The sequence below is a fragment of the Aeromicrobium sp. Root344 genome (assembly GCF_001425755.1).
Taxonomy (GTDB): domain Bacteria; phylum Actinomycetota; class Actinomycetes; order Propionibacteriales; family Nocardioidaceae; genus Aeromicrobium.
The window spans coordinates 3,133,738-3,248,708 of the sequence record NZ_LMDH01000001.1; the positions used below are offsets into that span (position 1 = coordinate 3,133,738).

The window sequence follows — 114,971 nt, forward strand, 5'->3', positions numbered from 1 at the left end:
ACCGCCGTGATCCAGGACGCCGAGAGCCGCGACGTGCTCATGGTCGGCTGGATGGATGACGAGGCGCTCCATCGCACCCTGACGACCGGACGCGGAACGTTCTGGAGCCGGAGCCGGCAGACCTACTGGGTCAAGGGGGAGACCTCCGGCAACACCCAGGCCGTGCGCGAGGTCCGGCTCGACTGTGACGGCGACACGCTGCTGGTGCTGGTCGATCAGACCGGGCCGGCGTGCCACACGGGTGCGCGCACGTGCTTCGACGCGGACCGGCTGCTGTGAATTCGCGCCGTCTCTACGCGCCCGTCGTGCTCGGCACGCTCGCGGCTGGCGGACTGGCGTTCTTCGCCGCGTCCCGCACCTGGGCACACGTCAAGATCGCGACCGACGGGCTGCCGTCGGACTCCGTCGACGTGACCGGGTCCGACGCCCAGCCACTGGTCTCGGCACTGGCGCTGGTCGTTGTCGCAGCGGCGCTGGCGGTCCTGGCCTCCTCGCCCCGCGTACGTCGTGTGGTCGGCGGGTTCACGGTCCTGGTCGCGCTCACCGCAGCGGTCGTCGTGCTCCTTGGCGGCTCGTCGCTCGACCATGCGGTCGATCATGCCGTCAAGGAGTCGCCTGCCTACACGGGCACGGGCGACCACGACTTCACGACGTCGGCCTGGAAATGGGTCGCGGCGGTTGCGTTCCTCCTGGCCGCTTCGTTGGGCGGGATCACCGCTCGCCTCGGAGCGGTGTGGCCCACCATGAGCAGCCGCTACGACGCCCCCGCCGCACGCCCCGCGGTCACCGCTCCGCAGTCCGACGCCGAGATGTGGAAGGCGTTGGACGAGGGTCGCGATCCCACCCAGTAGTCTGAGCGCAGATCACGACCACGAGGAGAAACCACCCATGCACGGATCATCGCCCGCCGCCTGGACCGCCGTCCTGCTGTGCCTCGCCGGCATCACGATCGGTGGCGTCGCGCTGATTCCCGACCCGCACTGGACCTGGTTCATCGTCGGCTGCGTCGTGACGCTCGCCTCGGGCCTGGTCGGCAAGTTCATGGCCGCCGCGGGACTCGGCGTCGACCGCGCCGAACACGCCGAGCACTGAGGCGTACGCGATGAGCAACGAGCCGCCGGCGTACCCGCCTTACCCCGGACCCGAAGGGGCCCAGCCCGGCCAGCAGTCGCCTCCGCCTCCCGGATACGGTCAGGCGCCGCCTCCGGGATACGGCCAGCCCCCGTCGTACGCGTACGGGCAGGTCCCGCCGGCCTACGGCGCAGGTTTCCCGACCGGGCCCGCGCCGTTCCTTGCCAGCTGGTGGTCCCGTGTGGGCGCCTACCTGCTCGACGGGCTGATCCTGCTCGGCGTGATCCTCGTTCCGCTGGTGATCGGCCTTGTTCTCACGTTCAAGGACTCCGAGATCGATCCTGTGACGGACGAGATCTCCAACGTGGGCGGCGCAGGAATCCTCGTGCTGGTCCTCACGGCACTGCTCTACCTTGCGTTCGACATCTGGAATCGCGTGTTCCGGCAGGGGACCATGGGCCAGAGCCTCGGCAAGAAGGTCGTCGGCATCCAGGTCGTGCGGGCCGCGCACGGGGATCCCATCGGAGTCGGGGCAGGATTCGGCCGCTGGGGGATCACCTTGGTGATGGGCTTCGTGCCGTTTGTCAGCTTCATCATCGTCCTGCTCGACTACCTGTGGCCGTTGTGGGACGACAAGAACCAGTCGCTGCACGACAAGGTCGTCAGCTCGATCGTCATCCGGACCAGCTGATGCTCGTCCGACGCACGCCGACCAGGGACATGACATGAGCGATCAACCGCAGTACCCGAGCTATCCGGGATCTGACGACCCTGAGGGCCAGCAGCCGCCTCCGCCTCCGGGCCAGCAGCCGACTCCTCCCGGGTACGGGCAGGCGCCCCCGGCATATGGGCAGCAGCAGCCGCCGCCACCGCCGGGATATGGGCAGCAGCCCTATGGACAGCCCGCCTACGGTCAACCCGCCTACGGTCAACCCGCCTATGGTCAGCCCGCCTACGGTCAACAGCCCTATGGCTACGGCTACGCCCCGGCGCCGCGGACCAACCAGAAGGCACTGTGGGGGATGATCCTCGGGATCGTCTCGATCGTGTTCTGCTACCTCGGCCTGATCATCGGCCCGGCGGGCATCATCTTGTCGGTCCTGGGCCGCAAGGACATCAAGCGGAGCAACGGCGCCGAGACGGGTGAGGGCATGGCGACGGCCGGCTTGATCACCGGCGTCGTCGGCACCTTGGTCCAGGCGTCGATCATCACCTTGCTCGTCCTGTCCGAGGTCTACAACTGGTGACGCTCACGCCGAGAGCCGAGGTCGGGCGCCGCGTGGTGGCGTCTGGTCTTCGCGCTCCGGCACTGCTCGGCGCGGCCGGTCTCGGCGCCGCCGTCCTCCTGCACCTCCGCGACCCGCACGACTCGGGGTCCTACGGCTACTGCCCGTTCCTGACCCTCACCGGCAAGCCGTGCCCGGGGTGCGGCAGCCTGCGGGCCGTCAACGACCTGACGCGTGGCGACGTGGTCGGCGCCCTGAGCAGCAATCTGCTCGCGGTGGTGCTGGTGGGCGCCTTGGCTGCGGCATGGGTTCTCTGGGTCGTACGCCGTGTGCGGGGCAAGGTCGACTCGATGATCACCCTCACCCTGCCGGCGGGGCTCGCCCTGATCGCTGTCATTCTCGCGTTCGGGGTCGTTCGCAACACCCCCTGGGGATCCTGGCTCGCTCCCTGAGCACGGCCCGCCAGGATCCCGCGGCCGGGATCAGACCTGGGGGAGGTCCAGCACGCCCGTCGCGAACAGGATGATCCACAGGACCGAGAGCGCAGTGCCGACGATGCCGAGCACGAGTCCCGCGGTGCCCATGCCGGCGCCCTTCTGGGTGCCTTGGGAAGCCGCGACCTGACGACGACCCGGGATCGCGAGCCCGATGGCGACCGGCCCGAAGATCACCCCGCACGCGCCGATCAGACCCAGCACGGCGGCCAGGATGCCGACGATCATCGACCAGAGCGCCAGCTGGTTCTGTCGTGGCGGTTGTCCGTAGTTGCCGTAGCCGCCTGGTGCTGGCGGCTGGCTCCCGGGCGGCGGAGGGTACGAACCCTCAGGCGGCGGTGGGGTGGAGCCGTAGCTCGGCAGGCCGGTGGTGGACGGGTTGGGTTCGCCCGGGTGGGCGGGTGGCTCGTTCGTCATCCCGCGAGCATAGGGGCGTGACGCGGCGGTGCAAGTCTGCCGGGACTCAATCCCTGAAGTACGGCGACATCAGCCACGTGAGGATCACGAACGCGATCGTCGTGACCCCGATCGTGAGCCCGATGACCGCGGTCATGTCGCCGCCCTCCGTGCCCTTCGAGTCCCGGATCTCCCGGCGAGCGAACACGCCACACGTCACCGACGGCACGGCGACGGCGAACGCGAGGAACGGGTAGATGAACAGGCACGGGAACGCCACCGCACCGAAGACCACGCTGTAGACCGCCTTGGGATTGGTGGGAACGCCGGTCCCTTCGCCGCTCACGTCACTCGTCCGTCACAGTGCAACCGGCTGGCCCTGGATGCGGCGCGAACCGTGGGCCGCGGGGTCGTTGCTGGGCGGATTGTCCTCGCCCGGGTACGGCGGCGGCTCGTTCGTCGTCATGCCGAGAGCATAGTGACACGACGACTCCGGGGAACCCCTGCGAGACACGAGCCGCGCCGGGGATACTCTTGAGAAGTCCACTGCGAGTGAGGAGGAGGGGTTCCGTGTCCGTACTCGACGAGATCCTGGCCGGCGCCGCCGAAGACCTCCGCGAGCGCATGCACCAGACCTCCCTCGACGATCTTAAGGCGCAGGCCGCTCGTCAGAAGGAAGCACTCGACCCGATGCCGGCGTTCCGCGGCGACGGCGTCTCGGTGATCGCCGAGGTCAAGCGAGCCAGCCCCAGCAAGGGTGAGCTCGCCGCGATCAAGGACCCCGCCGCACTGGCTGCCGACTACGCCGCCGGTGGCGCCGCCGCGATCAGCGTGCTCACCGAGCAGCGGCGGTTCGGCGGCACGCTCGACGACCTGCGGACCGTACGCGCCAACGTCGACGTCCCGGTGCTCCGCAAGGACTTCATCACGACCTCCTACCAGCTGTGGGAGGCTCGGGCAGCGGGCGCCGACATGGCGTTGCTGATCGTCGCAGCCCTCGAGCAGATCGCGCTGGAGAGCCTCATCGAGCGAGCCCGGTCGATCGGGCTCACGCCACTCGTCGAGGTCCATGACGAGGACGAGGTCGATCGCGCGGTGGACGCCGGCGCCGACCTGATCGGCGTGAACGCGCGCAACCTCAAGACCCTCGAGATCGACCGCGGCACGTTCGAGCGGCTGTCCCCGCGCATCCCCGACGGCGTCGTCAAGGTCGCCGAGTCCGGCGTACGCGGTCCGCACGACGTCATCGAGTACGCCAAGTTCGGCGCTCACGTGGTCCTGGTCGGCGAGACCCTCGTACGCGGTGACGATCCCCGCGCGAGCGTGGCGGACCTCGTCGCAGCGGGCGCTCACCCCGCCCTGCAGCACCGCTGGTAGAGGCGTCATCGTTCCGACGGTGACGCGCCTTCGCCCTGCCGCTTCCACCATCAAGAGGACCCATGTACGCGCAACCTGACCCGACCGGGCACTTCGGACGCTTCGGCGGCCGCTTCATGCCCGAAGCACTCATCGCCCCGCTCGACGAGCTCGACAAGGCGTGGACCGACGCCAAGGCCGACCCGGCTTTCATGGCCGAGCTCGACCGCATGCTGCGCGAGTACGCCAACGTCCCGAGCCCGCTCTACGAGGCGCACCGCTTCTCGGAGGCCGCCGGCGCCCGCATCCTGCTCAAGCGCGAGGACCTCAACCACACCGGTGCCCACAAGATCCGCAACGTGATCGGCCAGGCGCTGCTCGCCAAGCGGATCGGCAAGCCGCGGGCCATCGCCGAGACCGGCGCAGGGCAGCACGGTGTGGCATCGGCGACGGCGTGCGCCTATCTCGACCTCGAGTGCGTCGTCTACATGGGCGAGCTCGACACGCAACGCCAGGCGCTCAACGTCGCACGCATGAAGATGCTCGGCGCCGAGGTCGTGCCCGTCACGACCGGCAGCCGTACGTTGAAGGACGCGATCAACGAAGCCCTGCGCGACTGGGTCGCGAGCGTCGACACCACGTCCTACCTGTTCGGCACCGCTGCCGGTCCGCACCCGTTCCCGAGCATGGTGCGCGACCTGACGCGCGGCATCGGCGACGAGGCGCGCGCCCAGGTCCTCGAGCTCACCGGGACGTTGCCCGACGCCGCTGTGGCGTGCGTGGGCGGCGGCTCCAACGCGATCGGCCTGTTCACGGCGTTCATCGACGACGCCGACGTCAAGCTCGTCGGCATCGAGGCCGGAGGTGACGGTGTCGAGACCGGACGGCACGCGGCGACGATCACCGGCGGCGACGTCGGCGTGCTGCACGGCGCGCGGTCGTTCCTGCTGCAGGACGAGGACGGCCAGACGATCGAGTCGCACTCGATCTCCGCAGGACTCGACTATCCCGGTGTCGGCCCCGAGCACTCGTTCCTCGCCGACACGGGCCGTGCGTCGTACGTACCCGCAACCGATGCGGCCGCGATGTCGGCGTTCGACCTGCTCTGCAAGACCGAGGGCATCATCCCGGCGATCGAGTCGGCGCATGCGCTGGCCGGTGCCCTGGAGCTGGCCAAGGAGTTGGGCCCCGACTCGACCATTCTGGTGAACCTGTCCGGCCGCGGCGACAAGGACGTGCACACCGCGGCGGAGTACTTCGGGCTGATCGACGAGCCGGTCGTCCTCGAGCAGGGGGTCGAGGAATGAGTGCGATCGACGAGCTCTTCGTCAGGACCCGAGCGGCGAATCGTGCGGCTCTCGTCGGCTACCTGCCGGCCGGATTCCCGTCCAAGGAGCTGTCGGTCAAGGCCATCGAGGCGATGGTCGACGGCGGTGTCGACCTCGTCGAGGTCGGCCTGCCCTACAGCGATCCCGTGATGGACGGCCCGACGATCCAGGCCGCGGCCGACCAGGCGCTCCGAGCCGGCACGCGTACGACCGACGTCATCGACGTCGTACGCGCCAGCGCCGCCACGGGTGCGCCGACGGTCGTCATGACCTACTGGAACCCGGTCGAGCGCTTCGGTGTCAACCGGTTCGCCGAGGCACTCGCGGACGCCGGGGGAGCGGGCCTCATCACGCCGGACCTGATCCCCGACGAGGCCGGCGAGTGGGTCGCCGCGTCGGAGCAGTACGGCCTCGACCGCATCTTCCTGGTCGCCCCGTCCTCGACCGACGCACGTCTCGCCATGACGGCGGAGGCGGCGAGCGGATTCGTCTACGCCACTGCGGTCATGGGCGTCACCGGCGCCCGCGAGCAGACCAGCGCGCTCGGGCCCGAGCTCGTGGCGCGACTGCGCAAGGTGACCGACAAGCCGGTCGGTGTGGGCCTCGGGGTCAGCAACGGCGACCAGGCCCGCGAGGTCGCCGCGTTCGCCGATGCGGTCATCGTGGGGTCCGCCCTCGTACGCTGTCTGCTGGATGCCGAGGACGAGTCCGCCGGGCTCGAGGCTATCCGCCGGTTGGCCCAGGACCTGCGCGCCGGCGTCGAGAGGACCTAGATCACGTGAGCGTCGCGTCATTCATCCCCAGCCCGTCGCACGGCGTCTGGGACATCGGGCCGATCCCCCTGCGGGCGTACGCCTTCGGCATCATCATCGGCGCCATCGTCGCGATCATGATCGGCGAGCGCCGGTTCCAGGCGCGCGGCGGCCGGCAGGGTGTGATCGGCGACGTTGCCATCTGGGCGATCCCGTTCGGCATCGTCGGCGCCCGGATCTACCACGTGGCCACTGACCCGGAGCTCTACTTCAGCGACGGCAAGCACCCGCTCAACGCATTCAAGATCTGGGAGGGCGGCCTCGGGATCTGGGGCGCCATCGCGGGTGGTGCACTCGGTGCCTACATCGGCTGCCGTCGCTACGGGGTGTCGTTCTCCTCGGTGGCCGACGCCCTGGCGCCCGGCCTGCTGGTCGCGCAGGCGATCGGCCGCATCGGCAACTACTTCAACCAGGAGCTGTTCGGCAAGCCGACGACCAAGCCGTGGGGGCTCGAGATCGCGGTCGACAAGCGCCCTGACGGCTACACGCAGTTCGCGACGTTCCACCCCACGTTCCTCTACGAGCTGCTGTGGAACCTCGCCGCGGCGGCCCTGATCATCGCGATCGACCGCAAGCTCAAGCTCACCGGCGGCCGTGCGTTCGCGCTCTACGCGATGCTCTACACGTCCGGTCGCGTCTGGATCGAGGCGCTGCGCATCGACGAGGCCAACCACATCGGCCCTTTCCGCCTCAACGTGTGGACGTCGATCATCGTGTTCGCGGTCGCGGCGACCTACTTCGTCGTCACCCGCAACCGTGCCCGGCCAGATGAGCCGGTCACCGACGCCGCGGAGACCGCCGACGAGTCGACCGACACCGAAGAAGCCCGCTGACGTCAGGAAAGCCTGACCTTCGGTGACGGCGGCGCATGGTCGGACGTACGTTTTCACCATGACCGAAGCAGTCGAGAGCGTCGAACCCCTGCCTGATCCTGCGCACGTCGAGCACGAGCACCCCGATGTCACCGGCGGCTGGCTGCGGCCGGCCGTGTTCGGGGCGATGGACGGGCTGGTGTCCAACTTCGCCCTGATCATGGGCGTCGTCGGCGGCAGCAGCGCCAACGACACCAAGCCGATCGTCCTCGCGGGACTGGCCGGCCTCGCCGCGGGCTCGTTCTCGATGGCGGCGGGGGAGTACACCTCGGTCGCGAGCCAGAGCGAGTTCGCGCTGGCGCAGGTCGAGATCGAGCGCGACGAGATCCTCAACAACGAGACCGCCGAGGAGGCCGAGCTCGCGGTGATGTTCGTCGAGAAGGGTGTCGACGAGGACGTCGCCCGCGAGATGGCGGCGCAGATCCACCGCAACCCGGAGAACGCCGTCAAGGTGCACGCGCGCGAGGAGTTCGGCGTCGACGTCGACGACCTGGCGTCGCCGATGCTGGCGGCGGTGTCGTCGTTCTTCGCGTTCGCGCTCGGCGCGGTCATCCCGGTGTTCCCCTACCTGCTCGGCATCGAGTCGCCGTGGCTCGCGATCGCGCTGTCGCTCGTGGCGCTGTTCGCGTGCGGTGCGGTCGTCACCCGGATCACGGCTCGTTCGTGGTGGTTCGGCGGGTTGCGGCAGCTCCTGCTGGGCGGCGCCGCGGCCGGGCTGACCTACCTGGTGGGCGACGCGGTGGGCAGCGCCATCGGCTGATGCGGCGCCCGACGGCGTAGCCGTGTAATCTTGTGATGCTGTCCGAGGCCAACGTCGTCCCCGGTACGAGAATTTTCGTGACCCTGATGACGTGAAGTGAGGCCCTCCATGCGCGCCCCCCTCTATTCGACTCAGCCGCCTGCCCAAGGTCTGTACGACCCGCAGAACGAGCACGACGCCTGCGGTGTCGCGTTCGTCGCCACGCTGACCGGTGTGCCGAGCCACGAGATCGTCCTCCAGGGCCTCACCGCCCTGCGCAACCTCGACCACCGCGGCGCCGTTGGCGGTGACCCCGACACCGGCGACGGCGCGGGCATCATGATCCAGGTTCCCGACGCGTTCCTGCGCGGGGTCAGCGGCGTCGAGCTGCCCGAGGCAGGTTCGTACGCCGCGGGCATGGCGTTCCTGCCGACCGACGAGGCAGACGCGGCCGAGGCGCGTCGCCGGGTCGAGGAGATCGCGACCGAGGAGGGCCTGACGGTCCTCGGCTGGCGCGAGGTCCCGGTCGAGCCCGAGGTCCTGGGCCACGGCATGTCGCGCGCGGCGATGCCGGCCTTCGTCCAGGTGTTCGTCACGGCGGCGGGCGAAGCGCAGAGCGGCATCGAGCTCGACCGCACGGCCTACTGCCTGCGCAAGCGCGCCGAGCACGAGCTCGCGGTCTACTTCCCGTCGCTGTCGAGTCGCACGCTCGTCTACAAGGGCATGCTGACGCCCGAGCAGCTCGAGGGCTTCTTCCCCGACCTCGCCGACCCGCGCATGGAGTCGGCCATGGCGATCGTGCACAGCCGCTTCTCGACCAACACGTTCCCCAGCTGGCCGCTGGCGCACCCGTTCCGCTTCATCGCGCACAACGGCGAGATCAACACCGCGCGCGGCAACCGCAACTGGATGCGTGCCCGCGAGGCTCTCCTCGAGAGCGACCTGATCCCCGGCGACATGAACCGGCTCTTCCCGGTCTGCGACCCGCTGGGCAGCGACACCGCATCGTTCGACGAGGTGCTCGAGCTGCTGCACCTTGGCGGCCGCAGCCTGCCGCACGCCGTCATGATGATGATCCCCGAGGCGTGGGAGAACGACGCCGACATGGACCCGGCCCGCCGGGCCTTCTATGAGTTCCACTCCTCCGTCATGGAGCCGTGGGACGGTCCCGCCGCGATCGCGTTCACCGACGGCAACCAGATCGGCGCGGTCCTCGACCGCAACGGCCTGCGCCCCGGCCGCTACTGGGTGACCGAGGACGGCCTCGTCGTGCTCGCGTCCGAGGCCGGTGTCCTCGACCTCGACCAGAAGACGATCACGCGCAAGGGCCGCCTCGAGCCGGGCAAGATGTTCCTGCTCGACCTCGACCAGCACCGCATCATCGAGGACCACGAGATCAAGAACACGCTGGCCTCGGAGCACCCGTACGACGAGTGGCTCTACTCCGGCCTCGTGCGCTTCGAGGACCTGCCCGACCTCGAGCACATCGTCCACACCCACGCTTCGGTGACCCGTCGTCAGCAGGTGTTCGGCTACACCGAGGAGGAGCTGCGGCTGCTCATCGCGCCGATCGCCCGCACCGGCGCCGAGGCGATCGGGTCGATGGGCACCGACACGCCCCTCGCCGCGATCTCGGACGGTCCTCGTCAGCTGTTCGACTACTTCTCGCAGCTGTTCGCCCAGGTCACCAACCCGCCGCTCGACGCGATCCGCGAAGAGGTCGTCACGTCCCTGGCCGGCACGATCGGGCCCGAGCGCAACCTGCTCGCGCCTAGCCCGGCGTCCTGCCGCATGCTGCAGCTGCCGTTCCCCGTGCTCGACAACGACGAGCTCGCCAAGATCCGGCACATGAACAAGGACGGCGACATGCCGGGCTTCTCGGTGCACGTGGTCCGTGGCCTGTACGACGTGCACGGCGGCGGCGCGGCGCTCAAGGCCAAGCTCGACGAGATCTGCGGCGAGGTGTCGCGCGCGATCGCCGACGGCGCGCGGATCATCGTGCTGTCCGACCGGCACTCCAACGCCGACCTCGCCCCGATCCCGTCGCTCCTGCTGACCGGTGCGGTGCACCACCACATGGTGCGCGAGAAGCTGCGGACACAGGCCGGTCTCATCATCGAGGCCGGCGACGTCCGCGAGGTGCACCACGTGGCGCTCCTCATCGGCTACGGCGCGACCGCGGTCAACCCCTACCTCGTGCTGGAGTCCGCCGAGGACCTCGCCCGCGAGAAGGTGTTCGTCGAGGGAGTCGAGCCCGGCAAGGCGCTGCGCAATGTCGCGTACGGACTCGGCAAGGGCGTGCTCAAGGTCATGAGCAAGATGGGCGTGTCCACGGTCGCGTCCTACACCGGCGCCCAGATCTTCGAGGCCGTCGGGCTCTCGAACGAGGTCATCGACGCCTACTTCACCGGCACGTCGTCCAAGCTCGGCGGCGTCGGCCTCGACGTGCTGGCCGAGGAGGTCAGGTCGCGCCACCTAAAGGCGTACCCGACCAGTGGCATCGCGGCCGCGCGTCGTCACCTCGAGACCGGCGGCGAGTACCAGTGGCGTCGCGGGGGACCGGAGCACCTGTTCGACCCCGAGACGGTGTTCCGCCTGCAGCACTCCACGCGCACGGGCAGCTACGAGATCTTCAAGCAGTACACGAGCCGGGTCGACGACCAGTCCGAGCGCCTCATGACGCTGCGCGGCCTGTTCGGCTTCAAGGAGGGTGAACGCCCGCCCGTGCCGATCGAGGAGGTCGAGCCGGTCTCGGAGATCGTCAAGCGCTTCTCGACCGGTGCGATGTCGTACGGCTCGATCAGCCAGGAGGCGCACGAGACCCTCGCGATCGCGATGAACCGCCTCGGCGGCAAGTCCAACACCGGCGAGGGCGGCGAGGACCCGGAGCGCCTGTACGACCCGGAGCGCCGCTCCGCGATCAAGCAGGTCGCGTCGGGCCGTTTCGGCGTCACGTCGGAGTACCTCACCAACAGCGACGACATCCAGATCAAGATGGCGCAGGGTGCCAAGCCGGGCGAGGGCGGCCAGCTGCCCGGACCCAAGGTCTATCCGTGGGTCGCGCGTACGCGTCATTCGACGCCGGGCGTCGGCCTCATCTCGCCGCCGCCGCACCACGACATCTACTCGATCGAGGACCTCAAGCAGCTCATCCACGACCTCAAGAACGCCAACCCGTCGGCACGCGTGCACGTCAAGCTCGTGTCGGAGATCGGCGTGGGCACGGTCGCCGCGGGCGTCTCCAAGGCCAAGGCCGATGTCGTCCTGATCTCCGGCCACGACGGCGGCACGGGCGCATCGCCGCTGACGTCGCTCAAGCACGCCGGCGGACCGTGGGAGCTCGGCCTCGCCGAGACCCAGCAGACCTTGCTGCTCAACGGGCTGCGCGACCGCATCGTCGTGCAGACCGACGGCCAGCTCAAGACCGGTCGAGACGTCGTCATCGCCGCACTGCTCGGCGCCGAGGAGTTCGGCTTCGCCACCGCACCGCTCGTCGTGAGCGGCTGCATCATGATGCGGGTCTGCCACCTCGACACCTGTCCGGTCGGCGTCGCCACCCAGAACAAGGCGCTGCGCGAGAAGTACGCCGGCAAGGCCGAGTACATCGTCAACTTCTTCCAGTTCATCGCCGAGGAGGTCCGCGAGATCCTGGCCCGTCTGGGCTTCCGCACGATCGAGGAGGCCGTGGGCCACGCCGAGGTCATCGACGCCCGCAGGGCCGTGGACCACTGGAAGGCCGACGGTCTCGACCTGACCCCGATCCTGTACGTCCCGGAGCTCCCTGAGGGTGCGGCCCGGCACAACACGACGGGCCAGGACCACAGCCTCGACAAGGCGCTCGACAACGAGCTCATCGCGCTCAGCGCCGATGCCCTCGAGCGCGGCGAGCCGGTGCGCGCGCAGGTCGACATCCGCAACGTCAACCGTACGGTCGGCACGATGCTCGGTCACGAGGTCACCAAGCGCTATCGCGGCGAGGGCCTCCCGGAGAACACGATCGACATCACGTTCCTCGGCTCGGCCGGGCAGTCGTTCGGCGCGTTCGTGCCCAAGGGCGTCACGCTGCGGCTCGAGGGCGACGGCAACGACTACGTCGGCAAGGGCCTGTCGGGCGGCCGCATCGTCGTCCGCCCGCCGCGCGAGGTGCAGTTCACCGCCGAGGCGCAGATCGTCGCCGGCAACGTGATCGGCTTCGGCGCGACCAGCGGCGAGATCTTCCTGCGCGGCAAGGTCGGCGAGCGGTTCTGCGTCCGCAACTCCGGCGTCAGCGCCGTCGTCGAGGGCGTGGGCGACCACGCCTGTGAGTACATGACGGGCGGCCGGGTCGTGATCCTCGGTCCGACGGGTCGCAACGTCGCTGCCGGCATGAGCGGCGGCTCGGCATACGTCCTGGACCTCGACGAGACCCGGGTCAACAAGGACATGGTAGAGCTGCGGGCCGTCGCGGGCGCTGCCGCCGAAGAGCTCAAGTCGCTCATCCACAAGCACCAGGAAGAGACCGGCTCGGTCGTCGCCGAGCAGCTGCTCGGCGACTGGGAGCAGTCACTCGCCCGCTTCACCGAGATCATGCCGGTCAACTACCGGCTGGTGCTCGAGGCGCGCGACGCTGCCGAGTCCGAAGGACTGTCCGAGGAAGACACGACCGCACGCATGATGGAGGTGGCCGCACGTGGCTGATCCCAGAGGATTCATCACGACTCCCCGCCAGGTGGCCGAACGGCGCCCTGTCGAGGAGCGCGTCAACGACTGGAACGAGGTCTACCCCGGTGGACCCGGCCGCGCCCTGCTGCCGATCATCACCGAGCAGGCCGGGCGCTGCATGGACTGCGGCATCCCGTTCTGCCATTCCGGCTGCCCGCTCGGCAACCTGATCCCGGAGTGGAACGACCTGGTCTGGCGTGAGGACTGGGACGAGGCGCTCGACCGCCTGCACGCGACCAACAACTTCCCGGAATTCACCGGGCGGCTGTGTCCGGCGCCGTGCGAGACCGCATGTGTCGTGGCGATCAACCGCGACGCCGTGACGATCAAGAACGTCGAGGTCTCGATCATCGACAAGGGCTGGGACGACCGGCAGGTCAAGCCCGAGCCGCCTGAGTGGCTCACCGGCAAGACCGTCGCCGTCGTCGGCTCCGGCCCGGCAGGCCTCGCCGCCGCGCAGCAGCTGACCCGCGCGGGGCACACCGTCGCGGTGTACGAGCGCGACGACAAGCCAGGCGGACTGCTCCGCTACGGCATCCCCGAGTTCAAGATGGAGAAGATCCAGGTCGATCGCCGCATCGACCAGATGCAGCGCGAGGGCACGGTCTTCCGCACGGGCGTGCAGGTCGGCGACACGCTGACCGGCCACCAGCTGCGGGACCGCTACGACGCCGTCGTGCTGGCGATCGGCTCGACCGTACGCCGTGACCTGCCGGTCCCGGGGCGCGAGCTCGCAGGCATCCACCAGGCCATGGAGTTCCTCCCGCAGGCCAACCGCGTCGCGCTCGGTGAAGAGGTCGAGAACCAGATCGTCGCGACCGACAAGGACGTCATCATCATCGGCGGTGGCGACACCGGTGCCGACTGCCTCGGCACGTCCGTGCGTCAGGGCGCCAGGTCGATCACACAGCTCGAGATCATGCCCAACCCGGGCACGGATCGTCCCGAGACGCAGCCGTGGCCGACCTACCCGATGATCTACCGCGTCTCCTCGGCCCACGAGGAGGCAGGGGAGCGGGTCTACTCGATCTCGACCAAGGAGTTCCTCGGCGAGGACGGTCACGTCAGCGGCCTGCGGCTCGTCGAGGTGGAGATGGTCGGCGGGAAGTTCGAGGAGGTCGAGGGCTCCGAGCGCATCGTGCCGGCGCAGCTCGTGCTGTTCGCGATGGGCTTCACCGGTCCTGAGCAGGAGGGACTCGTCGACCAGCTGGGCGTCGAGCTCGACGAGCGGGGCAACATCAAGCGCGACAAGTCGTACATGTCCAGCATCGACGGCGTGTTCGTCGCCGGCGACGCGGGCCGCGGCCAGTCGCTCATCGTGTGGGCCATCGCAGAGGGCCGTTCGGCCGCTGCGGGGGTCGACGCCTACCTGTCGGGATCGACCAACTTGCCGGCCCCGATTCCGCCGAATGCGCGCCCGTTGACGGTGTGACAACCGGTCTTTCGCCCTCCGACCTGAGCGAAACCTGATTTGTTGCGCCAAACCACTTAAGTGACTCGCCGGTAGGTGAACCACTGGATAGGCTCGTGCAAGTGAGAAGAGCGAAGATCGTCTGCACCCTCGGCCCGGCCGTCGGTAGCGCCCACAAGATCCTGCAGCTGACCGAGGCGGGGATGGATGTCGCCCGGCTCAACATGAGCCACGGCGAGCAGTCCGACCACGAGCAGAACTACGCCTGGGTTCGCGAGGCCGGTGACAAGGTCGGCAAGGCCATCGCCGTGCTGGCAGACCTCCAAGGGCCCAAGATCCGGCTGGGCCGCTTCGCCGACGGACCTGTCCAGCTCGAGGTGGGCGGCACGTTCACGATCACGACCGACGACATCCTCGGCGACGTGCACCGGTGCTCCACGACCTACAAGGGCCTGCCCGGCGACGTCTCGGTGGGCGACGAGATCCTGATCGACGACGGCCGCATGCGCCTGCGCGCGTCGGCCGTCACCGACACCGACGTCACCTGCACGGTCGAGACGAGTGGCCCGGTCAGCAACAACAAGGGCATCAACCTGCCGGGCGTGATGGTCAGCGTCCCCGCGATGAGCGAGAAGGACATCGACGACCTGCGGTTCGCGCTGCGTCTCGGCGTCGACTTCATCGCGCTGTCGTTCGTACGCTCCGCCGACGACTACTACGACGTCAAGAAGATCATGGTCGAAGAGGGCATCATGCGCCCCGTCATCGCCAAGATCGAGAAGCCGCAGGCGGTCGACAACCTCGACGGCATCATGGACGCGTTCGACGGCGTCATGGTCGCGCGTGGTGACCTCGGCGTGGAGCTGCCGCTCGAGGATGTCCCGATCGTCCAGAAGCTCATCGTCGAGAAGGCCCGCCGCAACGCCAAGCCGGTCATCGTGGCGACCCAGATGCTCGAGTCGATGATCTCGGCTCCGCGGCCGACGCGCGCCGAGGCGTCCGACGTCGCCAATGCGGTGCTCGACGGCGCCGACGCGGTGATGCTGTCGGGTGAGACGAGTGTGGGCGAGTACCCGATCCACACCGTCACCACGATGGCTCGCATCATCGAGTCCACCGAGGAGCACGGCCTGCCCCGCATGGCCGCGTTCACGTGGAAGGCCAAGACCAAGAGCGGCATCATCTGCCGCGCCGCCGCCGACGTCGCCGAGGCCGTCAGCGCCCGCTTCGTAGTCGCGTTCACGACCAGCGGTGACTCCGCCCGGCGCATGACGCGCTACCGCTCCAAGGTCCCGGTCATCGCGTTCACGCCCGACCCGCTCGTACGCTCGCAGCTGGCCCTGAGCTGGGGCATCGAGACGTTCCTCGTCCCCGAGGTCACGCACACCGATGAGATGGTGCTGCAGGTCGACAAGGCGCTGCTGGAGATCGGCCGCTGCGCCGACGGCCAGCAGGTCGTCATCGTCGCCGGGAGCCCTCCCGGCATCCCGGGGTCGACCAACGCGCTCCGCATCCACAACATGGGCGATGCGATCAACGGCGTCGTGCCGGCCTACCAGGACACCGCGGAGTAGCACTCCTCGCACGTGGCACCCCTCAGTCGAGTCTCGGCCGAGGGGTGTTCTCTGTTGGGCTCCTTGAGCTTGTCGAAAGGGCGCTTCGACGGGCTCAATGGGCGGCTACGTTGCGTTGTCGGCTCACGCGTGCCGGCAGGCCGACACGGCGGCCTTCGGCCGTTGCTTCCCGGCACGGGTGCGAAGCCGAGCGAAGCGAGTGGCTGAGCCACCCGTGCCGGGTGCGGGACTCGAACCCGCACGCCCTTGCGGACAATGGTTTTTGAGACCATCGCGTCTACCATTCCGCCAACCCGGCCAGCTGCAAAGTAACCTTCTCACGTGACTGCTCAAGGCCCTGAATCGGGACGGCCCGCACCGCGTGTCGTGATCGCCGAGGACGAGGCGCTGATCCGCCTCGACCTCGCCGAGATGCTCGCCGAGGAGGGCTACGTCGTCGTCGGCCAGGCCGGTGACGGCGAACACGCGATCGAGCTCGCGATGCAGCACCGGCCCGACCTCGTCGTGATGGACGTCAAGATGCCCAAGCTCGACGGCATCGCGGCCGCCTCGCAGATCGCCCAGGCGCGCATCGCTCCAGTCGTCATGCTGACCGCGTTCAGCCAGCGTGAGCTCGTCGAGCGCGCACGCGACTCCGGTGCCATGGCCTACCTCGTCAAGCCGTTCACCAAGTCCGACCTCGTTCCGGCGATCGAGATGGCGATGAGCCGTTTCGCCGAGATCCGGACGCTCGAGCACGAGGTCGGCGACCTCACCGACCAGCTCGCGACCCGCAAGGCGATCGAGCGTGCCAAAGGCCTTCTGCAGGAGGCCCTGAGCCTCAGCGAGCCTGAGGCATTCCGGTGGATCCAGCGCACCGCGATGGACCTCAGGCTCACGATGCAGCAGGTCGCGCAGGGGGTCATCGACCACGGTCCCGAGCTCGGCTCGTCGGTCGATCCGCAGGCCTGATCCGCCCGGGTTACAAATTGGCTACGTTACCGGCCGTAATTGGCTCGTTGACCCAATTGACCCATGAAAAGACTAAGTTCATGGGTACGTACACGCACCCTGGCATGTGCCATGGGCTTTCTACATATCCGGAGGATTGATGAAACGCAGTACCCAGACGATCCGCCTCGCGGCCGTCGTGGCCGCGAGCGCGCTTGTTCTCGCTGCATGTGGCGGCGGCAGCGACAGCGACGGCGACAAGCCCAAGGCTTCTGGCGCTCCCGCAGCCAAGGGCGACGGGGTCCTCACGGTCGGCACGCTCCTGCCGTCGACCGGTGACCTTGCGTTCCTCGGCCCCCCGGAGTTCGCTGGCGTCGACCTCGCGGTCAAGGACATCAACGACGCCGGTGGCGTGCTCGGCAAGCCTGTCGCGCAGTCCAAGGCAGACTCCGGCGACGGTACGCCGAAGATCGCGCCCGGCTCGGTCGACAAGCTCCTCGCGGCCAAGGCCGACGTCATCGTCGGTGCAGCCTCTTCGAGCGTCTCGCTGAGCGTCATCGACAAGATCGTCGGCGCTGGCGTCGTGGAGTTCTCCCCGGCCAACACGTCGACCGCCTTCGACACCTACGACGACAAGGGCCTCTACTTCCGTACGGCCCCGTCCGACGTGCTCCAGGGCAACGTGCTCGGCAACCTCGTCCTCAAGGACGGCGCCAAGAACGTCGCGATCATCGCGCGCCAGGAGGCGTACGGTGAGGCGCTCGCCGACAACGTCGAGAAGACCATCAAGGACCAGGGTGGAACGGTCGCCGCGAAGGTGCTCTACAGCGTCGACGCGACGTCCTACACGTCCGAGATCCAGAAGATCAAGGACGCCAAGCCCGACGCGATCGTCGTGATCTCGTTCAACGAGGCCACCAAGATCATCCCCGGTCTCGAGGCTGCTGGCATCGGGCCCAAGGACGTCAAGACGTACTTCGTGGACGGCAACACCGCCGACTACAGCAAGGACTTCCCCAAGGGAACCCTGAAGGGCGTCAAGTCGACCTACCCGGGCGCGCAGCTCAAGGACGACTTCAAGTCGCGCCTGCTGTCGATCAACCCGAAGCTCAAGGACTTCACCTACGGTCCTGAGTCCTACGACGCGACGGTCCTGACGGCTCTGGCTGCCACGGCCGCCAAGAGCGACGACGGTGTCGCCCTGTCGAAGAAGATCAAGGAAGTCTCCGAGGGCGGCGAGAAGTGCACCGCCTACGCCGACTGCCTGGCGTTGCTCAAGGACGGAAAGGACATCGACTATGACGGTGTCTCCGGCCCGGTCGACATGAACGACACCGGATCCCCGTCGAAGGCCACGATCGGCATCTTCCAGTACGGCGAGGACAACACCTACAAGAACCTCGAGTACGTCACCGGCGTCGTCGAGTAAGTAGGCACAGCACCACAGCACCACAGCACCACAGCACCACAGCACCACCAGCAGGGCCCCGGCTCCGGCCGGGGCCCTGCTGCGTCTCGCCCGCTGCGGCGGTTTACCAAGAGGTCAGGGCAAGCTGCCACTCCACAGGGCGCGCGCACCGTGAGATGTGGCGGCTTGCCATGGGGAGTGGGTCGTCCACAGGTCTGGCGGCGTCGCGGCAGGGTCCACAGCTGTCGACGTCCCGGTATGCCGGACGGCTGACAGCCGGTCTGATGAGCCGATGGATGACCGAATCAGGACCCAGGCGCTCACCCGCGGCTACGTGACGCGCGCGCAGATCATCGACGCCGGCTATCGCGATCGGGACATCAAGTCCGCGTTGCGCGCAGGGTTGCTCGTGCGGCTTCGCCACGGCATCTACGCGTACGCCGACGACGTGGCGCGTTTGACCGAGGTCGAGCGTCACAGACTCACCGCCTTCGCCGTCATCGACCGGCTCGGCGACGGGTTCGTCCTCAGCCATCAGTCGGCTTGTGCCGCTCACGGGATCGATCAGCACGCCTCGCCCGACCATGACGTGCACGTGACGCGCCTCGACGGACGTGCCGGGCGACGAGAGGCCGGCGTGGTTCATCACGTCGGCGACGTACCCAGTGACGACGTGATGCGTGTCGACGGCCGACCGGTGATGCGCCCGGAGCGGGCCGTGTTCGAAGCCGCCACGATCTGCACGACGGAGTCGGGCATGGTCGCAGCCAGCTCGGCGCTACACCTCGGCCATGTCACGGCGGAGGGCCTGGAGGACACCGTGGGTCGCCTGGCGCGCTGGCCGGGTGCGAGGCACGCGGCCCTGGCCGTGCGGCTGTCCGACGGCAGGTGCGAGTCTGTCGGGGAGTCTCGTTCGCTGTTCATGATGTGGCGCGGAGGCATCCCCAGGCCTGAGCAACAAGTCTTGATCCAAGGCCCGTTCGGCGTCATCGCTCGCGTCGACTTCGACTGGGACGCCTGGCGCCACACCGGTGAGTTCGACGGGCTGTTCAAGTACGGGCGCCTCAACGTGCACGAGCTCGATCCGGGACGGGTGCTCACCGACGAGAAGGCACGCGAGGACGGCGTCCGGGGGACTGGTCGAGGCATGTCGCGGTGGACCTGGTCGGAGCTGCCGATGCGCCAGACCGTCGAACGCCTGCGGCTCGACCTCGACCGGTCGCGCACCCTCTATTGCCGCGGGCGTACGTACATCAGTCTCGGCTGAACCCCGCACGGCAAACTGCCACTCCACCAGGCGCGTGCGCCGTGCGAAGTGGCAGTTTGCCCTGACCTCTTGGTAAACCGCGAGAGGGTCAGTGTGCCTTGGCGAGCGTGCCGAGGTAGAGCTCGATGACCTTGGGGTCGTTCATCAGGTCGCGGCCCGAGCCGGTGTGGGCGTTGCGGCCCTGGTCCAGGACGTAGGCCCGGTCGCAGATCTGCAGGCAGCGGCTGGCGTTCTGCTCGACCATGACGACCGAGACGCCCGCGCTGTTGATGCGCTTGGTCTGGACGAACACCTCGTCCTGCAGAGCGGGGGAGAGGCCGGCTGACGGCTCGTCGAGCAACAGCACCGACGGGGACATCATGAGCGCCCGGCCCATCGCGACCATCTGGCGCTCGCCGCCGGACAGCGAGCCGGCCCGCTGGTCCTTGCGCTCGAAGAGCCTCGGGAAGATGTCGGTGACGTAGCCGAAACGCTCCTTGAACTTCTTGGGGTCGAGGTACATCCCCATCTCGAGGTTCTCCGACACGGTCAGCGACGGGAAGACGTTGTTGGTCTGCGGCACGAACCCCACGCCCGACGCGACGAGCTGGTCAGCGCGCAGGTTGGTGATGTCCTTGCCGTTGAGCACGACCGTGCCTTCGTGGATCTTGACGAGGCCGAACATGGCCTTGAGCAGGGTCGACTTGCCGGCGCCGTTGGGACCGATGATGCCGACCAGCTCGCCGTCGTGGCAGTGCAGGCTCGCGTCGTTGAGGATGTTGACGCCGGGCAGGTAGCCGGCGATCAGGTTGTCGGCGCGCAGGATGGCGCCTTCGGGTGAGGCGTAGTCGTCGACCATCAGCTGTTCTCCTCGGCTTCTGCTTCCGCTTCGAGCTCGGCCTCGGCTGCGGCCAGGATCTCTTCCTCGGTCTCGTGGGTGAGCGCGGCGTCGTGGTGCGCGCCCAGATAGGCGTCGATGACCGCCTGGTTGGCCATGACGGTGTCCGGCGGACCCTCGGCGACGATCTTGCCCTGGGCCATCACGACGACCCAGTCGGAGATGTCGCGGACCATGTCCATGTCGTGCTCGACGAACAGGACGGTACGTCCCTCGTCACGCAGCGACTTCACGTGCCCGAGGAGCGACTGCTTGAGCGCAGGGTTCACGCCGGCCATGGGCTCGTCGAGCATGATGAGCTCGGGGTCGACCATCAACGCGCGGGCCATCTCGAGCAGCTTGCGCTGGCCGCCTGACAACGACCCGGCGAAGTCGTCCGCCTTGGCGTCGAGCTTGAACCGGGCGAGCAGGTCCATCGCCCGATCGGTGTTCTCCTTCTCCTGGGCGCTCCAGAGACCGCGGAACAGGCTCGGGAGGAACTTCTCGCCGCGCTGGCCGGTCGCTCCGAGGCGCATGTTCTCGATGACCTTGAGCCGCGAGAGCACCTTGGTGAGCTGGAACGTACGGACCATGCCCTTGCGTGCGACCTTGTAGGGCGGCACGCCGTGCAGGCTCTGGCCGTTGAACGTCCACTCGCCGCTGTCGGGTTCGTCGAACCCGGTGAGCAGGTTGAAGAACGTCGTCTTGCCGGCACCGTTGGGCCCGATCAACGCCGTGATCTTGCCGCGCTGGATCTCGAAGTGCTCGACATCGACAGCGGTGAGGCCGCCGAACTTCCGGGTCACCCCATCGGCCACGAGGATGGAATCGGACGTGGTGCTCTGGGTGTCGCTGGACGGCTGCGTGTCAGTGGGCATCGATCGCCAGCTCCCTTCTGTCTCCGAAGATCCCTTGTGGCCTGTAGATCATGATCAGCATCAGTATCAGTCCCAAGAAGATGAGTCGCATCAGGCTGGCCTGGTCGTCGGTCATGATCGACTCCGGGATGGTCGGGTTGGCGCCCGACGTCATCTTGTCGAAGAACAGGTCGAGACCGCTGATGAAGAACCAGAAGATCAGGGCACCGGCGACGGGGCCGAAGACCCGCGCGGCGCCACCGATCAGCAGCACGGTGTAGGTGAAGAACGTCGTGTCGGTCGCGAAGTCCGAGGGAGCGACGTTGCTGGTCGCCAGGCCCGACATGATGCCGGCCAGGGCGCCGATGACACCACCGAGCACGAGCGCCTGCATCTTGTAGGAGTAGACGTTCTTGCCGAGGCTGCGGACGGCGTCCTCGTCCTCACGGATGCTCTTGAGGACACGGCCCCAGGGACTCCGCATGAGGAGGTAGACGAAGCCGCACAGCAGGAGCGCCAGGGTCCAGCCGACGATCATGATGAAGAAGTCGTACGACCTGAAGTCGAGGCCCAGGAAGTGCACACCCCCTGACGGGATGAAGTTGAGCGACCGCATGCCGTCGACGAAGCCGTAGCGGCCGTCCTGGCCGCCGAACTCGTCGTTGAGCGCGGCCGAGCCGAGCACCTGACGGATCGCCTCTGCTGCCGCGATCGTCGCGATCGCGAGGTAGTCGGCTCGGAGCCGCAGCGTCGGCACACCCAGGACGAGGGCGAGGACGACCGCCATCAACAGGCCGACGATCAGGCTGGGGAACAGCGGCCAGCCCCAGGTCTGGATGAGTGAGCCGAGGGCGTAGCCACCGACCATCATGAATGCGGCTTGACCGAAGTTGAGCAGTCCGGTGTAGCCGAAGTGGATGTTGAGTCCGATGGCGGCGAGGCAGTAGATGATGGCGCTCGGGCCGATTCCCTGCTCGATCGCACCGGAGAGGACGCTTGACCATTCCATGGTTTTCTCCCTTCCTAACCGACGCGCTCTGCTCGACCGAGCAGACCTTGGGGACGGACCAACAGGATCAGCACGAGCACGACCAACGCGGTGACGTACTTGAGCTCGGACGGCAGGATGATCGACGACATCTCCACGAGAAGGCCGACGATGATGCTTCCTGCCATCGTGCCCCAGATGGTGCCGAGACCACCCAAGGTGACGGCGGCGAACACGAGCAGGAGGATCTTGTTGCCGACCTGGTAGTCGAAGCCGTTCGTCAGGCCCCACATGATGCCGGAGAGGCCGGCGAGCGCACCGCCGACGATCCAGATCGTCGTGATGACGCGGTCGACGTCGATGCCGGAGGACGCCGCGAGCGCGGGGTTGTCGGAGACGGCCCGCGTCGCCTTGCCGAGTCGCGTCCGCTGCACGGCGAGCGACACGGCCACGAGGACCACGACGCAGACCACGGCGATGTAGAACGCCTTGGGCGAGATGCCGATCGAGCCGATGTTCCACAGCTTGCCGGCCGGAACGCCGGTGTACTGGTGGTTGTCGGCCCCGAAGAAGTACTGGTAGATGTTCCGCAGGAAGATCGACAGGCCGATGCTGACGATCATCATCGCGATGAGGCCCGTGCCCCGGCCGCGCAGCGGTTTCCACAGCAGCCGGTCGTTGGCCAGGCCGAAGACGCCCGACAGGATCACCGCGAGCAGGGCAGCCGGGAAGAACGCCCAGCCCCATTGGTCCTGGAACAAGAACGCGGCCAGCGCACCGAACGTGATGAGCTCGCCGTGCGCGAAGTTGGTGAGGCCGGTGGTGCCGAACACGAGCGACAGACCGAGGGCTGCGAGAGCGAGCAACAGTCCGAGGAAGATGCCGTTGATCCCGCTCTGGCCGATCTCGGTCAGCTTGCCGACCGAGTTGTCGGTCGCCGGGCCGATCGCATAGCCGATGCGGATGTCGGAGTCGGTCTTGATCGTGATCTTGAGCGTGGTCTTCTTGGGATCTCGGAGCTCGGCGCCCTCCGGCAAGGTGTCCGTGTCGATCTTGACGGTGATCTTCTCACCGAGCAGGTCGATCGGGGCGCCGGGCAGCGCGATCGAGAACGCGCCGTCGGGACCACTGGTGCCCGACGCGATCTCGGCGCCGTCCTTCTCCACAGAGATCTTGACGCCAGGCACCGGTTTCGCCGGATCGGTGCGGGTGTCAGAAAGCTGTCCGTTGACGTCGATCGTTTCGTTGGTCGCCGCCTGGGCAGGCGACGTCAGGCCCAACAAGAGGACCCCCATCACGATCGAGAGCAGTGCCGCTGTTCGCAGTCGCACGCATGACTCCTGTCCGCTGATGCACGGGTTGGTTCAAATGTGATCCTCGGACTATAGCCACATGCGAGAGTCACGCACGTCACAACCGGGCCTCCCAGGTAACAGTTGAGTTTCGAGACGCCGTGTCAGTGCACGACGACGGCGATCTGGCACAGGAGCGGCGCGATCACGAGAGCGGGCAGGAGGTCGGCGACGTGGATCGACTTGAGCTCGAGCAGCCGGAACGCGACGCCGATCAGGATCAGCCCTCCGGTCGCCGTGAGTGCTTCGAGGTGTGCGTCAGGCAGGAATGACCCGAGCAGGGCGCCGAGCACCGTCAGGGAGCCCTGGATGACCGCGACCGACACCGCCGACGCCATGACCCCGATGCCGAAGGACGCCGCGAACGCCAGGGCGGCGAACCCGTCGAGCGACGCCTTGAGCAGCAGCTGGTCGGCGCCGTTGCCGAGTCCCTCGTTGATCGACCCGAGGATCGTCAGGGGCCCGATGCAGAAGACGAGCGAGCTGATGACGAAGCCTTCGATGAACCGTTGCCGACCCTCGGCGGCATCGCCGGGGGTGAGGCGGCCCTGCAGCCAGCCGCCGAAGTCCTCGAGGCGGTCCTCGAGCCGCAGCACCGAACCGATGATCCCGCCGAAGACGAGCGAGCCGAGGACGATCAGCGTCGCTGCGCCCCGGTCGACGGCGTGGACCAGGCCCGGTGAGCTGACGGCCATGGCGGCATCCGCGGCGATCAGGAGCGTGACGAGACCGAGCGCGGACGTGACGGTCGAACGTACGCGAAGACTCAGCCGGTGGCCGATCAGGAGACCCAGTCCCGAGCCCGCGACGACGGTCGCCACGTTGGTGGCTGTGCCGAACCCGACGAACATGTAAGGTCTCCTTCGACAATTGAGGTTTCAACCGGGTACGCCCGCAGCACCCCGCGCGTAGTGTGTCATTTCTACGCCTGCGACGGGTGCGCGGGAGTTCTGGACTCGAGACAAGGGACGTGCATGTCGGCTCGACCGCACATCGTGCTCCGCGACGCAGATCGCGAAGACGCGCATGCTCTCGTCACCCTTTGGGCCGAGTGCGCCGGTGCCAGCAAGGACGAGGGGTCCGAGGCCTTCACGCAGCAGGCGCTGTGGCGCGAGCCCGGCGTCGCCGAGGCCGCTGCGGCCCTCGAGCTCAACCTCGGGCACCACGACAAGCGCATCATCGTGGCTCTCGTCGACGGCGAGATCGTCGGCGCCACGGTCTGCACCGTCGGCACCCTGACCCCCATCAACCTGACGCGGGTCCTGATCATCACTGAGATCCAGGTGTCCCCGCGGTTCCGCCGCAAGTCGGTCGCGTCGACGTTGCTGTCGGCCGCGGCGAGCTACGGCGAGGAGCACAACTGCGAGATCGTCGTCGCCTCCGTGCCCGTGCACTCGCGTGAGCCCCACCGCTACCTGACCAAGATCGGGTTCAACCAGATCGCTGTGCTGCGGGCGATCCAGGCCAGCAAGCTGCGGTCACGCCTCACCATGAAGGCCACCAACTCGCGTGACACCGGCAAGCTGATCGCCGTACGCCGCACGCTTCGCCGGCGCACCGACGCCCGCGGTCACTCGCGCACCTGACCCGCTGACCGACCCCTCGCGGTTCGTCAGACCCGGCGACTAGAGTCGACCGGGTGGACCGCCTCCTGCTGATCGACGGCCATTCCGTCGCCTACCGTGCCTTCTTCGCCCTCCCCGTCGAGAACTTCTCGACCACGACGGGCCAGAGCACCAATGCGGTGTTCGGGTTCACGTCGATGCTGATCAACGTGCTGCGCGACGAGAAGCCGACGCACGTGGCGGTCGCGTTCGACGTCTCCCGCAAGACGTTCCGCCTCGAGCAGTACGCCGAGTACAAGGGCAACCGCTCCAAGTCGCCGCCGGAGTTCACCGGCCAGATCCCCTTGATCAAGGAGATCCTCGACGCGTTGCACATCACGACGTTCGAGAAGGAGGGCTTCGAGGCCGACGACATCATCGGCACGCTGACGACCCGCGCCGAATCCGCCGGCATGGACGTGCTGATCTGCACCGGTGACCGCGACGCGCTCCAGCTCGTCTCGGACAGGACGACGGTCCTCTACCCCCGCAAGGGTGTGTCCGACCTGGCTCGCATGACGCCGGCCGCGGTCGAGGAGAAGTACTCCGTCACCCCTGACCACTATCCCGACATCGCCGCCCTCGTCGGCGAGACCAGCGACAACCTGCCCGGAGTGCCCGGCGTCGGGCCCAAGACCGCAGCCAAGTGGATCAATCAGTACGGCACCCTCGAAGCGCTCGTCAACGACGTCGACAACGTGCCGGGCAAGGCCGGTGAGTCGCTGCGGGAGCACCTCGACAGCGTGCTGCGCAACCGCAGCATCAACGCGCTGATCCTTGACCTCGACCTGCCCGCTGGTCCCGCCGACCTCGCGTTCGACACCGTGTGGGACCGCGAGGCGATCCACACCGTGTTCGACGCTCTGGAGTTCAACGCGCTGCGCACCAGGCTGTTCGAGGCGTTCGGTGAGGTCGAGCCCCAGGCCGAGGAGGGCTTCGACCTCGAGGGCGTGACGCTGGCGCCGGGCGAGGTCCCGGCGTGGCTCGACACCCACTCCAAGTCCGGCGCCCGTCTCGGACTCCACGTGCAGGGCTCGTGGGGACGCGGCACCGGCGACGTCGTCGGACTCGCCATCGCCTCCGACGAGTCAGCGGCCTGGATCAACACCGACGACATCACTTCGGACGACGACGTCGCGATCGCGGCCTGGCTCGCCGATCCCGAGCGTCCCAAGGTGCTGCACGACGCCAAGGGGCCGTCGTTGGCGCTCGAGGCCAAGGGCTGGCCCCTCAGGGGGGTCGCTGCGGACACGGCGCTGTCCGCCTATGTCGTCCGGCCCGACCAACGGTCCTACGATCTCGGTGACCTGTCCCTGCGCTATCTCAAGCGCGAGCTGCGCGACGAGTCCGACAACTCCGGCCAGCTGACCCTCGACACCGACACGGTCGGCTTCGAGTCCGGCATGCTGCGGGCTCGCGCGACGCTCGACCTCGCGGCGGTCCTCGACGAGGAGGTGGAGCAGGCCAGCGGCACGGCGTTGATCCACGACGTCGAGCTGCCGCTCGTGGCGACGCTGGCTCGCATGGAGCGCACCGGCATCGCGATCGACGACGACCACCTGATCGAGCTCGAGTCCGAGTTCGCGGCACGCGCCCAGAACGCCGCCTCCGAGGCCTTCGCGGCGATCGGCGGCAAGGAGATCAACCTCGGCTCGCCCAAGCAGCTGCAGGTCGTGCTGTTCGACGAGCTCGGCATGCCCAAGACCAAGAAGACCAAGACCGGCTACACGACCGACGCCGAGGCGTTGCAGCAGCTCTACGTCAAGACCGAGCACCCGTTCCTGCAGCACCTGCTCGACCACCGGGACGTGACGCGACTGCGTCAGACGGTCGAAGGGCTTCGCAAGTCGATCTCCGACGACGGACGCATCCACACGACGTACGCCCAGACGATCGCGGCGACGGGGCGCCTCAGCTCCAACGACCCCAACCTGCAGAACATCCCGATCCGCACCGCGTCGGGCCGCCGCATCCGCGAGGCGTTTTGCGTCGGCGACGGATTCGACACCCTGGTCACGGCCGACTACAGCCAGATCGAGATGCGCATCATGGCGCACCTGTCCGAGGACGCCGACCTGATCGCGGCGTTCAACTCCGGCGAGGACTTCCACACCGTCATGGCGGCCAAGGTGTTCGCCAAGGAGCCCAGCGAGATCGACGGCGGGCTGCGGGCACGGATCAAGGCGATGAACTACGGCCTCGCCTACGGCCTGTCGTCCTACGGGCTCAGCCAGCAGCTCAACATCTCGACCGGCGAGGCGCAGGGCCTGATGGACGACTACTTCGAGCGTTTCGGCGGGGTGCGGGACTACCTGCGCGGGCTCGTCGACGAGGCCCGGCAGACCGGCTTCACCGAGACGATCATGGGTCGTCGGCGCTACCTGCCCGACCTGCAGAGCGACAACCGGCAGCGTCGCGAGATGGCCGAGCGCATGGCCCTCAACGCCCCGATCCAGGGATCGGCCGCCGACATCATCAAGGTCGCGATGCTGGGTGTCGAGCGCGCACTCGACGCTGCCGGGCTCACCTCACGCATGCTGCTCCAGGTGCACGACGAGCTCGTGCTCGAGGTCGCGGCAGGGGAGCGCGAGCAGGTCGAGCAGCTGGTCCGGGACCAGATGGCCTCGGCCGCTGACCTCTCGGTGCCGCTCGACGTGTCCGTCGGAGTCGGGCGCACCTGGCACGAAGCCGGTCACTGACCCGCTGAGCGCTCCGGTGGGTGGCTCGGCGCGAACACGAACACCGCGGCCGCCAGTCCCGCTGCGACCAACGCGACGGTGAGGACGAGGCCCGTGATGCCGACTCCCAGCCCGTACGCCGCGGCGAGCACCGCGACCACGGCGCCCCAGATCATCACGACGATGCCGTGGGCGTGGCGGGCGAGCGCGTCGAACACGAGCAGGTGCACGATCGCGAGGCACGAACCAGCGACCGCGAACAACCAGAGGCGACCGGTGACCTCGTCATACTGATGACCGCCGACGAGGATCAGGGCCACGCGGGGGAGCGCGGCGGTCGCGAGCACCGCGAGGGAGCCGAAACCGGCGACCAGCGAGACCGCGCGCAATCGGGCGTGGTGCGTCGTCGCGCGCGCGAGGTCGGGGAACAGCACGACGCTGACGAACTGCGGGAAGAACAGCGCCGCCTTGGCGAGGATGAGGCCCGAGGCGTACAGGCCGCTCTCGTGCTCATCGAAACGGTTGCGGGCGATCAGTGAGTCGAGGTTGCTGAGCACGAAGTACGCCAGGAGTGCGTGCGTCGAGAACATCGCCTCCTTGAGCAGCGGGCGCCGACTGATCGTGGCGCCGTGGCCATGGCCGATCATCAGGCGAGCGCCGGCGAGAGCGGGCAGCCACGAGCCGATCGCGATGCCGATCATCGCGGAGTTGACGCCGGGGGAGATGACGAGTGCGAGCGCTCCGCCGAGCAGGCGTCCGAGGCCGTTCCCGACATAGATCGCGGTGAGGGCGCCCCATCGGGCGGTGCCTTGCGCGATGCCGGACTCGGCGCCCATGACGGTCAGCGGCACCAGCGTCGCGCCGCACAGGAGCACCGCCCAGTGACTGTCGAGCTTGAGCACAGGAGTCAGGACGAGGGTCGACGCCGCGACGAGGAGGCCGACGGCGGACGCGACGATGACCGTGATGCGGACGGTGGCGTCGATGATCGCGTCCTGGTTCGCGGGGTCGATCGCGAGCCGACGGGCCGTCACGGCTTGCAGACCCAAGGACGCCACCGAGCCGACCAACAGGATGCCGAACAACGCCGTGAGAGCGCCGAACTCCTTGGGCAGCAGGGCCCGCGCCGCGATGACGTTGAACCCGTAGACGGCGATGTTCATCGTCATCATTCCGGCCGCCACGAGGGTTCCGCCCGTCATCGTCGCGCGCGTGGTCCTCGAGGTCACCTCGACAGCGTACGGAACTCCTGCGGTCACAGCCGCATCAGGCGCGCCAACGACGAAAGTGCCGCAAGGTTACGCGGAGATTTCGTGAGTGACCCGCGGCCATGGTCAAATACGTGCTGGAGGGAGTCAGCAGCTAGGACTCACGTGCGCTGAGGGGCGCCACCTAGTGCTGCACACAATCATGAATTCACGTGTCATCAAGGGAGCCGTGCTCGCGGTCTTCGGTGCGTTGACGATCGCGTTCGGGCATCTGTTCGGCCTGGACCTCGATCAGGTCGCGCTGCTGGGGATCACGCTCGGCGCCGTCATCGGCCTCGTGCCGGATCGCTCGCTGGTCGAGCGCCTGCTCGGCTTCGCCGCCGGTTTCGTCATCGCCTACGTCGGCTACGCCCTGCGGGCCGGTGTCCTGCCGGACACCGACACGGCCCAGGCCGTCGCGGTCTTCGGTGTGATCATCGTCGCCATGCTGGTCTCGGTCGCCACGGGCAGCCGCGTGCCGCTCTGGGCGATCCTGGTCGGTGGCGCCGCGATGGTCGGTGCCTACGAGCAGACCTACGCCGCGTCGCCGTCGTTGTTCCTGACCGACGCCCCGACCGCCGCGACCACCGTGCTGCTCGCCTCGGCGATGGGTGTCGTCGGCTCGATCCTGCTCGGAGAAGAGATCGTCGAGTCGCGTCACCGCGAAGAGACGTCCCGTCACCGCGACGAGGTGTCCGCATGAGGAACCCCATCCGCAGGCGCAGCGCGGTCCTCGCGATCGGCGTCTTCTCCCTGTCGGCAGCGGCAATGGCTCCCGGAGCCTTCGCCGCCGGCTCGGACGACGACGTCAAGGTGTCCAACACCGAGACGGTCCAGGTCGCGATGGACGCGTCGGGCAAGATCGACGCCCAGCGCATCTACGAGCAGCTCGTGCTGACCGGCAAGGGCAAGGTCGACGTCGCCAACCCGATCTCGACCAAGGGATTGCGCAACCTCGACGGCTTCGGCGGCTACGACGTCAAGGACGGCGCTGTCCGGATCAAGACCGATGTCGACGGCACCAAGAAGTACCGTTCGGTGTCGGACTTCACCAAGAAGCTCCCGCTCGACATCAAGGTCACGTACACCCTCGACGGGAAGAAGATGGACCCGTCGGACATCGTCGGCAAGTCCGGCACGCTCGAGGTCCGCTACGTCATCACCAACGTCACCGGCACGACCGAGGACGTCCCGTTCACCAACGGTGAAGGCAAGACCGAGACGTCGCCGCAAGAGGTCGTCGTCCCCATGGTCGGCACGCTCGACACGACGTTGCCGTCCAACTTCACCAAGGTCGTTCCCGACGGCGCCAACGCAGCCGGCGACGGCCGTGGCGGCACGATGCTGTCGTTCACGATGACGCTGATCCCGCCGATCGGGAAGGCCACGGCCGAGATCGGCTACACGGCCAAGGTCAAGAACGCGACGATCCCCAAGGCTGACATCTCGGCACTGCCCGTGAACCCGCTCGAGAACGTGTCGTTCAAGGGTGGCGCCGAGGCATACAAGGGTGGCGCCGAGACGGGCCAGGACCTGACCGCCGGGGCGACCGAGATCAACGCCAACGTCCTCAAGCTGCGCGACGGTGCGAGCGAGCTGGTCGCCGGCATCCTCCAGCTGCAGGACGGCGCCAACCAGCTCAGTGAAGGCCTCCAGAACGAGGCGGCGCCGGGTGCGGGCAAGCTCGCCAAGGGCGCCGGCGATCTGGACGCCGGTGCGGGCAAGCTCGATGCCGGTGCTGGCAAGCTTTCGGACGGACTGGCTGAGGCCAAGAACGGTGCGCCCGCACTCCTCGACGGCGTCGCCAAGCTGAAGGCTGGTGCGTCGAAGGTCGATGCCGGGCTGGTCAAGCTGCGCGACACCGTCAACGCCGGTGGGGGCGACTTCAACGCGCAGTTCGGCGCTGCTGTCGATGGCGCGATGACTGCGACGCTCGATGGAATCCTGCCGAAGCTGAACGGTGCGCTGGACGGCCTGAACGGTTTGATGCAGGCAAGCGCTGCGACCGCCCAGGAAAAGGGAGTGTTCTCGGCGAACGTCACAGGCACGAAGGCTGCGCTCAAGGCCGGCATCGAGGGTGCACTCAAGACCCAGCTGGCCCCGCAGCTCAAGGCCGGAGCGGCCGGCGGCGTCAAGCAGCTCACCGATGGCGTGGCAGGCGGTGTGGGCTCGCCCGATACGAAGGACACCCTCCGCAACGGCGTGGCTCAGATCATCGGCGGACTCACCCAGCTCAGCGACAAGGGCGGCGACCTGGTCGACGGCCTCGGGCAGCTGAGCGCTGGCGCTGACCAGCTGCGAGCCGGCACCGGGGATCTGCAGGACGGCACCGGCCAGCTCTCGAAGGGCGCCGGCGACCTGGCCAGCGGACTCGACACAGCTGCTGCCGGATCCGGCAAGCTCGCGGACGGTCTGGACAAGGCCGCCGAAGGTGCGCCGGCACTGCCGGAGGGTGCTGACCGGCTCTCGAAGGAGGGCACCAGCAAGGTCGTCGAGTCCGGCAACGAGACCGCGATGGACTTCGGTCAGCGCTACGCGCTGCTCGAGGCCGGCGCCAAGCGGGCGGCGACCGCGCAGCCGTACGGCAGCCCCGAAGGTGCCACGGCCCTGACGGCGTACAAGTTCGAGATCGCCGGCGAGGACGGCTCGGACGCGGCCAACGTCAAGCGTGGCCTCGCGGCAATCGCGCTGATGGTCGCCGCCGGCGGCTTCGCCACGATCCGGCGACGCGGACTGATCTAGGTCGGCCAGGACGGTGGCGCCGCGATGGGAGCCGCGGCGCCACTCCGTCTGGTGTGCTCAGGTGTTCTAGGGTGAGATTCCTATGACCGTCGCTCCCGCTGCCGCGCTGTGCACCTTCGTCGACCGCTCGCCGACTCCGTTCCACGTCTGCGAGACCGTCGCATCCGAGCTCGAGACCGCAGGCTACGTCCGGGTCCGCGAGCAGGACGCGTGGCCGACCGGGCCGGGGCGGCACTACGTCATCCGTGGCGGATCGCTGGTTGCCTGGTCGACCGAGTCGAGCCAGGCGCCGGGTGATGCGTTCCGCGTCGTCGGCGGCCACACCGACAGCCCCAACCTGCGGCTCAAGCAGCACCACGACCTGGCGCCCGAGGGCCTCGGCGTCGTGGCGCTCGAGCCCTACGGTGGTGCGTGGCTCAACTCGTGGCTCGATCGCGATCTCGGGGTCGCCGGCCGACTGGCGCTGCGGGACGGCACCGAGCGCCTGGTCCACGTCGACGAGCCGGTGCTCCGGGTTCCGCAGCTCGCGATCCACCTCTCGGCCGAGCGCAAGGGCGTCGAGCTCGACCCGCAGCGACACCTCAACGCGATCTGGTCGACCCAGGCCGGCGAGTTCCTCGAGCTCGTGGCCGGGCAGGCAGGCGTGGCCAGAGGCGACATCCTGGGGTTCGAGCTCATGGCACACGATGCCACCCCGAGCGCCCTGACCGGTGCGCACACGGAGCTCGTCTCGGCGCCCCGGCTCGACAACCAAGTCACCTGTTTCGCCGGATTGCGGGCTCTGCTCGACGCCCAGCCGGTCGACGGCATCCGCCCTGTCCTGGCCCTGTTCGACCACGAGGAGGTCGGCAGCACGTCGGAGCGTGGCGCCCAGTCAGACCTCCTCGCCACCGTGCTCGAGCGCATCGTGCTGGCCGCTGGCGGCACGCGCGACGACTACCACCGCGCGATCGCGTTGTCGGTGTGCGCGTCGGGCGACATGGCGCACGCGACGCATCCCAACTACGCCGAGCGGCACGAGCCGCTGCACCACATCGCGATCGGCGGGGGACCGGTGCTCAAGGTCAACGTCAACCTCCGCTACGCCACGGATGCGCCGGGGGCCGCGGTGTTCGCCCTCGCTGCCGAGCAGGCCGGGGTGCCCCTGCAGCGCTACGAGCACCGGGCCGACCTGCCGTGCGGCTCGACGATCGGGCCGCTCAGTGCGGCGCGTACGGGCATGCTGACGATCGACGTGGGCGCGCCACAGCTGGCGATGCACTCGGCGCGCGAGCTCATGGGCGCGGCGGATGTCGACACGTACGCCCGTGCGCTGTCGGCGTTCTTGTCACCCGCCTGACCCGCCTTCCCGTGCAGGACCCCCGTCGCGTACGATTGGACCTGCGCTGATGGCCTGTACGTACCTCGGACAGAGCAGGCCCGTGCTCGTGCCCATGTCGGGCGAAGCCCGCCGAACTCCTGGTGGGCGCCTCTTCTCGACTCATCACGATCCAAGGGCTGTCAGACGTGCCCGACAATTCCACCCATCCATCGGAGCAACTCCTCTATGTCAAGCAGTCTCGCCACACCCCACGTAGCACCACAGGTCGCCGTCAACGACATCGGCTCTGAGGAAGACTTCCTCGCCGCAATTGACCTCACCATCAAGTACTTCAACGACGGCGACATCGTCGAAGGTGTCATCGTCAAGGTGGACCGTGACGAGGTTCTCCTCGACATCGGCTACAAGACCGAGGGCGTCATCCCCTCCCGCGAACTTTCGATCAAGCACGACGTCGACCCCAACGAGGTCGTCTCCGTCGGCGACAACGTCGAAGCTCTCGTCCTCCAGAAGGAGGACAAGGAAGGCCGCCTCATCCTGTCCAAGAAGCGTGCGCAGTACGAGCGCGCGTGGGGCGACATCGAGAAGATCAAGGCCGAGGACGGCGTGGTCGAGGGCACCGTCATCGAGGTCGTCAAGGGCGGCCTGATCATGGACATCGGTCTGCGCGGCTTCCTGCCGGCGTCGCTGGTCGAGATGCGCCGCGTGCGCGACCTCGATCCCTACATCGGTCAGAAGATCGAGGCCAAGATCATCGAGCTCGACAAGAACCGCAACAACGTGGTCCTGTCGCGCCGTGCCTGGCTCGAGCAGACCCAGTCCGCCGTGCGCCAGAACTTCCTCACCGAGCTCCAGAAGGGGCAGGTCCGCAAGGGCGTCATCTCCTCGATCGTCAACTTCGGTGCGTTCGTGGACCTCGGCGGCGTCGACGGTCTCGTCCACGTCTCCGAGCTGTCGTGGAAGCACATCGACCACCCGAACGAGGTCGTCCAGGTCGGCGACGAGGTCACCGTCGAGGTGCTCGACGTCGACATGGACCGTGAGCGCGTCTCGCTGTCCCTCAAGGCGACGCAGGAAGACCCGTGGCAGCACTTCGCCCGTACGCACCAGATCGGCCAGATCGTGCCGGGCAAGGCGACCAAGCTGGTCCCCTTCGGTGCGTTCGTCCGCGTCGAGGAGGGCATCGAGGGCCTGGTGCACATCTCCGAGCTCGCCGAGCGTCACGTCGAGATCCCCGAGCAGGTCGTCCAGATCGGCGACAGCGTCATGGTCAAGATCATCGACATCGACCTCGAGCGTCGCCGCATCTCGCTGTCGCTCAAGCAGGCCAACGAGACCGAGGCCGCGGTCAGCGATGACTTCGACCCGACGCTCTACGGCATGACGTCGTCCTACGACGCCGATGGCAACTACATCTACCCCGAAGGTTTCGATCCCGAGACCGGCGAGTGGCAGGAAGGCTTCGACGAGGCCCGCGCCACGTGGGAGAAGCAGTACGCCGAGGCGCACGAGCGCTGGGAAGCCCACAAGAAGCAGATCGAGGAGGCCGAGAAGGCCGGCATCGAGGCTTCCGAAGCGGCCAACTACTCCTCGGACACCGCAGCCGGTGACGACGCTCCGCAGCAGGAGGGCTCGCTGGCCTCGGACGAGGCGCTTCAGGCGCTCCGCGAGAAGCTCACGGGCGGCGAGTAACACTCCGCCGCATGCGAAGAACCCCCGGTCCACACGGACCGGGGGTTCTTCGCGTTCCAGGGGTCAGACGAAGCTGTTGGGTGGGAACGAGTCCACGTGGCTGCGAGGACCGGGACGGGTGCCATACCCGTCTTTCGGGATCAGCACGGTCAGTGCGACCCCGGCGGCGATGACCAGGAGCGTGATCAGGAAGATGAGCATGGCAGTAATTCTCGTCCGGGGGAGATCCTGCCACCAGTGGCAGGAACGCCACTCTGCATTGATTTTCTGCCATCTGTCTGGGATGCTCGACCCATGAAGACCGTGGCAGTCGTGGTGCAGGACGGTGCCGAGCCCTTCGGCCTGGGATCGATCTGCGAGGTGTGGGCCGAGCCCTATCACCCCGAGGACGACAACCCGGTGTTCGACTTTCGTGTGTGCACACCGCGACCCGGCCGGGTGCGCGGACGCGCGGGCTTCGACCTGCACGTCGAGCACGGCCTCGACGCGATCGCCGACGCCGATCTCGTGTGCTTCTCACCCAAGCATGAGTACCTCGACTTCGACCCTCTGGTGCTGGAAGCGGCCCGTCAGACGTACGAGCGCGGGGCGCTGGTCTACGCCCACTGCTCGGCTGCGTTCATCCTCGCCGAGGCGGGGCTGCTCGACGGCCGCGAGTGCACGACACATTGGCGCTACACCGATCGCATGGCTCGGATGTACCCCAAGGCGATCGTCCGGCCCGACGTCCTCTACGTCCAGGAGGGCAACATCATGACGGGCGCCGGCTCCGCCGCCGGCATCGACGCCTCGCTGCACCTCATGCGGCAGATGTACGGCGCCAAGGTCGCCACGACGACGGCCCGCCGCATCGTCGTGCCGCCCCATCGTGACGGCGGCCAGGCCCAGTTCATCCGTACGCCCATGGGTCAGACCGAGGCCGACACGCTCGCGCCGCTCCTGGCCTGGGCCAGCGACCACCTCGACGAGCCGCTCTCGGTGGAGAAGCTGGCCGCTCAGGCGCACATGTCGTCGCGTACGTTCGCACGTCGCTTCCGCGACGAGACCGGCACGACGCCGCTGCAGTGGCTCACGAGCCAGCGACTGGCTCACGCCGAGGAGCTGCTCGAGAACTCGTCGCTGTCGGTCGAGCAGATCGCCTCGCGGGTGGGGTTCGGCAACGCCGCGACCCTGCGGCATCACTTCTCGATCGCCCGCGGCACCACGCCACAGCAGTATCGCAAGACGTTCACGTGCGTCGACGAGTCCGACCGCGTGGATGAAGCCGTCTGACCGCCCAAATCCGACACTGCTACGACGCGGGCGATACAGTCTGACCGTGCGCAGATCCGGTTTGGAGTTCAGCTCGGCACTCGCCGTGGCGACTCTCGTCGCAGCTCTCGTGATGGCGCAGTCCCTGGGTCTGGAGTTCCATGACCCTGACGGCTCGGTCGGTCCGACCTTCGTGCTGTTGCCCTTGATCGTCCTGCTGGCCCTCGTGCTGGACGTCATCCCGCGGGCCGTCATCCGCGCCGACTCCTGGCACACGATTCGTGCCGCTGTCGCCGAGGTGTGGCGTGAGCGGTGGCCGGCGGCCAACCTGCGGTTCATGGTCATCGGCCTCATCGGGTGGTACGTGACCTATGCGTCCGTGCGCAACCTCAAGGGCTTCGTACCGTTTGCCAACCACCAGCTCTACGACCGCGACCTCTCCCGCATCGACCGGGCGATGTTCGGCGGGCACCCACCCGCGGTGCTGCTGCACGACCTGCTCGGCACGACCGTCGCGGCGCACGTGCTCTCGTTCTTCTACATCGTCTGGATCGTCGCGCTGCCGGCGTCGTTGGCCATCGCGCTGGTCTGGGCCCGACGCGACCGCATCAGTTCGTGGTGGGTCACCGCGGTGTCGGTCGACTGGGTCATCGGCGTCGCGCTCAACTTCGCGCTCCCGACGCTCGGGCCGATCTACGACCGGCCGGGCGACTTCGCAGGCCTCTCCGAGACCTCCACCACGGCGCTGCAGCAGTCGATGTGGACCGAGCGCCTGCAGGTCCTCGCCGACCCGGCGCACACCAACACGGTCCAGAACATTGCTGCGTTCGCGTCCTTGCACGTCGCGATCGCCACGACGGCCTGCCTGGTCGCCCAGCGTGCCGGCCTGCACCGCTCGATCGTGTGGGGCCTTCGGGCGTTCCTCGCCATCACCATGACCGCCACGGTCTACTTCGGCTGGCACTACGTCTCCGACGTCATCGCCGGGCTGCTGCTCGGCTTCGTCGGGGCGTGGGTGGGTGAGAAGTTCGCCGCGCCCGATCAGGTCGTCGAGCCAGAGGTCTCAGAGCTCAGCACGGCGGACCTTGCCGGTCGCAGTGCGCGGCAGTGACGCGACCTTCTCGTACGTCTTGGGTCGTTTGGGTGGCGTGAGGCGTTCGGCCGCCAGCGCTCGCAACGCCGCTTCCTCGACGTCGCCGACATACGCGGCGCACACCCGTTGGCCCCACTCGGCGTCCTCGCGTCCGAACACGGCGAGGTCGGCCAGGCCCTCGGCGTCCGCAAGCGCCGCTTCGACCTCGGCCGGATAGACGTTGACGCCGCCGCTGATGATGAGGTCCTCGCGCCGGGAGTCGAGGTAGACGTAGCCGTCCTCGACCCGGCCGAGATCTCCGACGGTGAAGGCCGGCCCGGCCGGGGTCTCCTGCCACACCGCGTGCGTCTTGTCCGGGGCGTTCCAGTACGTGAATCGCGCCCACTCGGGCACGGCGCACCACAGCTGGCCGTCGCCGTCGGCGGTGACGACCCGACCGGGCCGCGCGCGCCCGACCGTGCCGGGATGAGCGATCCAGTCCGGCGCCGGGCACGCCGTGAACTGGCCCTCCGTGGAGCCGTAGAACTCCCAGACCACGTCGGTGCCGAACACGTCGTGCGCTCGGCGACGCACGGGTTCAGGGCACGGCGCGCCGGCATGGGCGACGAGACGGAACGACGACGTGTCGAGCGGGACGTCGTGCTCGTCGAGCCAGGCGAACAACCGCTGAAGGTGCGCCGGCACGCAGAACATCGACGTGGGACGCAGGTCGCGCACGGCGTCCGCGAACGCCTCCGGGTCGAACGTGGGCAGGACCGCGACGGCGCCTCCGGCCAGCAGCGTGCCCATCGCGAACCGGAGCGGTGCCGAGTGATAGATCGGCGACACCACGAGGTCCAGGTCGTCCGGCGAGAAGCCCCAGAGCTCGCGCTCCTCCGCCACGAGGGCAGCAGCGTGCTCGTCCGACAACACTCCTGACCACACGCCCTTCGGCCGCCCGGTCGTGCCGGACGTGAAGTGCATCGGCCGGCAGCGGGGCGAGTCGGCGAGCTCGGTCGCGTCACCGTCGAGCAACGCCGTGAGGGCTGCCGGCTCGTCGACGACCAAGGTCGGCTCGACGTCGCGGATGATCGCGTCGCGTTCGTAGGCCGTCAGCCGGGGATCGAGGGGCACCGGCACGACGCCGGAACGGGCTGCCCCGAGGACCGCGCTGACGTAGTCCGCCGAGCCCGGAACGCAGAGCACCACTCTGTCGCCCTCGCGGATGCCGCGGGCCTTCAGCGCACCGGCGACCCTGCGCTGCGCGGATTCGCTGTCGGCCGCAGTGAGGACGTCGGGCACCTGAAACCTTCCACATCGTGAGACATCAGTCACGCCGGCCAGCGGGGATGTGGGCATCCAATGTGAACCGACGCACAAAGTATGCTTCACTCGAACGCTGAGTCAGACTTTCGTCTACGCACTAGGTGGTCCATCCGTGGCAGATCTTCGCCACCGGCATGCTCGCAAGGCGCCCCGTCGCCTGCACATATCTCGCGCGGTCCTTCCCGCCGCCGGCCTGCTCACTCTCGCTGCGGCCGGCGCACTCGTGGTCTCCCACGACGGGACGGCGCCCGCCGACGCAGTCGCACAGCCCAAGCAGGACCTCTTCGCGGTGTCCTCGTCGCAGAAGTCCACCGACATCAGCCGCAGCGCCGAGCGCGCTCCGCTGACCAACGAAGCTGCTGCCGAGGCCAAGGTCACCGGCACGCGTTACGCCGTCCAGGCCGTCGACGTCCACGCGGCGGCACAGGGCTCGTCGCCTGTGCTCGCCAAGGTCGCCTCCGGCGAGACGGTCGACATCACCGGGGTGACCAAGGGCGAGTGGGCCCAGATCATCCACAAGGGCCTGCCCCGCTGGGTCGAGGCCAAGAGCCTCGCCAAGGAGATGCCGCTCGGCACCTCGCCCTGCGCCTCCGGTTCCAGCTCGGAGCGCGGCCTCCGGCCCGACACGATCAAGGTCCACCGGGCGGTCTGCGCCAAGTTCCCGTCGATCGTCCGCTACGGCGGCGTCTCCGGCCGCGGCGAGCACGCCACCGGGCAGGCCATCGACATCATGGTCGGCACCGGCAACCCCATCGGCTATGACGTCGCGGCGTTCCTCCAGGAGCACCGCGCCGAGCTCGGCATCGAGTACATCATCTGGCACCAGCACATCTGGCGCCCCGCCACGTCAGGCGCCTGGCGCAGCATGGCGGACCGTGGTGGCGCGACCGCCAACCACCTCGACCACGTGCACGTCACGACCTACGGCAACGCTGCAGGCTAGGCGTACGTGCTGAGGGTCGGGCTCACCGGCGGAATCGGCTCCGGCAAGAGCAGCGTCAGTGCGCTCCTGGCCGCCCATGGCGCGGTGATCATCGACTACGACCTGCTCGCCCGCGAGGCTGTCGAACCGGGCAGCCCGGGTCTGGCGGCGATCGCCCAGCGGTTCGGGTCCGGCGTGATCGCCGCCGATGGCAGTCTCGACCGCCCGGCACTCGCGGAGATCGTGTTCGCTGACCCGGCCGCGCTCGCCGACCTCAACGGCATCACCCATCCGGCGATCTGGCAGCTCGCCGCCGCACGCGAGGCTGCGGCGGGCCCGGACGACATCGTGGTCCACGACAACCCGCTGCTCGTCGAGATGGGCGCGGCGAAGCACTGTGACGTCGTCGTGGTCGTCGACGTCCCCGAAGACGTCCAGGTCGCCCGGCTCGTCGAGTCGCGTGGCATGTCGGAGAGCGAGGCGCGCGCCCGGATCGCAGCGCAGGCGTCGAGACGACAAAGGACCGGCGCCGCCGATCTGGTGATCGACAACACCGGTCCGTTGGACGAGCTCGCCCGCATCGTCGGGGGCACGTGGGACGAGCTCGTGTCCAGGGTGGGCTCCGCCTAGGCGGCGAGGTCCGGGTCGGCGATGCGCCGCAGTGTCGCCAGCGCCTCACGCTCGAGCTGGCGTACGCGCTCGGCGGAGATGCCGTGCCGCTTGCCGATGTCGGCAAGCTTCTGCTGGCGTCCGTCGAGCAGGCCGTAGCGCGCCCTGACGATGTCGGCCTCACGCTCACCGAGGTGGTCGACCAGTGTGGAGATCAGGTGCCGCGACTCGTCGTCGAGCACCGCGAAGTCGGGTCCGGGCTGCGTCTCGCGGGCGATCAGGTCGCCCAGCGACGTGTCACCGTCCTCGTCGACGGGGGAGTCGAGGCTGACGTGGTCGCGGCCCCACGACATCAGGTCGATGACGCGGTCCACGTCCATGCCGAGCTCCAGCGCGATCTCCTGCGGCTCCGGGTCATAGCCGAGCTGGCGTTCCAGGTTGCGGCGCGCGGCCGTCACCTGGTTGAGCTCCTCGACCACGTGCACCGGAAGGCGTACGACGCGGGCCTGCTGCGCGATGCCACGGGTGATCGCCTGGCGTACCCACCAGGTGGCGTACGTCGAGAACTTGAAGCCCTTGGCGTAGTCGAACTTCTCGACGGCGCGGATCAGGCCGGTGTTGCCCTCCTGGACCAGGTCGAGCATCGGCATCGCCGAGCGCCCGTACTTGCGGGCGATCGAGACCACGAGCCGCAGGTTGGCCTGGATGAACTCCTGGACGGCCCGGTCGCCTTCGTCGGCGAGCCACTGCAGCTCTTCCTCGGTCGCGAACTTCGGCGCGCCGCCCTTGCGACGGCCCACGCGGCCCTCCTCGAGGAGGTGTCGGGCCAGCAGGCCCGCCTCCACGGTCTTGCTCAGCTCGACCTCGCGCTCGGCGTCGAGCAGGGGAGTGCGGGCAATCTCGGCAAGGTACATGCCGACGCTGTCCTTGCCCTCGATGTTGGTGTTCCCATTTCGTGCGCTCACCGTGCGCCTCCCATCAGTGTCTGTACTGATCAGAACGCTTTTGGTACCCCAAGGATTCCGCTCTCAGTCGCTTCTTAGGAGTCCCGTGCTAGTGGCCACACCTCAACCGGCGGAAGTCGCGCGGTCGATGATCCAGGCGAGCTCCCACGCGCGTTCCTTCCACGACGCATAGCGGCCGCTGACGCCGCCGTGCCCCGCGTGCATCTCGGTCTTGAGCAGGATCGGCGCATCGCCGGTCGCCGTGGCTCGCAGCCGGGCGACCCACTTGGCCGGCTCGACGTACATGACCCTGGTGTCGTGCAGGCTCGTGACGGCGAGGATCGCGGGGTAGGGGTGTGCGCCGACGTTCTCGTAGGGTGAGTAGGACTTCATGTAGGCATAGACGTCGGGGTCCTCGAGGGGGTTGCCCCACTCGTCCCACTCGATGACCGTGAGCGGGAGCCTGGGGTCGAGGATCGTCGTGAGCGCGTCGACGAACGGGACGCTCGCGACGATGCCGGCGAACGCGTCGGGCGCCAGGTTGGCCACGGCTCCCATCAGCAGGCCGCCGGCGCTGCCACCTTCGGCAATGAGCCGGTCCGCGGAGGTCCAGCCCTCGGCGACGAGGTGCCGGGCGCTCGCGACGAAGTCGGTGAACGTGTTGCGCTTGTGCAGCATCTTGCCGTCGTCGTACCAGTGCCGGCCGAGCTCGCCGCCGCCGCGCACGTGGGCGATCGCGAAGACGAACCCGCGGTCGAGCAGGGACAACCGCATGACCGAGAAGCCCGGATCCATGCTGGCCTCGTAGGCGCCGTAGCCGTAGATCAGTGCAGGGGCGGTGCCGTCACGCGGGGTGTCCTTGCGGCAGACGACCGAGACCGGCACGCGTACGCCGTCGTCGGCGACGGCCCACGTGCGGTGCTGCTCGTAGTCCTCGGGGTCGTAACCGCCGAGCACGGGAGCCTGCTTGCGGAGGATCAGCTCGCCGGTCTCGACGACGTAGTCGTAGATCGACGCCGGGGTGATGAAGGAGCCGACGCCGACGCGGATCAGCGGCTGGTCCCACTCGGCGTTGGCACCGACGCCGCTGGTGAACAGCTCCTCGCCGAAGTCGATCTCCGTGAGCGGGCCGAGACCCTCAGCCCCCAGGGGCATGATGCCGATGCGGGACAGCGCGTCGCGGCGATAGGACACCACGATCTGCTGGGCGAACACGTCGACGTCCTCGAGGCGGGTCGACTCGCTGCCCGGGATGATGACGGTGCGTTCGCTCGGATCGTCGACGCGTACGGTAGCGAGCTCGAAGTTGAGCGCTCCGTCGTTGTGCAGCACGAGGAAGTGGTCCTCGCCGCCGATGACGGCATGCTCGAGGGAGTACTCGACGCCGTCGCGGCGGGGGAGCACGACGCGGAACTCACCCTCGGGGTCGTCGGCCTCGAGGACCCGCACCTCGCTCGTGACCTTGGACGACAGCCCGATGACGAGGAACCGCTCGGACTGGGTGCGGCCGACGCCGATGAAGTAGCGCTCGTCGGGCTCCTCGAGGACCAGCACGTCCTCGCCGGTCGAGCCGAGCTCGTGGCGCCACACGCGGTGAGGGCGCCAGGCCTCGTCGACCGTCGTGTAGAAGAGATGGGTGCCGCCTGCGGCCCAGGTCGCGCCACCGCTCGTCGCGGGGATCTCGTCGGGCAGGACCTCGCCGGTGCGGAGGTCCTTGACGCGGATCGTGTAGCGCTCGTCGCCTTGAGTGTCGACCGACCAGGCAAGGAGGCTCTCGTCGTCGTTGATGCTGAACGCGCCGAGCGAGAAGAACTCGTGCCCCTCGGCCTCGATGTTGGAGTCCAGCAGGACTTCCTCGCCGGGGACCTCGGCGCCGCCCTCGAGCACGGGCGGGTTCCAGTCGTCGGCGTTGTCGATCGGGCACCGGCAGCGGATCGCGTACTGCTGGCCCTCGACCGTGCGGGCGTAGTACCACCAAGCGCCTCGGCGTACGGGAACCGAGAGGTCGGTCTCGAGCGTCCGGGCCTTGATCTCGTCGAAGATCTGCTGGCGCAGCGGCTCGAGATGTGCGGTGGCGGCATCGGTGTGCGCGTTCTCTGCCTCGAGGTAGGCCAGGGTCGCCGGGTCCTCCTTGTCGCGCATCCACTCGTAGTCGTCGACGAAGTCGTCACCGTGATGACTGCGGGTGATCGGGCGGCGCTCTGCGACTGGAGGGGGCACGTTCATGTGTTGAACGTACCGGTGTGGCCCGCGCCGAGCGCCGGGTCATCGGCCCGGAACGTGTGGACCGGTCCAGGCGGCGTCCAGCGGGTCTCGAAACGCACCGTGACCCGGCCCAGCCCTGAGCCCCACACCCAGCCGTCGCCGTGGTCCTCGTGGTGCACGTCCATGCCCGGATACCACCGGGTGGGGCGTGCCTCGGTCTCCGCGACGACCTCTTCCTCGACGTCGTCGTCCTCGTCGGTGGCGAACAGGTCGTCCTGCACCCAGTCGGCGAGCCCGCTGACGCCGACCCCCAGCAGGCGCAGACCATTGCTGATGTCCTCACCGGCCAGCAAACCGCGCGCGGTCGTGGCGAGGATGCGGGCGTTGTCGGTGGGATTGGACAAGGTCGTCGAGCGGGTGTGCGTCTCGAAGTCGTGGTGGCGCATCTTGAGCGTCACGGTGCGACCCGACAGCCCGTTCTTGCGCAGCCGGCCCGACACCGATCGGGCCATGCGCTCGATGATGTTCTCGAGCTGGACCCGGTCGGAGATGTCCTGCTCGAACGTGTCCTCGACGCTGACGGACTTGGTCTCGCGCGACGCCATGACGGGCCGGTCGTCGTCCGCCCGTGCCATGCGGTGCAGTGAGCGGCCGGACGACTGACCGAGCAGGCGTACGAGCTCGTCCTCGCTGGGGGAGCGCAGGTCCTCGACGGTGAGGATGCCGACTCGGCGGAGGCGCTCGGCGGTCGCCGGGCCGACACCGGGGATGACGGTGGCCTGCATGGGGCCGAGCACGTCGGCCTCCGTGCCGGGCTCGACGACGAAGACGCCATCGGGCTTGTTGATCTCGCTGGCGATCTTGGCCATGAGCTTGGACGACGCGACCCCCACGGAAGCGGTCAGGCCACCCGTGAGCTCCGTGATGTCGGCACGGATGGCCGCGACGATGTCCTCGACGCGGTCAGGCTCGAACGCCGGTCCGGCGCCGAGGTCGACGAACGCCTCGTCGAGCGAGAGCGGCTCGATGACGTCGGTCTCCTCACGCAGTCGCTCCATCACGATCCGGCTGGCCTCGCGATAGGCGTCGAACCGGCCGCCCAGGAACGCCGCGTGCGGGCAGCGCGCCCTGGCCTCGGCCGTACGCATGGCTGATCGGACACCGTGCACGCGTGCTTCATAGGACGCGGTCGCCACGACGCCACGCGGACCGATGCCGCCGACGATGACCGGCCGGCCACGCAGCGAGGGCTTGTCGCGCTGCTCGACGGATGCGAAGAAGGCATCGAGGTCCAGGTGCATGATCGACGCCGTGGACCGCATGTGCCCAGTCTCTCGCGCGGTCCGGACACATCCTCCATGCACATGCCGATGTCGACGGCATGATGATCCACAGGCGACCGTTCCCCGGCTGACCCGAGCGCGTCTCCTCCAGCAGCGTGGTGGCATGACGCAGACGCCCTCGGTCTACACGGCCCACGACATTCCTGACCTGCTCAACACCCTGCCGACACTCTTCGGCTTCTGGCCGCAGGAGTCGCTCGTCGCCGTGGCGACCCGCGGGCCGCGCCGCCGCTTCGGCTTCCGCATGCGAGTCGACATCCCGGCGCGCGAGTCCGTCCAGGACCTGGCCGGGATCGTGGTCGGCCATCTGGCCAACCAGGGTGCCGAAGGGGCCATCCTCATCGCCGTGACTCAGCAGCAGGAGATCGCCCGCGACCTGCTCGCCGCGATCGAGCGCCAGCTGCCACCGATCACCGTGATTGTCGCCGCAAGGGCCGACGGCGAACGCTACTGGTCGGACGAGCCTGGGTTCCCGACCGAGGGCATCGCGTACGAGACCTCCGACCATCACCTCGCGGTCGTGCAGGCCATCGCCGCGGGCCAACAGATCCTGCCGGACCGTCAGGCCCTGGTCGACCGGTTCGCCGCGGTGCAGGACCCACGTCGGGCGTGGATGGAGCGCGCCGCCGACGAGGTCCTGCGTGAGGTGGTCGCGCTCATCGCCCGTACGCCCGACGGCGACCTGACCCCGGCCGCCATGCAGCAGGTGCAGCCGATTCTCGACCGCGGGCTGGCGGGGGAGCGACTCACCGACGATGAGCTCGTCCGGTTCTCGATCTGGATGTCCAGCATCGCGGTCCGTGACGAGGTCTGGTACCAGATCACCGCGGAGACCGCTGACGCCATGCTCGCGTTCCTCGCCCTGGTGTCGCGCAGCGTCGTCCCGCCGTTCGAGGCGGCGGTGCTCAGCCTGACGGCGTTCGCGGCGTGGCTGACCGGCGACGGAGCTCAGTCGCTCATCGCGGTCGAGCGCGCGTTGGAGACCGACGAGACGTACTCCATGGCGCGGCTCATCCTCCAGATGCTCGAGGGGGGTGTCTCACCGGCTCACTGGCTCGCACTCCAAGCCGCGAAGCCCGTGTCGCCCTAGGCTGTCTGCATGGGACAGGACGTGGACGCACGTGAGTTCAGCCGCGAGGACCGCACGCGCTACCGCGCCAAGGTGCGCCGGTGCCTCGACGTGTTCGCCCGGATGCTCAGCGAGCACGACCTGTCGTTCGAGCACACGCACGTCGGCATCGAGATCGAGTTCAACCTCGTCGACGACCAGGGCGACCCGGCGCTCAAGAACGCGGAGGCGCTCGAGGCGATCGCCGACGAGGACTTCCAGACCGAGCTCGGGCTGTTCAACATCGAGATCAACGTGCCGCCCGCGCGCATCGAGGGCACGGGCCTCGACGTCCTGCAGGCAACGCTGCGCGACGACCTCAACGTCGCCCAGGCCAAGGCGTCAGAGGTGGGCGCTCACCTCTTGATGATCGGCATCCTCCCGACGCTGCAGGAGGGGCACTTCAGTCGCGAGGTCATCTCGGCCAACCCGCGCTACCACCTGCTCTCGGAGCAGATCCTCAACGCGCGCGGCGAGGACATCGAGATCGTGATCGACGGGGTCGACCGGCTCGACACCACGGCCGACACGATCATCCCCGAGGCGGCCTGCACCAGCACACAGCTGCACCTGCAGGTCGAGCCCGACGAGTTCGCGCCGATGTGGAACGCCGCCCAGGCGATCGCTGCCGTGCAGGTGGCCGTGGGTGCCAACTCCCCGTTCCTGCTGGGCCAGCAGCTGTGGCACGAGACCCGCATCGCGCTGTTCGAGCAGGCCACCGACACCCGCAGCGAGGAGCTCAAGACCCAGGGCGTACGTCCCCGGGTGTTCTTCGGCGAGCGCTGGATCACGTCGGTCTTCGACCTGTTCGAGGAGAACGTCCGCTACTTCCCGGCGCTCCTGCCGATCGTCGACGACGAGGACCCGCTGGCCGAGCTCGAGGCCGGGCGGGTGCCCAACCTGCCCGAGCTGCGACTCCACAACGGCACGATCTATCGCTGGAACCGGCCGATCTACGACGTGGCCGACGGGCGACCGCACCTTCGCATCGAGAACCGCTTGCTGCCGGCGGGCCCCACGGTGGTCGACACGATGGCCAACGCCGCGCTGTTCTACGGGCTGGTCAAGGTCCTCGGCACGAGCGACCGCCCGGTCTGGTCGCAGCTGTCGTTCCGCGCCGCCGAGGACAACTTCCACCAGGCGGCCCGGGCGGGCATCGAGACCGACATCTACTGGCCGGCGGTCGGCACGGTCTCGGTCCGCGAGCTCGTCCTGCGTCAGCTGCTGCCGCTGGCGCATGCCGGGCTCGAGGAGATGAACGTCGACGCCGCTGTCCGCGACAGGCTCCTCGGCATCATCGAACAGCGCTGCATCACGGGCCGCAACGGTGCCACCTGGCTGATCGACGAGTTCGCCCATCACGCCGGTTCCTCGACCGATCGGCTGGCCGCGATGCGCGCCACGACACGGGCCTACGAGGAGCACATGCACGAGGGTGACCCGGTTCACACCTGGCCGACACGCGCCTGAGAGGACCCTGAGATGTCAGGGGTTGGCTGGTCGTGGCACACTGGAGCCAGAGGTTGACCACAGGCCTCATTGTTGCGCCCATCTACCGCTTGTGAGGTTGACGTGCCGGTGAATCCCGCAGCAGGATCGCCGATCCGAGCCGTCAAGAAGCTTCTCGGCGGGGCCAAGCAAGAGGCTGTGGACGACGCCCCCAAGGCCCCGGCCAAGAAGGCACCCAGCACGACAGCACCACGCAAGACGGCGGCCACGAAGGCTGCCACCGCCAAGACACCGGCCAAGAAGGCCACCACACCGTCCCGTTCCCCGGCCAAGACAGAAGCGACAGTGACCAAGACCGCATCAAGCACCACCGCCAAGAAGACCGCCGCGAAGAAGGCTCCGGCCAAGAAGGCAGCGCCCAAGAAGGGTGCCGAGCCTCAGGACGAGGAGTCGAAGATCCCCGCAGGCATCGACCTGGCCGATGCCCTCGAGGTGCCCCCCGTCGCGGACGGCACCGTGATGGTCGACGCGCAGGGCAAGAAGATCCTCCCGGACATCCCTGACGAGGAGTTCGAGAAGGACCTCGCGACGGACCCGACCCTCAAGGAGGACGAGCAGTCCTCCTTCACGATCTCGGCCGCCGACGAGAGCGACGAGCCGGTCCAGCAGGTCATGGTCGCCGGCGCCACTGCCGACCCGGTCAAGGACTACCTCAAGCAGATCGGCAAGGTCTCGCTGCTGACGGCCGGCCAGGAGGTCGAGCTCGCCAAGCGCATCGAGGCCGGGCTCTTCGCCGAGGAGAAGCTCGCCAAGGGCGGACGCATCTCGGCCAAGATGCTCGAAGAGCTCGAGTGGATCACGATCGACGGTCGCCGCGCCAAGAACCACCTGCTGGAGGCCAACCTGCGACTCGTCGTGTCGCTGGCCAAGCGCTACACGGGTCGCGGCATGCTGTTCCTCGACCTGATCCAGGAGGGCAACCTCGGCCTGATCCGCGCGGTCGAGAAGTTCGACTACACCAAGGGCTTCAAGTTCTCGACCTATGCGACGTGGTGGATCCGTCAGGCGATCACCCGCGCCATGGCCGACCAGGCCCGCACGATCCGCATCCCGGTCCACATGGTCGAGGTCATCAACAAGCTCGCCCGCGTCCAGCGCCAGATGCTGCAGGACCTCGGTCGTGAGCCCACGCCCGAAGAGCTCGCGATCGAGCTCGACATGACGCCCGAGAAGGTCGTCGAGGTCCAGAAGTACGGTCGTGAGCCGATCAGCCTCCACACGCCTCTGGGCGAGGACGGCGACTCGGAGTTCGGTGACCTGATCGAGGACTCCGAGGCGATCGTCCCGGCCGATGCCGTGTCGTTCACGCTCCTGCAGGAGCAGCTGCACGCCGTGCTCGACACGCTCTCCGAGCGCGAGTCCGGCGTCGTCTCGATGCGTTTCGGACTGACCGACGGGCAGCCAAAGACGCTCGACGAGATCGGCAAGGTCTACGGCGTGACGCGTGAGCGCATCCGTCAGATCGAGTCCAAGACCATGAGCAAGCTGCGGCACCCGTCGCGCTCGCAGGTCCTGCGCGACTACCTGGACTGACACGCACCGTCGAAGGCCCGCACCACCGCCGTTCCGGCCGGGTGCGGGCCTTTGGCATGCGTGTCGGGGTAGCCTGTCGTGTGCGCCGAGAGACGCGGCCGCACCGATGTCGCAGGCAACTGTCCACCCGGACCGATTGCGTTAGACTGTCACGACCACGACGAGCCCCTCGGAGAGTAGACCTGTGCAGAAAACCGGCAGATCGACGCGCGTGCTGCGCACATTCGGGGTTGGCGCTCTTGCCTGCAGCCTCCTCCTCGGTTTCGGAACCGCGGCTTCCCACGCCGACGAGGTCCCGGTCGACGACACCACGACGGCCACGCCGACGACGCCCGCTCCCTCCGACACCGCCACCACGGGCGAGGAGGACGGCACCCTGCCGCAGGGCGAGGTCAAGACCGCTGCGGCAGGGTTCTCCAACCCGTACGGCGCTGCGAAGCCAGTGACCCTGGAGACCAACTTCTCCCGCCCCTACAAGGCGATCTCGAGCTCGGCCAACAGCGACTTCTCGCTGCTCAACGACCTCGAGCGACTGATCCGCGGCTCCTACCGCAAGCCCACCGGCGCCCTGCGCAGCGACCGTGGATCCCAGGCCGTCTACCTGTCGATCTCGCGCATGGAGAACTCGCACCGCGTCGGCCGTGAACTGATCCGCGCGGCCCAGAACGGCGTCGAAGTCTACGTCATCCACGGCAAGGCGTCACAGTCCAAGGAGTCGCGCTACCTGCAGCGCAAGCTGGGGGCCCTCCCGCACGGTCACTTCAAAATCTGCTCCAAGGGCAAGAGCCTCGCCTGCCTGTCGAGCCTCAACGGCGCGATCATGCACACCAAGATCCTGCTGATCACGAGCACCTACACGCGGGACGACAAGCCGGCCAGTGCCGCCATCTGGTCCGGTTCGGCCAACCTCGGTGGCCCCAGCGGTGAGCGCACCTACAACAACGGTCTGACGGTCTACAACGACTACAAGTTGTGGAAAGAGACGCGTCAGATGTGGTCCGACATGTGGAACGAGCGCAACGTCAACAGCAACTACACGGCGTACATCAAGGCTCACAACTCGCGCTACGGGATCACGGAGAGCCAGCGTGAGCGCTACGGCTACACCAGGGCCGACCCGGTGTACGGGATGTTCTACTCCAACCTCGCGAACGTCACGATCTACCCGACGCCGATCCGGGCGACGCCGACCAACGGCAAGGACCCGGTGCTGATGCTGCTCAAGCGCGTCATCCCCGACGACCAGTGCCGCATCAGGTTGCAGGAGAACCGGTTCAAGTACCGCCGCATCGCGGTCGCCCAGCGGCTGGTCGAGCTCGCGGAAGGCGGGTGCAAGATCTCGGGCGTCTACTTCGAGGACGACCTCAAGGTCAACCGCACGACGCACTGCCAGATGTACATCCGCGTGTGCCGGCCGATCCTCGACGTCTTCAAGACGTCGAGCCGGACGATCGAGGCGGCGTGGGCCAAGCCCCACGACAAGACCATCCTGGTCGAGGCCAAGCTGCGGCCCAACTTCTACAACCCCGAGGAGCGCCTGCCCAACGGCACCGTGTGGCCCAAGGACGGGGCGCGGGCGACGGTCGTCCAGGCCGGTTCCGCGGCCCTGACCGGCTCCAACCTCGTGGCCAGCGACGAGATCACGACCGAGACGACCGACCCTGCGGTCTACGACGCGTACCTCGAGCACTGGAAGGCGATCCTCCAGTCCCACGAGTACCGCAACTTCCCCTACTGAGCACAACGCGAAGGGCCGGCCAGATGATCTGGCCGGCCCTTCGCGTGTGTCTGGGTTGACGAAGCGGTCAGGCGTCTTCGTCGGCGAACGTCGACGGCGTCGCCGCAAGTCGCTCGCTCTCGTCGTGGATGAGGGCTGACATCTCGCGGAGCTTGTCCTCGTGCTGCCGCGCGTGATGAGCGCAGAACATCAGCTCACCACCGCCGCCGAGGGTCACGCGTACGTATGCCTGAGCGCCGCAGCGGTCGCAGCGGTCGAGGGAGCTCAGCATGGGGGCTGTCAGTGTTGTCACGGTGACCTTCTCTCTGAGCAATCGGCGGTTATGACCAGATCAACATCCAATCACGGGGCGCTATTCCTCGTGGTCGTTCGTGACCTACGACATACATACTCCCCGAGCGGGACAAATCGACGCAGGCGCGCTGTGGGTCGCGTGTCATGGCGGGGCACGTCACACCGGGTCGATATCCTTGACGCACACGACCGATCCCGAGAGGCACCGACAATCGACAGCACGTACGACGCACGCAACCTCCTCGTTCTCGAGGGGTTGGAAGCCGTCCGCAAGCGCCCAGGCATGTACGTCGGCTCGACCGACACGCGCGGTCTCATGCACTGCCTGTGGGAGATCATCGACAACTCGGTCGACGAGGCCCTCGGCGGTTTCGGCAGCCACATCCGTGTGGCGCTCAACGACGACGGCTCGGTCGAGGTCCAGGACGATGGTCGTGGCGTGCCGGTCGACATCGAGAAGAAGACCGGGCTGACCGGCGTCGAGGTCGTCTACACCAAGCTGCACGCCGGCGGGAAGTTCGGTGGCGGGTCCTACGTCGCGACCGGCGGCCTGCACGGCGTCGGCGCCTCGGTGGTCAACGCCCTGTCATCTCGGCTCGACGTCGAGGTCGACAAGAACGGGGCGACGTGGGCCATGTCGTTCCGCCGCGGTGAGCCGGGCGTGTTCGCCGGCGACGGTCCCGACGCGGACTTCACCCCGACCAACGAGCTGCGCAAGATCGGCAAGGTCGCCAAGGCCAAGACCGGCACGCGGGTGCGCTACTGGGCCGACCCACAGATCTTCATCAAGGGTGCCAAGTTCGCCTACGACGAGCTCGTGACGCGCGCGCGGCAGACGTCGTTCCTCGTGCCCGGCCTCGAGATCGTCATCAGCGACCACCGGGGCGACGAGCCGCACGAGGAGAAGTTCCGTCACGACGGTGGTATCGCGGAGTTCTGCGACTTCCTCGCGACCGACGAACCGGTGACCGACGTGCTGCGGCTGCAGGGCGAGGACGTCTTCACCGAGACGGTCCCGCTGCTCGACAGCAAGGGCCACATGACGCCGCAGGACATCGAGCGCACGCTCGGCGTCGACATCGCGGTCCGGTGGGGCACGGCCTACGACACCCAGGTGCAGTCGTTCGTCAACATCATCGCGACCCCCAAGGGCGGCACGCACCTCAACGGGTTCGAGCGCGGTGTCAGCAAGACGTTCAACGACGTGCTCAGGACGACCCGCCTGCTCAAGACCGGCGATCCCGACGTCATCAAGGACGACGTGCTCGAGGGCATGACGGCGGTCGTGACCGTACGCCTGGCGGAGCCGCAGTTCGAGGGCCAGACCAAGGAAGTCCTTGGCACCCCGGCGGTGACCAAGATCGTCAACCAGGTCGTCTCCCGTGAGCTCAAGCGCTTCCTGACGTCCACCAAGACCGCCGAGAAGGCCAAGGCGCGGCTCGTGATGCAGAAGGTCGTCGACGCGTCGCGCACGCGTCTGGCGGCGCGTCAGCAGCGCGACACGCAGCGCCGCAAGAACGCGTTGGAGTCCAGCGCGCTGCCGGCCAAGCTGGCCGACTGCCGCAGCAACGACGTCGAGCGGTCCGAGCTGTTCATCGTCGAGGGCGACTCGGCCCTCGGCACCGCCAAGTCGGCGCGAGACTCGGAGTTCCAGGCGCTGCTGCCGATCCGCGGCAAGATCCTCAACGTCCAGAAGGCCAGCATCGGCGACATGCTCAAGAACGCCGAGTGCTCGTCGATCATCCAGGTCGTCGGCGCAGGCTCGGGTCGGACGTTCGACGTCGACGCCGCGCGCTACGGTCGCATCATCTTCATGGCCGACGCCGATTCCGACGGTGCCCACATCCGGTGCCTGCTCGCGACCCTGTTCTTCCGCTACATGCGCGAGCTGGTCGACGCCGGCCGGGTCTTCACGGCCGTGCCACCGTTGCACCGCATCGAGCTGTCCAGCCCCAAGAAGGGCCAGGACAAGTACGTCTACACCTATTCCGACGCCGAGCTGCAGCGCAAGCTGGCCGAGCTGCAGCGCAAGAACATCAAGTGGAAGGACCCGGTGCAGCGCTACAAGGGCCTCGGTGAGATGGACGCCTCTCAGCTGGCCGAGACGACGATGGACCCGCGACACCGCACGCTGCGCCGGCTCACGGTCGACGACGGCGAGGAGGCCTCGTCGGTGTTCGAGCTGCTGATGGGCAACGAGGTCCCGCCCCGCAAGGAGTTCATCGTGCAGGGTGCCTACGAGATCGACGCGGACCGCATCGACGCCTGAGGGTCAGTCCGGACCGATGCTGAAGAGGCGATCGTTCGTCAGCACCAGCCCGCGCCCGCCGTCGAGGCCGATCATCGCGCTCGCCGCTCCGAGACCAACCGTCGAGCTGAGCGACTTCTGCAGAAGGCGGGCCGACACGTCTCCGGAGCGCGGCTGGATGATCGTGACGACATCGTGCCCTTGATCGCGCCGCAAGGCCATGGCACGCCAGAAGCCGGAGTGGCTCGAGAGGACGGACACGGCGCCGTTCGAGACGTACACGGTCGGAGCGCCGGTCTTGGCCGAGAAGGTTCGGTGCCACATCGTGTCGCCTGTGTCGGGGTCTATCCCGGTCAGCCGACCCTTGCGCTGGTCGACGATGACGTCCTCGCCGACCGACCGGCTGGTCTTGGTCTCGGGGTCGAATCCGAGCCAGGCCTTGGGGTGAACGTGGGTGTGGCCGTCGGAGAGACGAATGCTGACCATACGCCGTGAGGTGGTGTCCTTGCCGTCGTAGCCGACGAAGATCCGTCGTGGATACGCGAGGACGCTCGAGACGGCAGCCATCGCGGAGCAGTCGGCCGTGGTGCGCCAGATCTCCTTGCCCGCTCGTACGCCGCGGTACGCGCACGCATCGCCGTCGCGGGCGACTTCGATCAGCGTGTTGCCCACGAGAACCGAGTCGGCGGCGTCGATGGACTCGCCGGCGGGCCGACCGCTCCGGTCCAACGTCGTGACGCGACCCGCACGGTTGGCCACAGCAACTGTCGGCAGCACCTGCAGCCGCGCCTCGCCCCGGTTCACCTCGACCTGGTCCCGGTTCTCACGGTGAGCCACACCGAATCGAACGTTCGGCAGGGAATCGACGGACCACAGCTGCCTGCCGGTGCGGTCGAGCGAAGTCATCCGACAGCTCCCGCGAGTCGCGCAGTCCCGGTAGGTGATCGTGCCGTCGCCGATCGCCTGGGGGATCCACTGGACCGGCTCACCACCATGCACCGGGCGTTGCCACACCTTCTTGCCCGTGGGCGAGTAGAACGTCATCGTGGGTCGTGCCTGCTGAGCGACCGTGACGAACCACCCGCTCCGCCCGACGAACATCGACAATGCCTCGGAGTCGAACTGGCTCGCCAGCGTCTTGCCGTCGGACATCCGGATGACGTCGAATCCGTCGAAGTTGTCGAACACGTAGACGTTGCCCGCCGCGACCGTGGCCTCGCCTTCGTAGTCGAGCGGTGTCGACCAGTCGACGTCGGCGGTCTCGAGGCGGTGCACCTGCCAGTGCGCACAGCCGACGAGCAGCCCGCACACCAGGACAAGAGCACCCAGCCCGATCACGGTCCGTCGGCCGGTCCTTCGACGTGGCGCAGTCGTGTCGCGCTTCCCCCCGGAGCTCATGCGACGAGACTAGGCCACGGGATTGAGGAGACCGGTGTCGACGTCGTAGATGAAACCTCCGACGGCGATGTCGTCGGGAATCAGCGGGTGGCTACGGACGCGCATGACGTCGGCGCGGACGGTGTTCTCCTGGTCGACGATCGCGCCCAGCGTCATCCATGACGCATCGGTGCCGGCCACGTCGCCGACGCGTGCCTTGAGCTCGTCCTCCGTGGACGACGCCATGGCACAGCGCGTGTGCTCGACGACGAGCACGCGCTTGACCTGCAGGAGGTTGACACCCAGCACCAGCGCGACGAGCGCCTGGTCGGTGACCCGGCCACCGGGGTTGCGCAGGATCTTGGCGTCGCCGGGCTCGAGCCCGATCATGCGAAGCGGGTCGATGCGGGAGTCCATGCAGGTCACCATGGCAATCCCGGCGTGGGCGATCCCGTCGAAACCCGAGAGACCGAAGTCCTCGGCGTACTCGCGATTGGCCGCCAGCAAGTCGTCGAATTCAGGCATGGTCGACAGGTTATCGGGTCGCTGTTTCGTCGTTGTCACGGAACACCAGCAGGGCCAGGAGGGCGGCTGTGAGAGCGCAGACCGCGGCACCGATGAAGACCGCGTGCAGCTGGGTGATGCCCGCGTCCCGGACGGCATCCTTGTAGGCCTGGCACAGCGTCGCCTTGCCGCGGCAGAGCTCTGCGGCGGGCGGGATCGAGTCGGACGCGCGGTAGAACGCCCGGAGGCCGATCGTGGTGAGCGCCGAGATGCCCAGCAGCATGCCCACCATGCGCGCCACGATCAGCAGCGCGGACGCCACCCCGTGCACGGCATCGGCGGTGTGGGCGAGCAGCACCGCGTTGACCGGCGCGATCGCGAGGCCGAAACCGAGGCCGCCCAGCACCAGGGACAGCGTCTCGACGGGGTGGTCGAGCGAGTGCGCGTCCCACGTCGACATGTGCCAGAACGCCACGGCGCTCATCAGCATCGCGACACAGGTGAGGACGGAGGCAGGGACTCTGCGCAGCAGCCAGCCGCCGAGGAGCGCGCCGATCGGGAGGGCGACCAGGAACCGTACGAGGACCAGGGCTGCGTCGAGCTGGGAGTCGCGATCGACGGTGAGCCGGGCGAAGAACGGGATGTCGACGAGCGCCGCGATGAGGGCCGCGCCGACGAAGAACGAGACGACGAGCGCGCCCCAGGCGGGCGTCGCCGCGAGAGCGCCGCGCGGGAGCAACGGGCGCGGCGCGCGGCGCTGGCGCAGTGCGAAGCCGGCAAAGGCCACCACCGCCAGGGGGACCAACCAGGGTGCTTGATCAGAGATCGCTCCGCGCTCGGGCTCAGCCGACGCGAACGTCAGGATGACGGCGCCGAGCCCGGTGGTGAGCAGCAGAGCACCGGAGATGTCGGTCTCGCGGGCGAGTGCCGGCCACTGGCGCCAGCCGAGGAGCGGACGTCGCGCGGTCACCTGGCGCAGCAGGAACAGGGCGAGCAGTCCGTACGTCGTGAGGGCCAGTGGCGTGAGCCAGCGGGAGTCGCCCGTGACCGGGAGGAACGCGAGGCCACTCGTGACGCCTCGGGTCAGCCGGTCGGGCTCGAGCATGACGACCGTGATCCCGATGAGCGTGAGCACGGCCAGGCCGGCGCCGATGAGGTCGGCGCGTCGTATGCCGCGCGCAGCGGTCGCGCCGCCTTCGTGCCGCTGCGACACGCTCAGGGACGGCAGCATGGCGGCGGCCAGCACGAGGCCGATCGCACAGTTGAGCCAGAAGATCAGCCGCCAGTCACCGAACGCGAGCACCACCGCGCCGTACAACGGTCCCAGGACGCTGCCGAGCTCCTGCACGGCGCCGACGATGCCCAGAGGCAGCCCGCGCCGCTGGGGTGGCCAGAGGTCCGCGACGAGGGCCAGCGTCGGCGGAATGAGGCCGCCACCGCCGACGCCCTGGATGAGGCGGCCGAGCACGATGCTCTCGAGGTTGTAGGCCGCCGCGGTGACCAAGGACCCGGCGGCGAACACCACGAGCGACCCGAGCAGCACCGGGACGCGACCCCGGAGGTCGGAGATGCGCCCGATCAGAGGCAGCACCGCGACATAGCCCAGCAGGAAGCCCGACACGATGGGAGCGGCGCGCTGCAGGTCGTCGAGGTCGAGCCCGGTCGACGTCATCATGTCGGGCAGTGCGAGCACCACGACGTACGTGTCGGCGGCAGCGAACGAGATCGCGACAGCAGCCAGTCCGAGGAGAACTCTCGAGGCGGGACTGATCGCCTCCCGCGAGGTCATCGACCGGCGGGGGTCGGCGGCTCGATGGTGATGGCGGTGTCGGAGGTGGTCAGCCTGACGGTGTAGGTCACGTCACCGCCGTTGGGGTAGAACGGCCCCTTGAGGCTGGCGTCGCGCAGGACGTTGTCGTCGTCGAGGCGGTAGGTCACGGCGAACGACTTGTCCTGGGCGGCCGAAGGGATGATGTCCCGGACGAGGCTTCCGGGAAGTGTGCCGGTGATCGTCGTGAGGACGTCCTTGCCGTCGCGGGACTTGTCGCCCTCGGAGAGCTTCTGCGTCTTGGCCAGGATCTGCGAGATGCCGGTGTCCGGCGCGAGCAGTCCGGCGGGATCCGGCGCCTTGAGCGATGCCGGGTTGATCGTCAGGAAGGACGGCGAGAACCCGGTCTTCGCCCAGACCTTGCCGTCGGTCGCGATGACGTCGGCGTCGAGGCTCGCACCGCCGGTGACGACCTTGACCTTGCCCTCGAACGCGGGGGAGTGGTTGCCCCTGCCCTTGGCCGACAGGAGCCCCGTCACGTCGGAGGGCAGCTTCGCGGTCGACAGAGAGATCGTGACCGTCTCGGCGTCGTCGAGAGCGGTCTTGGCCTCCGTGAGACGCGCCTGCAGCTTGGCCGGGTCGCCCTTGGTGCCACCGTCGCCGCCGGAGGATCCGGTGCAGCCGGAGACGACGAGGGCGGAGGCAGCGAGCGTCAGGATGAGGTGTCGGGTGCGCACGGCTCAGTCTTGCACGGTGCAGCGCTCAGATCGCGAGCGAACCGGCGGGACCCGAGACTGCCAGGATCGGCTGCGCGGCGGGTGTGCCGGAGCCGTCGCGACGGTCGGTGGGCTCGGGCAGGTCGACGGGAGACCCGCTCGTCGCGCACGCCATGGGCGCGCCGTCGCCCACCCAGGCCAGCAGCAGCCCGTCCTCACCCTTGAGCAGGCGCTGGCATCGGACGCCGCCGGTGGCGCGCCCCTTGGCGGGGTAGATCGCCATCGGGCTGACCTTGACGGCACCGTTCTGGGTGCCGGGCAACGCATCGCCGGACCCGGCGATCGTCACCACGCTGGCGGACTCGATGTCGCGGACCGCACCGAACGAGACGACGCGGGCGCCCGGTGTCAGCTTGATGCCGGCGACGCCGCCGCCGGCGCGACCCTGCGGGCGTACGAGCGATGCCGGGAAGTGCAGGAGCTGGGCGTCTGACGTGACGAACGCGAGCTCCTCGTCGCCGGTCGCCAGCTCCACCGCACCGACCACGACGTCACCCTCGTCGAGGGAGATGATGTCCCACGAGTCACGCGACAGCTGCTCGGGCTTGACCCGCTTGACGACGCCGGAGCGCGTGCCGAGCGCCAGGCCCGGCCCGGAGTCGCCGAGACCGGTGAGGGCGAGAACCGTGCCCTCGAGCCCTGGGATCTCGCGCAGGGGCATGCCGCCCTGGAGGTTGGGCGACTGGGCGGTGGGCGGCAGAGCCGGCAGCTCCAGCACCGAGATGCGCTGGATGCGACCGTCGGCCATCACGACACCGATCTCGCCGCGGGCTGTCGTGCGTACGGCCGACACGATCGTGTCGTGCTTGACCCGGCGGTCGACGTCGCCGAGCGGCGAGTCGTCGGACGTACGGGCCAGGAGTCCCGTCGCGGACAGCAGCGCCCAGCACGGGTCGTCGGCGACCTCCAGCGGTGATGCGGCCGTGGCGGTCTGGCCGGACGACTCCAGCAGGACCGTGCGCCGTGGCGTGCCGAACGTCTGCGCCATGTCGTTGAGCTCGTCGCCGACGACCCGGCGGAGCAGCTGCTCGTCGGCCAGGATCGCGTCGAGCTCGTCGATGATCTTGCGCAGCTCGGCGATCTCGCGCTCGACCTCGATGCGGTCGTACTTGGTGAGCCGGCCGAGCGTCAGGTCGAGGATGTAGGTCGCCTGGATGTCGGACAGGTCGAACACCGTCATGAGGCGCTCCTTGGCCTCGCCGCGGTTCTCGCTCGCGCGGATCAGCTGGATGACCTCGTCGATGTCGACGAGCGCCAGCATCAGGCCGTCGAGCAGGTGCAGGCGGTCGGCAGCCTTGCCCCGGCGGAACTGCGTGCGGCGACGGACGACGTCGATGCGGTGCCCGAGGTAGACCTCGAGCATGTCCTTGAGCCCCAACGTGCGGGGCTGACCGTCGACGAGTGCCACGGCGTTGATGCCGAACGAGCTCTCCATCGGCGTGCTCTTGTAGAGCTGCTCGAGGATCGTCTCGGGGATGAAGCCGTTCTTGATCTCGATGACGAGGTTGAGGCCCTTGTGGCGGTCGCTGAGGTTCTTGATGTCCGAGATGCCCTGGAGCTTCTTGGCCTGGACGAGCTTCTTGATCGCCTCGATGACCTTCTCCGGGCCCACGTTGTAGGGCAGCTCGGTGACGACGATGCCCTTGCGCCGCGCCGTGACGCTCTCGACGCGCGCCGAGGCCCGCATGCGGAACGAGCCGTTGCCCGTCGCGTACGCGTCACGGATGCCCTCGAGGCCGACGATCTTGCCGCCGGTGGGCAGGTCGGGGCCGGGGATGAACCGCATGAGGTCGTCGAGGTCGGCCGACGGATGGCTGATGAGGTGACGCAGCGCCTGGACGACCTCGATCAGGTTGTGCGGCGCGATGTTGGTGGCCATGCCGACGGCGATGCCGCTGGCGCCGTTGACGAGCAGGTTGGGCAGCGCTGCGGGCAGCACGACGGGCTCGGTCTCGCGTCCGTCGTAGTTGGGCTTGAAGTCGACCGTGTCCTCGTTGATCGACGCGGTCATCGCCTCGGCGGCCCGGTCCATGCGGACCTCGGTGTAACGCATCGCCGCGGGCGGATCGTCCTGGGACCCGAAGTTGCCGTGCCCGTCGAGCAACGGCAGCCGCAACGACCAGGGCTGCACGAGGCGGACAAGTGCGTCGTAGATCGCGCCGTCGCCGTGCGGGTGCAGCCGGCCCATGACCTCGCCGACGGGTCGCGCGCTCTTGGCGTGCCCGCGGTCGCTTCGCAGGCCCATGTCGTCCATCGTGTAGAGGATGCGCCGCTGGACGGGCTTGAGGCCGTCGCGTGCATCGGGCAGGGCACGCGCGTAGATCACGGAGTAGGCGTACTCGAGGAAGCTCGATCGCATCTCGTCGCTCACGTCGGTGTCGACGATGTGCTCCTCGAAGTCCTCCTCGGGAGCCTGCTTGCTGCTGCGGGCCATTCACTCTCCTGTGTTGCGCTGCTCAGTTGTCCATTTTCGCCGCTCTCACCTGCGGACTTCTCGCGCCACGCCGTGAGGCACCCGATAGGTTGGGGGCGTGACCAGTGAGGTGCAGCCCGTCGAGCACTGGGAAGCCGATGTCCTGCTCAAGGACGGCCGGGTGGCCCAGCTCAGGCCGATCCTGGAGGCCGACGCCGACCGGCTCGTGGAGTTCTATTCGCGCGTCTCCGAGCAGTCCAAGTACTTCCGCTTCTTCGCGCCCTATCCGACGCTTTCGGACAAGGATGTCACGCGCTTCACGACGGTCGACAACGACCGCCGCGTCGCGTTCGTCGTGACCTTGCACGCCACGATCATCGGGGTCGGCCGCTACGACGCGATCACCGACGACGAGGCCGAGGTGGCGTTCCTCGTCGAGGACGCGCACCAGGGTCGCGGGGTGGGGCAGCTGCTGCTGGAGCACCTCGCGCAAGCCGGCCGCGAGCGCGGCATCCGTACGTTCGTCGCCGACGTCCTGCCGTCCAACTCCCGGATGCAGCAGATCTTCCGCGAGATGGGCTACCAGGTCGACGGCATGGTCGACGGCGGCGTCACCCGCCTCACGCTGCGGATCGAGCCCACCGACCTGGCCGTGGGGGTCATGCGAGCCCGTGAGCAGCGCGCCGAGGCCGCCTCGATCGAGCGGATCTTCCGCGCCCGCAGCATCGCGGTCATCGGTGCCAGCCGCCGGCAGAACTCGATCGGCCAGGCGATGGTGCGCAACCTCGTGCTGGGCGACTTCAGCGGCAGCGTCTACGCGGTCAACTCGCAGGCCGAGGCGGTGTCGGGTCTCCCGGCCTACAAGACCGTCCAGGACATCCCGGGCGAGGTCGACATCGCGATCGTCGCGGTGCCTGCCGAGTCGGTCAACGACGTCGTGCTCGACTGTGCGGCCAAGGGTGTCCACGGGCTCGTCGTGATCTCCGCCGGGTTCGCCGAGGAGGGCCCGGAGGGCCGTCAGCGGCAGCGCACGCTGCTGGGCCTCAGTCGGTCGTACGGGCTGCGGCTCATCGGCCCCAACTGCCTCGGGTTCATCAACACCGCCCCTGACCTGCAGCTCAACGCCTCGTTGTCGCCGTCGATGCCGCCTCAGGGCCGCGTCGGGTTCTTCTGCCAGTCCGGTGCGCTCGGCACGGCGATCCTGGAGTCGGTGTCCCGTCGAGGCCTCGGCCTGTCGACGTTCGTGTCGGCCGGCAACCGCGCCGACGTCTCGGGCAACGACCTGCTGCAGTACTGGCAGGAGGACGACTCGACCGAGGTCATCCTGCTCTACCTGGAGTCGATCGGTAACCCGCGCAAGTTCTCCCGTATCGCCCGTCGCGTCTCCCGCACCAAGCCCATCGTGGCGGTCAAGTCCGGACGCTCGACTCAAGGCGTACCGGTCGGCCACACCGTCAAGCGCACCTCGGCCCCGCAGTCGGCGGTCGATGCGATGTTCCGCCAGGCCGGCGTCATCCAGGTCGACACCTTGGACGAGATGTTCGATGTCGCCCAGCTGCTGGCCCACCAGCCGCTGCCGCGGGGCAACCGCATCTCGATCGTCGGCAACTCCGACGCCGTCGCGCTGATCGTCGCCGACGCGGCCTCGGCGGCCGGGTTGCAGGTGGCCGAGCCGATCTCGCTGGGAGCCGACGCCAACGCCGACGACTTCGAGGCGGCCATCGAGCACGCCATCGCGAGCCCCGACATCGACGCGCTGGTCGCGGTCTACGTCCCGCCGCTCAACACCAGCGGCGAGGAGGTCGCCAACGTGCTGGCAGCCGTCGGCGAGCAGTCCGACAAGCCGATCGTGTCGACCTTCCTCGGCAGCGAGGGCGTGCCGGTGCTGCTGCGCGTGCCCGACCTCCTGGGCGGATCCGCCGGTCGTGGCTCGGTGCCCTCGTACGCCGCGCCGGAGTCCGCGGTCCGCGCGCTCGCCCGCGTCGTCAACTACGCCGAGTGGGCCGCCAAGGACCACGGCGAGTTCCACCTCGCGCTCGACCACCGCACGGGTGACGCCCGTACGCTCGTCCGTCAGGTGCTCGCCGCCGCGCCACGCGGGGCGATCCTGTCGACGGACCAGGTGCACGCGCTGCTGGCCTGCTACGGCATCGACCTGTGGACCTGGATCAACGTGCACTCGCGCGACGAGGCGATCGCGGCGGGGGAGAAGCTCGGCTGGGACGTCGTCCTCAAGGCCGGCAGCGAGCACCTCCGCACCCGGCCCGACCTCGCGCACGTCTGGCGCAACATCCACGGGCCGGACGAGATGGGCGAGGCGTGGGACGACCTCACGACCTGGAAGGGCATGCGCAAGGACACCAAGTTCTTCGTGCAGCGAGCCGCGGCCGACGGCATCCAGGTGTCGTTCAGCGTCACCGAGGACCCGCTGTTCGGCCCCCTCGTGTCGTTCGGCCTCGCCGGTGCACCCAGCGAGCTGCTGGGCGACCGGTCCTACGGCATCCCGCCGCTGACCGATCTCGACGCCGAGGGCATGATCCGCGACTTGCGCTCCGCGCCGCTGCTCTACGGCTATCGCGGCTCCGACGCGGTCGACGTCGACACGCTGCAGGACATCATCGTCAGGCTCGCGGCGATGAAGGACGATCTCCCGGAGATCGCCGAGCTCGACCTGGAACCCGTGCTCGTGCACGGCAAGGGCTACACCGCCCTGAGCGCCCGCGCCAAGGTCGTACCGTCCGCGGATCGCCGCGGCGAGTGGTACGTCCGGCGCCTGAGTCAACCTGCCTCGATGGGAGATACGCTGGCGTGATGGCCACTGACGACACGAAGTCCCTGTTCGACGAGGTCTCCACGAGCGGCTACTACCCCGAGATCGTTGCCGACGGTCTGCGCGACGCGCTCGCCGACGAGCCGGTCGCCGCCTACGTCCTGCACCACGAGCCGACGTTCGACCACGACGAGATCCGCCGCCACATGACGGTGCTGGCACTGACGCCGAGTCGTCTCGTGCTGGTGCACACCGATGAGCACCCCGGTGACGACCTGCTGCCCAAGCCCTACACGTCGACGACGTCGGAGGCCGTGGCGCTCGGCCAGGTGCGCTCGGTCGTCGTGACGCGCATGGTGACGTCGAAGTCCAAGGAGCTCGAGGAGGCCGTGCTGACGGTCGGCTGGGGCGCGGTGTCACGCGTCGAGCTCGAGCCGGCACGGTGCGCGGACCCCGAGTGCGAGGCCGATCACGGCTACACCGGCAGCCTGACCGGCGATGACTTCTCGTTGCGCCTCGCGGCTGCCGCAGACGGCGGTTCGGCGGTGCAGCGGCTGCTCGGCTTCGCCCGTACGCTGTCGGCCGCAACCGCCGGCCGCGGCGCATGACCCTGGCCGGACTCGGCGGTCGAGCGACGATCGACCAGATCCTGCCGTCCGTGGGCGCCGCGATGGGCGCCCCGGGATTCGCCAACTCGCTGGTCCTGCCGGAGGCGGCGCGCTACGTGGTGTTCCTCGTCGACGGACTCGGCCTCGAGCTGCTGCGTGAGCACGCTGATGCGGCGCCGTTCCTCAGCTCGTTGACGAACGTCGACGACGTCGTGTGCGGCGTGCCGTCGACCACCGCGACCAGCCTCACGTCGCTCGGCACGGGGCTGCCGGCCGGCACGCACGGCATGGTGGGCTACACGTCGCGGGTGCCGGGCAGCGGTCAGCGGCTCAACTCGCTCAAGTGGGACCAGCCGGTCGACCCGTTGATCTGGCAGCCGCACCGCACGGTGCTGGAGCAGATGCAGGACGCCGGCATCACCGCGTCATCGGTCAACGACGCCTCGTTCGCCGACTCCGGCCTGACGCTCTGCAGCCAGCGCGGCGTGCCGTTCCACGGCATCAACTCGATCTGGGAACGCCTCGACGTCGTCCTGGAGGTCATCGAGTCGGCGCCGCGCGCCATGACGTACGCCTATGAGTCGCGGCTCGACCACACGGGCCACGGCAAGGGCTGCGCGTCGGCGGAGTGGCGCGCGATGCTCACCACCATCGACACCGAGCTGGCCGACCTGCGTGAGGAGCTGCCCCGCGACACGGTGCTGCTGGTCACCGCCGACCACGGCATGATCGACCTGCCCAAGGCTGGCCGATTCGACGTCGACTCGTCGCCCACCCTGCTGGACGACGTCACCCTGCTCGCCGGTGAGGCGCGGTTCCGACACGTCTACACGCGCTCGGGTGCCGCGCCCGACGTCGCGGCACGCTGGCAGGCCGAGCTGGGTGACCGTGCGGTCGTGCGTACGCAGGAGGGCATCGAGGACTGGTTCGGGCCCATCGCGGCGGACGTCCGTGGCCGCATCGGCGATGTCGTCGTCGCGGCGCTCGGCGACTTCGCGGTGTTCTCGTCGCGCGAGTTCGGCATCGAGTTCAAGATGACCGGCTTCCACGGCTCGATCAGCGAGGCCGAGCTGCGCATCCCGGTTCTCGTCGCGCCATGACCCGGCTGGCAGGATGGTGGCCGTGGCGGAGCTGAACTTCTACTCGGGGACGATGGACTGCGGCAAGAGCACCTTGGCGCTCCAGATGGACCACAACCATCGCGCCAGAGGCCGTGTCGGCCGGGTGTTCACGTCGCACGACCGCGCGGGCGCGGCAACGCTCTCCAGCCGGTTGGGTCTCGCCGTGCCGGCGATCGAGGTCGACGACCAGTTCCATTTCTGGCAATACACCGTCGACGAGCTGACCCAGGGCGGCCGCATCGACTACTTCGTGTGCGACGAGGCCCAGTTCTACACCGCGGACCAGATCGATCAGCTGGCCAAGGTCACCGACGAGCTGGCGATCGACGTCTTCGCGTTCGGCATCCTCACGGACTTCCGGACCCAGCTGTTCTCCGGCTCGGCCAGGCTGATCGAGCTCGCCGACCACGTGCACACGCTGCAGGTCGAGGCGCTGTGCTGGTGCGGCGAGCGCGCGACGCACAACGCGCGCACGGAGGACGGGATCATGGTGACCGAGGGCGATGTCATCGTCGTGGGGGATGTCGACCACGAGCTGACGCCGGACGAGGACGACCTGGTCGTGGGCTACGAGGTGCTGTGCCGCCGGCACCATCGCCGCAGGATGACGGCCGCGTCGGCGAAGGCATCAGCCCTGTCGCCGGACGTGCTTCCGTTTGGTTGAGGTTCCCTCGCAGAGCTCGGTCGGTCAGTCGGACTTGTTGTCGCCGAACATGATCTCGTCCCAGCTCGGGACGCGACGACGCTCGTGACGCTTCTTGCGCGGGCCCATCGTGTCGGGCACTGCGACGTCGTGCTCGAGGGACTCCTCGAAGTCGTCGACCTCGTGCTCGAGCGCGGCGGACGTGTCGGCGTCCTCGGAGTCGACGATCGCGAGCTGCTCCAGGACCTTGCGCTCGCGAGCCTCCTTGAGCGAGGCGACCCCGACCTGGGGGCCCTCCTCGACCTCGGGCGCGCTCGCTTCGACCTCGTCGTCGACGACCTCGACGGGAGCCTCGGCGGGCTGCGACGGAGCCCGTACGGCATCCGCGATCGCCATGTCGGCGGAGTCGGGCAGGGCGACGTCACCGACGAGGTCGTGGGCGAACTCGTCAGCGGGTACGACGTAGCGGCTCTTGACGTCGAACAGGAAGCTCGCGGGATGCGCGGCGCCCTCGGGGGTGACCTGGACGTTCCAGCGGCCGTCCTCGCGCCGCCACGAGTCCCAGGCGGCTGACTCGGGCACGCCACCGTTGGCGGCGATGTTCTCCGACACGAGGGTGCCGAGCAGGACGCCCGCACCTCCGACGTGCTTGCGGCGGATCGACGTCTTGCGGGCCTGCTCGCACATGTACTCGCGCTCGGCGAGCACGGGTCCGGCGAAGCCGAGGATCTGCTCGACCGGGACGCCGGCGGAGTCGGCGACCGCCTGCGGTGTCTCACCGCGGCGTATGCGGGTCTGGATGTCGCGCGGGCTGAGAGAGCTTTCCATGCGGATCTCCAACTGGCCGGAGGTGTTCCCAGAGTGGGACGGCTTGCCGATCAGGGAAGCGAGGCGGTGATCAGCGGGGATGCGGAACTGCTCACCGGTGGACGCGTCACGCGCAATGAGGAACCGTCTGTCCTCGCTCAGTCTGTCGAGACCGAGATCACGCATGTCATCGCCTCCGATGTGACACCGGCTCCGAGTGGGCGTTCACTCGTAGCGTGTTCTCATCCTAGGCGCGCAGATGGCGAACCTGCGGTGACGCGCCGATACCCGATAGCGTCGTCGCCGTGCCCGACACCCTGCTCCTGGTCCTCGATCTCGCCGGAATCGCGGTCTTCGCGTCGACCGGTGCCTTGGTCGGTGTGCGCAAGGAGCTCGACGTCTTCGGCGTCAGTGTGCTGGCGTTGATCACCGGGCTCGGTGGCGGCGTGCTGCGCGACGTGCTGATCGGCTCGGTCCCGCCGGCGGCGCTCGACGACTGGCGCTATCTCGTCGTCCCGGCAGCGACGGCGCTCGCGGTCTTCGTGTTCCATCCCGCGTTCGGCCGCATGGAGCGGCAGATCATGGTGCTCGACGCCGTCGGGCTCGCGCTGTTCTGCGTCACCGGCGCGGTCAAGGCCGACGAGGCCGGGCTCAACGTCCTCGCCGCCTCGGTGCTCGGCACGCTGAGCGGCATCGGCGGCGGCATGTTGCGCGACGTGGTGGCCGGCCGCGTACCCGTCATCTTCCGTGGTGAGCTGTACGCGACGCCCGCGTTCGCCGGTGCTCTCATCGCGACGGTCGTGCACCACGAGGGCTATTCCGAGTGGTGGTACGCCCTGGCGTTCGCGGTGTGCCTCGGCTGGCGCCTCGTCGCCCTCAAGCGCGGCTGGACCGCGCCGCTCCCGCCCGGCATCGACCACGCCTGAATCGTCAGGTCAACGCTTGCGGGGGAGGACGAGCTCGAACTCGGGGTCGTGGTTGCCGAAGCGGTGGTTGGTGATCGTCACCGACTGCTCCTGGAGGAACGGCAGCGCCTCGACGCGGCCGGACTGGGTGACCGGACCGGCATAGATCGCGACATCGGGGTCGCCGTCGACGGCGACCGAGACGTCGCGGGCGTCGGAGCCGACGAGACGGAGACGGGTCGGACGGGTCGTCGCGACGTGGGCGAGCCACTCGTCGTGCGTCTCGACGCGGGCCTTGGGTGCGAGTCCTGAGGGCAGCGGGGTCCGGGAGCTGACGGCCACGTGCGATCCGGTGCGGGCGGCAGCGAGCAGCACCCGGATGAGCTCGGGCAGATAGTTGCCGTCGAAGCGGATCGCGACCGGCACGGGGACGTAGCGGAACACGTTGCGTTCGACGCCGAGCTTGGAGACGTCCTTGAGCACGCCGTACTCCCGGGTCCAGGCGATGTGGTCCGACGACGCGGCCGCGACCAGGTCGCGGTGCTCGACGCCGCTGACATGGGGGCGCGCAGCGTCGAGGAGCCGGGAGACCTCGCGCGAGAGCTCAGGGGTCTCGGCAGACCGCAACGGTCGCGGCTTCCACGTGCCGAGGTGAGTCAGGTAGTTGGGCCCACCAGCCTTGGCGGTCGTGCCCACGGACGACCGCTTCCAGCCGCCGAACGGTTGACGTTGCACGATGGCCCCGGTGATGCCGCGGTTGACGTAGAGGTTGCCGGCCTGGACCGTGTCGATCCAGGTGTTGACCTCCTTGGCGTCGAGCGAGTGGATGCCGGCGGTGAGGCCGTAGTCCGTCGCGTTCTGCCACTCGATCGCCTGCTGCAGGGACTTGGCCCTCATGATGCCGAGGACGGGGCCGAAGTACTCCGTGGTGTGGAAGCGGCTCCCTGGGCGTACGCCCGTGCGGACACCTGGCGACCACACCCGGGCATCGGAGCCGAGCTGGCGCGGTGCGAGCAGCCACTCCTCGCCGTCGGCGAGTGCCGTGAGTCCCTCGGCCAGCTTGCCGAGCGGGGGCTCGATGATCGGCCCCATCGTGACCTCGGGGTCGTGAGGGAAGCCGACCTTGAGGGACGAGACGGCGTCGACGAGCTGCCGCTCGAAGCGCTCGGAGTCGCCCACTGACCCGACGAGGATCGCGAGGCTCGCGGCCGAGCACTTCTGCCCGGCATGCCCGAATGCGCTCTTGACCAGGTCGGCCACGGCGAGGTCGATGTCGGCGCTGGGCGTGATGACGATGGCGTTCTTGCCACTCGTCTCGGCCAGCAGCGGCAGGTCGGGGCGCCACGAGCGGAACAGGTTGGCGGTGTCCCAGCCACCCGTGAGGATGACGCGGTCGACGTCGGAGTGCGAGATGAGTGCCTTGCTGAGCGGACCTTCGTCGATCGTCACGTAGCGCAGCACGTCGCGGGGCACGCCGGCCTGCCAGAGCGCCTCGACCATGACGGCGGCGCAACGACGGGTCTGGGGCGCAGCCTTGATGACCACGCCGCTGCCCACCGCCAGCGCTGCGAGCACCGAGCCGGCCGGGATGGCGACCGGGAAGTTCCACGGGGGAGCGACGATCGTCAGCGTGTCGGGGACGAACTCGGCTCCGTCGACAGCCTCGAGCCGGCGCGCCGACTCGGCGTAGTAGTGCGCGAAGTCGACCGCCTCGCTGACCTCGACGTCGGCTTCGGCGATCGTCTTGCCCGCCTCGACAGCCATCACGGACACCAGGTCGCCGCGGCGTGCGCCCAGGGCGTTGCCGGCCTGGTGGAGGATCCAGGCGCGGACCTCGGAGCCACGGGCCTGCCACGCCCTGGCCGCGGCACGGGTGTCCTGGACGACGCTCTCCAGGCTCGCCGGTCCGGGGATCGTGTTGCTGCGAACCGTCTCGGTGCCGAGCTGTGTGTATGCCGAGCGGGCCAGCACGAGTCGGCCCCACTCGCGGTTGGCCGCGGTCGACGGATCGGTGTCCGGCGTGTTGGCGAACGTGTCGGGATGCACCGGTACGACCTCGGTGAGCCGGTTCTGGGTGCGGTGCGGCTCGGGCACGCTGTCGTCCAGTGCGTCGACCGCGGCGAAGAAGCGCCGGATCTCGCGGTTGAGCAGGTCTGGCTCGTCGGCGAGCTCGAACGCGGCCGACATGAAGTTGTCGCTGCTGGCGTTCTCCTCGAGCCGGCGTACGAGATAGGAGATCGCAACGTCGAACTCCGAAGGGTGCACGACAGGCGTGTAGAGCAGCAGCTGTCCGATGTCGTCGCGGACCGCGTCGACCGGACCGCTGTCCATGCCGAGCAGCATCTCGAAGTCCACACCGTCGCGGACGCCGCGGTCACCGGCCAGCAGCCAGGCATAGGCGATGTCGAACAGGTTCTGGCCGGCGACACCGAGGCGTACGGCGTCAATGCGCTCCGGCGTCATGGCCCAGTCGAGCACGCGCTTGTAGTTGGTGTCGGTCTCCTGCTTGCTGGACCAGGTCGCGAGCGGCCAACCGTGCATCGCGGCGTCGACCCGCTCCATGGCGAGGTTGGCGCCCTTGACGACCCGCACCTTGATCGGAGCGCCGCCCTTGGCGCGGCGCTGCGCGGCCCACTCCTGCAGGTCCTGCATCGCACCGAGGGCATCTGGCAGGTAGGCCTGCAGGACGATGCCCGCCTCGAGGTCGGGGAACGACTCGAGGATCGCCTTGAAGACCGCGACCGTCAGGTCGAGGTCGTGGTACTCCTCCATGTCGAGGTTGATGAACGTCGGATCGCCGCTGGACGCCCGCTCGTAGAGCGGCGTGAGCTGCTTGACGACGCGGGCGACGGACTCGTCGAACGCCCACATCGAGAGCTGGCTGGCGACCGAGGAGACCTTGACCGAGACGTAGTCGACGTCGTCGCGTTCCAGCAGCTCCATCGTGCCGTCGCGGCGGTGCGCCGCCTCGCCCTCACCGAGGACCGCCTCGCCGAGCAGGTTGAGGTTGAGCCGGTCACCCCCGGAGCGCAGGCGCTTGATGGTCTTGCCGAGCTTGTCCGGGCGGGCGTCGACGACGAGGTGGCCCACCATGCGTCGCAGCGTGCGCCGCGCGATCGACACCACGAGCTTGGGGAACACGACCGCCATGACGGCACCGAGCTTGAGCAGGACGCGCTGGGACGCCGGGAGGAACGACGGTGTGTGCAGGGCGAGCCGGCGGAGGTTGCGGGCCGCCACGCGGTGGTCGTCAGGACGTACGACCCGGTCGACGAACCCGATCGTGAACTCCAGCCCGTGCGGATCCTTGAGCAGCTGGGCGAGGCGTTCGGCTGACGGATCGGCACGGCGTTTGGAGGTGCGCTCGGGATCGATCCAGGTGCGCACGAGCTCGACGCTGCGCTCGGCGAGAGTGAGTTCGGTCATGTCGAGCCCAAGGTTAGTGCCACACTGCCCCGAAGTTCACCCCGCGGCGCCTCGCGACGGCGTACGGATGCTCCACGCGACGGCGGCGGCGGCCAGCCCCGAGACCAGCGGGACCAGGAACCCCGCCGATGCCCCTTGGTGATCGATGACCCAGCCGGCGATCGCGGAGCCCGGCGCGACTCCCACAGCCAGTCCGGTCGTGGTCCACGTGAGGGCTTCGGTGAGGCGCGACGACGGCACGCTGCGCTCGATCAGGTTGACGGTCGCGATGAGCGTCGGCGAGATCATGAACCCCGTGAGGAACATGCCGACCGCGATGAGCGGTATGCCCGAGAGCACCGCGAGCGGCGCGAACAGCAGGGCGAGGGCCAGCAGCGAGGCGCGGAGCCGGTGCAGCGGCTCCCCCGGCTGGGGGAGTGCTCCGACCACGACTCCTGCGATGAGGCTGCCGGTCGCCCAGATCGCGATGACGAAGCCGGCGGCGCCGCGGTTGCCCTCCTCCGTGCAGAACGCGACGACGATGACCTCGGCCGATCCGAACAGCATGCCGAGGCCCACGGACGAGGCCACGACGGGTCCGAGCAACCCCCAGCCAATCGGCGGGCGGGCGCCCTCGACGTGCTCGATCAGCGGCGGTTCGGTACGTCGTTGGGTCGCCAGCGCCCACGAGCCGAGCGACGCCGCAGCGGCCGCCGCGACCAGTCCGGCGTAGTCCGAGATCTGCAGCGTCAGCACGGTCACGAGGACCGGACCGACCATGAACACGACCTCGTCGAGCACCGCCTCGATCGAGAACGCGGTGTTGAGCTGGCTCCGGTCGGCCACGGCGTGGGTCCAGCGGGCGCGCACCATGCTGCCCGTCTGTGGCGTCGCGAGACCGGCGATCGCCACGCACACGTGGGGCACGGGCGTGGCCCAGTCGTGGCCGATCGCGACCAGCGTGAGGGCCATGCCGAGGGCGTACACGGCGCCGACGACCCACAGCACGCGCGACTGGCCGAGGCGATCGGCGAGCCGGCCCTGCGTCGGGCCGAAGACCGCGGCCGCGAGGACGTACACCGCGGCCAGCACGCCCGCACGCCCGTAGGACCCCGTGCGTTCCGAGACCAGCAGGACGATGCCGAAGCCGGCCATCGACAACGGCAGCCGCGAGACGACGGCCGTGGTGGAGAACAGCACGGCACCGGGTCGTGACAGCACGTCCCGATATGTCGTCAGCATGAAAGGCCTCCCAGCATGCCGACCATATCCGTCGCGGTGGGATGATGAGCGCATGGATGCTCGCCCCTTCGATGCACTGCTGCTCGTGTCGTTCGGCGGTCCGGAGCACCCGGACGACGTCGTCCCGTTCCTCGAGAACGTCACGATGGGCCGCGGCATCCCGCGCGAACGCCTCGAAGAGGTCGGTCAGCACTACTTCCTGTTCGGCGGCAAGTCGCCCATCAACGAGCTCAACCTCGAGCTGCTCGACGCGCTCCGCAAGGACTTCGCCGAGCACGGAGTCGACCTGCCGATCTACTGGGGCAACCGCAACTGGGACCCCTACCTGCGCGACGCCGCTCGCCAGATGGCCGCTGACGGCGTACGCCGGGCAGCCTGCTTCGTGACGAGCGCCTACTCGTCCTACTCCGGCTGCCGGCAGTATCGCGAGGACCTCTACGACGCGGTCAGCGGCCTCGACGTCGAGCTCAGCCGGCTGCGGCACTACTTCAACCACCCGGGATTCGTCGGCCCGTTCGTCGAGGCGACGTCGGAGGCGCTCGCGGGCGCGCCCGACGGCACGCACGTCGTGTTCGTCACGCACTCGATCCCCGAGACCATGAACCTGGCCAGTGGCGGCCCGGGCCGTGAGGCTTACGTCCGCCAGCACGAGAGCGTCGCGGAGATGGTCGCCGAGGGCGTCGGTACGCATCGCTGGTCCCTGGCCTACTGCTCGCGCTCCGGCTCCCCGCACATGCCGTGGCTCGAGCCCGACATCAACGACCACCTGCGCGAGCTGCACGAGTCCGGCACCACGTCGGTCGTGGTCGTGCCGATCGGGTTCATCTCCGACCACATGGAGGTCATCTACGACCTCGACACCGAGGCCAAGATGACCGCCGACGGACTCGGCATGACCTACGACCGGGTCGACACGCCCGGCGCCCACCCCGACTTCGTCGCGATGGTGCGCGACCTGCTGCTCGAGCGAGCCGCTATCGAGCGCGGCGAGCAGCCCGACCGGTGCTCGCTCGGCGAGCTCGGACCCTCCCACGACGTGTGCCCGGTCGACTGCTGCCTCAACCCGCGCTCCGCCCTGCCGACGATCGGCGGCGTCGGCGACGGTGTCACGACGGCTACCGCATGACCGAAACGCTCCTGACGCTGGCCCGTGAGGTCGGCCGCGAAGCCGCCGCGTTCGTCGCCGGCAGGCGGCCGGCCGGCCGCGTCACGGTCTCGGCCACCAAGTCGAGCCCCACGGACGTCGTCACCGAGATCGACGAGGCATGCGAGCGGCTCATCCGTGAGCGCATCTTCGCCGCGCGCCCCGACGACGGGTTCGTCGGTGAGGAGGGCAACGACGTCCTCGGCTCGAGCGGCGTCGACTGGGTCGTCGACCCGATCGACGGCACGGTCAACTTCGTCTACGGCATCCCGACCTACGGGGTCTCGATCGCAGCGCGACGGGACGGCGAGGTCGTCGCGGGCTACGTCATCAACATCGCGTCCGGTGCCGAGTGGGGAGCGGTCCGCGGAGCCGGCGCGTGGCGCTACGCCGGCGAGTCCCGCCAGGTGCTCACGGCGCCGCAGCCGGAGTCCGTGGCGCACGCGCTGGTGGCGACCGGCTTCAACTACGTGCCCGCGGTCCGCACGGCCCAGGCTGCGGCGATGGCGACGTTCCTGCCGCAGGTGCGCGACATCCGCCGGATCGGCTCGGCGGCACTCGATCTGTGCGGCCTGGCCGAAGGACAGTTCGACGCCTACCTCGAGCAGGGACTCAAGCCCTGGGACCTCGCCGCAGGCGGCCTGATCGCGGCCGAGGCCGGCCTTGTCCTGAGCGGGTTCGACGGCGGCCCGGACGAGCGTATGGTGATGGCTGCTCATCCTGCGATTGCTGAGGAATATTTCGCCCTCGTACGTGCTTGTGGGTTCTGACGAACGGAACGTTTGGGGCGTGTGGCACAATCACGCCGGTTGTTCCGCACAAAGGGAGATTTGATGGCTACCGATTACGACGCACCGCGCAAGACCGAGGAAGAGCAGTCCGAGGACAGCATCGAGGAGCTCAAGGCGCGTCGGCACGAGAAGAGCTCGGGCAAGGTCGACGAGGACGAGACCGAGGCTGCCGAGAACTTCGAGCTGCCCGGTGCGGACCTGTCACACGAAGAGCTCGCGGTCCAGGTCGTGCCCAAGCAGCTCGACGAGTTCACCTGCTCGTCCTGCTTCCTGGTGCATCACCGCAGCCAGCTGGCATCGGAGAAGAACGGCGTGCTCATCTGCCGCGACTGCGCCTACTGACCTTCTTCTTGGTCGAACGTTCGGGAGCCGGATCCGCAAGGACCGGCTCCTTTGCGTTGTCCGGGACCGAGTTCTCGAGGGGCTTCATGCCGGGCGGCAGGTGTCCGGTCGACTTGACCCAGTAGGTCGCGGTGCCGCGGCGTACGCCGACCTTGACGAGCTCGATGATCGCGCCGCCGACGACGGCCCACGCCACAGCCTCACCGGTCGTGACGTCGGGGTGCCGGCCGCTGCTCGGCGGCTTCTTGCCGGTCACTGCACGCCACGCGAGCACCGAGGCCCGTTGCGCCAGCAGGCCGGCGACGATCGACGAGCCACGGTCCATGAGCTTCCAGGCACCTTTGCCGGGCGCCTTGGTCTTGGGCGTCGTGGCGGCCTCGGCGAGGAGCTGCTCTGCGTGCTTAGCCTTCTTCTTCGCCACGGGGCGGGTCTCCGTTCGGGTCGTGCGCCGGTGCGGTCGGCGCGTTCTCAGTGTGGCCCAGAGCAGCGGCGAGCGCGTCCGGACGGCGGCTCGACACCAGCCAGTAGGGCGTGGGATCGCTGTCGTCGGCGAGCGGTATGAGCACACCGCGGTCGATGTAGGGGCGGGTCACGAGATAGGCCCTCGCGTCCGCCCCGGTGCCGAGCTTCAGCCGGTAGGCGGCCCGATGGAGCGGCTCGACCGCACCGATGTGGGCACGATCGATCGACGCGCGACCGACCCGCAGGCCGTCGGAGTCGACCGCGATCAGCAGGGAACCGTAGCGCCACACGACGTAGAGACCGGGCCCGGCGACGATGGCGGTCGTGACGATCGCGATGGGCCAGTTGGTCGCGACGAGCATGATCCAGCCCCAGGCGGCGGCGAACACGAGCGCGGCCAGCCACCAGGAAGCCGGCGCGGTCAGTCGTTCGCGGTACGTCGTCACGGTTCAACCTTGCCTCATGCCGCACGGCGTCCCGACGCAGGTAGGGTCGCTGCCATGTTCGACGTCACCGTCACCCGGCTGGATCCGGGCGTGCCGCTCCCGACGTACGCGCATCCCGGCGACGCCGGAGCCGACCTCGTGACGACGATCGACCTCGACCTCGCACCGGGGGAGCGCGTCCTGGTTCCCACCGGCATCGCAGTCGCCCTGCCCGACGGCCTCGCCGCGTTCGTGCACCCGCGCTCGGGGCTCGCGCTGCGCCACGGCCTGTCGATCGTCAACACCCCCGGCACGATCGATGCGGGTTACCGTGGAGAGATCAAGGTCCTCCTGGTCAACCACGACCCCCGCGAGTCCGTACGTCTGACGCGCGGAGATCGGGTCGCGCAGCTCGTGATCCAGCGCGTCGAGCGCGTGGCATTCACGGAGGCCGAGTCGCTGCCCGACTCGGCTCGTGGGGCCGGAGGGTACGGTTCGACCGGCGGTCACGCGATCGCCGAGCCCCAGGGGGAGAGAAGCTGATGGTGCGCCGACGCAAGCAGGAGCAGTCGCAGGAGGACGTGGAGCCCGAGGAGACGACGCCCGACGTACGCGCGAACGGTCCGTGGGACATTTCGGAGAAGACGCCCGACGGCGACGCTTCCTACGTCGACCTCGGGCCGTTGCTGGTCCGTGCCCACGACGCGTACTCGATCCAGCTCCCGGCCGAGGGCGAGGCCGGCCAGATCGCGTCCGTGGTCCTCGTCGCCGAGGACTCCGCGCTCGAGCTGCGCGTCTTCGCCGCGACGCGTTCCGGCGGGCTGTGGGACGAGGTCCGCGACGACCTGATCCTCGAGGTCGCCCGGCTCGAGGGCGAGTGCGAGCAGGTCGACGGACCGTTCGGCCCCGAGCTGCGGGTCAGCGTGCCGGTCGACCTGCCCGACGGTGAGAAGGGCTTCCAGCCGAGCCGCATCCTCGCCGTCGAGGGTCCGCGCTGGCTGCTTCGCGGCACGTTCCTCGGCGAGGCCGGGCTCAACCCGACCGACGACGGTCCGCTCATGGACGCGTTCAAGGACGTCATCGTCGTGCGTGGCGTCGAGGCTCGCATTCCACGGGAAGCGTTGTTGCTCACACTGCCCGAGAACGCCGTCGCGACCCCGGACGAGGAGTAGAATTTCAGCATGGGACGCATCAGCAGGACCCTTGAACGACTCTCGACCGAGAACATCGAGGCCGAGGAGCTCCAGAGCGACGCCGCCAAGGCCGGCTGCAAGCTCATCGCCTCCCAGGCCGACCGCTCGGTCGTCACGATCCACGGCGTCCTGCGCTCCGTGACGCTGCGTCCTGTTGACGGGGTCACGGCGCTCGAGGCGGAGCTCTACGACGGCTCCGACTGCGTCACCCTCATCTGGCTCGGCCGCCGCAAGATCGAAGGCGTCGCCGCCGGTCGTCAGCTCAAGGCCTACGGTCGCATCGGCATGCGCAACGGCACCCGCGTGATCTACAACCCACGTTACGAACTCGAGGCATGAGCGCTCCCCACGGAGCCAATCCGGGGACTGACGCGTACGAGACCGTCGAGCAGCTGGTCCGCGGCCAGCTGGCCAAGGCGCTGGGTGGCCGGCGCGGCATCGTCGAGAGTGCCGTCCCCACCGCGCTGTTCACGGTCTCCTGGATCGTCAGCCACGAGCTCAAGCTCTCGCTCGTCATCAGTGTCGTTGCCACGGTGCTGCTGCTGGTCGCCCGCCTGGCCCAGCGCTCCACGATCCAGTTCGTGCTCAACTCGCTGTTCGGCATCGGCATCGCGGCGATCTTCGCGTCGCGTTCGGGCGAGGCACGCGACGTGTTCCTGCCCGGCATCATCTACAACGGCGCCTACGCGGCCGCGTTCATCCTGTCGATCGTCGTGGGCTGGCCGCTGCTCGGCTTCATGATCGGCAGTGTCACCGGTGATCCGACGGCGTGGCACGGGGATCGTGGTCTGGTGAAGCTGTGCTCGCAGCTCACCTGGGTCATGGCGGCACCGTGCGTCCTGCGCGTCGTCGTGCAGTACCCGTTGTGGCTCACCGATCACGTCGCGTTGCTCGGCACGGCCAAGATCGCCCTCGGTTGGCCGCTGCAGCTGGCGTCGTTTGCCGTGATGGCGTGGCTGCTGGGCCGCAACCACACGCCGCTGGAGCCGGACGGGGCCTGAGCCTCAGCCCTTGGGGGACAAGAGCTCGCCGAGGTGGTCCTCGGCCTCTTCCGGTGTCACGAACAGCAGCTCGTCGCCGGACTCCAGCGAACGGTCCGCGTCGGGCGTCTGGATCGCGTTGTCCCGCAGGATCGCCACGAGGACGACGTCGTCGGGCCACGGCACCTCACCAACGCGCTTGCCGACGTAGGGCGAGTCCTCGGGCATCGTGAGCTCGACGAGGTTGGTGTTGCTCTGCCGGAACGTGAACAGGCGCACCAGGTCGCCGACCGAGACCGCCTCCTCGACGAGGGCCGACATGATGCGCGGAGTCGAGACGGAGACGTCGACGCCCCACGACTCGCTGAACAGCCACTCGTTGCTGGGGTGGTTGACCCGGCCGACGGTGCGGGGCACGGCGAACTCGGTCTTGGCCAGCAGCGAGATGACGAGGTTGGCCTTGTCGTCGCCGGTGGAGGCGATGACGACGTCGCACGACTCGAGCTGTGCCTCCTCGAGGGACGACAGCTCGCAGGCGTCGGCGAGCAGCCACTGGGCCTCGGGCACGGCGTCCGCCCGGATCGACGCGGGGGACTTGTCGATCAGCAGCACGGTGTGGCCGTTGTCGATGAGCTCCTGGGCGACGGAGCGGCCGACGGCGCCGGCTCCCGCGATCACGACGCGCATCAGTCGTCCTCCGGTCCGGCCTCGAGCGCGGCGAGCGCGCTGCCGGCGTGGTCCTCGCGCATGAACAGGCTCAAGTAGTCGCCCTCCTGGATGACGGTGTCCGGGGTGGCGATGACACCGGTGCCGAGGCGGCGAAGGAAGGCGACGCGTACGCCGGCGGCATCCTCGAGCTCGGAGATCTTGCGGCTGATCCACGGGTTGGGCGCATAGACCTGGTCGAGGCGCACCTCGCCGGTCTGGTCACGCCACGCGGGCTCGGTGCCGGCCGGTACGAGTCGACGCAGCACCTGGTCGGCAGCCCACGGGACCGTGGCGACGGTGGGTACGCCCAGGCGTTCGTAGACCTCGGCGCGACCCGGGTCGTAGATGCGGGCGACGACGTTCTCGACCTTGAACTGCTCGCGGGCGACACGCGCGGAGATGATGTTGGAGTTGTCGCCGCTCGAGACGGCGGCAAACGCGTCGGCGTGCTCGATCCCGGCCTTGATCAGGACGTCGCGGTCGAATCCCATGCCGGTCACCGTGATTCCGCTGAATCCCGGGCCCAACCGGCGGAAGGCATCCGGATTGGAGTCGATGACGGCCGTGGTGTGGCCGCGCTCCTCGAGGCTGCGAGAGAGCGTCGAACCGACTCGGCCGCAGCCCATGATCACGATGTGCACGCAGGCGACGCTACACCGCAACGAGACGGCCCGCGCAGAGACTCAGTGTGAGGTCTAGCATCGTCTCTCGTGGGAATCACCGAGGTCGCCAAGCGCGCGCTGGTCGGCCGCAAGCTCCGCAGCACCCAGCTCGGTGAGACGCTGCTCCCGAAGCGCATCGCCCTGCCGGTCTTCGCGAGTGATGCGCTGTCGTCCGTGGCGTACGCGCCCGACGAGATCTTCCTGACGCTCTCGCTCGGCGGACTGTCGGCGTACGCGTTCAACTGGAAGATCGGCATCGCCGTTGCCTGCGTCATGGCGATCGTGGTCATGTCCTACCGGCAGAACGTGCATGCCTACCCCAGCGGTGGCGGCGACTACGAGGTCGCCACGGTCAACCTCGGGCCCACCGCCGGCCTGACCGTCGGCAGCGCGCTGCTGGTCGACTACGTGCTCACGGTGGCGGTCTCGATCTCGTCCGGCGTCCAGAACGCAGCGTCCGCGCTGCCGTGGCTCAACGGTCACGAGGCGACGGCCGCATCGGTGCTGGTCTTCGTGCTGATGGCGATGAACCTGCGCGGCACCAAGGAGTCGGGCAAGGCGTTCGCGGTGCCGACCTATCTGTTCATGATCGCGATCATCCTGATGGGGCTGTGGGGCTACCTCCGCTACGTGACCGGCGACCTGCCGGACGCGGAGAGCGCGAAGTACTCCATCTCGCCCGAAGGCCAGTTCGAGAACGGCTTCACGGGCATCGCGATGGTGTTCCTGCTCGCCCGGGCGTTCTCGTCCGGCTGCACCGCGCTGACCGGGATCGAGGCGATCAGCAACGGCGTGCCGGCGTTCAAGAAGCCCAAGAGCAAGAACGCCGCGACGACCTTGCTGCTGCTGGGCTCGATCGCCATCACGATGCTGATGAGCATCGTCGTGCTGGCCGACCTGATGAAGCTGCACTACGTCGAGGATCCCGCTCGCCAGCTGCTCAAGGCCGACGGCACCGCGGTGGGCAAGAGCTACGAGCAGAACACCGTGATCGGCCAGCTGGCCAAGTCGCTCTACAGCGACTTCACGCCGCTGTTCTACTTCACGATCGCCTGCACCGGCATCATCCTGGTGCTGGCCGCCAACACCGCGTTCAACGGCTTCCCGGTCCTGGGTTCGATCCTGGCGCGCGACGGTTTCCTGCCCCGCCAGCTCGACACCCGCGGCGACCGGCTCACGTTCAGCAACGGCATCATCCTGCTGGCCGTCGCGGCGGTGGCGCTGATCCAGGCGTACGACGCGGAGGTCACGAGGCTCATCCAGCTCTACATCGTCGGGGTGTTCGTCTCGTTCAACCTGAGCCAGCTCGGCATGATCCGGCACTGGAACCGGCACCTCAGGACCGAGCAGGACCCGGCCGCCAGATCGCGGATGAAGCGGTCGAGGGTCGTCAACTCGATCGGCCTCGGCATGACCGCGACGGTCCTGGTCATCGTGCTGATCACGAAGTTCCTCGCCGGCGCCTGGATCGCCATCGTCGCGATGATCGCGATCTTCCTGCTCATGCGGGGGATCGGCCGGCACTACGATCGCGTCTCCGCAGAGCTGGCGATCGACGACTCCGACGTCGCGCTGCCCGCCAGGGTCCACGCGATCGTCCTGGTCAGCAAGCTGCACAAGCCGACGATGCGGGCCCTTTCGTACGCCCGGGTGTCGCGCCCCAACTCGCTCGAGGCGCTGACGGTCGAGTTCGACCCGGCCCAGACCGCGGCACTGATGAAGCAGTGGGAGGACCTCGAGATCCCGATCCCGCTCAAGGTCGTCAACTCGCCCTACCGCGAGCTCGTGCGCCCCGTGATCCGCTACGTCAAGGAGCTCCGCAAGTCGAGCCCGCGCGACATCATCACGGTCTACATCCCTGAGTACGTCGTCGGGAAGTGGTGGGAGCAGCTCCTCCACAACCAGACCGCGCTGCGGCTCAAGGGGCGCCTGCTGTTCATGCCCGGCGTCATGGTGACGAGCGTGCCCTACCAGCTGAGCTCCGCCGGCCGCGCCAAGAAGCGCCTCGCCCGCAGCAGGCCAGCACCCGGTGACGTCCGCCGCGGCTTCCGCGACCGATGACCGACCCGATCGTCGACGTCGGGCCGATCGCCCACGGCGGCCACTGCGTCGCCCGGCTCGACGGCCAGGTGGTGTTCGTGCGTCACACGCTGCCCGGCGAGCGCGTACGCATCCACATCACGGACCGCTCGAAGTCGTTCCTGCGCGCCGACGCCGTCGAGGTCATCGAGGCCGCGCCGGGACGGGTCGAGGCGCCGTGCCCCTACGCCGGCCCGGGCCGCTGCGGCGGCTGCGACTTCCAGCACGTCGATCCGGCGGTCCAGCGTGAGCTGCTCGGCGAGGTCGTGCGCGAGCAGCTCCGTCGACTTGCCGGCATCACCTGGGACGGCGAGGTCGAGGCCGTCGAGCCGGACTCGCTCGACTGGCGTACGCGCATGCAGTTCGCTGTCGACGCCGATGGCAGGCCCGGACTGCGCAAGCACCGGTCGCACGAGATCATCCCCGTCGATCGCTGCCTGATCGCCCACCCCGGTCTGCCGGACGTGCTCGGCCGCACCTGGGACGCCGACTCCGTCGAGGCGATCGTGTCGTCGACCGGTGACACCCTCCTCGTCACCGACGCGTCGATCCCTGACGACGTCGAGGCGGCCGTCGACGGGGTCGTTGCGGTCGACGGCACCGTGCGGGGCGGCCGAGGCGCCGTGACCGAGCGTGTGCTCGCTGCCGACTTCAGGGTCTCCGGCTCAGGCTTCTGGCAGGTCCACCCTGACGCGGCCGCGACCCTTGTCGAAGCGGTCATCGAAGCCGCGGAGGTGACCGAGGGCGACACGGTGCTCGATCTCTATGCCGGCGTCGGCCTGTTCACGACGTTCCTCGCCGACGAGGCGGGGGAGGAGGGCGTCGTCGTCAGCGTCGAGTCCGACCGTGGCGCCTCGCGAGATGCGCGCCGCAACCTGCACGACTTCCCCCAGGTCCGCCTCGTCGGCGAGACCGTCGAGCGCGCCCTCCGCAGCGGTGCGTTGGGGGAGTCGGCCGACGTCGTCGTGCTCGACCCGCCGCGCACGGGCGCCAAGAAGGCTGTCGCCGGGATCGTCGAGCTGGCGCCGCGACGCATCGTCTACGTCGCATGCGATCCGGCAGCCCTGGCCCGTGACCTGGCCTCGTTCGCGGCACGTGGCTACGTTCTCGACGGGCTCCGCGCGTTCGCCCTGTTCCCCATGACGCACCACGTCGAGTGCGTGGCGGTGCTTGTGCGGGAGTGAGGGTCACGACACAGTGAGGCATGCGCTTCGCAGACCCGCAAGCCTGTCCGGACTGCCGCGGCGCAATCGCCGGTCAGTCGACGTGCCCGCACTGCGGCCTCGACCTGACGTCGGCCGAGGTCCGCCAGCTCTGGCAGACGCTCCTGCAGGCCGACGAGCTCCTTGCCCGCGCCGCCCTCAAGCGAGACCGTTCGGCGGTGACACCGCCGCCCAAGGCCACCGATCCGTTCGTGGCCGCCGCGCCGCCGCCAGCTCAGCGGCCCGCGTCGGCGCCAGTTCAGCCGCCCGCGCCGGCGCCGGCCGCTGGTCCGCTGCCGACGTACCCACAGCGCCGGCCCGTTCCGGCTGACGACGCGCTTGGCGGGTTCCTGCAGTCGGGGCAGCTCCGGCCCGGAGAGCGTACGCCGCCCAAGGAGTGGTCCGTGGGCACGATCCTGCTGACCCTCGGCGCGTTCGGCCTCATCGTCGCCGGATTCATCTTCGTGACCCGCTCGTGGGGCGACCTCGGACTCGTCGGTCGTACCCTCGTGCTGCTCGGCGTGACCGCGGGCTTCGCCGTGCTGGGCGCATGGGTCACTCGCCGGACGTTGCGCGCCTCGGCGGAAGCCGTGTGGACCGTCGTCCTGGCTCTGCTGACGCTGGACTTCTTCGCGGCCCGCCACGAGGGCATGCTCGGCCTCGACGGCATGGACGTTGCGTGGGCCTGGGTCGTCTGGGGCGTCGTGCTCGTCGGCCTGGGCATCCTGATCGGCCGGTTCGCGCGCACGTCGCTCAACGTCGATCTGCTCTCGACCGCGCTGATCGGAGGGCTCGGCATCACGATCGCCGGGATCGGCGCGGCCAACGTCCCAGTCGACGAGCCGGTCGACTGGGACCTGCCCTGGCGCTCCATCCTCGCCCTCGTCGTCGCCGGTCTGCTCGCGCTCGCGACCCGCCCCGCCGGCATACGTCCGCTGACGATCACCGCGCGTGTCGTTGTCGGCGCGTTCTTCGCCTGGTCGTACGTCGTGGCGGTGATCGGCCTGGTCGACCACCCCAAGGCCGACGAGCTCGTGGGCGACGGACGCGGCTTGCCGCTGGTCCTGATGGCTGTCGCGGCCCTGGTCATCGCCTGGCTGGTCGTTCCGGTGCGCATCTGGGCCGTCGCCCTGGCGGTCTTCGCCGTATGCGCGCTGGTCGCGGTCCCGTCGGGTGACGCATGGCGGCCGGAGGGCGCCTGGCTCGCGATTGCGGGCCTCGCCGCCGTGCTCGCCGTCGCCGCGTCTCGCGGAACGAACGCCTGGGCCAAGGGCCTGCGGGTCGGCGCCACGCCCGCCGTCGCGGGCGTCGCGCTCCTGCACCTCGGACTGCTCGTCGACGTGTTCGACGCGATCGGCACCGGGATCGACGACGCCTGGTCCAAGCCGTGGGACGGCCGCCTCGATGCCGTGTGGGCAGACGACACCGCCGCGTGGGTCGTCGTCCCGATGGTGGCCGGTCTCGTCGTGGTGGCATGGTTCGTCCCGCACTGGCCCGAGCTCACGGTGATCCGCAAGCACGCAACGTCCGGAGTGGCCGTCGCGCTCGCACTCGGCACCCTCGTCGCCGTGGTCGAGGCGAGGCTGCCCCTGTGGGCCGGCGTCGCAGCGCTCCTGGTCGTCGCCGCAGGGCTGCTCGCCGCCCACGTCCGCAACCTCGGGGTGCTGGTCGGCCCCACCGCCGCCGTCCTGGTGGGCTTCGCCGCGGCGCTGGCCGCGCCCAACCAAGGCGTCTCGGCCTCGGCGTGGATCGCCGGTGCCGTGGTGCTCGCGGGTCTCGCACGTGCGAAGGGTGCCGACGCACCGCGTCAGGCGTACGCCATCGCAGCCGTCATCGCCTTCGTGGGTGGTGTCGTCGCAGCTGCCCAGCTGCCGGACCCACCACATGCCGTGCCGGCGCTCGTCGGCGTCGTCGTCTCGCTGGCGCTGATTGCCGCCGCGGGTGTGCTGCTGCGCGATCACCCGGTACGCATCGGCGTCGAGGCGGCCGCCGCCTTCACGATGTTCGTGGCGTTGGTCTCGGAGGCCTCGACGTCGGAGGCAGCGGTTCGCTGGACGATCGTCGGCGTCGTGATGATCGGGCTGAGCTTCGTCGTCCCGGAGCGCCCTTGGTACCTGTGGCCCGGCGGTGCGGCCCTGGTCGTCGCGTACGTCCTGCTCGTCGTGGACAGTGGGTTCTCGTTCGTCGAGGCCTACACGTTGCCGCTCGGCGCGATCGCGCTGGCTGTCGGCTTCTACTTCGTCCGCGCCAAGCCCGGCATGAGCACCTGGCTGCTGCTCGGTCCGGGACTGACCCTGGCACTCGTACCCAGCCTGCCCCAGGCTCTCGCCGATCCGACCGGCCTACGAGCCCTGCTGCTCGGCCTCGGTGCGGCAGTGGCGTTGACGCTCGGCATCCGGTTCGGCTGGCAGGCACCGTTCGTCTTCGGCGTCACGATTCTCGGCCTGCTGGTGCTGTTCAACATCGGGCCGTACGCCAACGCGGCTCCGCGCGTCGTCCTCATCGCCGCGGTCAGTGCGATCCTGCTCGGTGTCGGAATCACGTGGGAGGACCGTGTCAGGGACGGCCGCAAGCTCGTCGGTTACGTACGATCGATGCGTTAGGAGTCGTCATGGCCGACTACAGGACGATAAGGCAGCTGAGGCGTGAAGCCCTGGGGCACGACGCCCTGCTGTTCAGCGCCGCGTTCTCCGCGGGAGCCCTGCTCTACTTCCTCGGCCGGGCGGCCCGTGAGGCGCTGACAAGCAGCGGCAGCTCCGACTTCTGGACCATCAGCCTGTCCGACGACCTGATCCTCAGTGGGCTGATCGTGGGGGAGCTGTTCCTCGTCTGGAACAACGGACTGCGCCAGGGCCTGCGCGGCCACAGCATCGGCAAGCACCGGGTCGGCCTGGCCGTCGTCGACGTCGGCGACGAGGCACCCACCGGCGCCGGGCGAGGCATCCTGCGCGGCCTGGTCATGGCCGTGCTGCTCGACCTCGCGGTCGCGGCGATCCCGATCGGGTTGCCCACGACGTTCCGTCGCTTGACGCCCGACAGCTGGCACTTCGGCGGCGCCGCCTATCTCGCCCTGATCGTGCTCGTGGTGCCGCTGCTGCTCTCGAGCGATCGTGGGTTCGCCGACCGCGTCGCCCGCACCAAGGTCGTACGGGCGAGCGGCGCTGGTGCCACGACGACCGCAGCACGCCAGCGGATCCTCACCGCGATGGACATCGCGGGGGTCATCGGGCTGCTCGCCGTCGCGATCATCTACATCGCCTACTACTCGCCGCTCCTGAAGTTCCCCGACCCGTTCTGATCGCGCCGGCGTGCCGAACGTCTCGACATCATGTATCTTGATGTCAAGAGACATTCGCGCATGAAGTTAGGACAGCCTGACCGTGCGTTGCGCAGCGATGCTGGGCAGGATGGAAGACGACGCGAAGGAGAATGACGATGGCCGTCGACAGCTTTGGATCGAAGGACTCCCTCACAGTCGGGGACTCCACGTACGACTACTACCGCCTCGACGCGGTGACGGGTGACGGGCTCGACGTCTCGACCCTCCCGTTCAGCCTCAAGGTGCTCCTCGAGTCGCTGTTGCGCACCGAGGACGGCGCCGACATCACCAAGGCCGACATCGAGGCCCTCGCCGGCTGGGACGCCAACGCCGATCCCAGCAAGGAGATCCAGTTCACGCCAGCCCGCGTGATCATGCAGGACTTCACCGGCGTCCCGTGCGTCGTCGACCTCGCCACGATGCGTGAGGCCATGGCCGACCTCGGCGGCGACGCCACCAAGATCAACCCGCTCGCGCCGGCCGAGATGGTCATCGACCACTCCGTCATCGCCGATGTCTTCGGCACCCCCGAGGCGTTCGAGCGCAACGTCGAGATCGAGTACGAGCGCAACCGCGAGCGCTACCAGTTCCTCCGCTGGGGCCAGGGCGCGTTCGACGACTTCAAGGTCGTCCCGCCCGGCACCGGCATCGTGCACCAGGTCAACATCGAGAAGCTGGCCCGCGTCGTGTTCGACAAGAACGGGACGGTCTACCCCGACTCCTGCGTCGGCACCGACTCGCACACCACGATGGTCAACGGCCTGGGTGTCGTCGGCTGGGGCGTCGGCGGCATCGAGGCCGAGGCAGCGATGCTCGGCCAGCCGATCAGCATGCTGATCCCGCGGGTCGTCGGCTTCAAGCTGTCCGGCGAGCTGCCCGAGGGCGCCACCGCCACCGACCTCGTGCTCGTCATCACCGAGATGCTCCGTGAGCACGGAGTCGTCGGCAAGTTCGTCGAGTTCTACGGCTCGGGCGTGGGAGCGGTGCCGCTGGCCAACCGCGCCACGATCGGCAACATGAGCCCCGAGTACGGCTCGACGATCGCGGTCTTCCCGATCGACGACGAGACGACCAAGTACCTCCGCCTCACGGGTCGCACCGACGACGAGATCGCCCTCGTCGAGGCCTACGCCAAGGCGCAGGGCCTGTGGCACGACGCCGACAAGGAACCGCGCTACTCCGAGTACCTCGAGCTCGACCTCGGCGACGTCGTCCCCTCGATCGCCGGCCCCAAGCGTCCCCAGGACCGCGTGTCGCTCACGGACAGCAAGCAGTCGTTCCGCGGCGCGCTCGCGGCGTACGTCGACGCTGACGCGGATGCCGTCTCAGGTGAGTGGGACGAGTCGCTGGAGGAGTCGTTCCCGGCCTCCGATCCGCCGTCCAACGAGCACGCGGACGGCCAGACGCCGGCTCGCGACTACCTGAGCTGCGCGCCCGCCGACGGCGGCCGCCCCAGCAACCCGCAGGAGGTCACGCTCGAGGACGGTACGAAGTTCGTGCTCGACCACGGCGCCGTGACGATCGCGGCGATCACCTCGTGCACCAACACGTCCAACCCGTCGGTGATGATCGGCGCCGGGCTGCTCGCCAAGAAGGCTGTCGAGAAGGGCCTGCAGCGCAAGCCGTGGGTCAAGACGACGCTGGCTCCGGGGTCGAAGGTCGTCACCGACTACTACGAGAAGTCGGGGCTCAACGTCTACCTCGACAAGCTCGGCTTCAACCTGGTCGGCTACGGCTGCACGACGTGCATCGGCAACTCCGGGCCGTTGATCCCCGAGGTCAGCAAGGCCGTCAACGACGGCGACCTGGCCGTCACCGCAGTGCTCTCGGGCAACCGCAACTTCGAGGGCCGCATCAACCCCGACATCAAGATGAACTACCTCGCGTCGCCGCCGCTGGTCATCGCGTACGCCCTGGCCGGCTCGATGGACGTCGACCTCTACGCCGAGCCCCTCGGCCAGGACGCCGACGGTAACGACGTGTTCATGAAGGACATCTGGCCGACGCCGCAGGAGATCGAGGACGTCATCGCGACCTCGATCGACTCCGACACGTTCAGCCGTGAGTACGCCGACGTGTTCGCCGGCGACGAGCGCTGGCAGAACCTGCCGACGCCCGACGGTGACGTGTTCGAGTGGGATCCCGAGTCGACCTACGTCCGCAAGGCGCCCTACTTCGACGGCATGGACCGCGAGCCGTCGCCGGTCGAGGAGGTCACGGGTGCCCGCGTCCTGCTCAAGCTCGGCGACTCGGTCACGACCGATCACATCAGCCCCGCCGGTGCCATCAAGAAGGACAGCCCCGCCGGCACGTACCTGTCGGAGCACGGCATCGAGCCGCGCGACTTCAACTCGTACGGTTCACGTCGCGGCAACCACGAGGTCATGATCCGCGGCACGTTCGCCAACATTCGCCTGCGCAACCAGATGGCGCCGGGCACCGAGGGCGGATTCACGCGCAACCTCATCGACGGCGGCGAGGTCACGAGCGTGTTCGAGGCGTCCGAGGCCTACCAGGCCGCTGGCGTGCCGCTGGTCGTCCTGTCCGGCAAGGAGTACGGCTCCGGGTCGTCGCGGGACTGGGCCGCCAAGGGCACCGCGCTGCTGGGCGTCAAGGTCGTCATCGCCGAGTCCTACGAGCGCATCCACCGGTCCAACCTGATCGGCATGGGCGTCCTTCCGCTGCAGTACCCCGAGGGCCAGAACGCCGAGTCCCTCGGGCTGACGGGGGAGGAGACGTTCGACTTCACCGGCATCACCAAGCTCAACGACGGCGAGACCCCGCGGACGGTGCACGTGAAGGCCGGAGACGTCGAGTTCGACGCCGTCGTACGCATCGACACGCCGGGCGAGGCCAACTACTACCGCAACGGCGGCATCATGCCGTACGTGCTGCGCAGCCTGCTCGACTGAGCAAAGCCGCAGGTCAGGGGCATCGCCGATCCGGCGGTGCCCCTGCTGCGTTGCGGGGTCACCGTCCTGTAACCCATTTGTTGTCGCAACCGCTGGACGTGACCCCAGTCACGGTATACGTTGTGGCAAACAACAAACGCGTCACGTGGACGAAATAATGTCGGCCCGGCGCACTACTGGAGGAAATAGGAGGCGGTCTGTGTGAAGCGGACACGCAATCTCGTACTTGTAGGAATCATGGGTGCGAGCCTCGCGCTCAGCGCCTGCGGTGGCAGCAGCGACGGCAGTGACGGCGGCGGAGGTGGCAGCAAGGACAAGGCCGGCAAGATCGGCGTCATCCTGCCCGACACCAAGTCGTCGGTCCGTTGGGAAAGCGCCGACCGTCCCGCTCTCAAGAAGGCGTTCGACGCTGCTGGCGTCAAGTACGACATCCAGAACGCCGAGGGTGACGCCGACAAGATGGCGACCATCGCCGACGGCATGATCACCGACGGTGTGACGGTCCTGGCGATCGTCAACCTCGACTCGGACTCGGGTGCCGCGATCGAGGCCAAGGCGGCCAAGCAGGGCGTCAAGACGATCGACTACGACCGCCTGACGCTGGGTGGCTCGGCCGACGTCTACATCTCCTACGACAACAGCAAGGTCGGTGCCCTCCAGGGTGAAGGCCTGGCCAAGTGCCTGGGTGACAAGCCGGCGAACCTGATCTACCTCAACGGTTCGCCGACCGACAACAACGCCACGTTGTTCTCGCAGGGTGCGCACAGCGTCCTCGACAAGGTCTCGAACTACAAGAACGTCGCTGAGCAGGCCGTTCCGGACTGGGACAACGACAAGGCCGTCACGATCTTCGAGCAGCTCTACACGCGCGTCGACGGCAAGGTCGACGGCGTCTACGCGGCCAACGACGGCCTCGCGGGCGGCGTCATCTCGATCCTCAAGAAGAACGGCCAGAACGGCAAGGTCCCGGTCACGGGCCAGGACGCCACGGTCGAGGGTCTGCAGAACATCCTCACGGGTGACCAGTGCATGACGATCCAGAAGTCCGCCACGGGTCAGGCCGGCGCGCTCGCCAAGGCAGCTATCGCCATGGCCAAGGGCGACAAGGCTGAGACCACGGGCACCGTCAAGGACGACACGGGCAAGCGTGACGTCCCGGCGATCCTTCTGGACCCGGTCGCGATCGACAAGTCGAACGTCAAGGCTGTCATCGACTCGGGCGACATGAAGGCCTCCGATCTGTGCACCGGCGCTTACGCCAAGCTGTGCACTGACGCTGGCATCAGCTGATTGCTGAGGGTGCGGTCCTCCGGGCAATCTCCGGAGGACCGCACCCGATGCTGTCTTCGCACCACCCCATCTCGGACCCTGCACCCCCCGAAAGGCTCACCATGAGCGCATCGAACCCCCTCCTCGAGCTCCGAGGAATCAACAAGAGCTTCGGCGTGGCCCACGTCCTCCATGACGTCGACCTCGCCATCTATCCCGGACAGGTCACCGCGCTGGTCGGTGACAACGGCGCCGGCAAGTCCACCCTCGTCAAGTGCCTCGCAGGCATCTACCCCATCGACACGGGTGAGTACGTCTTCGAGGGCAAGCCCGTCTCGGTCCACGGCCCCAAGGACGCCGGTGCCCTCGGCATCGAGGTCGTCTACCAGGACCTCGCGCTGTGCGAGAACCTCGACATCGTCGAGAACATGTTCCTCGGCCGCGAGAAGAAGAGCGGCCTCGTCCTCGACGAGACCACGATGGAGTCCAAGGCCCGCGAGGCACTGACGTCGCTGTCGGTCCGCACCGTCAAGTCCGTCCGTCAGAGCGTCGCCAGCCTCTCCGGCGGCCAGCGGCAGACTGTCGCCATCGCCAAGTCGGTGCTGTGGAACTCGCGCGTCGTGCTGCTGGACGAGCCGACGGCTGCTCTCGGTGTCGCGCAGACGCGTCAGGTGCTGGATCTCGTACGCCGTCTCGCCGACTCAGGCGTGGGCGTCCTGCTGATCTCGCACAACCTGACCGACGTCTTCGAGGTTGCTGACCGCATCACGGCGCTCTACCTCGGCCGGGTTGCTGCCGACGTCGCCACCAAGGACGTCACGTCCCGCCAGGTCGTCGAGCTGATCACGACCGGACACTCATCCGACCTCGACGCCTCGGCGTCCTCCACCACGGTCTGACCGGGAGATCTGACATGACTGACATCATCACTGAATCAGAAGAGGCGGGCTTCGCGTCCGACCTCACGCAGTCCAACACGCTGGGCGAGTCCGTCCAGGCCTACATCGGTCGAGTGCGTGGCGGTGACATGGGCGCACTGCCGTCCGTGTTCGGCCTCGTCGTGCTGTTCATCGTGTTCGGCTTCGCCAACGACCGGTTCCTGTCGAACCTCAACATGGCCAACCTGATCACGCAGGCCGGCCCCATCATCATCCTCGCCATGGCGCTCGTGCCGGTCCTGCTGCTGGGGGAGATCGACCTGTCGGCGGGTGTCGCCGGAGGTGTGGCGGCGTGTGTCATGGGCGTGCTCATGGTCAAGCACGACCAACCGTGGGGCCTCGCGGTGCTCGCCGCCCTGGCGACAGGCGCCGTGATCGGCATCGTCATCGGTCTGATCGTCGCGAAGCTCGGGATTCCGTCCTTCGTCGTGACGTTGGCGTTCTTCCTCGGCCTCCAGGGCGTGACCTTGAAGCTGATCGGTGAGGGCGGCTCCGTCCGGATCAACCAGGAAGTCATCGCCGGCATCGCCAACAACAACATGAGTGTGGCGGCTGGCTGGATCGTGTCCCTGGCCGTCATCGCCGGTTATGCCGTCCTGGCACTCCTTCGCCATCGGCAGAAGGTGGAGCGAGGGCTGCAGCACCAGCCGTTCGCGGTCGTGATCGCGCAGATCATCGCCCTCGCCGCCGTGATGCTCGGAGTGACGTTCATCCTCAACCAGAACCGCAGCGTCAACCCGAACTTCCCGATCAAGGGAATCCCGTACGTCCTGCCGATGATCGTCGTGCTCCTGATCCTGTGGACCTTCGCGCTCGGCCGGACGACCTGGGGTCGGCACGTGTACGCCGTCGGTGGCAACCCTGAAGCGGCGCGTCGCGCCGGCATCAGTGTCGACCGCATCCGCATCTCCGTGTTCATGGCGTGCTCGACGATGGCGGCGCTCAGCCTCATCGTCCAGGCGTCCGTGAGTGGCAAGGTCTCGTCGTCGTCGGGTGCCGGCAACGCTCTGCTCTATGCAGTGGGCGCAGCTGTCATCGGCGGCACGAGCCTGTTCGGCGGCAAGGGCAAGGCCCGGGACGCTGTCACCGGTGGTCTCGTGATCGCCACGATCGCCAACGGACTCGGCCTGCTCAACCAGGCATCGTGGATCAACTTCGTCGTGACCGGTGGCGTGCTCCTGCTCGCGGCCAGCGTGGACGCGATCTCGCGCAGGCGACGTTCGGCGACAGGTCTCTAGCCATGGCAACAGCCGGACGCTCGGGGGTCGGCACGAATCAGGAGGACGTTCGCCGGCACAATCTCGGGACAGCTCTCGGGCACGTGCACCGCGCGGGTCGCATCTCTCGTGCCGAGCTGACGGCTCGGATGGGTCTCAACCGCAGCACGATCGCGGGTCTGGTGGCCGAGCTGGAGTCCCTGGGACTGGCCGATCAGGCCAAGCCCTCGGGGACCCGGATCGGCGCCGGACGCCCCTCGGTCGACGTCAAGGCCCGCACGGGTGCGTACGTCCTGGCGGTCGACCTGCGGGTCGACGGCCTGACGGTCGCCCGGGTGGGACTCGGGGGAGTCGTACGCGCTCGGGCCACCGGTCCCGTACCGGCTGACCACGATCCGTACGCCATCGCCGACTCCGTCGTCGACCTGATGCGTCTCGTCGTCCGCGACGTCGAGCCGGATGCCGCACTCGTCGGCGTCGGGCTCGGCGTGCCGGGCATCATCCGCGGCGACGACGGGCTCGTCCGCCTGGCGCCCAACCTCGGCTGGCACGACGTGCCGTTCACCAAGATCCTGTCCGAGCGTCTCGGACCGATCGCCATGCCGGTGCTGGGCAACGACGCCGACCTCGGCGCCCTGGCGGAGCACCTGCGTGGTGCGGGCGTTGGCGTCGACGACCTGGTCTATCTCTCCGGCGAGGTCGGCGTGGGTGCCGGCGTCATCGTCGGCGGTCGCAAGCTCGAGGGTGCCGGCGGCTATGCCGGCGAGATCGGCCACATGCCGTTCCTGCCCGACGGCAAGCTGTGCCACTGCGGTGCGCGCGGTTGCTGGGAGACCGAGATCGGTGCTCCCGCCATTGCTCTCGCCATCGGTTGCCCGGCCGAACAGGTCGGGGCACTGGGGGAGTTCCTCGAGGGCGTCCACGAGGCGACCCCAGACCTTCGCGCCGTCGGCCGTCACCTCGGGCGCGGTCTCGCCGGTGCGGTCAACCTGCTCAACCCTCGTGTCATCGTGCTCGGTGGCTACCTGCGGTCGCTGTTCCCCCTGGTCCGCGAGGACGTCGACGCCGAGCTGCAGGTGCACGGTCTTGCCGCACCTCGCGAGCAGGTGCTGGTCACGCTGCCGGGACTCGGTGGCGACTCAGTGCTGCACGGTGCAGCGGAGCTCGCGTTCGAACCGCTTCTGGCTGACCCAGTCGGGCGCCTCGCGACGGCCTGCCTGGACGTCGACTCGGCACTGGCCGGCTGATTCAGTCGACTCTGGCAGGCGGCTGGCTTGGGGCCCGACTAGTTACGATACGGACCCGTTCCGTTTCGTGTTAGGCTGGGTGTGTGGAGACCATCAGCACGCCGGCGGCCGAGCCCAAGCAGGGCCGCCCTCGCGACCCCAGTCGCGACGACGCCATCATCGACGCAGCGATCAGCACCCTCATCCGTGAGGGCTACGACCGGATGTCGATCGAAGGCGTCGCCACCGCAGCAGGGGTCGGCAAGGCGACGGTCTACCGCCGCTGGAACAGCAAGGCCGAGCTGATCGTCGACGCGATGACCACGCTCAAGCCGTCGATCGACACGATCGACACCGGGTCGTTGGACGGCGACATCGACCTGATGATCGCCATCTCCTGCAGCCCGCACTCGGAGCGGTTGTTCCAGGTGATGGTCAGCATCTGCTCGGCGCTTCCGCGGGAGCCGGAGCTACTCGAGGCGTTCAGGACCCGCTTCACCGAGCCTCGCATCGCACGCATCACCGGGATGCTCGAACGCGCTGTGGCCCGCGGGGAGGTCGACCCTGACATCGACATCGCCATGGCCGCGAGCCTGATGCCGTCGCTCATGCTGCAGCGAGTCCTCACGACCGGCCAGCCCGCCGGCCGCGCCTATGCCCAGCAGGTGGTGGGCAGCGTGCTGCTCCCGATGCTCGGCCGCCCCGCACGAACCTTCTCGACCAATGATTCGGAGACATCCCATGACTGAAGCTCCACCCTCGACAGCGACCCGCAACGGCGGACTCGCCCTGGCCGTGATCTGCGTGGCGCAGCTCATGGTCGTGCTCGACGCCACCGTCGTCAACGTCGCGCTGCCCAGCATCCGCGATGACCTCAACTTCTCGCTCGACAACCTCACGTGGGTCGTCACGGCGTACTCGCTGGCCTTCGGCGGCCTCCTGCTCTTCGGCGGACGTACGGGCGACCTGTTCGGCCGTCGGCGCATGTTCATGATCGGCATCGCGATCTTCGCCGGCGCGTCGCTGGTCGGCGGGTTCGCCACCAACGAGGCGATGCTGATCGTCGCCCGTGCCGCGCAGGGTGCCGGCGGAGCGATCGCCGCCCCGACCGCGCTCGCGCTGCTGGCCACGACGTTCACCGAGCCGGCGGCTCGCGCCCGCGCGTTCGGCGTGTTCGCCGCGATGGCGGCGTCCGGCGGAGCGCTGGGCCTGCTGCTCGGCGGTGTGCTCACGGACTACGCCAGCTGGCGCTGGGCCCTGTTCATCAACGCCCCGATCGGCGCCATCGTGCTCTTCCTCGCGCCGCGTGTGCTCAACGAGTCGCAGGGCGCCGGCACGAAGCTCGACCTGCCGGGTGCCATCTCGGTCACTGCGGGCATGTCGACACTGGTCTACGGCCTGACCAAGGCTGCCAGTGACGGCTGGGGCTCGACCACGACGCTCGTGACTCTCGCCATCGCGGCCGTGCTGCTCGTCGCCTTCGTGGTCATCGAGCTCAACTCGAGCCACCCGTTGATGCCATTCCACATCTTCGCGAACCGCAACCGCAGCGGCGCCTACTTGATCATGCTCTTCCTCGCGGCTGCCCTGTTCACGACGTTCTACTTCCTGGCGCAGTACCTGCAGAACGTCCACGGCTGGAGCCCGTTCCACACCGGCATCGGCTTCCTGCCGATGCCCGCAACGATCATGTTCATGTCGATCGTGGTCGTCCGGCGCCTGATCCCCAAGATCGGCATCCGGCCGTTCCTGACCGTCGGGCCGATCCTGGCGATCGCCGCGATGATCTCGTTCGCGCAGCTGGACGCGAACAGCAGCTACTGGCCGTTCTTCGGATCGATCCTGCTTCTCGGCGTCGGCATGGGCTGCAGCTTCGTGCCCCTGACGATGACGGCCGTCAACGGTGTCGAGCCGCACGAGACGGGCCTCGCCTCGGCGCTGCTCAACACCGGGCAGCAGGTCGGCGGAGCGATCGGTCTGGCGGTCTTCGGCACGATCTTCGCCCACGCGTCGGCCGACCGCGCTCGAGAGCTGGGTGCGCAGGCACGTACGGCGGCCGGCCAGTCCGACGCCTTCATCTCCGGCCAGCACCATGCGTTCGAAGCCGCGATCGTCGTGACGGCTCTGGCGCTCATCGCCTCGTTGACGCTCATCCGCGTCAACAAGGTCGCCCCGCCGGCTCCGGCTGCCGCGCCAGCGATGGCCGAGTAGCCGACCGGCTCAGTCGAACGAAAGGACCCGCCGGCGCGATGCCGGCGGGCCCTTCGACGTGCCTCGCGTCAGTCGTTGTCAGCGGACGGGATCGCCGCGCCTGGGACGTCCTTCGGGAGGTAGAGCTTCGCGTCACCTGGATACGGCTTGGACCAGTTGTGCGCCTGGTACCAGGTGTAGCGGTTCATCTGTTCCGGGTGCGCGTAGTCGGCGCGCGCCTGACGGCCCGTGAAGTGTTGCTTCTGCGCCCACGCACCCCACGCCGTGGCGAGCGGAGCTGCACTCGCCGGGACCTTGGGCGCCTCGACTCCAGAGGCTGTCTTGTCGGGACCGCATGCTGGTTCCGGCATGACGTTCTCGGTCAGCGGGATCTGGTTCGGCACCGCGTCGAACGGCTTCAGGTCAGCCTTGGCCCGGAACGCGTCGTACATCGGCGTCGCGGCGGCGACCTTCTGGTTCAGCGGCTCCGCTCCGAGGATCTGCTCGATCGTACGGACCAGGGAGATCTGCGAGTAGTACGTCGAGATCGTGGTGCCGTGTGCAGCCCACGGGCTGATCACCTGGACCGGAGCCCGGTGGCCGTCGACGTGGTCGACGCCGGCCTGGCTGTCGTCCTCGACCACGAAGATCGCCGAGCTCTTCCAGTACTTGCTGTGCGAGATCTCGTCGACCACCTTGCCGACCGCGAGGTCGTTGTCGGCCACCGCAGCGCGGGGCGTCGACGGACCGCCCGTGTGGTCGCTGGAGAGCCACATCATCTGGAAGTCGGCTGGACCCTTCTTCTCGAAGTCCTGCTTCCAGATCTGGTAGCGGTAGGTGTCCGGGATCGACAGGTCGAACGGCGGGGACAACGGGTCGCTGATGGCGTTGAGGGACGGGATCACCGACCCGTAGTCACCCTTGAGCTCCGGGGTCGTGAGCTGTGCAGGATCGCCGCCGGCGTCCACGCTGTCGGCCGCGCAGTAGTACTGCTGCCAGGAGCCGGACGGCTTGCCCTCGGTGTACTCGAACTCGCCGTAGTTGCGGGCGTTCTTGCCAGCCGCCTGGATCGCGGTCCACAGGAAGCCGGATCGCTGGTGACCCAGCACGTCCTCCTCGGTGTCGTACGACCTCGTGTACTCGCCGGCGCTGGACTCGGTGTACTCCGGGTTGTCGCCCTGCATCAGCCAGTTGTGTCCCTCGGCCGAGTTGGTGCCCACGTCGTACGTGTTGTCGTACAGCCCGAACTGTCGTGCGAGCGCGTGCTGGTTCGGGGTGGTCTGCTCACCGAACTGGGCCAGCGACGCATCCCCGTTGCCTTCGGGCATGTCTCCGAAGAGCTGGTCGTACGTGCGGTTCTCCTTGACCAGCAGGAACACGTGTTTGATCGTCGACGGATCGCCGATGCGCTTCGGCACCGGCACGGCGGCCGCGTGGCTGCCACGCGCGCGCGTGGTGCTCGCGCTGTCCCACCCGTTCTGGGCGAAGACCTCGGAGGTGTAGGTGTCCCGGATCTGACGGTCGCTCGGCAGGTCGAAGCGCGTCAGCGAGGCCGTCGTGCCGTGCGTGCCCCAGGCAGTCGCCGGATCGGTGCCCAGCCCTTGCTTGGACGTGATCTTCTGGCCGCGTGCGTCGATGCCGCGGCGATTCGCCACGACCGTCTTGCTGCCGACGGTGAAGACGTCCTCGGGGTAGTAGTCGGTCGGCACGAGCCCGACGTAGCTGACCGGATCGATCGCGTCATGTCCGAGCCTGTAGACCGCGATGGCGTTGGCCCGTCCGAGGCTGACCAGAAGTCGGCCGTGCTGGATCGCGAGTCCGTTCGGCTCATAGCCGATCGCCGAGCCACGCCACGGTTGGGTGGCGATGGTCTGGACCACGTGGCCGCGGGCCGTGTCGACCACCGAGACGGTGTCGTCGTTGGTGTTGGTGACGTACAGGTCCGACCCGTGTGCGTACAGCGCGGTGGGGTGCAGCCCGACCTTGATCGAGCCGACGCCGTTGCCGGAGCGCGTCGGGTCGATGACGCTCAACGTCCCCGTGGTGGAGCTGCCCGGCTGGCCGTTGGCGGCGACCGCTGTGCCGTACGAGTCCATCGTGGTCTCGCCTGGCTTGGCGGGGCGTCCGCCTTCATTGCTGACGTAGAGCTTGTCACCGACGAACCGCACCTGTCGCGGTGCGACCCCGACGTTCCACGTGCGGCTGATCGTGCCTGCTGCCGGGTCGATCGCGACGACGGTGTTCTGTCCGTTGGCGGCGGCGTACAGCGTGCCGTCGGACCCGAACGTCAGTCCGCTGGTGAGGGCCTGCTTGTCACCGACGGTCGGAATCTCGATCTTGGTGCCGGCCGCGAGGCTGCCGTCGTCGTTGACCGGGAACCGGGTGATGCCGGTGGCGTTCGGCATGAAGAGGAACTTCCCATCCGGCGAGTACGCAGGCCCCTCCTGACCGACGGTGTTGTCGGTGAGCTTGGCGTCGGCGTCGGCCGCCGACCCACCTCGCCAGATCAGCTTGTAGGTCGACAGGTCGTAGATCTCCAGCGAGATCGAACGATCGTTCGCGGTGGCGGCCAGGAACCGGCCGTCGGGGCTCACGGTCGAGCCCATGATCTTCCCGTACGGCGTGGAGAGTCGCTCGCCGAGAGGCTTGAGGATCTGGTTGGACGAGACCTGAAGGCCGTCGGTGTACTCGGTGCCGACCTGGTTGTGCCCGAACCCGGTGGTGGCGGCGACTGCGGTGCCGGTGCCCACGACCGCGAGCGCGGTGGCGCCGACGGTGAGGATCTTGAACCGGTGCTTTGCAAGGAGCCTGGACTTGCCCTGGGGACGAGTCCGTTGGCGCACGACGTGCATGGTGTTCCCTTCTCAGTTGCGATCGAGCAGGTCGACGTAGCCGTCGAGCTGCCACAAGGGGTTAGGTGTGTCGCCGGTCGACGTACGCACCTGGAATGAGCCGTTCACCTCCTTCGGTCCGTCTCCGTCGGCGATGTACCGACCGTCAGCGGTGACGTCGAGCTGATAGATCGCGGAGCCCGTGGCCGACGCGCCCGGCAGGCGCCACGTCACGACGCAGCGCCAGTCGTTGCCGGGTCCGTGGTCCGGGACCCTCGAGCCGCCCTTGTCGCACGCCGTGCTGGTCTCGAGCTGCGCCTCGGTGACCGAGGGACGATGCAGCTCGCGCGTCTGCAGCACGTAGAGATGCGAGAAGGCGGTCGACAGCGAGGCCTCGAGCTTGGACTTCTCGACGCCCGTACCCGTGCTCCCGGGGGAGGCCACGGCGAGGACCAGAGCCGTCGCGCCGGTCAGCACGGCCAAGGGCAGAGCCGCGGCGACGAGCGTACGTCGGGTCGCTCCGTCGTTGGAAAGGTCGGTGAAGTCGCGACGCACGAAGATCACGTACGCGAGTCCGGTGGCGGCCGCGGTCCAGAGCAGGCTGACGACGATCCCGATCAGCAGTGGTCCGCTCGAGGCCGGCTCGGTGAACAGTCCGCGCCAGGCCAGGAAGGCGTTGCTGGGCAGAGCGAGGCGGAAGGCGACCGGGACGGGCAGCATCAGAGCCAGGTTCATCGCGAGTGCCAGGACGGCCGGCACCAGGAGGCCCATCGGCGAGCGACCGAGAAGCACCGATCCGAGCAGGCCGATCGCGCCGAAGGCCAGGGCCGGCGTCACCACGCAGGCCCACGCGAGCACCACGGTCCGCGCAGCGACTCCGGCGGTCAGCACGTGCCCGTCGAGTCCGATGAGGGAGTGGTTGCCCACAGCGGCGAGGCCGCCGATGATGCTCGACGCCACGAGGCAGCCGACCAACAGGAGTGTCACGGTGAGGCTGGCCAAGGCCTTGGCCGCGAAGATCCGTCGCGGGGAGCGCACCGCGACCATCAGATGCCGCCACGTCCCCAGTCGATCCTCGGTCGCGAAGACGTCGCTGGCGACGAGTGACACGAGCAACGGCAGTCCCCAGCTGCAGGCGAAGGCGAGGATCACCAGCGAGCCGGCCCATCCGGTCGCGTTCATCCAGCGACCGAAGACGGTGTCGGTCGGCAGGGAGCTCTGCTGGCTGATCACCGCCACGAACGCAGCGGGCGCGAGGAGGCAGACCAGCAGCACGGCACGGATCCGGCCCTGGACGAGCAGCTTGACGAGCTCGAAACGGTACGCGGGCACGAACGGTGCGGCCGGCTGGTCGACCGGCCGTGTGAGCGTGGCGCTCACAGCGGTGACTCGGTATGGGTCAGCGCAAGGAACGCGGCCTCCAGCGGTGACACGACGGGGGTCAGCTCGCGGAGGGCGACGTCGGCCCCGACGAGCCGGATGACCAGATGGTCGATCGCGAGCACCGGACCACGTACCACCAGCGCATCCCCGGCCTCGATGATCCTGAGACCGGGGGTGTCCGCCGCGACGACTGCGGCCTTCGCGGAGTCCGACGTGATCACCCGGTAGTCGTTCTCGTCACTCTCGGCTGCGAGCTTGGCCAGCGGTCCGGTGAACACCACGCGCCCCGTGGCGAGCAGGGTGACGTCCGTGCAGAGCGCTGCCACGTCGTCCATCCGGTGGCTGGAGAGCACGACCGCGACCCCGTCGTCGGACAGCCTGCCGATGACCTGGTGAACGTGTTGCTTGCCGGCCGGGTCCAGGCCGTTGGACGGCTCGTCGAGGATGAGCAGCCGAGGGTGGGTGAGCAGTGCAGCGGCAAGGCCGAGGCGCTGGCGCATACCCAACGAGAAGCCGCGAACGCGGTTGTCGGCGACGTCGCCGAGACCGACCTGCTCGAGAGCGTCGTCGACGGCGGACGACGTGCGCGTGCCGCGGAGTGACGCGAGAGCCGCCAGGTTCTGCCGGGCGGTGAGGGTCGGGTAGAGGCCCGGCCCGTCCACGAAACCGGCGACGCCGTCGGGGACCACGAGGGTCTGTCGTGCGGGTGTCCCGAGGATCTCGAGGGATCCGGCGTCGGGACGTGCCAGGCCGAGCAGCAGACCGAGCAGCGTGGTCTTGCCCGCTCCGTTCGGTCCGACCAGGCCATGCACCTGCCCCGCACCGACATCGAGGTCGACCTCGTCGAGCGCGATCACCCGCCCGAACCACTTGCTGATCCCGCGAGCGCGAACCGCCGGGGTCGATCTCATAGCAACGTCCTTCCCGAGGAGAGTGACGCTAGGCAGCGAGGTTGGCCGGGACAGATCCGCCACACGAACAATCGACGAACACGCGGACACACTCCGGGCGAGGCGGTATGACGTTCGAGGCCTGATGTCTCGAACCCCTAGGGTGGGGACCTATGAGTGACGTGCTTGACGAGGGTCCGTTCTTCCATGGCACCAAGGCCGATCTGCAGGTGGGAGACCTGCTGACAGCGGGCTTCCGGTCCAACTACCGCCCCGAGATCGTGATGAACCACATCTACTTCACCGCGTTGGTCGACGGTGCCGGCCTCGCCGCCGAGATCGCGGCCGGCGACGGGGAACCCCGGGTGTATGCCGTCGAGCCGACCGGATCGTTCGAGAACGACCCGAACGTGACCGACAAGAAGTTCCCGGGCAATCCCACCCGGTCCTATCGCAGCACCGAACCGCTCATGATCGTCGGTGAGGTGCACGACTGGACTCGCCTGACCCCGGAAGCGCTCCAAGCCTGGCGCGACCGCCTGGCAGCGATCCTCGAAGACGAACGCGGCGAGATCATCAACTGATCCACCGAGGTCAGTAGTGGCGGAACGTCACGACGTAGCCGTCGCCCAGCTCGGCCTGCAGGCGGTCGCGAAGCGCCTCACCGATCCTGCGCATCGCGGCGTCCTCGGCGACGGCTGCCCGCCGAGACCCGGGGTTGATCAGGCGTTTGAGTGTGTATTTCGCCGACGTCGCGCGGCTCATGAGCCAGTTGCCGTCCCAGCGGTCATCGAAGACATCGGGAGAGATCGACGACTCCCAACGCGTCGAGAACGCCTGCAGGTCCGCCCGGAGCTCGTCGCTGAGTCCGAGCTCTTCGCCGTCGGTCTGGCAGCCGTCGTCCCACAGCGGCATCCCGCCGCCGTACTCGTTCATCAGCAGGATCTTGACCGGCTGGTCCCCGTGGCGCTCACTCACGGAACGATTCTGCAGCAACGCCCAAGGCGAGCCCGGTTGACGAAGCGCCGGTTCGTACACAATAGTTAGGTGCATGCCTAAGTATTACGACCAGCTCGACCTCGTGCTCCGCGCGCTCGCGGATCCGACGCGTCGCGCCGTCGTGGAGCGGTTGGCGAAGTCACCGGCAGTCGTGTCCGAGCTGGCGGAGCCGTTCTCGATGGCGCTGCCGTCGCTCATGCAGCACCTGCGCGTGCTCGAGGACGCCGGCGTGGTCACGTCGCAGAAGCACGGGCGCGTCCGCACCGTGAGCCTGCGACCGGGCGCCCTCGACGTGCTCCACCTGTGGCTCGGACAGCAACGCACCCCAGCAGAACACCAGGCCGACCGGCTTGGCCTCCACCTGACCCGCACCACCCCGAAGGGAAACCGATGACCCGCGTACGTATGGACCTGTTCACCTCGCTCGACGGCTACACGCCCGCCGACCAGACCGCCGAGGACCCGATGGGTGCCGACTGGGGACGTCTCACCGAGGCATACGCGGCGACGCGTACGTTCCGCAAGAACGTCTTCGGCGACACCAGCGGCGAGGGCACCACGGGACTCGACGAACGATACGCCGCGGCGTTCGCGGACGGGGTCGGCGCCGAGATCATGGGTGCGGCAATGTTCGGGCTGCACTCGTACCCTGACGACCCGGACTGGAAGGGATGGTGGGGTGACAGGCCGCCGTTCAGCACGCCGGTCTACGTCCTGACCCACACCGCACCGCGCCCGTCGATCCCGATGGAGGGCGGCACGACGTTCCACTTCCGCAGCGCCGCGATCGAGGACGTCCTCGCCGAGGCGACCGAGGCCGCTGGGGGACTGGACGTACGCATCGGCGGGGGATACCGCACGGCGCGCGACTTCCTCCGTGCCGGCCTGGTCGACGACCTCCACCTGATGGTCGCTCCGATCTTCCTCGGCAAGGGGCACCGGATCTGGGACGACCTCGCCGGCATCGAAGCCACCCACACGGTGGCGTCGGAAGTGGCCGAGAGCGGCACGATCCACGTCAACCTCAACCGAAAGGACGCTGCATGACGATCGAACGCCGACTGGCGCGCTCCGACTTCACCCTGACTCGCGACTACCCGGCTCCCGTCAATCGCGTCTGGGACGCCTTCGCCGACGAGCAGGAGAAGCTGAGCTGGTGGGGCGCAGGCGACGCCATGGAGCATCGCGCGTGGGTGTTCGACTTCCGCGTCGGCGGCCGCGATGTCGCCGAGGGGAAGTTCCACGACGGACCCGTCTCCCGCTACGAGGCGACGTACACCGACATCGTCGAGCACGCCCGCATCGTCACGACGTACGACATGTGGCTCGACGGGATCCACATGTCGACATCGGTGGCGTCGCTCGAGTTCGAGCCGATCGACGAGGGCACCCGATTCACGCACATCGAGCACGGCGTCTTCTTCGACCAGTTCTGGGCCGACGCGCCCCAGCGGGAAGCCGGCACGCTCGGGCTGCTCGATGCCCTCGGTGGCTACCTGGCGTGACCTCTCCGAGCGGGACGCCACTCGACTACGCGGTCGGCCCGGAGTCCGGGACGCCTGCGTAGTCGGGCAGCTCGGGCCCGCCGACAGCGCGCTCGACCAGCGCCATGAGCGCCTCCATGTCGGGCTCCGGCGCCGGCTCGCCGTCCGGGTCCGCGGTCAGCATCTTGACGTGCATCCGGCCGATCTCCTGGTTGTCCTCGACGTACGTCCGCATGCGCGCCTCGTAGCCGGCGAACCCGGCCGCGGGGTCCCAGTCGGCAGCGGCGAGCTCGCCGGCCAGCGTGTAGGCGCCGACCAGCGCCAGACCGGTGCCGGCACCGGACATCGGCGACGCGCTGAAGGCGGCATCGCCGAGCAGCCCGACCCTGCCGCTGGACCACTGGTCCATCACCACCTGCGCGACATGGTCGAGATAGAAGTCCGGGGTGCTGTCGAGGTGGGCAAGGATGCGCTCGGTCTCCCAGGCGACGCCGGCCATCTGTTCACGCAGCAGCCGCTTCTGGCCCTCGATGTCGCGGTAGTCGATGTCGAACTCGGGGGAGGGGAACGAGAGCATCGCGATCGCCCGTTCGGCGTCGTGGACCGGTCGCAGGCCTGCGGAACGCCCAGCCTGGTGGTAGTCGATGAGCCAGCGATCCAGCCCGAACTCGTTGGGAACCGTGTAGAACGCGAGCACCAGCCCCAGATGCCGGACGAACTGCTCTCGGGGGCCGAAGACCATGCCGCGCAGCGCCGAGTGCAACCCGTCGGCACCGATGACCAGCTCGAAACGGCGCTGCTCGCCGCTGGCGAAGGTGACGTCGACTCCGTCGGCGTCCTGGGTGAGGTCGGCGATCCGGTCACCGAAGACGTACTCGACACCGTCGCGCGTGTCGTCGTAGAGCACCTGCGCGAAGTCACCGCGCAGCACCTCGATCTCCGAGATGTAGCCGTCGCCGTCGTTCTCCTCCGCGCGATGGGTGTCCAGCACCTGGCCGTCCGCGTCCACGACGTACGCCCCCGCGGTGTCGGTGCAGACCGCGCGCACCTTCGCGTGGAGCCCCATACGGCGGATGACCTCCTTGGCAACGCCGCGCGCGTCGACCGCCTGGCCGCCCGGGCGCAGGCCGGGGGACTGCTCGACGACCGTCACCTCAGCGCCCCGGCGGTGCAGCCAATGGGCCAACGCCGGACCCGCGATGCTCGCTCCCGATACCAACACCCTGGTCTTGCTCATCGTGACTCCTTCTCGTCCGCCGGCCGGCGGTTCGGTGATCGTATGGCGACCCGGTGGGCCGCTTCTCACAGACTCCACGAACGGGCGACGACGAATACGACACCGGCTGCGCGAGCAAAAGGCGTGAGCGTGCGTAGCGAGTGATGCTATCGCCGACAGCGCTGGTGTCGGCGGCATTCAGGATCGGTTGCGCGTAGTGATCTAGCCTGCAGACATAGCTCGTTCAACGGCGCTGCATGCGGCAGTCAAAGGAGAGTCTTGTGCGCATACGCACCTACACGTTTGTCACCCTCGATGGGTTTGTCTCGACGCCTGACGGCCGGCCAGTGCAGCTCCTGCTTCCGGGATTCCCCGGACGGACCGCCTACGGCCTACCCGAGTTCCTGTCGACCTGCGAGGCGGTGGTCATGGGCCGCACGACGTTCGTGCCCGCGCTCGAAGCGCCAGACTGGCCGTGGACCCAGCCGGTGTTCGTGCTCACGTCATCCGCCCTGCCTGACAACACGCCCGAGGACGTACAGACCGCGTCGAGCGCCGCCGATCTCGTCGAAGCCATGGAGACCGCCGGCGTGACTGGAGACGTCCACCTCATCGGTGGTCCGAGCACCATCCAGGCGTTCCACGAGATCGGTGCCGTTGACGAGGTCGGGCTGGTGCTGGTTCCCCTCATCCAGGGCAACGGAGTGCGGCTCGCCCATGACGACATCGAGCCGCTCTCGCTCACGCTGCAGTCGTCGCGGACGTTCCCGGACGGCGTCATCGAGGCGTTCTACGAGCCTCGGTCGGCCGCGAGCACGCCGTAGACATACATGTCCTTGCGCTCGTCGCCCACCTTCTGCCATCCACGAAGGAGTCCTTCTCGTTCGAAGCCGCAGGCCTCGGCTGCCCGCCATGAACCCTCGTTCCAGGGCTCGACGAACAGGTGCAGTCGCTCGACCTCGTCAAGCTCGAGCGCCCACGCAGTCAGCGCTTGCAATGCGGCTCGGGCGTAGCCCCGACGGCGAAGGCCAGGTGCGATCCAGTAGCCAGTCGTGGCTCGACCAGTCTCGATCTCGTGCGTCCACAGTCCGATCTGCCCAACGGCCTCGTCAGTCTCCGAGTCAGCGATCGCGAACGAATAGCCGGCGCCCCAGCTGAGCCGCTCGTGCTGCCTCTGGATGTACGCGTCGACGTCAGCTGGGGAGCCGTCGGCAGGAACCGTCGTGATCAGTGGGATCAGTGGGTCGTACGCCGCCGAGGTGACGACTTCTGCATCGCGAGCCTCAAACGGGCGCAGCGTGCACGGCGGGTTCACCAGGCGTGGGATCGAGGCTGGCAACATCCGACGAGTCTGCGAGGTGCGGGCCCGGCAACGCAACCGACGCGCGTCGATCCTGGGAGGAAGTGTCGCTGACTCGCGCGATTCGGCTCGCAAAGCGGACAGGTGCGGCACAATCGGCACGTGCACCGTGCGACCTCAGCTCCCGGGTCTGTCCACTACCGCCTGTCGGGAGGCGTCACGGTCCTGGTCGACGGCACGTCGGTCGCGGTCGGCGGACCCAAGCAGCGGCGGGTGCTCGCGGTGCTCCTGTCCCGGCTCGGCACAGTCGTCACGATCGACCAGGTCGTGGACGCGGTGTGGGGTGACGCCCCGCCGGCCAAGGCGCCGGTCTCAGTCAGGTCGTACGTCACCAACCTCCGCCGCGTGCTGCATCGCGAAGGCGTGGAGCGACTCGTCTCGGGTCCGCTCGGATACCGGCTCGATCTCGTGGACGGCGACTCTGTCGACCTCCTCGAGTTCGAGCGGCTCGCGTCCTCCGGGCGGGAGGCTCTCGTGCACCAGGACGTACGCACGGCCGCCGAGCAGCTCGGGACCGCCCTCTCGTGGTGGGTGGGAGCGCCGTACGGGGACCTTGCCGACGCTGACTTCGTTCGCGGGGAATCCGTTCGGCTGGCGTCACTGCACGACACGGCACAGGAGGCATGGTTCGACGCGTCGCTCCAGCTCGGCCTGGATGCCGAGCTGGTCCCCGAGCTCGAAGCAGCCGTCGCGACCAGCCCGCTGCAGGAAAGATTGTGGGGGCACCTGATGCTGGCCCTGCACCGGTCCGGTCGCCATGCCGACGCCCTGCACGCGTATGACCGCGTCCGGGAGGTCCTGGATCGCGAGGTCGGCGGCCGGCCGGGTGAGGGGCTGCGGGCGCTGCTGGCGAAGGTCCAGGCCCACGATCCCGAGCTGCGCCCGACATCTGAACGCACCACCCGAGAGACAGTGGCTGCTCACCGCATCGTTGGCCGCGACAGCGAGCTGGACGCACTTCGCGAGGTGAGCGTCGGGCTGACGATGATCACGGGTGAGAGCGGCATCGGCAAGACGGTTCTCGCGCAGGCCGCATTCACGTCGGCCCAGGCCACGGGACGGCCTGTGGCATGGGCGGCTCATCCCGAGGGTGTCCGTCTGCCCGCACTGTGGACGTGGATCCAGGTGCTGCGGCAGCTGGGCGAGCAGCTGGGCCCGGACGCGCGTCGGGCCGTGATCCGTGACGCGCCCGGCGTCGTCGACGCGCTCGTCCCGGAGTGGGACGAGGCGCCCGCCGCCGGCCGGCTCCCCGCGACGGGCTTCGCACTCGTCGAGGGCGTGGTCACCGCTCTTCGATCCTTGGCATCGCACGCGCCGGTGCTGCTGGTCCTCGACGACCTCCAGCACGCGGACGACGAGACGTACGACGTGTTGATCCTGCTGGTCGCACAGTTCCCCCACCTCCCGGTCAGTGTCGTCGCGACCTGGACGTTCTACGGCGACGGGCGGCCGGTGAGCCGTGAAGCCTTCGACCGCACCCTGCGTTCCGCGGGCCCGGGATCGATGCACCTCACCGGCCTTGACCCGGGGCCGGCCAGCGAGCTGGTCGCATCCATCATCGGCGCCGAGGTCGGCCCACAGACCGCGGACACGATGTGGCGCGAGACGGGCGGGAATCCGTTGTACCTCCAGGAGGTCGCGCGGACGATCGCGGAGTCGGGGCACGACGCTCCCGTGTCACGTACGGTCGTGGGCGTCCTGGACCGCCGTCTGGGCGACCTGGCCGACGGGACCCGCAGGTTGCTCGGCACGGCTGCCGTGATGGGAGCTGAGATCGACGTCGCAGCACTCGCTGACGTCCTCGACATCCCCGTCTCGCAGGTGCACGAGGACCTCGCTCCTGCCTATCTCGCAGGTCTGCTCGACGAGGTCGGTGACCGGCCGGGGGACTACCGCTTCAGCCACGGCCTGGTGCGTGACGCCTTGCTGGCTCGGCAGGACGTCGCCAGCCGTACGACCGTGCACGCCAAGATCGCGCGACTCGGCGCGACCTCGGTGGCGACCACCGAGTACGAGCGAGCTGTGGCGCTGGCGGATCATGCCTGGCGTGCGGGGGCCGAGCTCGACGCCGAGACCGCAGTGCGGATCATCGATGCGGTCGTCCAGAGGGCGCTTGGTCGATCGCGCTATGCCGACGTCGCAGACCTCGCCGAGCGAGCCGTCCAGGTCTGTGCCCGTCTCACGGCCACCCCGGAGGAGTTGGAGCGCGAGGCGATGCTGTGGCTTCATCTGGCCAGCGCGAGGACGATCCTGGACGGCCAGACCGACGAGGCAGCCGGCATCGCGATCCGGCGGGCGTTCGAGATCGGTCAGTCGTCCAAGGGGCGGGGCTACTACAGCGCGGTCGCGATGCACTGCATGATGCTGTGCGGCACCGGACGCCTCGACGAGGCTGAGCCGATCGCTCGCGGTCTACGTGAGGAGTACGAGTCATCGGGTGCGCGGGACGTCGGCGAGGTGGGCGACCTCACCGAGATCATGCTCTCGGTGCTTCGCGGCGACGTCGATCAACTCATCGCTGCCGGAAGACACATGATGGTGACCTTCCCGGCGCCTGAGACGGTCACCGACCCCCTCCACTTCTTCCACCCGCGGGCGCTGTGCTGGATGGCGATCGGCGAGGCGACGCGCGGCGACGAGACGGCTGCTCGTGGCTACCTCGCCGAAGCGATCGAGCTGACGCAGAGCCGCGGCGACGTCTTCAGTGTCGTGGTCAACAGCGTGGCCGAGATCGAGATCGACGCGATCCTGGGGATCACCGACGGTACGGCCGAGCGCGCGGCCGAGGTCGACAAGGCGTTCCGGGCTGCCGGCAGCGACCAGTGGGCTGCTGTGGCGCAGATCGTCGGTCTGTGGGCGCAGACGCTGCAGGGCAGTGCCCTCGACCACGGGCCCGAGGCCGAGGGAGCGTTCGAGGCGTACACGATCGACGGCACGACCGCCGCGACGTCGTTGCTGCGCTGCCTGCTCGCCGACATCGAGAGCCATCACGGTCGCCGGGAGACCGCCCTCTCGCTGCTCGCCCAGGCCGAGCGTGTCGCCGCGGCGACGGGCGAGCGAGCCTGGGACCAGATGATCGCCAACCGCCGCGACGTGCTCACTTCTTCGCCTTGAGGTCCAGGCAGCTGTTGGCGCCGTCGATGACGCCTTGACGGAATGCCTCGACCCGGCCGTAGCCGGCACCCTGTCGTTCGGCGTCGCCGTCGCCGCGGAACACCAGCAGTGCCTTGATGCCTTCGTCGAGGTCGCCGGGGGAGATGCTGTAGCTGCTGGTCTTGGCCCGGTTGTGCAGGATCACGCTGGCCGTGTAGCCGCCGGCGAAGCAGTCGCTCTTGAGCGTTGCCGTCTTCTCGTCCGAGGTGTCACCCAGTCGCGCCAAGGTTGCCAGCCCCCACTGCGTCGTCAGCAGCGTCGCGACCGCGTAGTCGCCGCCCTGGCGGTAGATCTCGGGCATCGTGTCGACGTTGTCGAAGCCGATGTAGTCCTCGGGCACACAGTAGAAGAGCGAGAATCCCGCGGTCGACTCGCCGTTGCAGGTCGGCGGGTTCGCCGGGTCGTACGGCTTGAAGTCGGTCAACGGCTTCCAGGCCTTGCCGCCGGAGATTCCCGGGTAGAGCTGGGAGAAGAAGTCCTCGATGTCGTACGGAACCTTGTTGACGATCTCGTCGTACGGAGCGTCGCCCCCGCGGTCGGCGTCCTCCTGCGTGCTGAACGGCAGCTCGAGCACCACGGGATCTCCGTCGTGATAGGTCTTGCACTTGGTCGGGCCGCTGTCGAACCCGTCCTGGAAGGCGCTGACCCGGTCGAAACCGCTGCCGTGCGCCGAGGCGTCGGTGGCTTCGGTGCCCGGGTTGTCGCGCAGGTCGAGGATCCCGGCGAGGGCCGTGTCGAGGTCGCCGGCGGTGACCTTGAAGATCTTCGCCTTGGCCGCATGGGCGGACCATGCGCCGGCGAAGCAGTCGGCCTGCAGCTCAGAGGACACCGTCAGCTTGTTGGCGTCGAAGAACCCTGCGCGCTGTTGCATCGCGTGCCCCCACTCGTGCGCGAGCACGACCGGGATGACGAAGTCGCCGTACTTCTTCTGCAAGGACGGCAACAGGTCCTGCGCGTCCCACGCCACCGAGTCGTCCAGCTTGCAGTAGAAGGCATTGCCCTGCACGTCCGAATAGCTGTTCGCGCACTCGGGACCCTTGGTGGACTGCTCGGTCGAGGCATACAGGCCGCCCTTGACCGGCTTGTACTTCGATCCGTACAGCTTCGGGAACTCAGCAGTCCAGTAGTCCTGCAGATCTGCGATGGCCTTGATCGCGAGCTTGTTGACGGGCGCCGAACGATCGCCGTCGATCTTCACCGAGCTCACAGCGGTCCTCGGCGGCTTGGACGTCCCCTTCTCGTCCGAACCGCCACCACACGCCGTCAGCAGCAACAGTGTGGCCGCCACGAGGATTGCGGTGGTCTGCCGCCTCGCACCCATCATCACGAGATGGTCGTCGAGCTGTCGATGTCGTTCATGACGGCGGTCAGGACGTCGACCTCGTCCTGCGTCGCGTACGCATTGAGCTGCAGGACGTAGAGGCCGCCGGACGCAGCCGGCACCACCACGGTCTTCTGCGCGATCAGCATCGGCGTGCCCTTGACGTCGACCGTCCCGCCGTACTGCACGGCGTCATAGCCACCCAGCTTGCTCGGGCTGGCCGGCGACAGCTCCTTGAAGCCCTCGAGGTTCTTCAGCTCCTGCGGGGCGTACTCGAGGATCTTGGCGGCCTCGACGTTGCCCTCGAGCTTGGAGAACAGCGCCAGCACGTGTGGCGGGTTCGCCGGGTCGGCTGCGCCCTTGTAGACGATCGCGCCGTACGAACCGGCGTCCCCGTAGTCCTTGGTCGTCTCCCAGCCGTCGGGCACCGGCAGGTCGACCGTGACGCCGTCGCTGTCCTCGCGGGTCAGGGCCGTCTCGGTGGCGCCGGACTGCTTGATGTAGTCCGCCACGGTCGGTGTTGAGGCCGACGCGCTGGGTGACGGCTTGGCGCTCGACTTCGTCGGCGCAGGATCGCTCTTCGGGTCGTCGCTGCCGCCGCACGCACCGAGGGTGAGCGCGACGGTGAGGGCGATGCCGGCAGTGGCGACGGAACGGCGGGTGAGCTTCATGGGTTCTCCTGGGAGTGGGACGACACCACCACGGACGCTAGGGCGTACCGATTGGAGAATTGTTGGAGTTGAGTCGTTGGCGACAATGTGTCCATGACACAGCGGACACTCACGACAGCACGGATCGTCCTGGTGCCCCTCGATGATGAGCACTTCGAGCTCGAGGTCGAACTGGACTCCGATCCGGAGGTGATGCGCCATCTCGGTGGGGCGGCCCGCTCGCGCGCCCAGACGCAGGAGGCGCACGAGCGCCGACTTCGCGCCGCGCAGAAGGTTCCGGGCCTGGGATTCTGGGTCGGATTCGTCGACGGTGAATTCATCGGGTGGTGGATCCTCCAGCCGCCGCACGGGCCAGACCAGCCAGAGGTCGAGGGAGAGGCGGAGCTCGGCTACCGCCTGTTGCGGAAGCACTGGCGCCTCGGCTACGCCAGCGAAGGCTCGCGCGAGCTCATCCGCCACGGATTCGAAGAGCTCAGGCTGACCCGGATCTTCGCGCAGACGCTCGCTGTCAACACTGCTTCACGGGCCACCATGTCCAGCGCCGGTCTCACGTTCGCTCGCGCGTTCGCCTCGAGCGAGTCGATCCCCGGTGCGGAGCACGGTGAGGTCGAGTACGAGATCACCCGGGACGCCTATGAGACCGGCCTCTAGCGAGGCAGAGGCCGGCGGAGTGAGGGTGGTCAGGCTGGTCGCGCGCAGGCGAACATGACAGTGCGGATGCGCCTCTCGGCGAGATTGGCCACCTGATTGGCGGCCATCGGCCCGAATGCCTCGCCGAGGAAGGCCGAGAACGTGACTGGCGGTGGCCCGTCTCGTTCGATCCGGGCTCGCATCTGCTGGAACCACACGAGGCTCTCGTCGGAGGAATCGACTTCAGAGATGATCTCGAAGCCGGCTTCGTGGAGCAGCTCGCGCATGTCTTCCGGGGTTGCGAGGAAGCTCGTCGACGGGTCGTTGGCCCACGGCACCGGATATCTGACGTCGCCGCCCTCACCCTGCAGCACGTCGTACGCGACGAATCTGCCGCCGGGTCTGAGCACACGGAACGCCTCGGCGTAAAGCGCATGCTTGTCGGAGATGTTCATCGCCACATGGACGGTCAGCGCCGCGTCGACAGCGCCGTCAGGCAGACCGGTGTCCGTGGCGTCCCCGACCTGGAAGCGCGTCCGGTCGGACAGGCCCGTCCACTCCGAGAGTGCCGTCGCCACCTCGCAGAATTCGGAGGTGAGGTCGACGCCGGTGACCATGCACCCGGTCACCTCCGCCAGTGTCCGCGCCGGACCGCCCAAACCACTGCCGAGGTCGAGCACATGAGAGCTGGCACTCAGGCCCAGGGCCTCGACGATCTCCAAGGTTGCCGCACGGCCGCGAATGTGGAACTCATCGACCGGAGCGAGGTCGAGCGGTCTGAGCGCTGCACGATCGATGCCGGCCGCATCCAGGGCAGAGCTGATGGCCGCCACGAGACCACCCGAGCCACCGTAGAACCGCGAAACCTCGGTCATTGCGTCATCTTCGCACCGACCTGCCGCGACGTCGACGGGGAGGATCCCACCAGCTATTCGCCATTCACCGGGCCGCGTTCCGTGGCCCTGCGTTGACGTCACGACGCTCGTGGGTGCCCGGGCCTGGAGAGCTGGAGCCGCACCACGATCCACGTCCAGATCGTCGACACGACCCCCAGGATGGCGCCGCCGATGCCGCGCCAGACGGTCCCGTCCTCCGCGCCCGAACCATAGGTGAGCAGCGCCAAGCAGTACGCAACGGCGAAGCCAGTAGCCGGAGCGGCCAGCGCAGCGAGCACGAGGGTGCGGAACCGACTGAGGGTGAACGCAGCGAGAAGTGACGGCGCCAGTGAGATGCCTGCGGCCCAGCCGTAGAACTCGAGCTCGTCGCTCGCTGCGGGCAGGCCTTGGAGCCAGACCGCGTACAGCACGGCCGTGGCAACCGTCAGTCCCCATGCCGTCGCGGCCGCCTGGATCCGACTGCCTCGACGCGGTGGGTGCTCCGTCACCCTCGGACCCTCTCACGGGGGCGACGGACGCGTACGACCTTTGCGGCATGGGTGCGGCTCGGCGCGGTGTCGTATCGGGGTCCTCCCGTTCGTGGTGATGACAGAGGCGCACCACCACGGTCGCGCCGACCGGAAGCGAATCAAGGAGGAACCATGTCACTCTCGGTGCTCGACATGTCTGTCTCGGTCGACGGCTTTGTCGCCGACGCCAACGACTACCTCGGTGGTGAGGATGGGGAGCGGCTGCACGCGTGGGCCGATTCGCGGGATCCCTCGCGACCGGTCCAGCAGTTCGAGGACGAGTGGAACGCGGCAGGGGCGATCCTTGCCGGCCGCCGGACTGCGGAGCTCATGGATCACTGGGGTGGTTCGCACGGCGGGCTTCCCATCTTCGTGCCGAGCCATCGCCCGCCTCCTCCGGCTGCCCGCTGGGGCTACCCGTTGGTCACGTACGTCTCCGACGGCATCGAGAGCGCCATGGCGCAGGCCAAGGCTGCCGCCGCCGACAAGAATGTCCAGGTCCGTGGCGCCAACGTGGCACAGCGGGCCCTTGAGGCGGGGGTGCTCGACGAGATCCAGATCCACCAGATCCCCGTCCTGCTAGGAGACGGTCGCCGCCTCTTCGACGTCTTGCCGGGGCTTCTCGAGCTCGAGATCCGCCACGTGATCGACACCCCGGAAGCGACCCACATCCGGTACGCCGTCCGCCGTTGAGCGACTTCCTTGATCCAGTTGAACGCGACTACCGATGCAGTTCGACGTCAAAGACCAGACTGGTGAAGTCGGGGTCGAATCCGATGTCGTTGCACGCGTACCGCCGTACGCCGTCGTCGTGGACCTCCAGATACATCCCCGAGGTGTGGCTCTGGGACTCACGGCCTTTCGATCGGCCGGAGTCCCAGATGTTGTAGAACACCAGCTTCCCGTCAGTCTTGACGATCTCAACATCGACCTGCGGAGGGGCGGAGTCGGTCCAGACGATCCACTGGTCGCGCTCCTCGTCTCCGATCCGGACCGCACCCTCGGTAGCAATGAACAGGCCTTGCCGCCACCGCTCACCGACGGAGATGACGGAGAACGTGACGCGTTGGCCAGCGGCGACGTCAAGCGACTCGATCAGGACGACAGGCGCGCCGTCTGGAGCGAGGAGGGATCGATTCAGGGTGCGACCTGGCAGCGGCATTCTGGGCACGGCACGACGGTACCGGCCGGCGACGGGCCAGCTGAACCTTCACAGGCGCGCGGGTGCTTTGTAGGGTGCAAGTCGTGCTCGCCTGCGACTTCGTCCGTGCCCTTCGGCCAGTTGCGCCGCGCGCCGCCGACGGCCAGGAGACTCATAGATGACCTCTTCTGGCGCGCCGTTTCGATTCGGGGTGGTGACCCCCGTCCTAGACAGTCCGGCCAAGTGGCGAGATGAGGTGCGACGAATTGCCGACCTCGGCTACTCGACGCTGCTGATGCCTGACGTACCCGGGTGGCAGCCGGCCCCCGGACCGGCGTTGGCGGTGGCCGCGAGTCTCGCAGACATTCGGGTGGGGACGTGGGTCTATGCCTCTCCGCTGCGTCCTGCCTCGACTCTGGCGTGGGAGGCGCACTCGTTGTCGGAGCTGACCGACGGACGGTTCGACCTTGGTATCGGGACCGGCAGACCCGGGCTCGACGACCTGCTGCGAGAACTCGGTCTGCCAGTGCTCTCGCCGGGTGAACGACTGACGAGCATCCAGGACACGGTTGCCTTGCTGCGCACGTACGACGGCCCGGACAGGCATACGCCGGTCGTGATGGCCGTGCGGGGGCCTAAGGCACGCGCGCTCGCCGCCGAGATTGCCGACATGGTCACGTTCGTGATGTCACCGGGTAGCACCCGGGACGAGGTGGTGCAGATGGCGCGAGAACTTCGAGCTGTGCGTGACGTACCCGTCGCTCTGCACGTCTCAGTCGTCGGGGACGATGTCGCCCCGTTCATGGCCGGCCCCGACACGGACCCTGCCGAACTCCGTGCAGCGGACTCGCTGGCGATCCTGCCCGCTGACCCCGCCGCGGCGGTGGAGGAGCTGCAGCGATGCCGCGAGGAGATCGGCGCGACCTACGTGGTCATCGGCTCCAACTCCGCGGACACCGTGGCCCCGGTCGTCGCTCAGCTCGCGGGCAGCTAGCCGCCCACTACCTCGGGCCGGCGCGTACGCCTTCAGAAATCGCGGGGAGGAACTCGGTGAGGGCGGCCGTGTCCACCCCATCGCTACCCCGCCACCAGCAGACTGGGTATGCGCGTTCGACGAAGTGATGGTCAGGTGAGGGACGACTGTCGTACGGAACAAAGTCGTCTTTGCAACTGCTCTGCTTGGCCGCTCGAAGGACACCACAAACTCCGAGGATGTCGACTGTCACCTCGCGCTCGGCCTTGTTGCCCGCAAACGATTTCAGACGTGGCGCGACTTTGGTTGCGGTGTCATCAGCCGCCGCCGAGCGCAGGGTCGTCACCATGTGCCGACCTGCGTTCTTGCCCGCCTCCGTGAGCGGCACTCTTGGCGCATTCTCGAATTGCTCCAGGTCGAAAGCCAAGTAGGCGACATCGTCACGTCGCACCCCGCCCCATTTGAACCGCTCGAAATTCAGGACGTTGAGGTCCTCCTCTTGGTCCTCGAAGAGCCCGCAGACCCTGCAGGCTCGGCCCCTCGCGTCGGGCGTGAATTCATGGGATGGCAGATGGCGAGCGACGGCGTACGAGCCGAGAGCGGAGCGAAGGTCGAGCCGACGCGACTCTAGGCTCGCTAGGAATGCGTCGCCAATCTCGGCGATGTCGATGCGGCTCGCGGCGGCTCGCGCTCGAGAAACCCACTCGTCGTGGTCCACGATGGCGGTGTCGCGGAACATGACCCCGGCCTCGATGGCTCCCTCATACTCCGCCGTACTCGGAAACTGCGGCGGCTGCTTCCAGCCTTGGCTCGACCAAAACGTTTGCAGGAGCGGTCGAAGTGCCTGAGCGCTGGCGTCATACGGCATACCCAGAGCCTAGAACTGGCACAGCGCGGTTGAGCCCGAGCACCGGACAGAACGACATCCGGTGGAACGACGCGTCCAAGGAGCAGCGCTCATGTGAGCACCAACCATGGATGAACACACAAACGATCACTCGCAGGCCGCCGTGCCTGGTAAAGCCCTACGAAGGAGCAGGATGTATTCGTCGAGCAGATCGAAGAGCTTGGACAACGCTTCAGCGTCCTGCC

103 protein-coding genes and 1 tRNA gene (2 of these 104 only partly in view) are annotated in these 114,971 nt (G+C 68.4%); 64 read left to right on the top strand and 40 right to left on the bottom strand.

Annotation, left to right across the window (positions count from 1 at the left end; translation table 11 throughout):
- The 6 genes in view from hisI to ASC61_RS15515 are tightly spaced (at most 37 nt apart) and all read left to right on the top strand, a layout consistent with a single transcriptional unit that may run on beyond the window.
- Window positions 1–279: the 3' portion of a phosphoribosyl-AMP cyclohydrolase gene (gene hisI, locus ASC61_RS15490; protein ID WP_200935468.1), read on the top strand. 60 nt of this gene lie to the left of the window's left edge; the window shows 279 of its 339 coding nt (coding positions 61–339); its start codon lies off the left edge, out of view; its stop codon occupies window positions 277–279.
- Window positions 276–851, top strand: coding sequence for a Trp biosynthesis-associated membrane protein (locus tag ASC61_RS15495; RefSeq protein WP_056213384.1), 576 nt, complete (start codon window positions 276–278; stop codon window positions 849–851). Before hisI ends, ASC61_RS15495 begins: the two co-directional genes overlap by 4 nt.
- Before the next feature lie 37 nt (window positions 852–888).
- Entirely contained in the window at window positions 889–1,092 is a 204-nt protein-coding gene (locus ASC61_RS15500) for an HGxxPAAW family protein (RefSeq protein WP_056213386.1), read from the top strand.
- Between the two features lie 10 nt (window positions 1,093–1,102).
- Window positions 1,103–1,762: an RDD family protein gene (locus ASC61_RS20395; protein ID WP_082530706.1), complete on the top strand. Its 660-nt coding sequence runs from the start codon at window positions 1,103–1,105 to the stop codon at window positions 1,760–1,762.
- A gap of 34 nt (window positions 1,763–1,796) precedes the next feature.
- Window positions 1,797–2,318, top strand: a complete 522-nt coding sequence (locus ASC61_RS20300; RefSeq protein WP_082530707.1) for a DUF4190 domain-containing protein — start codon at window positions 1,797–1,799, stop codon at window positions 2,316–2,318.
- Window positions 2,315–2,749 carry a DUF2752 domain-containing protein gene (locus tag ASC61_RS15515; RefSeq protein ID WP_082530708.1) on the top strand — a complete coding sequence of 145 codons (435 nt, stop codon included), beginning with the start codon at window positions 2,315–2,317 and terminating at the stop codon, window positions 2,747–2,749. The genes ASC61_RS20300 and ASC61_RS15515 overlap by 4 nt, the downstream gene beginning before the upstream one ends.
- Window positions 2,750–2,779: 30 nt before the next feature.
- On the opposite strand, the gene ASC61_RS19475 is transcribed toward ASC61_RS15515, so the two are convergent.
- Window positions 2,780–3,208, bottom strand: a complete 429-nt coding sequence (locus ASC61_RS19475) for a DUF4190 domain-containing protein (protein ID WP_082530709.1) — start codon at window positions 3,206–3,208, stop codon at window positions 2,780–2,782.
- Between the two features lie 46 nt (window positions 3,209–3,254).
- Window positions 3,255–3,533: a DUF4190 domain-containing protein gene (locus tag ASC61_RS15525; RefSeq protein ID WP_056213393.1), complete on the bottom strand. Its 279-nt coding sequence runs from the start codon at window positions 3,531–3,533 to the stop codon at window positions 3,255–3,257.
- A gap of 224 nt (window positions 3,534–3,757) precedes the next feature.
- Between ASC61_RS15525 and trpC the strand changes: the two genes are divergently transcribed.
- From trpC to pyk, 8 genes are all read left to right on the top strand, one after another.
- Window positions 3,758–4,564 (top strand): indole-3-glycerol phosphate synthase TrpC, encoded by an 807-nt coding sequence (trpC, locus tag ASC61_RS15530; RefSeq protein ID WP_056213394.1) that lies wholly within the window; start codon window positions 3,758–3,760, stop codon window positions 4,562–4,564.
- A 62-nt stretch (window positions 4,565–4,626) separates the two neighbouring features.
- Window positions 4,627–5,850 (top strand): tryptophan synthase subunit beta, encoded by a 1,224-nt coding sequence (gene trpB, locus ASC61_RS15535; protein ID WP_056213396.1) that lies wholly within the window; start codon window positions 4,627–4,629, stop codon window positions 5,848–5,850.
- Entirely contained in the window at window positions 5,847–6,644 is a 798-nt protein-coding gene (gene trpA, locus ASC61_RS15540; protein ID WP_056213397.1) for a tryptophan synthase subunit alpha, read from the top strand. Before trpB ends, trpA begins: the two co-directional genes overlap by 4 nt.
- A 5-nt stretch (window positions 6,645–6,649) precedes the next feature.
- On the top strand, window positions 6,650–7,516 hold the full coding sequence (gene lgt, locus ASC61_RS15545; RefSeq protein WP_056213399.1) for a prolipoprotein diacylglyceryl transferase: 867 nt from the start codon (window positions 6,650–6,652) through the stop codon (window positions 7,514–7,516).
- Between the two features lie 58 nt (window positions 7,517–7,574).
- Entirely contained in the window at window positions 7,575–8,315 is a 741-nt protein-coding gene (locus tag ASC61_RS15550; protein ID WP_056213401.1) for a VIT1/CCC1 transporter family protein, read from the top strand.
- 108 nt (window positions 8,316–8,423) lie between these two features.
- A complete protein-coding gene (gene gltB, locus ASC61_RS15555) occupies window positions 8,424–12,971 on the top strand; it encodes a glutamate synthase large subunit (protein ID WP_056213402.1) in 4,548 nt (1,515 codons plus the stop codon).
- Entirely contained in the window at window positions 12,964–14,427 is a 1,464-nt protein-coding gene (locus ASC61_RS15560; RefSeq protein WP_056213404.1) for a glutamate synthase subunit beta, read from the top strand. The genes gltB and ASC61_RS15560 overlap by 8 nt, the downstream gene beginning before the upstream one ends.
- 101 nt (window positions 14,428–14,528) lie before the next feature.
- Window positions 14,529–15,980: a pyruvate kinase gene (pyk, locus tag ASC61_RS15565; protein WP_056213406.1), complete on the top strand. Its 1,452-nt coding sequence runs from the start codon at window positions 14,529–14,531 to the stop codon at window positions 15,978–15,980.
- A 215-nt stretch (window positions 15,981–16,195) separates the two neighbouring features.
- On the opposite strand, the gene ASC61_RS15570 is transcribed toward pyk, so the two are convergent.
- Window positions 16,196–16,278 (bottom strand) — tRNA-Leu (locus ASC61_RS15570).
- A gap of 23 nt (window positions 16,279–16,301) precedes the next feature.
- Here ASC61_RS15570 and ASC61_RS15575 point away from each other — a divergent pair.
- From ASC61_RS15575 to ASC61_RS15585, 3 genes are all read left to right on the top strand, one after another.
- Window positions 16,302–16,931 (top strand): ANTAR domain-containing response regulator, encoded by a 630-nt coding sequence (locus tag ASC61_RS15575; protein WP_056213408.1) that lies wholly within the window; start codon window positions 16,302–16,304, stop codon window positions 16,929–16,931.
- A 139-nt stretch (window positions 16,932–17,070) separates the two neighbouring features.
- Window positions 17,071–18,339, top strand: a complete 1,269-nt coding sequence (locus tag ASC61_RS15580; protein ID WP_056213409.1) for an ABC transporter substrate-binding protein — start codon at window positions 17,071–17,073, stop codon at window positions 18,337–18,339.
- 271 nt (window positions 18,340–18,610) lie between these two features.
- Window positions 18,611–19,585, top strand: coding sequence for a type IV toxin-antitoxin system AbiEi family antitoxin domain-containing protein (locus tag ASC61_RS15585; protein ID WP_056213411.1), 975 nt, complete (start codon window positions 18,611–18,613; stop codon window positions 19,583–19,585).
- Between the two features lie 88 nt (window positions 19,586–19,673).
- Here the strand turns inward: ASC61_RS15585 and ASC61_RS15590 are convergent, their stop codons facing one another.
- The 5 genes from ASC61_RS15590 to ASC61_RS15610 form a co-directional block, all read right to left on the bottom strand.
- Window positions 19,674–20,423 carry an ABC transporter ATP-binding protein gene (locus ASC61_RS15590; RefSeq protein WP_056213413.1) on the bottom strand — a complete coding sequence of 250 codons (750 nt, stop codon included), beginning with the start codon at window positions 20,421–20,423 and terminating at the stop codon, window positions 19,674–19,676.
- Window positions 20,423–21,319: an ABC transporter ATP-binding protein gene (locus tag ASC61_RS15595; protein ID WP_056213415.1), complete on the bottom strand. Its 897-nt coding sequence runs from the start codon at window positions 21,317–21,319 to the stop codon at window positions 20,423–20,425. The genes ASC61_RS15590 and ASC61_RS15595 overlap by 1 nt, the downstream gene beginning before the upstream one ends.
- On the bottom strand, window positions 21,309–22,307 hold the full coding sequence (locus ASC61_RS15600) for a branched-chain amino acid ABC transporter permease (protein WP_056213416.1): 999 nt from the start codon (window positions 22,305–22,307) through the stop codon (window positions 21,309–21,311). The genes ASC61_RS15595 and ASC61_RS15600 overlap by 11 nt, the downstream gene beginning before the upstream one ends.
- A gap of 14 nt (window positions 22,308–22,321) precedes the next feature.
- Window positions 22,322–23,617, bottom strand: coding sequence for an ABC transporter permease subunit (locus ASC61_RS15605; RefSeq protein ID WP_056213418.1), 1,296 nt, complete (start codon window positions 23,615–23,617; stop codon window positions 22,322–22,324).
- A gap of 125 nt (window positions 23,618–23,742) precedes the next feature.
- Window positions 23,743–24,489 carry a DUF554 domain-containing protein gene (locus ASC61_RS15610; protein ID WP_056213420.1) on the bottom strand — a complete coding sequence of 249 codons (747 nt, stop codon included), beginning with the start codon at window positions 24,487–24,489 and terminating at the stop codon, window positions 23,743–23,745.
- A gap of 123 nt (window positions 24,490–24,612) precedes the next feature.
- On the opposite strand from ASC61_RS15610, the gene ASC61_RS15615 reads away from it, so the two are divergent.
- Both ASC61_RS15615 and polA read left to right on the top strand, forming a co-directional pair.
- Window positions 24,613–25,224, top strand: coding sequence for a GNAT family N-acetyltransferase (locus ASC61_RS15615; protein ID WP_056213422.1), 612 nt, complete (start codon window positions 24,613–24,615; stop codon window positions 25,222–25,224).
- 53 nt (window positions 25,225–25,277) lie between these two features.
- On the top strand, window positions 25,278–27,941 hold the full coding sequence (gene polA, locus ASC61_RS15620; protein ID WP_056213424.1) for a DNA polymerase I: 2,664 nt from the start codon (window positions 25,278–25,280) through the stop codon (window positions 27,939–27,941).
- Here the strand turns inward: polA and ASC61_RS15625 are convergent.
- Complete coding sequence (locus tag ASC61_RS15625; RefSeq protein WP_157439518.1) at window positions 27,935–29,149, bottom strand: polysaccharide biosynthesis protein; 1,215 nt, start codon at window positions 29,147–29,149, stop codon at window positions 27,935–27,937. The genes polA and ASC61_RS15625 overlap by 7 nt on opposite strands.
- A gap of 181 nt (window positions 29,150–29,330) precedes the next feature.
- On the opposite strand from ASC61_RS15625, the gene ASC61_RS15630 reads away from it, so the two are divergent.
- From ASC61_RS15630 to rpsA, 4 genes are all read left to right on the top strand, one after another.
- Complete coding sequence (locus ASC61_RS15630; RefSeq protein WP_056213427.1) at window positions 29,331–29,870, top strand: hypothetical protein; 540 nt, start codon at window positions 29,331–29,333, stop codon at window positions 29,868–29,870.
- A complete protein-coding gene (locus tag ASC61_RS15635) occupies window positions 29,867–31,909 on the top strand; it encodes a hypothetical protein (protein WP_056213429.1) in 2,043 nt (680 codons plus the stop codon). Before ASC61_RS15630 ends, ASC61_RS15635 begins: the two co-directional genes overlap by 4 nt.
- 82 nt (window positions 31,910–31,991) lie before the next feature.
- Window positions 31,992–33,248, top strand: a complete 1,257-nt coding sequence (locus tag ASC61_RS15640; RefSeq protein WP_056213431.1) for a M18 family aminopeptidase — start codon at window positions 31,992–31,994, stop codon at window positions 33,246–33,248.
- A 207-nt stretch (window positions 33,249–33,455) separates the two neighbouring features.
- Window positions 33,456–34,922, top strand: a complete 1,467-nt coding sequence (gene rpsA / locus ASC61_RS15645) for a 30S ribosomal protein S1 (protein WP_056213433.1) — start codon at window positions 33,456–33,458, stop codon at window positions 34,920–34,922.
- Between the two features lie 63 nt (window positions 34,923–34,985).
- Here rpsA and ASC61_RS19810 read toward each other — a convergent pair whose 3' ends face one another.
- The gene (locus tag ASC61_RS19810; protein WP_157439519.1) at window positions 34,986–35,123 is read right to left on the bottom strand and encodes a hypothetical protein; all 138 of its coding nucleotides are present in this window, start codon (window positions 35,121–35,123) and stop codon (window positions 34,986–34,988) included.
- A gap of 93 nt (window positions 35,124–35,216) precedes the next feature.
- Between ASC61_RS19810 and ASC61_RS15650 the strand changes: the two genes are divergently transcribed.
- Both ASC61_RS15650 and ASC61_RS15655 read left to right on the top strand, forming a co-directional pair.
- Window positions 35,217–36,194, top strand: a complete 978-nt coding sequence (locus ASC61_RS15650) for a GlxA family transcriptional regulator (RefSeq protein ID WP_056213434.1) — start codon at window positions 35,217–35,219, stop codon at window positions 36,192–36,194.
- A 46-nt stretch (window positions 36,195–36,240) separates the two neighbouring features.
- Window positions 36,241–37,284, top strand: a complete 1,044-nt coding sequence (locus ASC61_RS15655) for a phosphatase PAP2 family protein (protein ID WP_162243680.1) — start codon at window positions 36,241–36,243, stop codon at window positions 37,282–37,284.
- On the opposite strand, the gene ASC61_RS15660 is transcribed toward ASC61_RS15655, so the two are convergent.
- On the bottom strand, window positions 37,237–38,547 hold the full coding sequence (locus tag ASC61_RS15660) for a class I adenylate-forming enzyme family protein (protein ID WP_235503569.1): 1,311 nt from the start codon (window positions 38,545–38,547) through the stop codon (window positions 37,237–37,239). The two genes, ASC61_RS15655 and ASC61_RS15660, sit on opposite strands and share 48 nt — an antisense overlap.
- Before the next feature lie 136 nt (window positions 38,548–38,683).
- Between ASC61_RS15660 and ASC61_RS15665 the strand changes: the two genes are divergently transcribed.
- Together ASC61_RS15665 and coaE are read left to right on the top strand one after the other, a co-directional pair.
- Window positions 38,684–39,514, top strand: a complete 831-nt coding sequence (locus tag ASC61_RS15665; RefSeq protein WP_162243681.1) for an SH3 domain-containing protein — start codon at window positions 38,684–38,686, stop codon at window positions 39,512–39,514.
- A gap of 6 nt (window positions 39,515–39,520) precedes the next feature.
- Window positions 39,521–40,123, top strand: coding sequence for a dephospho-CoA kinase (gene coaE, locus ASC61_RS15670; RefSeq protein WP_056213441.1), 603 nt, complete (start codon window positions 39,521–39,523; stop codon window positions 40,121–40,123).
- Here coaE and ASC61_RS15675 read toward each other — a convergent pair.
- The 3 genes from ASC61_RS15675 to ASC61_RS15685 form a co-directional block, all read right to left on the bottom strand.
- Complete coding sequence (locus ASC61_RS15675; RefSeq protein ID WP_082530711.1) at window positions 40,120–41,016, bottom strand: sigma-70 family RNA polymerase sigma factor; 897 nt, start codon at window positions 41,014–41,016, stop codon at window positions 40,120–40,122. The genes coaE and ASC61_RS15675 overlap by 4 nt on opposite strands.
- A 153-nt stretch (window positions 41,017–41,169) precedes the next feature.
- Complete coding sequence (locus ASC61_RS15680) at window positions 41,170–43,272, bottom strand: S9 family peptidase (protein WP_056213445.1); 2,103 nt, start codon at window positions 43,270–43,272, stop codon at window positions 41,170–41,172.
- On the bottom strand, window positions 43,269–44,573 hold the full coding sequence (locus tag ASC61_RS15685; RefSeq protein WP_056213447.1) for a DNA polymerase IV: 1,305 nt from the start codon (window positions 44,571–44,573) through the stop codon (window positions 43,269–43,271). The genes ASC61_RS15680 and ASC61_RS15685 overlap by 4 nt, the downstream gene beginning before the upstream one ends.
- A 124-nt stretch (window positions 44,574–44,697) precedes the next feature.
- Here ASC61_RS15685 and ASC61_RS15690 point away from each other — a divergent pair, with 124 nt between their 5' ends.
- From ASC61_RS15690 to ASC61_RS15705, 4 genes are all read left to right on the top strand, one after another.
- Window positions 44,698–45,684: a DUF4192 domain-containing protein gene (locus tag ASC61_RS15690; protein WP_056213449.1), complete on the top strand. Its 987-nt coding sequence runs from the start codon at window positions 44,698–44,700 to the stop codon at window positions 45,682–45,684.
- Between the two features lie 9 nt (window positions 45,685–45,693).
- Window positions 45,694–47,172 carry a glutamate-cysteine ligase family protein gene (locus tag ASC61_RS15695; protein WP_056213451.1) on the top strand — a complete coding sequence of 493 codons (1,479 nt, stop codon included), beginning with the start codon at window positions 45,694–45,696 and terminating at the stop codon, window positions 47,170–47,172.
- Between the two features lie 108 nt (window positions 47,173–47,280).
- Complete coding sequence (locus ASC61_RS15700; RefSeq protein WP_268750618.1) at window positions 47,281–48,744, top strand: RNA polymerase sigma factor; 1,464 nt, start codon at window positions 47,281–47,283, stop codon at window positions 48,742–48,744.
- 211 nt (window positions 48,745–48,955) lie between these two features.
- Window positions 48,956–50,482: a phospholipase D-like domain-containing protein gene (locus tag ASC61_RS15705; RefSeq protein WP_056213455.1), complete on the top strand. Its 1,527-nt coding sequence runs from the start codon at window positions 48,956–48,958 to the stop codon at window positions 50,480–50,482.
- Between the two features lie 67 nt (window positions 50,483–50,549).
- Here the strand turns inward: ASC61_RS15705 and ASC61_RS15710 are convergent, their stop codons facing one another.
- A complete protein-coding gene (locus ASC61_RS15710) occupies window positions 50,550–50,753 on the bottom strand; it encodes a DUF7455 domain-containing protein (protein WP_056213457.1) in 204 nt (67 codons plus the stop codon).
- 195 nt (window positions 50,754–50,948) lie between these two features.
- Here ASC61_RS15710 and ASC61_RS15715 point away from each other — a divergent pair, with 195 nt between their 5' ends.
- Window positions 50,949–53,045, top strand: a complete 2,097-nt coding sequence (locus ASC61_RS15715; RefSeq protein ID WP_056215784.1) for a DNA gyrase/topoisomerase IV subunit B — start codon at window positions 50,949–50,951, stop codon at window positions 53,043–53,045.
- A 3-nt stretch (window positions 53,046–53,048) separates the two neighbouring features.
- On the opposite strand, the gene ASC61_RS15720 is transcribed toward ASC61_RS15715, so the two are convergent.
- The 5 genes from ASC61_RS15720 to ASC61_RS15740 are packed head-to-tail and all read right to left on the bottom strand — an operon-like array spanning window position 53,049 to window position 59,883.
- The gene (locus ASC61_RS15720) at window positions 53,049–54,422 is read right to left on the bottom strand and encodes an outer membrane protein assembly factor BamB family protein (RefSeq protein ID WP_082530714.1); all 1,374 of its coding nucleotides are present in this window, start codon (window positions 54,420–54,422) and stop codon (window positions 53,049–53,051) included.
- Window positions 54,423–54,431: 9 nt separating this feature from the next.
- The gene (locus tag ASC61_RS15725) at window positions 54,432–54,926 is read right to left on the bottom strand and encodes a beta-class carbonic anhydrase (protein ID WP_056213460.1); all 495 of its coding nucleotides are present in this window, start codon (window positions 54,924–54,926) and stop codon (window positions 54,432–54,434) included.
- A 10-nt stretch (window positions 54,927–54,936) separates the two neighbouring features.
- Window positions 54,937–56,694 carry an MFS transporter gene (locus tag ASC61_RS15730; protein ID WP_056213462.1) on the bottom strand — a complete coding sequence of 586 codons (1,758 nt, stop codon included), beginning with the start codon at window positions 56,692–56,694 and terminating at the stop codon, window positions 54,937–54,939.
- Window positions 56,691–57,410, bottom strand: a complete 720-nt coding sequence (locus ASC61_RS15735) for an LppX_LprAFG lipoprotein (RefSeq protein ID WP_056213464.1) — start codon at window positions 57,408–57,410, stop codon at window positions 56,691–56,693. The genes ASC61_RS15730 and ASC61_RS15735 overlap by 4 nt, the downstream gene beginning before the upstream one ends.
- Before the next feature lie 25 nt (window positions 57,411–57,435).
- Window positions 57,436–59,883 (bottom strand): DNA gyrase/topoisomerase IV subunit A, encoded by a 2,448-nt coding sequence (locus ASC61_RS15740; RefSeq protein WP_056213466.1) that lies wholly within the window; start codon window positions 59,881–59,883, stop codon window positions 57,436–57,438.
- A 97-nt stretch (window positions 59,884–59,980) separates the two neighbouring features.
- Between ASC61_RS15740 and ASC61_RS15745 the strand changes: the two genes are divergently transcribed.
- Genes ASC61_RS15745 through ASC61_RS15760 form a run of 4 tightly spaced genes read left to right on the top strand, consistent with a single transcriptional unit; the run spans window position 59,981 to window position 65,025 of the window.
- On the top strand, window positions 59,981–62,674 hold the full coding sequence (locus ASC61_RS15745; RefSeq protein ID WP_056213468.1) for a bifunctional acetate--CoA ligase family protein/GNAT family N-acetyltransferase: 2,694 nt from the start codon (window positions 59,981–59,983) through the stop codon (window positions 62,672–62,674).
- Window positions 62,674–63,240: a DUF5998 family protein gene (locus tag ASC61_RS15750; RefSeq protein ID WP_056213469.1), complete on the top strand. Its 567-nt coding sequence runs from the start codon at window positions 62,674–62,676 to the stop codon at window positions 63,238–63,240. Before ASC61_RS15745 ends, ASC61_RS15750 begins: the two co-directional genes overlap by 1 nt.
- On the top strand, window positions 63,237–64,340 hold the full coding sequence (locus ASC61_RS15755) for an alkaline phosphatase family protein (RefSeq protein WP_056213471.1): 1,104 nt from the start codon (window positions 63,237–63,239) through the stop codon (window positions 64,338–64,340). Before ASC61_RS15750 ends, ASC61_RS15755 begins: the two co-directional genes overlap by 4 nt.
- 22 nt (window positions 64,341–64,362) lie before the next feature.
- Window positions 64,363–65,025, top strand: a complete 663-nt coding sequence (locus ASC61_RS15760; protein WP_056215788.1) for a thymidine kinase — start codon at window positions 64,363–64,365, stop codon at window positions 65,023–65,025.
- 24 nt (window positions 65,026–65,049) lie between these two features.
- Here the strand turns inward: ASC61_RS15760 and sepH are convergent, their stop codons facing one another.
- Window positions 65,050–65,997, bottom strand: a complete 948-nt coding sequence (sepH, locus tag ASC61_RS15765; RefSeq protein WP_056213472.1) for a septation protein SepH — start codon at window positions 65,995–65,997, stop codon at window positions 65,050–65,052.
- A 119-nt stretch (window positions 65,998–66,116) separates the two neighbouring features.
- Here sepH and ASC61_RS15770 point away from each other — a divergent pair, with 119 nt between their 5' ends.
- A complete protein-coding gene (locus ASC61_RS15770; RefSeq protein WP_157439521.1) occupies window positions 66,117–66,737 on the top strand; it encodes a trimeric intracellular cation channel family protein in 621 nt (206 codons plus the stop codon).
- Window positions 66,738–66,746: 9 nt separating this feature from the next.
- On the opposite strand, the gene ASC61_RS15775 is transcribed toward ASC61_RS15770, so the two are convergent.
- Window positions 66,747–70,142 (bottom strand): proline dehydrogenase family protein, encoded by a 3,396-nt coding sequence (locus ASC61_RS15775; RefSeq protein WP_056213473.1) that lies wholly within the window; start codon window positions 70,140–70,142, stop codon window positions 66,747–66,749.
- Window positions 70,143–70,178: 36 nt separating this feature from the next.
- Window positions 70,179–71,363, bottom strand: a complete 1,185-nt coding sequence (locus ASC61_RS15780) for an MFS transporter (RefSeq protein WP_056213475.1) — start codon at window positions 71,361–71,363, stop codon at window positions 70,179–70,181.
- A 52-nt stretch (window positions 71,364–71,415) separates the two neighbouring features.
- Between ASC61_RS15780 and ASC61_RS15785 the strand changes: the two genes are divergently transcribed.
- The 3 genes from ASC61_RS15785 to ASC61_RS15795 all read left to right on the top strand — a co-directional run bounded on the left by ASC61_RS15785 (window position 71,416) and on the right by ASC61_RS15795 (window position 73,640).
- Window positions 71,416–72,489, top strand: a complete 1,074-nt coding sequence (locus tag ASC61_RS15785) for a ferrochelatase (protein WP_056213477.1) — start codon at window positions 71,416–71,418, stop codon at window positions 72,487–72,489.
- Entirely contained in the window at window positions 72,486–73,277 is a 792-nt protein-coding gene (locus tag ASC61_RS15790; RefSeq protein ID WP_056213479.1) for an inositol monophosphatase family protein, read from the top strand. The genes ASC61_RS15785 and ASC61_RS15790 overlap by 4 nt, the downstream gene beginning before the upstream one ends.
- Before the next feature lie 63 nt (window positions 73,278–73,340).
- On the top strand, window positions 73,341–73,640 hold the full coding sequence (locus tag ASC61_RS15795; RefSeq protein WP_056213481.1) for a DUF4193 domain-containing protein: 300 nt from the start codon (window positions 73,341–73,343) through the stop codon (window positions 73,638–73,640).
- On the opposite strand, the gene ASC61_RS15800 is transcribed toward ASC61_RS15795, so the two are convergent.
- Window positions 73,615–74,061 (bottom strand): DUF4235 domain-containing protein, encoded by a 447-nt coding sequence (locus tag ASC61_RS15800; RefSeq protein ID WP_056213483.1) that lies wholly within the window; start codon window positions 74,059–74,061, stop codon window positions 73,615–73,617. The genes ASC61_RS15795 and ASC61_RS15800 overlap by 26 nt on opposite strands.
- Window positions 74,042–74,548, bottom strand: coding sequence for a DUF3093 domain-containing protein (locus ASC61_RS15805; protein ID WP_056213485.1), 507 nt, complete (start codon window positions 74,546–74,548; stop codon window positions 74,042–74,044). The genes ASC61_RS15800 and ASC61_RS15805 overlap by 20 nt, the downstream gene beginning before the upstream one ends.
- A gap of 54 nt (window positions 74,549–74,602) precedes the next feature.
- On the opposite strand from ASC61_RS15805, the gene dut reads away from it, so the two are divergent.
- Genes dut through ASC61_RS15825 form a run of 4 tightly spaced genes read left to right on the top strand, consistent with a single transcriptional unit; the run spans window position 74,603 to window position 76,721 of the window.
- Window positions 74,603–75,070 (top strand): dUTP diphosphatase, encoded by a 468-nt coding sequence (dut, locus tag ASC61_RS15810; RefSeq protein ID WP_056213486.1) that lies wholly within the window; start codon window positions 74,603–74,605, stop codon window positions 75,068–75,070.
- Complete coding sequence (locus ASC61_RS15815; protein WP_056213488.1) at window positions 75,070–75,699, top strand: DUF3710 domain-containing protein; 630 nt, start codon at window positions 75,070–75,072, stop codon at window positions 75,697–75,699. Before dut ends, ASC61_RS15815 begins: the two co-directional genes overlap by 1 nt.
- A gap of 9 nt (window positions 75,700–75,708) precedes the next feature.
- A complete protein-coding gene (locus ASC61_RS15820; RefSeq protein ID WP_056213490.1) occupies window positions 75,709–76,059 on the top strand; it encodes an OB-fold nucleic acid binding domain-containing protein in 351 nt (116 codons plus the stop codon).
- On the top strand, window positions 76,056–76,721 hold the full coding sequence (locus tag ASC61_RS15825; protein WP_056213492.1) for a DUF3159 domain-containing protein: 666 nt from the start codon (window positions 76,056–76,058) through the stop codon (window positions 76,719–76,721). Before ASC61_RS15820 ends, ASC61_RS15825 begins: the two co-directional genes overlap by 4 nt.
- Before the next feature lie 3 nt (window positions 76,722–76,724).
- Here the strand turns inward: ASC61_RS15825 and ASC61_RS15830 are convergent, their stop codons facing one another.
- Window positions 76,725–77,387: a potassium channel family protein gene (locus tag ASC61_RS15830; protein ID WP_056213494.1), complete on the bottom strand. Its 663-nt coding sequence runs from the start codon at window positions 77,385–77,387 to the stop codon at window positions 76,725–76,727.
- Window positions 77,387–78,049: a potassium channel family protein gene (locus tag ASC61_RS15835; protein WP_056213496.1), complete on the bottom strand. Its 663-nt coding sequence runs from the start codon at window positions 78,047–78,049 to the stop codon at window positions 77,387–77,389. The genes ASC61_RS15830 and ASC61_RS15835 overlap by 1 nt, the downstream gene beginning before the upstream one ends.
- Before the next feature lie 69 nt (window positions 78,050–78,118).
- Here ASC61_RS15835 and ASC61_RS15840 point away from each other — a divergent pair, with 69 nt between their 5' ends.
- From ASC61_RS15840 to ASC61_RS15890, 11 genes are all read left to right on the top strand, one after another.
- Window positions 78,119–80,131, top strand: coding sequence for an APC family permease (locus ASC61_RS15840; protein ID WP_056213497.1), 2,013 nt, complete (start codon window positions 78,119–78,121; stop codon window positions 80,129–80,131).
- On the top strand, window positions 80,128–81,333 hold the full coding sequence (locus ASC61_RS15845) for a class I SAM-dependent RNA methyltransferase (RefSeq protein ID WP_056213499.1): 1,206 nt from the start codon (window positions 80,128–80,130) through the stop codon (window positions 81,331–81,333). Before ASC61_RS15840 ends, ASC61_RS15845 begins: the two co-directional genes overlap by 4 nt.
- Before the next feature lie 20 nt (window positions 81,334–81,353).
- On the top strand, window positions 81,354–83,954 hold the full coding sequence (locus ASC61_RS15850) for an SCO7613 C-terminal domain-containing membrane protein (RefSeq protein ID WP_056213501.1): 2,601 nt from the start codon (window positions 81,354–81,356) through the stop codon (window positions 83,952–83,954).
- Window positions 83,955–83,962: 8 nt separating this feature from the next.
- Entirely contained in the window at window positions 83,963–84,649 is a 687-nt protein-coding gene (locus tag ASC61_RS15855) for an RDD family protein (RefSeq protein WP_056213503.1), read from the top strand.
- Window positions 84,650–84,786: 137 nt separating this feature from the next.
- A complete protein-coding gene (locus ASC61_RS15860) occupies window positions 84,787–87,582 on the top strand; it encodes an aconitate hydratase (RefSeq protein ID WP_200935469.1) in 2,796 nt (931 codons plus the stop codon).
- A gap of 237 nt (window positions 87,583–87,819) precedes the next feature.
- The gene (locus ASC61_RS15865; protein WP_200935470.1) at window positions 87,820–88,872 is read left to right on the top strand and encodes a sugar ABC transporter substrate-binding protein; all 1,053 of its coding nucleotides are present in this window, start codon (window positions 87,820–87,822) and stop codon (window positions 88,870–88,872) included.
- Between the two features lie 101 nt (window positions 88,873–88,973).
- Entirely contained in the window at window positions 88,974–89,750 is a 777-nt protein-coding gene (locus ASC61_RS15870; RefSeq protein WP_056213508.1) for an ATP-binding cassette domain-containing protein, read from the top strand.
- Between the two features lie 14 nt (window positions 89,751–89,764).
- Window positions 89,765–91,027, top strand: a complete 1,263-nt coding sequence (locus tag ASC61_RS15875; RefSeq protein ID WP_056213509.1) for a sugar ABC transporter permease — start codon at window positions 89,765–89,767, stop codon at window positions 91,025–91,027.
- Window positions 91,028–91,029: 2 nt separating this feature from the next.
- Entirely contained in the window at window positions 91,030–92,253 is a 1,224-nt protein-coding gene (locus tag ASC61_RS15880; RefSeq protein ID WP_082530715.1) for an ROK family transcriptional regulator, read from the top strand.
- Window positions 92,254–92,336: 83 nt separating this feature from the next.
- Complete coding sequence (locus ASC61_RS15885; protein WP_056213511.1) at window positions 92,337–92,981, top strand: TetR/AcrR family transcriptional regulator; 645 nt, start codon at window positions 92,337–92,339, stop codon at window positions 92,979–92,981.
- Window positions 92,974–94,443, top strand: a complete 1,470-nt coding sequence (locus ASC61_RS15890) for an MFS transporter (protein WP_056213512.1) — start codon at window positions 92,974–92,976, stop codon at window positions 94,441–94,443. The genes ASC61_RS15885 and ASC61_RS15890 overlap by 8 nt, the downstream gene beginning before the upstream one ends.
- Before the next feature lie 68 nt (window positions 94,444–94,511).
- Here the strand turns inward: ASC61_RS15890 and ASC61_RS15895 are convergent, their stop codons facing one another.
- Genes ASC61_RS15895 through ASC61_RS15905 form a run of 3 tightly spaced genes read right to left on the bottom strand, consistent with a single transcriptional unit; the run spans window position 94,512 to window position 99,547 of the window.
- Window positions 94,512–97,274, bottom strand: a complete 2,763-nt coding sequence (locus ASC61_RS15895) for a bifunctional YncE family protein/alkaline phosphatase family protein (RefSeq protein WP_056213514.1) — start codon at window positions 97,272–97,274, stop codon at window positions 94,512–94,514.
- A gap of 12 nt (window positions 97,275–97,286) precedes the next feature.
- A complete protein-coding gene (locus ASC61_RS15900) occupies window positions 97,287–98,633 on the bottom strand; it encodes an ABC transporter permease (RefSeq protein WP_056213516.1) in 1,347 nt (448 codons plus the stop codon).
- Window positions 98,630–99,547: an ABC transporter ATP-binding protein gene (locus ASC61_RS15905; RefSeq protein ID WP_056213517.1), complete on the bottom strand. Its 918-nt coding sequence runs from the start codon at window positions 99,545–99,547 to the stop codon at window positions 98,630–98,632. The genes ASC61_RS15900 and ASC61_RS15905 overlap by 4 nt, the downstream gene beginning before the upstream one ends.
- 152 nt (window positions 99,548–99,699) lie before the next feature.
- Between ASC61_RS15905 and arr the strand changes: the two genes are divergently transcribed.
- Window positions 99,700–100,110, top strand: a complete 411-nt coding sequence (arr, locus tag ASC61_RS15910) for an NAD(+)--rifampin ADP-ribosyltransferase (protein WP_056213519.1) — start codon at window positions 99,700–99,702, stop codon at window positions 100,108–100,110.
- A gap of 10 nt (window positions 100,111–100,120) precedes the next feature.
- Here the strand turns inward: arr and ASC61_RS15915 are convergent, their stop codons facing one another.
- Window positions 100,121–100,504 (bottom strand): hypothetical protein, encoded by a 384-nt coding sequence (locus ASC61_RS15915; RefSeq protein WP_056213521.1) that lies wholly within the window; start codon window positions 100,502–100,504, stop codon window positions 100,121–100,123.
- A gap of 73 nt (window positions 100,505–100,577) precedes the next feature.
- Between ASC61_RS15915 and ASC61_RS15920 the strand changes: the two genes are divergently transcribed.
- Genes ASC61_RS15920 through ASC61_RS15930 form a run of 3 tightly spaced genes read left to right on the top strand, consistent with a single transcriptional unit; the run spans window position 100,578 to window position 102,030 of the window.
- Window positions 100,578–100,919, top strand: coding sequence for an ArsR/SmtB family transcription factor (locus tag ASC61_RS15920; RefSeq protein ID WP_056213523.1), 342 nt, complete (start codon window positions 100,578–100,580; stop codon window positions 100,917–100,919).
- The gene (locus tag ASC61_RS15925) at window positions 100,916–101,572 is read left to right on the top strand and encodes a dihydrofolate reductase family protein (protein WP_056213525.1); all 657 of its coding nucleotides are present in this window, start codon (window positions 100,916–100,918) and stop codon (window positions 101,570–101,572) included. The genes ASC61_RS15920 and ASC61_RS15925 overlap by 4 nt, the downstream gene beginning before the upstream one ends.
- Window positions 101,569–102,030: an SRPBCC domain-containing protein gene (locus ASC61_RS15930; RefSeq protein WP_056213526.1), complete on the top strand. Its 462-nt coding sequence runs from the start codon at window positions 101,569–101,571 to the stop codon at window positions 102,028–102,030. Before ASC61_RS15925 ends, ASC61_RS15930 begins: the two co-directional genes overlap by 4 nt.
- A 25-nt stretch (window positions 102,031–102,055) precedes the next feature.
- On the opposite strand, the gene ASC61_RS15935 is transcribed toward ASC61_RS15930, so the two are convergent.
- Entirely contained in the window at window positions 102,056–103,246 is a 1,191-nt protein-coding gene (locus ASC61_RS15935; RefSeq protein WP_056213528.1) for an FAD-dependent monooxygenase, read from the bottom strand.
- 260 nt (window positions 103,247–103,506) lie between these two features.
- On the opposite strand from ASC61_RS15935, the gene ASC61_RS15940 reads away from it, so the two are divergent.
- Window positions 103,507–104,049, top strand: a complete 543-nt coding sequence (locus ASC61_RS15940; protein ID WP_162243682.1) for a dihydrofolate reductase family protein — start codon at window positions 103,507–103,509, stop codon at window positions 104,047–104,049.
- Here ASC61_RS15940 and ASC61_RS15945 read toward each other — a convergent pair.
- Entirely contained in the window at window positions 104,016–104,567 is a 552-nt protein-coding gene (locus ASC61_RS15945) for a GNAT family N-acetyltransferase (RefSeq protein ID WP_056213531.1), read from the bottom strand. The genes ASC61_RS15940 and ASC61_RS15945 overlap by 34 nt on opposite strands.
- A 120-nt stretch (window positions 104,568–104,687) precedes the next feature.
- On the opposite strand from ASC61_RS15945, the gene ASC61_RS15950 reads away from it, so the two are divergent.
- Window positions 104,688–107,699: a BTAD domain-containing putative transcriptional regulator gene (locus ASC61_RS15950; protein ID WP_056213533.1), complete on the top strand. Its 3,012-nt coding sequence runs from the start codon at window positions 104,688–104,690 to the stop codon at window positions 107,697–107,699.
- Here the strand turns inward: ASC61_RS15950 and ASC61_RS15955 are convergent.
- Both ASC61_RS15955 and ASC61_RS19480 read right to left on the bottom strand, forming a co-directional pair.
- Window positions 107,683–109,062, bottom strand: coding sequence for a neutral zinc metallopeptidase (locus ASC61_RS15955; RefSeq protein ID WP_200935471.1), 1,380 nt, complete (start codon window positions 109,060–109,062; stop codon window positions 107,683–107,685). The genes ASC61_RS15950 and ASC61_RS15955 overlap by 17 nt on opposite strands.
- Window positions 109,062–109,730: an LpqN/LpqT family lipoprotein gene (locus tag ASC61_RS19480; RefSeq protein ID WP_056213536.1), complete on the bottom strand. Its 669-nt coding sequence runs from the start codon at window positions 109,728–109,730 to the stop codon at window positions 109,062–109,064. Before ASC61_RS19480 ends, ASC61_RS15955 begins: the two co-directional genes overlap by 1 nt.
- A gap of 93 nt (window positions 109,731–109,823) precedes the next feature.
- On the opposite strand from ASC61_RS19480, the gene ASC61_RS15965 reads away from it, so the two are divergent.
- Window positions 109,824–110,381, top strand: coding sequence for a GNAT family N-acetyltransferase (locus ASC61_RS15965; RefSeq protein WP_056213537.1), 558 nt, complete (start codon window positions 109,824–109,826; stop codon window positions 110,379–110,381).
- Between the two features lie 29 nt (window positions 110,382–110,410).
- Here the strand turns inward: ASC61_RS15965 and ASC61_RS15970 are convergent, their stop codons facing one another.
- Both ASC61_RS15970 and ASC61_RS15975 read right to left on the bottom strand, forming a co-directional pair.
- Window positions 110,411–111,193 carry a class I SAM-dependent methyltransferase gene (locus ASC61_RS15970; protein ID WP_235503570.1) on the bottom strand — a complete coding sequence of 261 codons (783 nt, stop codon included), beginning with the start codon at window positions 111,191–111,193 and terminating at the stop codon, window positions 110,411–110,413.
- A gap of 140 nt (window positions 111,194–111,333) precedes the next feature.
- Window positions 111,334–111,744, bottom strand: coding sequence for a hypothetical protein (locus ASC61_RS15975; protein ID WP_157439523.1), 411 nt, complete (start codon window positions 111,742–111,744; stop codon window positions 111,334–111,336).
- Between the two features lie 153 nt (window positions 111,745–111,897).
- On the opposite strand from ASC61_RS15975, the gene ASC61_RS15980 reads away from it, so the two are divergent.
- Window positions 111,898–112,458 (top strand): dihydrofolate reductase family protein, encoded by a 561-nt coding sequence (locus ASC61_RS15980; protein ID WP_056213540.1) that lies wholly within the window; start codon window positions 111,898–111,900, stop codon window positions 112,456–112,458.
- Window positions 112,459–112,486: 28 nt separating this feature from the next.
- Here the strand turns inward: ASC61_RS15980 and ASC61_RS15985 are convergent, their stop codons facing one another.
- Window positions 112,487–112,936: a hypothetical protein gene (locus ASC61_RS15985; protein ID WP_157439524.1), complete on the bottom strand. Its 450-nt coding sequence runs from the start codon at window positions 112,934–112,936 to the stop codon at window positions 112,487–112,489.
- A 148-nt stretch (window positions 112,937–113,084) separates the two neighbouring features.
- On the opposite strand from ASC61_RS15985, the gene ASC61_RS15990 reads away from it, so the two are divergent.
- Complete coding sequence (locus ASC61_RS15990; RefSeq protein WP_056213543.1) at window positions 113,085–113,900, top strand: LLM class flavin-dependent oxidoreductase; 816 nt, start codon at window positions 113,085–113,087, stop codon at window positions 113,898–113,900.
- A 7-nt stretch (window positions 113,901–113,907) separates the two neighbouring features.
- On the opposite strand, the gene ASC61_RS15995 is transcribed toward ASC61_RS15990, so the two are convergent.
- A complete protein-coding gene (locus ASC61_RS15995; protein WP_056213545.1) occupies window positions 113,908–114,747 on the bottom strand; it encodes a hypothetical protein in 840 nt (279 codons plus the stop codon).
- A 126-nt stretch (window positions 114,748–114,873) separates the two neighbouring features.
- Window positions 114,874–114,971, bottom strand: partial view of a hypothetical protein gene (locus tag ASC61_RS16000; protein ID WP_056213547.1) — the 3' portion only. Its footprint extends 256 nt past the window's final position; the window shows 98 of its 354 coding nt (coding positions 257–354); its start codon lies off the right edge, out of view; its stop codon occupies window positions 114,874–114,876.

Excerpts from the sequence above, each read along its gene's own strand:
- ASC61_RS15830 (WP_056213494.1), bottom strand. The coding sequence starts at position 77,387 with ATGCGCGTCGTGATCGCGGGAGCCGGCGCCGTCGGCCGCTCCGTCGCC.
- ASC61_RS15895 (WP_056213514.1), bottom strand. The coding sequence starts at position 97,274 with ATGCACGTCGTGCGCCAACGGACTCGTCCCCAGGGCAAGTCCAGGCTC.
- ASC61_RS15585 (WP_056213411.1), top strand. The coding sequence starts at position 18,611 with ATGGATGACCGAATCAGGACCCAGGCGCTCACCCGCGGCTACGTGACG.
- ASC61_RS15775 (WP_056213473.1), bottom strand. The coding sequence starts at position 70,142 with ATGACCGAACTCACTCTCGCCGAGCGCAGCGTCGAGCTCGTGCGCACC.
- ASC61_RS15610 (WP_056213420.1), bottom strand. The coding sequence starts at position 24,489 with ATGTTCGTCGGGTTCGGCACAGCCACCAACGTGGCGACCGTCGTCGCG.
- ASC61_RS15955 (WP_200935471.1), bottom strand. The coding sequence starts at position 109,062 with ATGATGGGTGCGAGGCGGCAGACCACCGCAATCCTCGTGGCGGCCACA.
- ASC61_RS15935 (WP_056213528.1), bottom strand. The coding sequence starts at position 103,246 with ATGAGCAAGACCAGGGTGTTGGTATCGGGAGCGAGCATCGCGGGTCCG.
- ASC61_RS15730 (WP_056213462.1), bottom strand. The coding sequence starts at position 56,694 with ATGACCTCGCGGGAGGCGATCAGTCCCGCCTCGAGAGTTCTCCTCGGA.
- ASC61_RS15500 (WP_056213386.1), top strand. The coding sequence starts at position 889 with ATGCACGGATCATCGCCCGCCGCCTGGACCGCCGTCCTGCTGTGCCTC.
- dut (WP_056213486.1), top strand. The coding sequence starts at position 74,603 with ATGTTCGACGTCACCGTCACCCGGCTGGATCCGGGCGTGCCGCTCCCG.
- ASC61_RS20300 (WP_082530707.1), top strand. The coding sequence starts at position 1,797 with ATGAGCGATCAACCGCAGTACCCGAGCTATCCGGGATCTGACGACCCT.
- ASC61_RS19475 (WP_082530709.1), bottom strand. The coding sequence starts at position 3,208 with ATGACGAACGAGCCACCCGCCCACCCGGGCGAACCCAACCCGTCCACC.
- arr (WP_056213519.1), top strand. The coding sequence starts at position 99,700 with ATGAGTGACGTGCTTGACGAGGGTCCGTTCTTCCATGGCACCAAGGCC.
- ASC61_RS15945 (WP_056213531.1), bottom strand. The coding sequence starts at position 104,567 with ATGTTGCCAGCCTCGATCCCACGCCTGGTGAACCCGCCGTGCACGCTG.
- ASC61_RS15690 (WP_056213449.1), top strand. The coding sequence starts at position 44,698 with ATGACGCAGACGCCCTCGGTCTACACGGCCCACGACATTCCTGACCTG.
- ASC61_RS15640 (WP_056213431.1), top strand. The coding sequence starts at position 31,992 with ATGACCGTCGCTCCCGCTGCCGCGCTGTGCACCTTCGTCGACCGCTCG.
- ASC61_RS15580 (WP_056213409.1), top strand. The coding sequence starts at position 17,071 with ATGAAACGCAGTACCCAGACGATCCGCCTCGCGGCCGTCGTGGCCGCG.
- ASC61_RS15710 (WP_056213457.1), bottom strand. The coding sequence starts at position 50,753 with ATGCTGAGCTCCCTCGACCGCTGCGACCGCTGCGGCGCTCAGGCATAC.
- ASC61_RS19480 (WP_056213536.1), bottom strand. The coding sequence starts at position 109,730 with ATGAAGCTCACCCGCCGTTCCGTCGCCACTGCCGGCATCGCCCTCACC.
- ASC61_RS19810 (WP_157439519.1), bottom strand. The coding sequence starts at position 35,123 with ATGCTCATCTTCCTGATCACGCTCCTGGTCATCGCCGCCGGGGTCGCA.
- ASC61_RS15740 (WP_056213466.1), bottom strand. The coding sequence starts at position 59,883 with ATGGCCCGCAGCAGCAAGCAGGCTCCCGAGGAGGACTTCGAGGAGCAC.
- ASC61_RS15855 (WP_056213503.1), top strand. The coding sequence starts at position 83,963 with ATGGCCGACTACAGGACGATAAGGCAGCTGAGGCGTGAAGCCCTGGGG.
- ASC61_RS15650 (WP_056213434.1), top strand. The coding sequence starts at position 35,217 with ATGAAGACCGTGGCAGTCGTGGTGCAGGACGGTGCCGAGCCCTTCGGC.
- ASC61_RS15695 (WP_056213451.1), top strand. The coding sequence starts at position 45,694 with ATGGGACAGGACGTGGACGCACGTGAGTTCAGCCGCGAGGACCGCACG.
- ASC61_RS15860 (WP_200935469.1), top strand. The coding sequence starts at position 84,787 with ATGGCCGTCGACAGCTTTGGATCGAAGGACTCCCTCACAGTCGGGGAC.
- ASC61_RS15755 (WP_056213471.1), top strand. The coding sequence starts at position 63,237 with ATGACCCTGGCCGGACTCGGCGGTCGAGCGACGATCGACCAGATCCTG.
- ASC61_RS15825 (WP_056213492.1), top strand. The coding sequence starts at position 76,056 with ATGAGCGCTCCCCACGGAGCCAATCCGGGGACTGACGCGTACGAGACC.
- ASC61_RS15790 (WP_056213479.1), top strand. The coding sequence starts at position 72,486 with ATGACCGAAACGCTCCTGACGCTGGCCCGTGAGGTCGGCCGCGAAGCC.
- ASC61_RS15870 (WP_056213508.1), top strand. The coding sequence starts at position 88,974 with ATGAGCGCATCGAACCCCCTCCTCGAGCTCCGAGGAATCAACAAGAGC.
- ASC61_RS15720 (WP_082530714.1), bottom strand. The coding sequence starts at position 54,422 with ATGAGCTCCGGGGGGAAGCGCGACACGACTGCGCCACGTCGAAGGACC.
- ASC61_RS15880 (WP_082530715.1), top strand. The coding sequence starts at position 91,030 with ATGGCAACAGCCGGACGCTCGGGGGTCGGCACGAATCAGGAGGACGTT.
- ASC61_RS15990 (WP_056213543.1), top strand. The coding sequence starts at position 113,085 with ATGACCTCTTCTGGCGCGCCGTTTCGATTCGGGGTGGTGACCCCCGTC.
- ASC61_RS15815 (WP_056213488.1), top strand. The coding sequence starts at position 75,070 with ATGGTGCGCCGACGCAAGCAGGAGCAGTCGCAGGAGGACGTGGAGCCC.
- ASC61_RS15845 (WP_056213499.1), top strand. The coding sequence starts at position 80,128 with ATGACCGACCCGATCGTCGACGTCGGGCCGATCGCCCACGGCGGCCAC.
- ASC61_RS15965 (WP_056213537.1), top strand. The coding sequence starts at position 109,824 with ATGACACAGCGGACACTCACGACAGCACGGATCGTCCTGGTGCCCCTC.
- ASC61_RS15680 (WP_056213445.1), bottom strand. The coding sequence starts at position 43,272 with ATGAACGTGCCCCCTCCAGTCGCAGAGCGCCGCCCGATCACCCGCAGT.
- ASC61_RS15550 (WP_056213401.1), top strand. The coding sequence starts at position 7,575 with ATGACCGAAGCAGTCGAGAGCGTCGAACCCCTGCCTGATCCTGCGCAC.
- ASC61_RS15780 (WP_056213475.1), bottom strand. The coding sequence starts at position 71,363 with ATGCTGACGACATATCGGGACGTGCTGTCACGACCCGGTGCCGTGCTG.
- ASC61_RS20395 (WP_082530706.1), top strand. The coding sequence starts at position 1,103 with ATGAGCAACGAGCCGCCGGCGTACCCGCCTTACCCCGGACCCGAAGGG.
- ASC61_RS15595 (WP_056213415.1), bottom strand. The coding sequence starts at position 21,319 with ATGCCCACTGACACGCAGCCGTCCAGCGACACCCAGAGCACCACGTCC.
- ASC61_RS15615 (WP_056213422.1), top strand. The coding sequence starts at position 24,613 with ATGTCGGCTCGACCGCACATCGTGCTCCGCGACGCAGATCGCGAAGAC.
- ASC61_RS15920 (WP_056213523.1), top strand. The coding sequence starts at position 100,578 with ATGCCTAAGTATTACGACCAGCTCGACCTCGTGCTCCGCGCGCTCGCG.
- ASC61_RS15590 (WP_056213413.1), bottom strand. The coding sequence starts at position 20,423 with ATGGTCGACGACTACGCCTCACCCGAAGGCGCCATCCTGCGCGCCGAC.
- trpA (WP_056213397.1), top strand. The coding sequence starts at position 5,847 with ATGAGTGCGATCGACGAGCTCTTCGTCAGGACCCGAGCGGCGAATCGT.
- ASC61_RS15635 (WP_056213429.1), top strand. The coding sequence starts at position 29,867 with ATGAGGAACCCCATCCGCAGGCGCAGCGCGGTCCTCGCGATCGGCGTC.
- ASC61_RS15995 (WP_056213545.1), bottom strand. The coding sequence starts at position 114,747 with ATGCCGTATGACGCCAGCGCTCAGGCACTTCGACCGCTCCTGCAAACG.
- ASC61_RS15795 (WP_056213481.1), top strand. The coding sequence starts at position 73,341 with ATGGCTACCGATTACGACGCACCGCGCAAGACCGAGGAAGAGCAGTCC.
- gltB (WP_056213402.1), top strand. The coding sequence starts at position 8,424 with ATGCGCGCCCCCCTCTATTCGACTCAGCCGCCTGCCCAAGGTCTGTAC.
- sepH (WP_056213472.1), bottom strand. The coding sequence starts at position 65,997 with ATGCGTGATCTCGGTCTCGACAGACTGAGCGAGGACAGACGGTTCCTC.
- ASC61_RS15865 (WP_200935470.1), top strand. The coding sequence starts at position 87,820 with ATGGGTGCGAGCCTCGCGCTCAGCGCCTGCGGTGGCAGCAGCGACGGC.
- ASC61_RS15980 (WP_056213540.1), top strand. The coding sequence starts at position 111,898 with ATGTCACTCTCGGTGCTCGACATGTCTGTCTCGGTCGACGGCTTTGTC.
- ASC61_RS15685 (WP_056213447.1), bottom strand. The coding sequence starts at position 44,573 with ATGCGGTCCACGGCGTCGATCATGCACCTGGACCTCGATGCCTTCTTC.
- ASC61_RS15750 (WP_056213469.1), top strand. The coding sequence starts at position 62,674 with ATGGCCACTGACGACACGAAGTCCCTGTTCGACGAGGTCTCCACGAGC.
- ASC61_RS15875 (WP_056213509.1), top strand. The coding sequence starts at position 89,765 with ATGACTGACATCATCACTGAATCAGAAGAGGCGGGCTTCGCGTCCGAC.
- ASC61_RS15850 (WP_056213501.1), top strand. The coding sequence starts at position 81,354 with ATGCGCTTCGCAGACCCGCAAGCCTGTCCGGACTGCCGCGGCGCAATC.
- ASC61_RS15905 (WP_056213517.1), bottom strand. The coding sequence starts at position 99,547 with ATGAGATCGACCCCGGCGGTTCGCGCTCGCGGGATCAGCAAGTGGTTC.
- ASC61_RS15930 (WP_056213526.1), top strand. The coding sequence starts at position 101,569 with ATGACGATCGAACGCCGACTGGCGCGCTCCGACTTCACCCTGACTCGC.
- ASC61_RS15925 (WP_056213525.1), top strand. The coding sequence starts at position 100,916 with ATGACCCGCGTACGTATGGACCTGTTCACCTCGCTCGACGGCTACACG.
- ASC61_RS15630 (WP_056213427.1), top strand. The coding sequence starts at position 29,331 with ATGAATTCACGTGTCATCAAGGGAGCCGTGCTCGCGGTCTTCGGTGCG.
- rpsA (WP_056213433.1), top strand. The coding sequence starts at position 33,456 with ATGTCAAGCAGTCTCGCCACACCCCACGTAGCACCACAGGTCGCCGTC.
- ASC61_RS15820 (WP_056213490.1), top strand. The coding sequence starts at position 75,709 with ATGGGACGCATCAGCAGGACCCTTGAACGACTCTCGACCGAGAACATC.
- ASC61_RS15890 (WP_056213512.1), top strand. The coding sequence starts at position 92,974 with ATGACTGAAGCTCCACCCTCGACAGCGACCCGCAACGGCGGACTCGCC.
- ASC61_RS15785 (WP_056213477.1), top strand. The coding sequence starts at position 71,416 with ATGGATGCTCGCCCCTTCGATGCACTGCTGCTCGTGTCGTTCGGCGGT.
- ASC61_RS15675 (WP_082530711.1), bottom strand. The coding sequence starts at position 41,016 with ATGTACCTTGCCGAGATTGCCCGCACTCCCCTGCTCGACGCCGAGCGC.
- trpB (WP_056213396.1), top strand. The coding sequence starts at position 4,627 with ATGTACGCGCAACCTGACCCGACCGGGCACTTCGGACGCTTCGGCGGC.
- ASC61_RS15725 (WP_056213460.1), bottom strand. The coding sequence starts at position 54,926 with ATGCCTGAATTCGACGACTTGCTGGCGGCCAATCGCGAGTACGCCGAG.
- ASC61_RS15600 (WP_056213416.1), bottom strand. The coding sequence starts at position 22,307 with ATGGAATGGTCAAGCGTCCTCTCCGGTGCGATCGAGCAGGGAATCGGC.